The sequence below is a fragment of the Mycolicibacterium rhodesiae genome (assembly GCF_002086695.1).
GTDB classification, from domain to species: Bacteria; Actinomycetota; Actinomycetes; order Mycobacteriales; family Mycobacteriaceae; genus Mycobacterium; species Mycobacterium rhodesiae.
Map to the genome: position 1 here is coordinate 1 of NZ_MVIH01000017.1, position 91,061 is coordinate 91,061.

Here is a 91,061-nt window from a genome sequence, read left to right on the forward strand (position 1 = left end):
GGCGTGGTGGTGGTGATCTCGTCCTGGACCGGCGGCGGCTTGACGGTCGTCGTCGCCGGAGTCGCCAGCTTGTTGGTGTCGGTGCTGGTCACCAGCAGCGAGACCGACACCACCAAGGCGATGGCGGCCACGATGGCGGTGATCCCGACGACCCACGGCCACTTCGGCGGCTGCGGATCTTCGATGTATTCGGTACCCGCCTCGTAGCTGTCGTAGTCGTACAGCGCGGGATCCGGCGCAATGAACGGGCCCGCCGTGTACTGCTCGGACTCCGGCGCAGAATAGGCCTCAAAGCCTGTACCGGTGGGTGTCTCACCCACCTCGCCCGACTCCTCATCCGGCGGATTCGGCCCGCTCATGCTCGCCTGTCCTCTTTCGACTACATCACCGCGGCACGCGGGCCAAGGATTGACACATAGCGCGCCGACGGCTCCCGTTGCCCTGGCAAAACCCTACCCAACCGCCGGGCCGGATACGACGCAGCGCGCCTGAAGAGCCAAGTGATGTCTCGATTGTGACCTTCGCGCAGGCTCAGTGCTTCTCGGGGCCGATGTAGTACTCGAACACCAGACCGCACACGGCGGCGATCACGAAGACCACACCGGCCGCGATCAGCCACGGCAGCCACAGCGCGGCACCGACGGCGGCGGTCGAGAACGCCAGCGCGATCAGGATCGGCCACCAGCTGTGCGGCGCGTAGAAGCCCAACTCCCCTGCGCCATCGCTGATTTCGGCGTCCTCGTAATCCTCAGGACGGGTGTCGAGGCGGCGGGCCACGAACCGGAAGAAAGTCCCGGTGATCAATGACAGGCCTGCGGTGAGCACCAGCGCGGTGGTGCCCGCCCACTCGATGCCGCCGTACTGGAAGATCGCGGTCAGCACGCCGTAGACGACCGCGGCGAGGACGAAGAACGCGGTCAGGATTTCGAAGAGCCGGGCTTCAATATGCATCTGCGGTCCCCTACTTGCTCGCCTGCGGGATCACTTGCTGCCCCCGACGGGTGTCGAACGGGTGCGTGGTGGTCGCCAACGGTGGCTGGTTGATCGACTGCAGCGCCTCGGCGTTGGTCTTGCCCGCGATGCGTTGCTGCAGATAGGCCTTGAAGTCGTTCGGCGAGACCACCCTGACCTCGAAGTTCATCATCGAGTGGTACGTGCCGCACATTTCGGCGCAGCGCCCGACGAACGCTCCGGTCTCGGTGATCTCGGAGATCTGGAACTTGTTCTCGGTGTGGTTGGCTTCCGGGTTCGGGAAGACGTCACGCTTGAACAGGAACTCCGGCACCCAGAACGAGTGGATGACGTCGGCCGAGGCGACCTGGAATTCGATCCGCTTGCCGGCAGGCAGCACGAGCACCGGGATCTCGTTGCTGGTGCCCTCGGTCTCGACCTTGTCGAAGTTCAGGTAGGTGCGGTCCTGGGGGTTGAGGCCGCGGACCGCGCCGACCCGCTCCTCGCCGTGCTCGTCCTTGCCTTCGGGCTTGGAGACCATCGCGGCCTTGCGGGCCGGGTCGGCACCGTCGTAGTCGAGCGTGCCGTCCTTGAAGTCGACCTTCTGGTAGCCGAACTTCCAGTTCCACTGGAAGGCGGTGACGTCGATGACGACCTCAGGGTTGGGATCGCGGTGCATCATCTTCTCCTGCACCACGACGGTGAAGTAGAAGAGCACCGAGATGATCAGGAACGGGATGACCGTGAGCACGAGTTCCAGCGGCATGTTGTAGCCGAACTGGCGCGGCAGCGGCGCGTCGTCGGGGGTGTTCTTCTTCTTGCGATGGAACGCCATCGCCCAGAAGGTCAGACCCCACACGATGATGCCGACGACGAAGGCGCTGATGACCGACCAGACCCAGAGGTCGCGGTTGGTGTGCGCCTCCGGGGTGATGCCCTTGGGCCAGCCCAGACCGAACACTTCTTGCCAGCTGCACCCGCTGAGGGTCAGCGCCAGCGCACCAAAGGTGACGGCTAGCGCCAGCACCCGGAACCGGGAACCGCGGGTCTTCACGTTGGCGCCTCCTGATACTGGGGACTGGGGCCCACACCGCATTTTCGTCGTCGCGGGAACTTTCCGCGCATCGAATACTACGCAGCGTAGACCACGCCCGAACACCCAGCCCGACACATCCGCGAGTTACGGCATACTGGGGCCGGTGTGTGGACTGCTTGCCCTGGTTACGGACCCTGCAAGCCCGGTCACCGAGGCAAGCGTCGAGGCGGTGGCGGGCGCGTCGCACCTGATGCGCCACCGGGGTCCCGACGAACCGGGCACGTGGTCCGATGATCAGGTTGTGCTGGGCTTCAACCGGCTGTCGATCATCGACATCGCCCACTCCCACCAGCCGCTGCGCTGGGGTCCGCCCGCAGAACCCGACCGCTACGTGTTGGTGTTCAACGGCGAGATCTACAACTACCTCGAGCTGCGTGAGGCGCTGAGTTCCGAATTCGGTGCCGTCTTCGCCACCGACGGTGACGGTGAGGCGATCGTGGCGGCGTATCACCATTGGGGTACCGAGGCGCTTGGTCGGCTTCGCGGCATGTTCGCGTTCGCGCTGTGGGACACCAAGAACCGCGAGCTGTTCTGCGCCCGCGATCCCTTCGGCATCAAGCCGCTGTTCATGGCGACGGGGCCGGCGGGCACCGCGGTCGCCAGTGAGAAGAAGTGTCTGCTCGGGCTGGCCGCCGAGATCGGGTTCGATGAGGGGCTGGACGTGCGCGCGGTCCAGCACTACACGGTGTTGCAGTACGTCCCCGAGCCCGAGACGCTACACCGCGGGGTGCGCCGGCTGGAGTCGGGCTGTTACGCGGTCATCCGCCCAGGAGAGCAGCCGCGGGTGAGCCGCTACTTCGTGCCGCGGTTCACTGCCGCTGCGTTCACGGCAGGCAGTGAGCAGGCCCGCTACGACGAGATCACCGCGGTCCTGGAGGACTCGGTCGCCAAGCACATGCGCGCCGATGTGACGGTCGGGGCGTTCCTGTCCGGCGGTATCGACTCGACCGCCATCGCCGCGTTGGCGATCCGGCACAACCCGCGCCTGATCACCTTCACCACCGGCTTCGAACGCGAAGGCTTCTCCGAGGTCGACGTCGCGGTGGCCTCGGCCGAGGCGATCGGCGCGCGGCACGTCGCCAAGGTGGTCAGCCAGGCCGAGTTCGTGGCCGCGCTGCCCGAAATCGTCTGGTATCTCGACGAACCCGTGGCCGACCCGGCCCTGGTGCCGTTGTTCTTCATCGCCCGCGAGGCGCGCAAGCACGTGAAAGTGGTATTGAGCGGCGAGGGTGCCGACGAACTCTTCGGCGGCTACACGATCTACCGGGAACCGTTGTCGCTCAAGCCTTTCGACTATCTCCCCCGGCCGGTCCGCAAGTCACTGGGCCGGGCGTCGAAGCCGCTGCCGGACGGTATGCGAGGCAAGAGTCTGCTGCACCGGGGCTCGCTGACGCTGGAGGAGCGTTATTACGGCAACGCCCGAAGCTTCTCCGACGAGCAACTGCGCGCTGTGCTGCCCAGCTTCCGCCCGGACTGGACGCACACCGACGTCACCGCCCCGATCTACGCCGAGTCGCAGGCCTGGGATCCGGTCGCCCGCATGCAGCACATCGATCTATTCACCTGGCTACGCGGCGACATCCTGGTCAAAGCCGACAAGATGACGATGGCCAACTCGCTGGAGCTGCGGGTGCCGTTCCTGGACCCCGAGGTGTTCGCGGTCGCCTCCCGGCTGCCGTTCGACCAGAAGATCACCCGCACCACCACCAAGTACGCGCTGCGCCGCGCGCTGGAGCCGATCGTGCCCGCGCATGTGCTCAACCGCGCCAAACTGGGCTTCCCGGTGCCGATCCGGCACTGGCTGCGGTCCGGCGAGTTGATGGACTGGGCGTACGGGATGATCGACGCCTCCCAGGCCGGTCATCTGGTGGACCGCACCGCCGTCCGCGCCATGCTCGACGCGCACCGGGCCGGCGAGGGCGATCACAGCCGGCGACTGTGGACGGTGCTGATCTTCATGCTGTGGCACGCGATCTTCGTCGAGCATGCCGTGGTGCCGGTGATCGGCGAACCCCACTACCCGGTGCAGCTTTAACCCAGCGCAGCGGCAATCTCGTCGGCGGCTTCCGGGCCGTAGGCGCCCTTGATGCGCGCGATCGCGGCGTCGCGGTCCCACGTCCACTCCTGCGGGCCGGGCGCTTCCAGCACCAGCGTGGCGACCATCGAGGCGAGTTGCGCGGCGCGTTCCAGGCTCAAGCCGGCCCCGCGGCCGGTGAGGAACCCGGCGCGGAAGGCGTCGCCGATGCCGGTCGGATCGTCCTTCTGGGTCTCGGGAACGACGTCGACGTGGATGAAGGTGCCGTCGCGGCCGACGAGGTCGACGCCGTTGGGGCCGAGCGTGGTGACACGCAGCTGAATCTGGTTCATCACTTCGGCTTCGGACCAGCCGGATTTCTGCAGCAGCAGGTCCCACTCGTAGTCGTTGGTGAACAGGTAGGTGGCGCCGTCGATGAGCCGGCGGATCTCTTCACCGGAGAGCCGGGCCAACTGCTGGCTGGGGTCGGCGGCGAACGCCAGACCCAGCGCGCGGCACTCTTCGGTGTGCAGGAACATCGCCTCCGGGTCGTTGGCTCCGATGATCACCAATTCCGGTGCGCCGCTTCGCTCTACGAGGTCGGCGAGCTTGATGTCGCGGGCTTCCGACATCGCGCCGGGGTAGAACGACGCGATCTGGGCCATGTCCTCGTCGGTGGTGCAGACGAACCGGGCGGTGTAGGCGGTCTTCGACACCAGCACCCCTGAGGTGTCCACGCCGTGGGCTTCCAGCCACTGCCGGTACTCGTCGAAGTCCGAGCCGACGGCACCCACCAGGACCGGGTTGCCGCCCAGCAATCCCATCGCGTAGGCCATGTTGCCCGCGACACCGCCGCGGTGGACCACCAGGTCGTCGACCAGGAAGCTCAGCGAAACCTTCTGCAGATGCTCGGCGAGAAGTTGTTCGGAGAACCGCCCGGGAAACCGCATCAGGTGGTCGGTGGCAATGGATCCGGTCACCGCGATCGCCACGTTGTGCCCGCCCTTCATTCGCTAATGGGACTAGCGCCCAGACGTGCGCTAGCCTGCGTACAAGAGCCGACTATATGGCCCGGCATCGGCCCCGCCGCGGCGGGTGCTTGAAGTTTTGGCCTCCACCGACCGCAGGAGACTTATCGATGGCTGGCCCGATTCCGCCGCATCAGCAGGCCGGGGCCGAGGGCGAGCCGTACCCGGAGCAGCCGTTCGGCCCGCCCGGCGCGATGCCGCCGGTGCCCTATCCCGGCGTCTACCCCGGCGCCCTGCCGCCGCCGGTGGCCTACCCGCCCGCGCCACGCAAGCGCCGTACGGCACTGTGGCTTGGCTTGCTGACCGTGGTGGTCGTGGCCGGCGTCGTGGCCGCGGTCCTGACGATCCGCACCGGGGAGTCCACCCCGGCAGCGGGCGGCTTCACCGAGGCGGGGGCCAAGTCCTCGATCACGAGCTACCTGACAGCACTGTCCAAGGGCGACACCGAAACCATCGCGCGCAACAACCTCTGCGGCATGTACGACGGGGTGAAGGACCGCAAGTCCGACCTGGCCCTGGCCAAGCTGGCCAGCGACGCGTTTCGCAGGCAGTTCGCCGGCGCCGAGGTCTCCTCGATCGATGCGATCGTCCCGTGGTCGTCGCATCAGGCTCAGGTGCTGTTCACCATGAAGGTGGCGTCGTCCGGGAGTCGCGGCAGCCGCGGCGAGGAGCAGGGCGTGGCTCAGCTGCTCCGCCAGGGCAACCAGCTGCTGGTGTGCTCGTATCTACTGCGAACGGCCGCCCAGTACTGAGACTGGACGGCCGTTACGGTCAGAGCGTTGATCAGTTGAACGAATCGCCGCAGGCGCAGGAGCCGGTGGCGTTCGGGTTGTCGATCGTGAAGCCCTGCTTCTCGATGGTGTCGACGAAGTCGATGGTCGCGCCCTGGATGTAGGGGGCACTCATCCGGTCGACGGTCAGATTGACGCCGCCGAACTCGCTGACCAGGTCACCGTCGAGGGTGCGGTCGTCGAAGAAGAGGTTGTAGCGCAGGCCGGCGCAGCCACCGGGCTGAACGGCGATCCGCAGCGCCAGGTCGTCGCGGCCTTCCTGGTCCAACAGCGACTTGGCCTTGGCGGCCGCAGCGTCGGTCAGAATCGCGCCGTGGGTCTCGGTCGTGGTCTCGGTCGACTGATCGGAAACAGTCATTGCGTCTCCCTAAAAGCAGATGTCTTTGCGGGCTTTACCCACTTCGTCAACGGTACCTTGTCCGGGCGCTATTCCCGAGTCGATGGGGCCGTCCTCAGCCGACCAGGCCTGCGGCGGTCTGGCGGGCCAGCCCGGTGAGTTGAGCGGCGGCGTCGTCGATGGCGACCTGCACCGACCCGGCGTAGTCGGCGATGGCGTGCGCCGCGGTGATGCCCGCCGCGGCCAGATCCGCGGGCGGCAGGGTGACCTGGCCCGCCAGCACGATCACCGGCACACCGCGGGCCCGCGCGCCGCCGGCGAGAGCACTGACCACCTTCCCGTGCAGTGATTGGTCGTCGAAGCGCCCTTCCCCGGTGACGATCACCTCGGCGGCCGCGACGTCGTCGGCCAGCCCGGTGTGCTCGGCGATGACGGCCGCTCCGGATTCGCGGCGTGCGCCCAGGGCCAGCAACGCGGCCCCCAGTCCCCCGGCCGCGCCGGCGCCGGGCAGCGGGCTGATCGTCGTCCCTGCCAGTGCGTCGAGCGTGGCAGCCCACGCCGTCATGCGCTCCTCGAGGATCTCGACGGTGGCCGCGTCGGCGCCTTTCTGGGGGCCGAAGACCCGCGCCGCACCCATCGGCCCAAGCAGCGGGTGCTCCACGTCGGTGGCGGCGATCAGGTCGACGTGCGCCAGCTTCGCCTTGGCCTGCTCCGGTCCGCCCAGCGCCTCGATCATCCCGCGGCCGCCATCGGTGCAGCAGCTGCCGCCCAGGCCGACGATGATCGTCTCGGCACCGGCCTGTAGTGCGGCGTCGATCAGCTCGCCGACCCCGCGGCTGTGGGCAGCGAGGGCACTGGCCGGGGTGGGCGGACCGGGGAGCAGCGTCAGGCCGCAGGCCTGGGCGCATTCGATGTAGGCGGCCGACGCGGCGCGATCGTCGACCCAGTCGGCGTCGACGTGATCATCCAGCGGACCGGATACCCGGGTGTGACGAACCTCGCCGAGCCTGCCGGCCAGCACGCCGACGAAGCCGGGGCCGCCGTCGGATTGGGGCGCCAGGACGAGTTCGTCGGAGGGTCTGGCAGCACGCCACCCGGCGGCGATGGACTGGGCGGCTTCGACGGCGGTCAGGCTGTCGCCGTAGCAGTCCGGCGCGATCAGCACCCGCATTCGTGCAGGGTAACCTGGCAGGCGTGAAGCTGCTGGGCCGCAAGAACGATGAAGGTGCCGCCAAGGCCGAACCGGTCGAGGTCGACGAGGCTGCCGTGGTGGCCGGCACCACCGCGCCCAAGGGCAAGCCGACCCCGAAGCGCAGTGCAACGGCCAAGCGCCGCGGACCGGTCGCCCCCGCACCGATGACCACCGCTGAGGCGCGCAAGCGCCGCAAGGAGATGCGCGCCACTCTCACCAAAGAGGAGCGCCGCGCCGAGAAGAATCAGCGCCGCACGGCCATGAACGATCGGCGTGAGCGGATGATGGCCGGCGACGAGGCCTACCTGCTGGCCCGCGACCAGGGTCCGGTGCGCCGCTACGTGCGCGACATCGTCGACGCGCGGCGCAATGTGCTGGGGCTGTTCATGCCGTCCGCGCTGGGCCTGATCTTCGTGATGCTGGCGGTGCCGCAGGTCCAGTTGTTCATCTCCCCCGCGATGCTGGTTTTGATGGCGGTCATGGCGATCGACGGAGTCTTGTTGGGCCGCAAGGTCAAGAAGGCCGTCGACGCCAAGTTCCCGGACAACGACGAAGGCGCCTTCAAGCTCGGGATGTACGCGGCGGGCCGGGCTTCCCAAATTCGCCGCATGCGCGCGCCGCGACCGCAGGTCGAGCGCGGCGCCAAGGTTGTCTGAGTCCAGCCAGGCGGTGCGCACCCTGGTGCTCGGCGGAATCAGGTCGGGTAAGTCGAGCTGGGCCGAATCCGCGTTGGCCGACGAATCCGAGGTGCGCTATGTCGCGACCGGTGCGGTCGCCGACTCCGATCCGTCCTGGGCTCGCCGGGTGGCCGCGCACCGCGAGCGCCGGCCGGACTCCTGGCGCACCGTCGAAACCGCCGATGTGACAGCCGTTCTGCGCGACGATCCGGGCACTGCGACGCTGGTCGACGATCTGGGCACCTGGCTGACGGCCACCATCGACCGTCGGGGCTGGGCCGGCGGCTCGGTGACATCCGACGTCGACGAGCTGGTCGGCGCGGTCGAGACGTTCACCGGGCGGCTGGCGTTGGTCAGCCCCGAGGTGGGGCTGACGGTGGTGGCGGCGACGGCGTCCGGCAGGCGCTTCACAGACGAACTCGGCACACTCAACCAAAAACTCGCCCAGTGCTGTGAACAGGTGGTCCTGGTGGTTGCGGGATTGCCGGTCTGGGTCAAATCGACGAAAGCGCTGAGCTGATGGATTTCCCCGCGGTCTCCCCGCCAGATTCCCGTGCCGCCGCGGCGGCCAAGCGCCGCCAGGACATCCTCACCAAACCGACGGGCGCACTGGGCCGCCTGGAGGACCTCTCGATCTGGGTGTCGGGGTGCCAGGGAGCTTGTCCCCCAAGGCAATTCGAGCGCGCGCGCGTGGTGGTGTTCGCCGGCGACCACGGTGTCGCCCGGACCGGGGTGTCGGCGTACCCGCCGGAGGTCACCGCGCAGATGGTGGCCAACATCGATGCCGGCGGCGCGGCGATCAATGTGCTGTCCGGTGTGGCAGGTGCATCGGTGCGGGTCGTCGACATCGCGGTGGACTGCGAGCAGCCGTTGAGCGACGAGGTCGGCACGCACAAGGTCCGCCGCTCCAGCGGCAACATCGCGGTCGAGGACGCGCTGAGCGCCGACGAGGTGGTGGCCGCGCTGGAGGCCGGCCGCCGGCTCGCCGACGACGAGGTGGACGCCGGCGCCGACCTGCTGATCGCGGGCGACATGGGTATCGGAAACACCACGGCGGCAACGGCATTGATCGCCACGCTCACCGACACCGAGCCGGTGGCGGTGGTGGGTCGCGGCACCGGCATCGACGACGCGGCATGGTCGCGCAAAGTCGCCGCGGTGCGCGACGCCATGTTCCGCGGTCGCCAGTTCCGGCCCGACCCGGTCGGGCTGCTGCGCACCTGCGGCGGTGCTGATCTGGCGGCGATGGCCGGCTTCTGTGCGCAGGCCGCGGTACGACGCACACCGCTGCTCCTCGACGGTGTCGTGGTGACGGCGGCGGCTCTGGTCGCCGACCGGATGGCCCCCGGCGCGCGGGCCTGGTGGCAGGCGGGGCACCGGTCGACCGAGCCTGCGCACACGCTGGCGCTGGCCCACCTGGAGTTGGCCCCGATCATCGACCTCGGCCTGCGCCTCGGCGAGGGCACCGGCGCGGCGGTGGCCCTGCCGGTGCTGCGGGCAGCTGTCGCGACGCTGACGTCGATGGCCACCTTTTCCGACGCCGGCGTCTCCGATCGCGCCGCGGACTGACCGTGTTCCGTTCGCTGGCAGGCGCTTTCGCCTTCGGGACGGTGGTGCCGGTTCCGCTGCGGGCAGGCGCGTTCGGCCGGTCGACGATGGCGGCGCTGCCGGTGGTCGGGGCGATGTTGGGTGCAGGCGCTGCCGCGGTCCTGTGGGCCGCTGACTGGGCGTTCGGCGCGCACCATGCGCTGTCCGGGTTGCTCACCGTTGCCGCGTTGCTGCTCATCACTCGCGGTCTGCACATCGACGGCCTCTCCGACACCGTGGACGCGCTGGGTTGTTACGGACCGCCCGAGCGCGCGCTGCAGGTCATGCGCGACGGCACGGCCGGGCCGTTCGGGGTGGCGGCTGTCGTCGTCGTCGTGGCCGCCCAGGCCCTGGCGTTCGCCGCGGTCCCGTCGGGCTGGACGGGTGCGGTCGCGGTTGCGACCGCGGTGGTCACCGGACGGGTGGCCGCGGTGCTGGCCTGCCGGCGTGGCGTGCCCGCGGCGAGCGGCAGCTCGCTGGGCGGACAGGTCGCAGGCACTCAGCCGCTGGGGATCGTGCTCGGCTGGGCACTCGTGGCCGCCGGGCTGGCCACGCTGGCGACAGCCCGGCCCTGGCAGGGACCGGTCGTCGTGCTGGCGGCGCTGGCCGCCTCGATTGCTCTGACGACGCACTGCGTGCGCCGATTCGGTGGTATCACCGGAGATCTGCTTGGTGCGGTGATCGAGCTGACAACGACGCTGACGGCTATGGGATTGGTCATCCATGCTTGGTGAGCTCGACGATCGGCAGATCGAGGAGATATTGCACGCCGAGGTGATCGCGCGGCTCGGCTGCATCAGTGACGGGCAGGTGTACGTCGTTCCCGTCACCTATGTCTATGACGGCACCTACGTATACGGCCACGCCATGGACGGCGCCAAGCTGCGCGCGATGCGCACCCATCCGCAGGTCTGCGTGGAGGTGGAGCAGGTCGACGACTTGTCGAACTGGCGCAGCGTGATCGCGTGGGGAATCTTCGAGGAGTGCCAGGGGCCGGACTGGGACGCCGGCTTGGCCCTGCTCGTAGAGCGGATCATGCCGCTGCTGACCTTGCCCGAGGGGCAGCCTCCGCCTGACCACTCAAGTCTGCGCCGAGGCTCGGTGTATCGGATCAGGTTGGGCGCCAAGACCGGTCGATTCGAGCGAGTCGATGCCCGCCGGCCTAGCTGAGCAGTGCCATCCAGCCGTGCGTGTCGGCGAAGGTGCCGCGCTGGATGCCGGTGAGGGTGTCCCGCAGCGCCATCGTCACCTCGCCCGGTTGTCCGTCGGCGATGGTGAACTCGCCGTCACCGAACTTCACGTGCGAGACCGGGGTGATCACCGCGGCCGTACCGCAGGCGAACACCTCGGTGATCTCCCCCGCGGCCACGCCCTTGCGCCACTCCTCGACGTCGATCTTGCGTTCCTCGACGGCGAACCCGGCGTCACTGGCCAGTTGCAGCAGCGAATCGCGCGTGATGCCCGGCAACAGTGAGCCGGACAGTTCCGGCGTGACCAGCCGCGCCGACCCGCCACTGCCGAAGACGAAGAACAGGTTCATCCCGCCCATCTCCTCGATGTAGCGGCGTTCGATCGCATCGAGCCACACCACCTGATCGCACCCGTGCTCGGCGGCCTCGGCCTGCGCCAGCAGCGAGGCGGCATAGTTGCCGCCGAACTTCGCCGCGCCGGTGCCGCCCGGGCTGGCCCGCACGTATTCGGTGGACAGCCAGACGCTGACCGGCTTGATCCCGCCCTTGAAGTAGGCGCCGGCCGGCGAGGCGATCACCAGGTAGCGGTATTCGGAGGCGGGCCGCACGCCCAGGCCCGGCTCGGTGGCGATCACGAAGGGCCGCAGATAGAGCGACGCCTCGCCACCGGCGGGCGGAACCCACTGGCCGTCGACGGCGATCAGCTGGCGCAGCGATTCGACGAAGAGCTCCTCGGGCAGCTCGGGGATGGCGAGCCGGCGAGCCGAGGCGCGCAGCCGACCCGCGTTGGCCTCGGGACGGAACGACACGATCGAACCGTCCGCCCACCGGTAGGCCTTGAGCCCTTCGAAGATCTCCTGCGCGTAGTGCAGGACGATGGCCGACGGGTCCAGCTCGATCGGGCCGTAGGGCACCACGCGGGCGTCGTGCCAACCCAGTTCGTCGGTATAGAGCACCGACACCATGTGGTCGGTGTGGAAACGCCCGAAGCCAGGATCGGCCAGAATCTGAGCCCGTACCTCGTCGGTCGCCGGATTCGCGTTGCGCTCAACCGTGAACTCGAGGGGGCCGTTGGTCATACCGCGATTGTAGACCGGGGCCACTAGCGAGTTTTGACCTCGACGAACGGCGGTTTGACCACTTCGCACTCCAACTGGCGACCGCGCACGTCGACGGTGACCAGCGCGCCGTCGTCGATCCCGGCCTCGGTGTCGATCAGGGCAAGGGCGATACCGACTTTCAGCGACGGCGAGAACGTGCCCGACGTCGTGACTCCCACCGGCTCTGCGCCGTTGAGCACGGTCAGGTCGGGGCGCAGAACGCCGCGGCCGGTGGCGCGCAGGCCGCGCAGCAGCCGGCGCGGGCCGGCCTCCTTCTCGGCCAGCAGGGCGTCGCGGCCGAAGAACGCGTCCTTCTTCCAGCCGATCGCCCAGCCGCAGCGGGCCTGCAGCGGCGAAATGTCCAGTGACAGCTCGTGACCGTGCAGCGGGTAGCCCATCTCGGTGCGCAGCGTGTCGCGGGCACCCAGGCCGGCGAGTTGTCCGCCTGCGGACTGCACCTCGGCGACGAGCGCGTCGAACACCACGGGTGCGGAGTCCCACGGCGGCAGCAGCTCGTAGCCATGCTCGCCGGTGTATCCGGTGCGGCATACCCGTACCGGCACACCGGAGTACGTGGCGTCGGCGTAGCCCATGTAGTCCATGTCGGTGGGCAGACCCAGCGCGGCGAGCACGTCGGCGGATCGGGGGCCCTGGACGGCCAGCACGGCGTACGAGCGGTGCTGATCTGTGATCGAAATACCCTCTGGCGCAGCCGCTTGCAGCGCCGCGACGACAGCTGCGGTGTTGGCGGCGTTGGGCACCAGGAAGATCTCGTCGTCGCTGACGTAGTAGGCGATCAGGTCGTCGATCACCCCGCCCTGCGGTGTGCAGCACAGGGTGTACTGCGCCTTGCCGGGACCGATCCGGCGCAGGTCGTTGGTGAGCGTGGAGTTGATGAACTCCGCCGCGCCCGGGCCGACCACCAGCGCCTTGCCCAGGTGGCTGACGTCGAAGAGGCCGACGGCCTCTCGGGTGGCGGTGTGCTCACCGACCGTGCCGGCGTAGGACACCGGCATCAGCCAGCCGCCGAACGGCGCGAAGGTGGCACCAAGCTCGCGGTGCTGGCTGTCGAGCGGTCCAAGCAACAGATCCGTTGTGTCGGTCACGGCCAACAACACTAGTGCCCCGCGTCTACTGTGAATCCTCGTGAGCACCGAACCTGGATACGCCGCCCCCACCATCACCGTCGCGACCTCGCTGCCCAAGCGCGCACAGTCGGCCGTGCTGATCGTTCCGGTCGTCACCGGCCTGGGAGGGGAAGCCGGCGACGCCGGACCGACCGTCGTCGGCGGGCCGTTCCTCGACGCCGAGGCGATCGGCGAAATCCAGGTCGGCCTGCGCGCGCTGGGTGCCAAGGGCGGCGCCGAGCAGGTCACCCGCCTGCACGTGCCGTCGCTCGTGGTCGGCAGCGTGCTGGCCGTCGGGCTCGGCGCGCCGCGCGACGAGTGGCCGGCCGACGTCATCCGGCGCGCGGCCGGCGTGGCGGCCCGCTCGCTGACCGGGGTCGACACCGTCATCACCACGCTGACCGAGCTGCACCTGGAGGCCGCGATCGAGGGCCTGATCCTGGGCAGCTACCGGTTCACCGAGTTCCGCAGCGCGAAGACCGCGCCGAAGGAATCGGCGCTGAGCAAGATCATCGCGCTGAGCACCGCGGCCGGCGCCAAGAAGGACGCCGCCAGGGCCACCGCGATCGCCACCGCGGTCGCCACCGCACGCGATTTCGTCAACACCCCGCCCAGCCACCTGTTCCCGGGTGAATTCGCCAAGCGCGCAGAGGCTTTGGGTGAATCCGCCGGATTGAAGGTCGAGGTGCTCGACGAGAAGGCACTGGCCAAGGCCGGTTACGGCGGCATCATCGGGGTGGGCAAGGGATCGTCGCGCCCGCCGCGGCTGGTGCGGCTGGCCTACCGCGGCGCCAAGGGCAAGGGCGGTAAGACCGTCGCCCTGGTCGGCAAGGGCATCACCTTCGACACCGGCGGCATCTCCATCAAGCCGGCCGCGTCTATGCACCACATGACCTCCGACATGGGCGGGGCCGCGGCGGTGATCGCCACGGTCGTGCTGGCCGCCAAACAGGGCCTGCCGATCGACGTGATCGCGACCGTGCCGATGGCGGAGAACATGCCGTCGTCGACCGCACAGCGCCCCGGCGACGTGCTGACCCAGTACGGCGGCATCACCGTCGAGGTGCTCAACACCGACGCCGAGGGCCGGCTCATCCTGGCCGACGCGATCGTGCGGGCCTGCGAGGACGAGCCCGACTACCTGATCGAGACCTCGACGCTGACCGGCGCGCAGACCGTCGCACTGGGTGGCCGCACCCCGGGCGTGATGGGCAGCGACGAGTTCCGCGACCGGGTGGCCCGGATCTCGCAGGCCGAGGGCGAGAACGCCTGGCCCATGCCGTTGCCCGACGAGCTGAAGGACGATTTGAAGTCGACTGTCGCCGATCTGGCGAACGTCAGCTCGCAGCGCTTCGCAGGCATGCTGGTGGCCGGGGTGTACCTGCGCGAGTTCGTCGCCGACGGCGTGCAGTGGGCGCACATCGACATCGCCGGGCCTGCGTACAACACCTCCGGCCCGTGGGGCTATACGCCCAAGGGTGGCACCGGGGTTCCGACCCGGACGATGTTCGCCGTCCTGGAGGACATCGCCGCGAAAGGCTAGACCACGCCGGCGCGGGCGATGCTGCGCATCCCCTGCGGCAGTACCTTCGACGTCCCGTAGAGCAGGTATGCCTCGGGGGTGACCGGCCGGATCGCCTTGTCCTTCTTGACCGCGGTGACGATGGCCTTGGCCACCTTGTCCGGGCCGTAACCCCGGCGGTCGAACATCTTCTCCAGCTGCGCGCGCCGGGTCGCGACCGCGGCCCGCTTACCGGAGGGTGCGATCATCTCGGTGGCCGAGACGATGTTGGTGTTGATGATGCCCGGGCAGATCGTGGTCAATCCGATTCCCGCGCCAGCCAATTCGGCGCGCAGGCAGTCGGAGAACATGTACACCGCCGCTTTGGACGTGCAGTAGGCGTTGAGACCCTTCAGCGGCGAGTAGGCCGCCATCGATGCCACGTTGACGATATGGCCGCCGGTGCCGCGCTCGACGAGCCGGCGGGCGAAGGCGCGGCAGCCGTTGACCACGCCGCCGAGGTTGACGTCCAGCACGCGGTCGAATTGCTCTGCGGGAGTGTCCAAGAAGGCTCCGGCCACCCCGATGCCCGCGTTGTTGACGACGATGTCGGGCACCCCGTGGGCCGCGCACACCTCGTCGGCGAACCGCTCGACGGCATCGGCGTCGGAGACGTCGAGCAGATACGGGTGCGCGATCCCGCCCAGTGCGCCGATCGTGGCCGCGGTGTCCTTGAGGCCGGCCTCGTCGATATCGCTGATCACCAACTCGGCGCCGTCACGGGCGAAGGCCAGCGCGGTTTCCCGGCCGATTCCGCTGCCGGCCCCGGTGACCGAGACCAGGGTGTCGCCGAATTCCTTCTGGGGCCTGCCGACTTCGGCTCGCAACAGTGCACGGGCGGCCGGCTTGCCGTCGAGGTGGTCGGCCAGTTCGGTGACCGCGGTGGCCAGCACCTGCGGATGGGTGAACGGCGACCAGTGTTTGGCGCGCAGGTCGCGGCGCCACAGCCGAGGCACCCACCGAGCGGTGTCGTCGTAGACGTGGGGCAGCACGAACGGGTCGTCGATGTTCACGATCAGCTGCACAGGAACGTCGACGTAGAAGTCGAGCGGACGGTGGATCAGCGCGGGCAGAGCGTTGGCCCGGTAGATCTTTGTGCCCCTTGCGGCGTCGTCGGCGAACGTCCCGCCGTGGTGCACGAGATCCTTCGGAATGCCGCGGGTGAGTCCGGCCCGCATCAGGCCGGAACCCAGCCGCATTGCCGCGGGCGCCAGCACCGGAACCGACAACGCGCCCGTGTACAAGAGATGGAGCAGTTGAGAGAGCGCACGCACGAACAACTTTGGCCGGTACGGCCGCTTCAGCCCGTCGCGCACGTAGCGAATCAGGTGGTGCAGACTCGGTCCCGACACCGAGGTGAACGACGCGACCCGGTCACCGGCGCCGGGCCTGCCGAGGTACTCCCACATGCCGACCGAGCCCCAGTCGTGACCGAGCACGTGCACGGGCCGGCCGGGACCGAGCTCGCGGACGACGGCGTCGAAGTCGTCGGCGAAGTTGGGCATCGTGTATTTCGTGAACGATTTCGGCCCCGAGGACGCCCCGGCGGCGCGGCTGTCGTAGCGGATCACCCGGAACTTTCCGGCCAGCAGCGGCACGACCGCGTCCCAGACCACGTGCGAGTCGGGGTAGCCATGGACCAGCACAACCGTCGGGCCGTCGGGGTTGCCCTCCTCGTACACCGCGAGGCGGGTTCCTTCGGTGCTGTCGACATAGCGCATGGTCATCACGCCTCCAGGTCTCGTTCTCGTTGGCGGCGACGTTCGATCCGCCGCCGAGCGTCATAGTCGCGCATCCGCTGCGGATACCCGACTTTCTGCACGTCATAGACAGGAATTCCGAGCTCTTCACCGAGTCGGCGGGCACCGGCCGCGCCGTCGGCCGGGCGACGGGTCCATTCGCCGTCCGCCGCCACCAGCACAACGGTCATCGGGGTCACACTGGTCTCGGGCTCGACGTAAGCCTCCACCCCGGTGCGCTGCGCGGCCCATTCGTGCAAGTGCCGCCGGTCGGCGGCGTGCCCGGATTCAGCCCGGCGCGTAGCCCGGAACCTGTCGAACAGCCCCAACTCCGATGCACTCCTTCCGGCGGTCCTTCCCTTCGATGGTGCCAGAGAAATCACACGTCGCCCTGAGTGCGTGTGGGTGGCCCGGCAATGACAGGATGGGTACACGACGCTGTGGTATGCCAGAAGTCCGACCCGCACGACTGACCGTTCGAGGGAGTCAACACAATGGCCGTCTCCGTCCAGATGCCGGCACTCGGTGAGAGCGTCACCGAGGGGACCGTCACCCGGTGGCTGAAGCAAGAGGGCGACACCGTTGAGGTCGACGAACCTCTGCTCGAGGTGTCCACCGACAAGGTCGACACGGAGATCCCCGCTCCCGCGTCCGGTGTGCTCACGAAGATCGTTGCCCAGGAAGACGACACCGTCGAGGTCGGCGGCGAGCTCGCGGTGATCGGCGAGGCCGGCGAGGAATCTGAATCGCCCGCCGAGGAGCCTGCGGCCCAGCCCGAGACGGCCAGCGAGGAGACCGAATCGGAGCCCGAGCCGGAGCCGGAACCGGAACCGGAGCCCGAGCCCGAGCCCGAGCCCGAGCCCGCACAGTCGTCGGGATCCTCGGCGTCGTCGGGTTCGGCGACGTCGGTCACGATGCCCGAACTCGGCGAGTCGGTCACCGAGGGCACGGTGACCCGGTGGTTGAAGAAGGTCGGCGATTCCGTCGAGGTCGACGAGCCGCTGGTCGAGGTGTCCACCGACAAGGTCGACACCGAGATCCCGTCGCCCGTGGCAGGCACCCTGCTGTCGATCACCGCTGAAGAGGACGACACCGTTGCCGTCGGTGGCGAGCTGGCCAAGATCGGCGACGCCGACGCCGCACCGCAGGCCGAGTCGAAGCCCGAACCCAAGCCCGAGCCGAAACCGGAACCCAAGCCCGAGCCCAAGCCGGAACCGAAGGCCGAGCCCAAGCCCGAACCGAAACCGGAACCCAAGCCCGAGCCAAAGCCCGAACCCAAGCAGGCCCCGGCACCGGCCGCCGCCGAGGAGGGCGATGCCGCCGACGGGAGCCCCTACGTCACGCCGTTGGTGCGAAAGCTGGCTGCCGAGAACGGGATCGATCTCGCCGGCGTGAAGGGCACCGGTGTCGGCGGACGCATCCGCAAGCAGGATGTGTTGGCTGCAGCGGAGGCCAAGAAGGCGCCGGCCGCACCGGCCGCGCCCGCGGCTGACGCACCGTCCGCACCCGCCCCGGCTGCCGCGGCGGCACCGTCGCCGCTGGCACATCTGCGCGGCACGACGCAGAAGGCCAACCGGATTCGGCAGATCACCGCCAAGAAGACCCGCGAGTCGCTGCAGACCACCGCGCAGTTGACCCAGACCCACGAGGTCGACATGACCAAGATCGTGGCGCTGCGGGCCAAGGCGAAGACGAGCTTCGCCGAGCGCGAAGGGGTCAACCTGACCTACCTGCCGTTCATCGCCCGCGCGGTGATCGACTCGCTCAAGGCGCACCCGAACATCAACGCCAGCTACAACGAGGACACCAAGGAGATCACCTACTACGACGCCGAGAACCTCGGCTTCGCGGTGGACACCGAGCAGGGCTTGCTCTCGCCGGTGGTGCACAACGCCGGCGACCTGTCGCTGGCCGGGCTGGCCCGCGCTATCCACGACATCGCCGACCGGGCTCGCAGCGGCAACCTCAAGCCTGACGAGCTGTCCGGCGGCACATTCACCATCACCAACATCGGCAGCCAGGGCGCGCTGTTCGACACCCCGATCCTGGTGCCGCCGCAGGCGGCGATGCTGGGCACCGGTGCGATCGTCAAACGGCCGCGGGTGATCGTCGACGAGCTCGGCAACGAGTCGATCGGCGTGCGTTCCATCTGCTACCTGCCGCTGACCTACGATCACCGGCTGATCGACGGCGCGGATGCCGGCCGATTCCTGACCACCGTCAAGCGGCGTCTCGAAGAAGGGGCATTCGAGGCCGACCTGGGGTTGTGACGCGATGAGCCAACCAATGGGCGGGCTCGTCGTCGCGATCGCCGGTTCCTCCGGCCTGATCGGCTCGGCTTTGGTGTCGGCGCTGCGCGCCGCCGACCATCGGGTGCTGCGCATCGTGCGCCGGGCGCCGGCCAACGGCGACGAGCTGCACTGGAATCCCGACAGCGGCGAGTTCGATCCGTCCGGCCTGGAGGGCGTCGACGCGGTGATCAACCTCTGCGGCGTCAACGTGGGCGACAAACGGTGGTCGGGTTCGTTCAAACAGAGCCTGCGCGACAGCCGCATCGGCCCCACCGAGGTGATCGCCGCGGCCGTCGCCGACGCCGGGGTGCCGACGCTGATCAACGCCAGCGCGGTGGGGTATTACGGCAACACCGGCAGCCAGGTCGTCGACGAAACCGCCCCTGCCGGAGGCGGATTCCTGGCCCGGCTCTGTATCGACTGGGAGGCCGCGGCGCTGGCCGCCGAAGATGCCGGCGCCCGGGTGGTGCTCGCCCGCTCCGGACTGGTGCTCTCCCCCGGCGGCGGCGTGTTGGCCCGGCTGCGGCCGCTGTTCAGCCTCGGGTTGGGCGCACGGATCGGCAACGGCAGGCAATACATGCCGTGGATAAGTCTCGAAGACGAGATCCGCGCGTTGCTGTTCGCGATCAACAACAGCGACCTGTCGGGTCCGGTGAACTTCACCGGACCGGCTCCGGTGACCAATTCGGAGTTCACCGCCGCGCTGGGCCGGGCGTTGAACCGGCCGACGCCGCTGCTGGTGCCCGGGTTCGCCCTGCGGACCCTGCTGGGCGAGTTCGCCGACGAGGGGCTTCTCTACGGTCAGCGGGCGATCCCCGCCGCCCTGGAACGGGCCGGGTTCGTCTTCCACCACAACACCATCGGCGAGGCGCTGGCCTACGCCACGACGTCCGCTCAGGGGTAGTAGCGTCGATTGGGTGCGGGAATCCATTCGATCGAGCTCAGCCGGCATGCGGGTGCGCCAGCTGGGCAGCGTCGACTACCAGGACGCGTGGCAGATGCAACGCGAGTTGGCCGATGCCCGGGTGGCCGGCGGGCCCGACACGATGCTGCTGCTGGAACACCCGGCGGTGTACACCGCGGGTAAGCGGACCGAAGCCCACGAGCGACCGATGGATGGCACGCCCGTCGTCGACACCGACCGTGGCGGCAAGATCACCTGGCATGGCCCCGGCCAGCTGGTCGGGTATCCGGTGATCGGGCTGGCCGAGCCGTTGGATGTGGTGAATTATGTTCGGCGCCTTGAGGAATCGCTGATCTCGGTATGCGCCGGATTGGGCTTGGAGACCGGCCGGGTCGAGGGTCGCTCCGGTGTGTGGGTGCAACGAACCCGCAAGATCGCCGCGATCGGGATTCGGGTGGCTCGCGGAACCACGCTGCACGGTTTCGCCCTGAACTGTGACTGCGACCTTGGCGCGTACTCGGCGATCGTGCCGTGCGGAATCTCCGATGCCGGGGTGACTTCGCTGAGCGCTGAACTCGGCCGTCACGTCGGTGTCGAGGACGTTCGTACCCGGGTCGCCGACGCGGTGAGCGACGCCCTCGACGGTCGCCTGCCCGTAAGCTTGACGTCGTGAGCATTGAACCGGAAGGCCGCAAGCTGCTGCGCCTGGAGGTCCGCAATGCCGAGACCCCGATCGAGCGCAAGCCCCCGTGGATCAAGACCCGTGCGCGCATGGGTCCCGAGTACACCGCGCTGAAGAGCCTGGTGCGCCGCGAGGGGTTGCACACCGTATGCGAGGAAGCGGGCTGTCCCAACATCTTCGAGTGCTGGGAAGACCGGGAAGCGACGTTCCTGATCGGCGGTGAGCAGTGCACGCGCCGCTGCGATTTCTGCCAGATCGACACGGGTAAGCCCGCCGAACTGGATCGCGACGAGCCGCGCCGGGTGGCCGAGAGTGTGGCCGCGATGGGGCTGCGCTACGCGACGGTGACGGGCGTGGCCCGTGACGACCTGCCCGACGGCGGGGCGTGGCTGTACGCCGAGACGGTCCGCGCCATCAAGGAGCTCAACCCGGCCACCGGCGTCGAACTGTTGGCCCCGGACTTCAACGGCGAGCCCGCCCTGCTGCGTGAGGTGTTCGACTCGCGCCCAGAAGTGTTCGCGCACAACGTGGAAACGGTGCCGCGGATCTTCAAGAGGATCCGCCCGGCGTTCCGCTACCAGCGCAGCCTCGATGTCCTGACGGCTGCCCGCGCGGCGCGTCTGGTCACCAAGAGCAACCTGATCCTCGGCATGGGTGAAACCATCGACGAGGTGCACACCGCGCTCGCCGATCTGCACGGCGCGGGCTGCGACATCGTCACGATCACCCAGTACCTGCGGCCGTCGGTGCGTCATCATCCGGTGGAGCGCTGGGTCAAGCCCGAGGAGTTCGTCGCGCTGGCTGAATACGCCGAGGGGCTGGGCTTCGCCGGGGTGCTGTCCGGCCCGTTGGTCCGGTCCTCCTATCGGGCCGGCCGGCTGTACCAGCAGGCCGCGGATGCGCACAAGCTATCCCGGTGACCGCGGCTTACCGCTGATCGCCGTTCCGTATTCTTGGTAGTTATGGCGAAAACCCGTAACGCTGCCGAGAACAAGGCAGCCAAGGCCGAGGCGAAGGCCGCCAGCAAGGCCGCAGCCAAGCAGCGCCGCAGCCAGTTGTGGCAGGCGTTCCAGATGCAGCGCAAGGAAGACAAGCGACTGCTCCCCTACATGATCGGCGCGTTCGTGCTGATCGTGGCCGCTTCGGTGGCCGGCGGCGTGCTGGCCGGCGGGATCACGCTGTACCTGCTGATCGTGCTCGGCGTCGTGCTGGGCGCCCTCGTGGCGTTCATCATCTTCGGCAGGCGCGCGCAGAAATCGGTGTTCCGCAAGGCCGAGGGGCAGACGGGTGCCGCGGCATGGGCGCTGGACAACCTGCGCGGCAAGTGGCGGGTGACGCCGGGAGTTGCGGCCACCGGCCATTTCGACGCCGTGCACCGGGTGATCGGCCGGCCGGGCGTGATCTTCGTCGCCGAGGGTTCCCCGGCGCGGGTCCGGCCGCTGCTGGCGCAGGAGAAGAAGCGCACCGCGCGACTGATCGGCGACATCCCGATCTACGACGTGATCGTCGGCAACGGCGAGGGCGAGGTCCCACTGTCGAAGCTGGAGCGGCATCTGACCAAGCTGCCCGCCAACATCACTGTCAAGCAGATGGATTCACTGGAGTCCAAGCTCGTCGCCTTGGGTTCTCGGATGGGTCCGGCCGCGATGCCCAAGGGCCCGCTGCCCGCACAGGCCAAGATGAAGGGCGTGCAACGCACCGTACGCAGGCGCTGACCAGTTTCGGGGGGATGTCATCTGTACTGCTTGTGAGTGGGCGCCGCATTTCAGTGCGCTGGGCTCGGGGGTTCTGACACGGCGGACCGCGTTGCGTGCGGCTGCGGTGACAGCGGTCGCGACGGCGGCGGCCGCCTGCGGCGACAAACAACCCGCGACGGGCGCGACGAGGTTCGCCGATGTGGTGTTCCGCGGCGGCCGGATCTACACCGTGTCGCCCGCCCATCCGTGGGCGCAGGCGGTGGCGGTCACCGGCGACACCATCTCCTACGTGGGCGACGACGAAGGCGCGGCGGCACTGGAAGGACCGGACACCCGCGTCGTCGACCTCAACGGCGACCTGATGCTGCCGGGGTTCGTCGAGGGCCACATCCATCCGTTCCTCGGCTCGTTTTTGACCAGTGGGGTCGACCTGCAGGTCCCCACCGGGGCGGACGCGCTGGCCGCGATCGCCGCGTACGCGACTGCGCACCCTGATGGCCCCGTGCGCGGATTCGGTTGGCGCGTGGACATGTTCGGGCCGGACGGGCCCACCCGCCAGGAGCTGGACCGGGTGCTGCCGGACCGGCCAGGGTTCTTCTTCGCCATTGACGGCCACAGCATGTGGGCCAACAGCAAGGCCCTTCAGATCGCCGGCGTAGGCCGCGATACCCCGGACCCGATTCCCGGGTTCAGTTATTACGTCCGTGACGAGCACGGCGATCCCACCGGGTACCTCCTCGAAGTCGACGCGGTGCTGAGCCTGGTCAACGCCGTCGATCCGATCTCGCCGCACTCGATGCAGACACTGCTGGAGTCCTGGCTGCCGAAGGCCTCGGCGGCCGGCATCACCTCGGTCTTCGATGCCGGCGTGCCGCCGATCGGCGAGGATCAGGGCGCACTGATCGCGCTGTACACCGATCTGGAGCGGCGTGGCGGGCTGCCGTTCCGGGTCGTCGCGTCGTACAGCGTGAAAGCCCCACCGGTCGACGACGCGGTGGCGAAGCTGACCGATATCCGCGACAGGGTCTCGACGGAACTGGTGACCGTCGGCGCGGTGAAGATCATCGGCGACGGCACCCAGGGTGGATATACCGCGTGGCTGATCGAGCCGTATGCGGACAAACCGGATTCGATCGGCGGCTCGCCGTTCACCGAAGAACAGTGGCGCCAGCTGGTTCGCGAGGTCGACGCGGCCGGCTTCGATGTGCATGTGCATGCCTGCGGTGAGCGCACCGCTCGCACAGCGCTGGATGCGATCGAGGCGGCGATCGCCGTCAATCCGCCGCGTGACCGCAGGCACACCATCGCCCATCTGGTGTACGTGCAGGATCCCGACAGTCAGCGGTTCGGCAAACTCGGTGTGACCGGCCAGTTTTCGGCCAACTGGATGTCGGCCGATCCGGACACCATGCAGAACATGGCGGCGCGATACGGCCAACCTCGTCAGGAGCTGTTCTACCGCGCGCAGGACATCCTGCGGTCCGGCGGCCGGATCTCGCTGGGCACCGACTGGCCCGCGGCCGGCTACTTCTCCACCTACAAGCCGCTCGATTCCATCCAGATCGGGGTGACCCGCCAGCTGATCGGTCAGCCCGACGCGCCCGTGCTGGCCCCGGCCGATCAGAAGCTCAGCGTCGCCGAGGCCGTACACGCCAACACGATGGGCGCCGCCTACCAGATCCGGCTCGACGATAAAGTCGGCTCGGTCGAGGTGGGCAAGCGTGCCGATCTGATTGTGTTGGATTCCAACATCTTCGAGATCGACCCGCACGACATCCACCGTGCGGCCGTCACGATGACGATGATGAACGGACAGGTCCGCCACCAGGTGTAGCTCAGGCGGCGATCACCTGCAGCAACTGGCCGTTGAGGTAGACCTCCGCGGAGCTCCGCGGAATCTTCGGCGTGCCAGGCATCGGTGGCGCGGCGGAATGGTAGTGCGCCCCGGTTGGCGTCATCAATTCCGTTGTGTGCGTGCCATTTTCGCCGACACCGGCGGTCACCCGCCAACCAGGCGCTTCCTTGGCGTAGTTGCACGCCTCACACAATCCCTGCCCGTTCTCCGCGCTGGTGGCCCCGCCGCGGGAGTGCGGTACCGCATGGTCGTGGTGCCGAATCGGCGCGTCGCAGTATGGGGTTCGGCACCGCTGATCCCGCAATTCGATGAAGTCCGCCAAGCCTTTCGGGAACAACCGCGACCGCGAGTCCATGGCGACCAGCGCACCGCTGTCCGGGTTTGCGTAGAGCCGACGCAACGTGGCGCGCGACCGCTCATCGGTGACCGTGTCCATGATCATCTTCTGAGCCACCGCCGAGGGAACTGAGCCGTAACCGGCGATCACCGCCGCACCCTGCTCGGCGCCGAGCAGCATTTGATCGGAGACCACCAGGTTCACCGTCATCGGCACGGGCTCGTCAGCCGGCCGCCCGGTCACCCGCTCGACCAGCGTGTCGGCCATGACCTGTCCCCGTGAGCGCGCGTCAGCGCAGAGATCGGCCTCTCTCTTGAGCGCGGCATACACCGAAACACCTTGAGCGACCGGCAACAAGGCCGTCACATACGTCATCGCATCCGGCGCCGGACGAGTCGTGACCGTGCGTTCGGCTTCAGCCTTCGCGGCCCGGTCAACGACGGCATGCGGGTCCAGCCGGTAGGCGATCGCTTTCGCCTTCGCCCCCAGAGCCGCGTCGCCCACACCCAGCAACGCGTCGGAATCCGAACACAATTCGGAATCAAGCCGCCGACGATCCTCGACGTCCAGGCACGCCGACTCCCGCACCACGATCGTGGCCCGCCATTCCGACAACACCCCACGTTCGAGCGCAGCCAACGTATGCGGCATCTCATAGACGAGGGCCTTGGCGAAGCCGAGATGCTGCCCGCCGCGGGACGGCGAATCACGCCGGGCCAGTGCCACCTCAGAAGCGAGGCCCCGGCCCCGTTTCCGAAACGGAACCCCAGCCGCCTCCTCCGCCGACCTGCGGGCGGCATCCAGCGCGGCCGTCAACCGCGCCTGCCCCGCCGCCACCGCGGCTTTGAGCCGCTCCAGCTCCGCGATCCCCTGGACCATCGCCGATTGGTCAGCCGGGTCGATATCCAACAGTTCATCGAACATGTGTTCGAGTATGCCATCGACCCCCGACAGGAGTCAGCGCCGGACGACCGCCGTCATCGTCAGGCGGTCCTGCAGCCCGCGCCCGTCGGCGTCGGTGAACAGTCCCGGGATCACCAAGGCGAGCAACAGGCCTCGCGCGATCGCCCGGCCACTGCCGACGTGCTGGCGGTTGTCGACCGGGATCACCATCAACCCGAGCGCGTACTGCCCCGGGGTGAACCCGAACAGCCGCACCGACAGCACGCCCAGCACGAACCAGATGGCCAGGACGGCGGTCGACAGCACCGAGACACTGATCAGTCCCAGCGACATCCCGAGCGCCGCCAGCCCGTAACCGATCAGCCAGTCGATCAGCAGCGCAAGGAATCGCCGGCCCATCCGCGCCAGGGAACGAGGCCCGGATTCCGGCAGGCCCAACTCCTCGCCCGGCCACCCGGCGTCGTCGCCCGGCTTTACCGGTTCGGGTCCGGACAGCCAAGATCCGAGTTCGCGTGCCATGGCCCCAGAATATGCGGACTACCGGCATCCCCCTGTCCAGCGCCGCAGGTCCATTGCGTAACGTCGGCGCAACATGAGCTTGACGACCGTGCAACATCAGATCCATAGCGTCAGCCGCGGGTTAACAAACCCACGTGCCGATATCTGCGTCAAACCGGCTGCACCGAAGGAGTTAGTAAGTGGCAGAAAAGACAGCTGACGACCTGTTCAAGCTGATCAAGGACCAAAAAGTCGAGTACGTCGACATCCGGTTCTGCGATCTGCCTGGCGTTGTCCAGCACTTCTCGATCCCCGCCTCAGCGTTCGACGAGAGCGTCTTCGAGGACGGCCTGGCGTTCGACGGATCGTCGGTGCGCGGTTTCCAGTCGATCCACGAGTCCGACATGTTGCTGCTTCCGGACCCCGTCACCGCACGCATCGACCCGTTCCGTGCCGCCAAGACACTCAACCTCAACTTCTTCGTGCACGATCCGTTCACCCGTGAGGCCTACTCGCGCGACCCGCGCAACGTGGCCCGCAAGGCGGAGAACTACCTGATCAGCACCGGTATCGCCGACACCGCCTACTTCGGCGCCGAGGCCGAGTTCTACATCTTCGACTCGGTGAGCTTCGACTCGAAGATCAACGGCACCTTCTACGAGGTCGACTCCGAGTCCGGCTGGTGGAACTCCGGCGAGCCCTTCGAGGCCGACGGCTCGGCCAACCGTGGTTACAAGGTGCGCCCGAAGGGCGGCTACTTCCCGGTGGCGCCGTACGACCACTACGTCGACCTGCGCGACGACATCACCACCAACCTGCAGAACGCCGGCTTCACGATCGAGCGCGGCCACCACGAGGTGGGCACCGCCGGGCAGGCCGAGATCAACTACAAGTTCAACACGCTGCTGCATGCGGCCGACGACGTGCTGTTGTTCAAGTACATCGTCAAGAACACGGCGTGGGCGGCCGGTAAGACCGTCACGTTCATGCCGAAGCCGCTGTTCGGTGACAACGGTTCGGGCATGCACGTGCACCAGTCGCTGTGGAAGGACGGCAAGCCGTTGTTCCACGACGAGTCGGGCTACGCCGGCCTGTCGGACATCGCACGTCACTACATCGGCGGCATCCTGCACCACGCGCCGTCGCTGCTGGCGTTCACCAACCCCACGGTGAACTCCTACAAGCGCCTGGTGCCGGGCTACGAGGCCCCGATCAACCTGGTGTACAGCCAGCGCAACCGGTCGGCCGCGGTGCGTATCCCGATCACCGGCAACAACCCGAAGGCCAAGCGCCTCGAGTTCCGCGCGCCGGACAGCTCGGGCAACCCGTACCTGGCGTTCGCGGCGATGATGATGGCCGGCCTGGACGGCATCAAGAAGAAGATCGAGCCGCAGACGCCGGTCGACAAGGACCTCTACGAGCTTCCGCCGGAAGAGGCCGCCAATATCCCGCAGGCGCCGACCTCCCTGTCGGCGGTCATCGACCGTCTCGAGGCCGATCACGAATACCTCACCGAGGGTGGCGTTTTCACGACCGACCTGATCGAGACGTGGATCTCCTACAAGCGTGAGAACGAGATCATGCCCGTTCAGATCCGGCCTCACCCGTACGAGTTCGCGCTGTACTACGACGTCTAGATCGACGCCGCGGTAAGACGACGGAGCCCACTCACCCCTTCCGGGGCGGGTGGGCTCCTTCGTTGAGAGTTAACGAGGGACACCTATCCGGACCGTAGTCCGAATAGTATGGTCAGTGCTATGCCTCAAGCCTTGGAGACTCGCCTCAACACCTACTCCCCGGCAGTTCTCAGTCTGTTCCGGGTGGTCTTCGGACTGCTCTATACCTGCCACGGCGCGAATTGGCTCTTCGGCTGGCCCACCGGTGGCCCCGCCGCCGAGATCGGTGCCTGGCCAGGATTTTTTGCCGGCATCATCGAACTGGTTGCGGGCATCCTCATCACCCTCGGACTCTTCACCCGAATCGCCGCATTCATTGCCTCCGGCGAGATGGCCGTCGCGTACTTCACCCAACACCTCCCCACCGGGTGGATTCCGATGACCAACAAGGGCGAACTCTCCGTGCTCTACTGCTTCGCCTTCTTCCTGTTGGTGTTCACCGGCGCCGGCGCATACGCGCTCGACGCGGTACGCAGGCGGCACTGAGGTTTATTTGACCGATTGGCCAATTAGCCTGGCCGACAACGGCTAGTAAGGTCGCCCTCATGGCTGAAAACCTGGACGCCCGCCTCAGTTCGTACTCCGATGCAGTGATCAGTCTGTTCCGCGCAGTCTTCGGGTTGCTGTTCTCCTTGCACGGAACCAGCCTGTTGTTCGGCTGGCCCAGCGGCCCAGCGGCTGCAATCGGCGTATGGCCCGACTTCTATGGCGGTGTAATCGAGTTCGCGACGGGCGTCCTTGTCGCGACCGGACTGTTCACCCGGATCGCGGCATTCATTGCCTCCGGCACAATGGCTTTCACCTACTTCACCATGCATTTCCCCGACGGTTGGATACCGCTGACCAACAGCGGCGAACTCTCCGTGCTCTATTGCTTCGGATTCCTGCTGCTGGTGTTCACCGGCGGCGGAACCTATGCAGTCGATACCGTTCGCCGCCGACGTTCGGCGTAGCCGTCACACGCATTCCAGTAGCGTGTCGGGCACCTCACCAACCGGTCCGATGGTTGCGTAGGTGCGCAGCCGGCCGTTCACCGGATCGGTTGTCGCACAGACAATGCCGCACTTTCCCGCATCGATCCGCTGGGCGATGATGGGCGATCTGGACAGCGATCCGGGTGGCACCCTCGGGAATCACCGCGTCGTCCCACGCCCTTATCGCGGCGCGCATAGCGCGGCAGCCCGAGGGTCGAGGCCGGTTATCTGGACCGGCTCCGCGAGGGGCGGCGCAATTACTACCGCATCCGGGCCGATCGGCCCTTGCGGCATCCCGTCGAACGTGGCCATCGCATCGGCGAGATCCTGGCGGTGCTGCACGAGCCAAAGGATCCCGACGGGGCGAGCTAGGCGTCGAGCGCCAAATCCTTACGGAAGCGCCGCATCCCGTCGATCTTGTCGGCAGTCGACGCGTCGGGCCCGGAGTAGAACATCCACGGCATCGTCACGATGCCGGTGATGCCCGCTGCCGCGGCGCGCTCGTAGTGCGGAATCGTGAACGCGTCGGTCAACGGGGTCAGGATCTCGTAACCGTCCATGCCGAGCCCGTTTTCGGCACGCAGCTCGCGTAGCTTGTCGACCCGCAAGATCGCCTGGTCCAGGCTGATCAGGTCGCCGATCCAACCGTCGAGCCGCGCCGCTCGCCGCAGCGCGATGTCAGACAGTCCCCCGCTGTAGATCGGGATGTGCGGCGGGGTCGGCATCATCTCCAGCCGAGGAGTCTTGTAGAACTCGCCGTCGAACTCGGTCCAGCCCGGCTGCCACAGCGCGCGCATCAGCTCGATCATCTCGTCGGTTCGCTTGCCGCGCTTGGCGAACTGCTGACCCATCAGGGTGAACTCTTCTTCGCACCAACCGACGCCGATGCCGAGTTCCACCCTGCCATCGGCCAGATATGCCGCAGTGCCAATGGATTTGGCCGCCGAATACGGATCGCGCATCCCGGGGATGTACACCGTCGTCACAAACTTGATCTGCTGCGTGGCCTGCGCCAGCGCACCGACCAGCACCCACGGGTCTGGCCAGTCGGTGAACGGCTGCCAGCGTCGCTCGCCGTTCTTCGTGTACGGGTACGGGGTGGACAGCGTTTCCAGGTTCACCACATGGTCTGGGATGCCGAGGCCCTCATAGCCCAGATCATCGGCGGCCTTCGCGATCTCGACGATCTCGCGGGTCTCCAGAAACGCAACGCTCACATAAAATTTCAAAGTCATCCCGCATCCCTCGCCCACGCCGGCATGATGAACACTCCTTCTGCTTCCACGGTCGGTCCCTGTGCGTCGGCGAGAAACCCGCGAGCGTAGGTCTTGTAGCCTTCGGTTCGTTCGTGCCACGCCTCACCGCGTAGCGGTCCCAGCGGTGTGCCCCGCAGATATTTCAGCGTGATCGTGCCGGTGAACTTCGGCTTGCTGAGCTGACTGGTGGCGGCCTCGCCCAGGAGCTGGTCGAGCAGCAGCGCGCAGATGCCGCCGTGCACCAAGCCGGGCGGCCCCTCGTACACCGGCCCGAGAGTGAACTCGGTCCAGCACCTGCCGTCCTCGTGATGAGTGATCATCGGCGGAGCGAGCGGATTGTGCCGCCCGACAGCCGGATTGCGCCACACCACGGGAAGCCCGGACTCCTCGTGGCGCAATATCCGCGGTCGGTCGGTCGGGGTGCGTTCGAGCATCTCGCTCACCTCGTCGATGGTCTGCCGGGCCCGCTGAATCGTCTCGGCGTCGGCCCCGCTGTGCAGGCTGGCGTCGATGAGCCTGCGCAACGCCTCCGCCAGCGGCTCGTGCAACGCCTCGACCCGGTCATGCTCGTCGGCGCTGATCACGCCAAACTCGAAATCCATCCCCAGACCCTTAACTTCTCAGACCCTTAACTTCCGAACACCCTGAGCACCACGGCTTTTGCCCGCCGTGTCACCCGCAGGTAGTTGTCCAAAAACTCTCCGCCGTCGTCGTTGTGCCAGCCCGCGGCCACCGCGACCGCGTTGAGCTGCCGTCCGGGCCCGGGCAGCTGGTCGGTCGGCTTGCCGCGGACCAGAACCAGCGCGTTGCGCGCGGCGGTCGCCGTCAGCCAGGCCTGACGCAACAGATCGACGTCGTCCTCGCCCAGCAGTTCGGCGGCGCCGATCGCGTCCAGCGTCTCCAGCGTCGAGGTGTTGTGCAGCGACGGAACCTCGTGGGCATGGCGCAGCTGCAGAAGCTGCACGGTCCACTCGACATCGGCCAGGCCGCCGCGTCCGAGCTTGGTGTGGGTGTTGGGGTCGGCGCCGCGTGGCAGCCGTTCGGCGTCCACCCGTGCCTTGACCCGCCGAATCTCCTGCACCGCTTCGGCCGACACTCCGCCGGCCGGGTAACGGGTCTTGTCTGCCATCAACACGAAACGCAGCCCCAGATCCAGATCACCGGCGACCGGGTGCGCGCGCAGCAGCGCCTGGACCTCCCATGGCTGCGCCCACTGCGCGTAGTACGCCTCGTACGAGGACAGCGTGCGCACCAGCGGACCCTGACGTCCTTCGGGCCGGAGGTTGGTGTCGACCTCCAAAGGCGGGTCGGCACTGGGGGTTCCGAGCAGCGCGCGCACCTGCTCGGCGATCAGCACCGACCATTTGAGGGCGCGGGACTCCTCGACGCCGGGACCGGGCTCGCAGACGAACATCACGTCGGCGTCCGACCCGTAACCCAGTTCCCTGCCCCCGAGCCGGCCCATCCCGATGACCGCGATCTTGGCAAGCGCCTCACCACCGTCACGGGTGTTCGCCCGCACCACCGCCTCCAGCGCCGACTGCAGCACCGCCACCCAGACCGAGGTCAGAGCCGCACAGACCTCGCGGACCTCGAGCATGCCGAGCAGATCCGCCGACGCCACCCGCGCCAGCTCGCGGCGACGCAAGGTGCGCGCGGCCGCAATGGCCCGCATCGGATCGACATGGCGGCCACTGGATGCGACCAACGCCCGGCCGACAACCTCCGGGTCGACGTCGAGCAGCTTGGGACCGGACGGACCATCGGCGTACTGCTGAATGACCTCCGGCGCCCGCATCAACAGCTCCGGCACGTAGGCCGACGTTCCCAGCACCCGCATCAGACGTTTGGCCACCGCGCTCTCGTCACGCAACGTGGCCAGATACCAACGCTGTTCGGCCATCGCCTCGCTGATCCGCCGATAGGCCAGCAGCCCCCGGTCCGGATCGGGAGTGTCCGACAACCAGTCCAGCAGCCGGGGCAACAGCACCGACTGCACCCGGCCGCGCCGGCCACTCTGGTTGACCAGCGCACTGAGGTGGGTCAACGCGGTCTGCGGGCCCTCGTACCCCAGCGCCGCCAGCTGCCGTTCGGCGGCCTCCGGGCTCAAGCCTGCCGCAAGGCCTTCCACCGACGGGCCGACCGATTCCAGCAGCGGTTGATAGAAGAGCTTGGCGTGCAACCGCGACACCCGCACGTTCTGGCGCTTGAGCTCCTCGCGCAGCACGCCCAGCGAATCGTGGGTGCCGTCCGGCCGGATGTGTGCCGCCCGCGCCAGCCAGCGCAGCGACTCCTCGTCGTCCGGCGGCGGCAGCGTGTGAGTTCGCTTGAGACGCTGCAACTGCAGTCGATGTTCGAGCAGCCGCAGGAATTCGTACGACGCAGTCAGGTTGGCGGCATCATCGCGCCCGACATAGCCACCGGCAGCCAAGGCCGCCAGTGCGGGGACGGTCGAGGAGACGTGCAGTGACTCGTCGGTTCGCCCGTGCACCAATTGCAGGAGCTGGACCGCGAATTCGACGTCACGAAGCCCGCCCGTCCCGAGCTTGATCTCGCGGTCGCGGAGGTCGGCAGGCACCAGCGCCTCCACCCGCCGCCGCATGGCCTGCACCTCGGGTACGAAATCCTCACGCTCGCAGGCACTCCACACCATCGGCATGATGGCCGCCATGTACTGCTCCCCCAGCTCGGCGTCCCCGACCGCCGGCCTGGCTTTGAGCAGTGCCTGGAACTCCCAGGTCTTGGCCCAGCGCTGGTAGTACGCGAGGTGCGATTCCAGGGTCCGCACCAGGGCGCCCTGCTTGCCTTCCGGCCGCAGGCCGGCGTCGACCTCGAAGAAGGTGTCCGACGCCAGCCGGATCATCTCCCCGGCAACCCGGGTGCTCACCGAATCGGCGTCCTCACCGACGAAGATGACGTCGACGTCGCTGACGTAGTTCAGTTCGCGCGCACCGCATTTGCCCATCGCGATGACGGCAAGCCGCGGTGGCTCAGCGCCGTCCTTGCACACCGTCGCGCTCGCCACCTTCAGCGCAGCACCCATGGCGGCGTCGGCGATGTCGGCCAGATGTTCGCCGATCGTGGAGAACGCAGGCACCGGCTCGTTCTCCACCGTGGAGGCCGTATCGAGGGCGGCCAGGACCAGCAACCGGTCCCGATAGAGGACGCGCAGCGCCGGCATGATCGTCATTGGGTCCGTACCGAATTCGGCGATGCGGTCGTCGAACAGGCGCCGCAGTTCGGCGGGCTCGGGCAGCGTGACGTCACCGGAGAGCAGGTGCCACGACTGAGGGTTGGCCACCAGGTGGTCACCCAAGGCCAGCGACGAGCCGATCACCGCGAACAACCGGCCGCGCAGACCGCGATCCTTCAGCAGCGCGGAATTGAGCTGTGGCCAGTCGTCATCCAGCGCATCGGCCAGCCGGACCATCGTCTGCAGGGCGGAGTCAGAATCGGGTGCACGCGACAGCGACCACAACAGCTCGACGTGGTCGTCGGTATCCCAGCCCAGCCTGGCCAGGTCGGCAGCCGCAGATGGCTCGACCAGACCGAGCCGACCCACACTGGGTACGCGCGGGCGCTGCGTCGCTGGTTTGGCCACGTGCACGACGTTAGCGCACGGATAGACCGGCTAAAGAGACAGATAAGCCTTCAGTTCGTACGGCGTGACATTGCTGCGGTACTCCTCCCACTCCGCGCGCTTGTTGCGCAGGAAGTAGTCGAAGACGTGCTCGCCCAACGCCTCGGCGACCAGCTCGGAGCTCTCCATCTCCTGCAGGGCAATACCCAGGCTGGACGGTAGCTCGCGATAACCCATCGCGCGGCGCTCCTCAGGGGTTAGCGTCCACACGTTGTCCTCGGCCTGCGGGCCAAGCACGTAGTTCTTCTCGATACCGCGCAGCCCGGCCGCCAGCAGCACCGCGAACGTCAGATACGGGTTGCAGGCGGAGTCGGGGCTGCGTACCTCGATGCGACGCGAGGACGCCTTGCTCGGGGTGTACATCGGCACCCGCACCAGCGCGGAGCGGTTGGACGCCCCCCACGACGCCGCGGTCGGCGCCTCGCCACCGTGCACCAGCCGTTTGTAGGAGTTGACCCATTGGTTGGTGATCGCGCTGATCTCGCTGGCGTGCTCGAGGATCCCGGCGATGAACGACTTCGCGACGTCGGACAGCTGCAGCGGATCGTCGGGACTGTGGAAGGCGTTGTTCTCACCCTCGAACAGGCTCATGTGGGTGTGCATCGCCGAGCCCGGATACTCGGCGAACGGCTTCGGCATGAACGACGCTCGCACGCCCTCGCCGAGCGCGACCTCCTTGACGAGGTAGCGGAACGTCATCACGTTGTCGGCCATCGACAGGGCATCGGCGTAGCGCAGGTCGATCTCCTGCTGGCCGGGCGCGCCCTCGTGGTGGCTGAATTCCACCGAGATGCCCATCTGCTCCAGCGCGTCGATGGCGTGGCGGCGGAAGTTCGGCGCCGAATCGTGCACGGCCTGATCGAAGTAGCCGCCGTTGTCGGCGGGGACCGGAGCCGAGCCGTCGTAGGGGCCGGGCTCGAGCAGGAAGAACTCGATCTCGGGGTGCACATAGCAGGAGAAGCCGAGGTCGCTCGCCTTGGCGAGCTGACGCCGCAACACATGGCGGCTGTCGGCCCAGGACGGCGAGCCGTCGGGCATTGTGATGTCGCAGAACATCCGCGCCGAGTGATGCTGGCCCGCACTGGTGGTCCACGGCAGCACCTGGAACGTCGACGGATCCGGGCGCGCGACGGTATCGGATTCGAAGACCCGCGCGAAGCCCTCGATCGACGATCCGTCGAAGCCGATACCCTCTTCGAACGCGCCTTCCAGCTCGGCGGGCGCGATCGCGACCGACTTGAGGAAGCCGAGCACGTCGGTGAACCACAGCCGGACGAACCGGATATCGCGTTCCTCCAGCGTGCGCAGCACAAATTCCTTCTGGCGGTCCATGAATGCGAGCGTATGCAGCGGGTGTTAATTCCGTGTTACGGCGCTGCTGCAGTCGTCATCAGCAGCGCAGATTGCCCGGCACGGTCTGGTCGACGAAGTAGTTCACGATCGCCGAGTCGACGCACCGGTTCCCGTTGAACACGGCGGTGTGCTGGGTGCCGTCGAAGGTGATCAACGGTGCGTTGAGTTCCCGCGCCAGGTTGACCCCCGCCTCGTACGGCGTGGCGGGATCGTGAGTCGTGGAGACGACGACGACGCTCCCGGGCGGAGCGGGCGTGGCGGGGTGCGGCGCCGAGGTCGGCGGCACCGGCCAGAACGCGCAGATGTCGCGGGGCGCCAGACCAGTGAACTGGCCGTAGGACTGGAACGGCGCCAACTCGCGCGTGCGGCGGTCGATGTCGGCCCACGTCGCCGAGTCGGTCGGAGTGGGGCCGTCGACGCAGCGGACGGCGTTGAACGCGTCCTGCCCGTTGCTGTAGTGGCCGTAGGGGTCGCGACCCTCGTATTCGTCGGCCAGCATCAGCAGGTCACCGGCGTCGGTCTTGCGCTGCAACCCCAACAGCCCGCTGGTGAGGAACTTCCAGTACTGCGGGGTGTACAGCGCGTTGAACGTGCCGGTGATGGCGTCCTGATAGCTCAAGCCGCGCGGGTCGGATGTCTTGCCCGGCTTGGTCACCAGCGGATCGACCAGTTGGTGGTACCGGTCCACCCAGTGCGCCGGATCGGTGCCGAGCGGGCAGCCCGCCGACTTCGCGCAGTCGGCGGCGTAGTCGTTGAATGCCACCTGGAAGCCGGTCATCTGCTCGATGATCGAGTCGACCGCGTTCTGGGCGGGATCGATTGCCCCGTCCAGAACCATCGTGCGAACCCGGTCAGGGAACTTCTCCAGGTACGCGGTGCCCAGCTCGGTGCCGTAGCTGAATCCGAGGTAATTGATCTGGTCGTCGCCGAGGACCTGGCGGACGGTGTCCATATCCTTTGCGGCCGAATCGGTTCCGACGCCGGCAAGGAACGCGGTACCCATCTTGTCCGCGCATTCCTTGACGTAGTCGCGGTTGATCTGTTCGATCGCGGCCACCCCGGCGGGGCTGTAGTCGACCATCGGATTCTTGCGCCAGGCGTCGAACTGGGCGTCGGTGCGGCAGCGCACCGACGGCGTCGAGTAGCCGACTCCCCGCGGGTCGAATCCCACGATGTCGAAGTGCTCGGCGATCGGGCTGCCGGCCAACGCGAACGCCATTCCGGCGGCCGAGTCGACCGCAGACGCGCCGGGTCCACCCGGGTTGACGAACAGCGCACCGATGCGCTGGCCACTGGCCGGGACCTTGATGACCGCCAACTGTGCTTGTGGCCCAGTCGGATCGGCGGCGGTGATCGGCACGGGCACGGCGGTGCACTGCGCGCTCGGGAGGTCGTGAGCGTTGTCGCCCAGGAAGCGCTGGCAGCTTCCCCACGTAACTTGTGGCGCTGTCGTCTGACCGGCTCCGGGGTTCGGGGCGGCAACGGCCGGCGGGGCCATGACACCGGCCGCCAGCGAAACACAGAGTGAACCCAAGAACGCAGCCGAGCCGAGCCGGCTCGTGCGTTGCATGGCGATCATCGTCCCATGGCCGCGCGGTCGGTATGACCGCGAGCGGGTCACACTCCGATCTCAGATGCGATCAAACAGCGGGTATTTGGTATCAGCACGTGGCACCGGGCGGCGGCAGCTTCAGGTCGACGAGATATGCGGCGGCGTAATGGTCCACGCAGGTGTTGCCCTGGAAGACCACCGTGTGCTGAGTTCCGTTGAAGGTCAGCAGCGCTCCGCCGAGCTGCTTGGCCAAGTCGACGCCCGCCTGATACGGCGTCGCCGGATCGTTGGTCGTCGAGACCACCAGAACCGGCGGCAGTCCTGGCGCCTTGACCGCGTGCGGCGTGCTGGTCGGCGGCACCGGCCAGAAGGCACAGGTGCTCAGCGGAGCGTGCCCGGTGAAGTCGCCGTAGCTCATGAACGGCGCGACCTCGCGCATCTTCTTGTCTTCCTCGATCACCTTTTGACGGTCGGTGATCGGCGGCTGATCCACACAGTTGACCGCGATCCGGGCGTCGGTGGCGTTGGTGTAGTGGCCCTTGGCATCCCGGCGCATGTACATGTCGGCCAGCGCCAGCATGGTGTCGCCGCGGCCGTTGGTCATCTCGGTGAGGCCCTGGGTCAGGTGCCGCCACAGATTCGGCGAATAGAGCGCCATGATCGTGCCGATGATCGCGTCGCTGTAACCCAGGCCGCGCGGATCGGAGGTCGGCAGCGGCTTGTCGACCAGCGGGTCCACCAGGCTGCGGTAGACGTCCACAGCCTTGGCGGGGTCGTTGCCCAGCGGGCAGCTCGGGTCCTTGGCGCAGTCGGCGGCATAGTCGTTGAAGGCCTGCTGGAATGCCGCGGCCTGATCGATGTCGGCCTGGATCGGGTCGGCATTGGGATCGACGGCACCGTCGAGGATCATCGCCCGGACCTTGTCCGGGAACTCCTCGGCGTACGCCGAGCCGATCCGGGTGCCATAGGAGTAGCCGAGGTAGGTGAGCTTGTCGTCGCCGACGGCGGCGCGCAACGCATCCAGATCCTTGGCGACGTTGGCGGTGCCGACGTTCTCCAGGAAGTCCTTGCCCATCTTGTCGACGCAGCGCTGGACGAAGGCCTTGGTCTCATTCTCGATGTGCTCGACGCCCTTGGGGCTGTAGTCGACCTGCGGATCGGCCCGCAGGCGATCGTTGTCGGCATCGGAGTTGCACCACAGCGCCGGGGTCGACGAGCCGACACCGCGCGGGTCGAAGCCGACCATGTCGAAGCTCTGCCGCACAGTGCTGGGCAGGTTCTCCACGATGCTGGATGCGGCCTCGATGCCGGATTCGCCCGGGCCGCCCGGGTTGATGATGAGGGAGCCGATCTTCTGGCCGGTCGCCGGGAAGCGGATCAGGGCCAGCGTCGCCGCCGGGCCGTCCGGCTTGGCGTAGTCGACGGGCACGGCGATCTTGCCGCACTCGGCTCCGGCCGGGATCGGCAGCGCGTTGCCACCGCCGCCACCGGCCACCCGGCACGGGCCCCACTGCACGGGTTGCCCTACCTGCGGTCCGGCGAGCACGGCCATCCCCGACACCGTGGAACTGCAGCCGGCGCTCACGACGAGCGCGGCCACGGCGGGGAGCACCAGGGTGGTGCGGACAGCGCGTGATCTCCGGTCAAGCCTCATGGCAAACATGCTGCCATGCTCGGCGGGGGTGCCTTGCACACCGACCCGCCCAACAGCTCATCTGGTGGCGTCGAGCAGTTCCTTCATGCCGACGGCGAAGTCGTCGGCCAGGTCCCAGAGATCGGGCAGCAGCTCGGGGCAACTGATCAATCCGACGTCGAGTTTGCCGTTGAGTGACATCACCGTGATGTTCAGTCCGGAGCCGTGGAAGATCGGCCCCAGCGGATACATCGCGCTCACTTCGGCGCCGAGGAAGTACAGCGGAATCTGCGGGCCCGGCACGTTGGACACCACGAGGTTGTGCACGGGGCGCGCTTCGGTCAGCCGGCTTCGGGCGTAGACCCGCATGGCGATGCCGAATACGGCCGGGCCGGCGAATTGGCTCCAGTCCTGCAGGAGCGTGGCCCCGATCGCCGAGCTGTGTTCCTTCGCGGTGGTGTTCGCTTCGGCGATGGCCTTGAGCCGTTCGGCCGGATCGGCGATATGGGTCTCCAGCTTGGTGAACATGCCGGAGACCTGGTTGCGGCCCGGCCGGTCCGAACGATCGTGCACCGACACCGGGACCATGGCCACCAGCGAGGACTCGGGAAGCTCGTCGTGGTCGAGCAGGTACTGCCGCAAAACCCCCGCGACCAGGGCCATCACCACATCATTGACCTTGACGCCGAAGTGATTCTTGACCGTCTTGATGTCCTCGAGGTCGAGTTCGGCGAAGGCGACGTTTCGATGCGCGGTGACGCTGGCGTTGAACTTGGTCTGAGGCGCCGCGAACGGGGCCGCCATCGCCCGGCCCCCGACCGCGCGCTGCACTGTGTCGACGACGGTGGTGATCGTGCCGGGCAGCACCTTGGTGGCCAGCGTCAGGGGCCGGGTGGCGAACCGGCCCAGCCCGCCGAGCGCGATCCGCAGCTGGTTGGTGTCGCCCTGTCCGTCGACCGGGTCCGGCGGCGGAGCGTCAGGCTCGGTGCTGCACAGCTGCGACATGAGATTGGCACCGGTCACCCCGTCGACCGCGGCATGGTGGACCTTCGTCAGCACGGCGAGCCGTCCGCCGTTGCGGGCGTCGGTACCGCCGACACCCTCGATGACCCAGGTCTCCCACAGCGGATGCCTGCGGTCCAGGGGCAGCGAAGCCAGGTGGCCGCAGATCTCCCCCAGTTCGACCCGGCCGCCCGGCGCGGGCAGTCCGATGCGGTGCAGATGGCGGTCGATCTCGAAGTGCTCGTCTTCCACCCATACCGGATGGTCGAGGTTGAGGAAGCTGTTGGCGAGTCGCTCGCGGAAACTCGGAATTGCCTTGACTCGCAAGGCCAATTCGTCGCGAAGCCGCTCGAAGCTGTAACCGCCGGGGATCGTGGACGCGTCGAGCTCCAGGATCGAACACACATGCAGTGGCTGTGAGGGCGTTTCGAGATAGAGGAAGCTGGCATCGAGGCCGCTGAGTCGCTGCAGGTGTTGCACCATGCCGCGATCGTATGTCGGACCACCGAGAACAGGTGTGAGAAAGTCCACTTCACTGTTCGTTCACCTTTGTGTGCCGTGGTGGCACACTTGATGGCGTCAAGCGAACCCGGGGACCCGGAATGGGCCTCGAGGATCGGCAAAGACGATCACTAGGGACAAAGATGTCTGAACAGACTGTCTATGGCGGCTCATCCTCGTCGCCCGTTTCGCGCACCAAGGTCCGCACCCACCACCTGCTGAAGTGGAAGTCCGAAGGCCACAAGTGGGCGATGCTCACGGTGTACGACTACTCCACCGCCCGCGCGTTCGACGAAGCCGGAATCCCCGTGCTGCTGGTCGGCGACTCCGCGGCCAATGTCGTCTACGGCTATGACACCACCGTGCAGGTCTCGGTCGACGAGTTGATCCCCCTGGTTCGCGGTGTCGTCCGCGGCGCGGAGCATGCGCTCGTCGTCGCCGATCTGCCGTTCGGCAGCTACGAGGAAGGGCCCACCCAGGCCCTGCGCACCGCGACCCGCTTCATGAAAGAGACGGGTGCCCACGCGGTGAAGCTCGAGGGCGGTGAGCGGGTCGCCGAGCAGATCGCGACCTTGAGCGCCGCGGGCATTCCGGTGGTGGCCCATATCGGGTTCACCCCGCAGAGCGTCAACTCCCTCGGCGGGTTTCGGGTCCAGGGCCGCGGCGACGCTGCCGAGCAGACCATCCACGACGCGATCGCGGTCCAGGAGGCCGGTGCCATCGCGGTGGTGATGGAGATGGTGCCCGCCGAGCTGGCCACCCAGATCACCGGCAAGCTGACGATCCCGACCATCGGCATCGGTGCCGGGCCGAACTGCGATGCGCAGGTGCTGGTCTGGCAGGACATGGCCGGACTCACCAGCGGCAAGACCGCAAAGTTCGTCAAGCGATTCGGCGATGTCGGCGGCGAATTACGCCGTGCGGCAACGCAATACGCCGAAGAGGTGGCGACCGGCGCCTTCCCGGCCGAGGAGCACAGCTTCTAGCTGCGGTCGCGGTACGCCTCGAGGAGGCGGAGCCAGAGCTCGCTGACGGTGGGAAAACACGGTACGGCGTGCCACAGACGGTCGATCGGAACCTCGCCGACGACGGCGACGGTGGCCGCATGCAGCATCTCGCCGACCCCTGGCCCGACCATGGTGACACCCAGCGGAGTGCCGCGGCTGTCGTCGACGACCATTCGCGCCCGGCCTCGATAGCCGTCCGCGTAGAGCTTCGCCCCCATGACCACGTCGCCTATCTCGACGTCGACCACCGAAACCTGGTGTCCGGCAGCGCGTGCGGCCCGCTCGGTCATTCCGACCGAACCCGCCTCGGGATCGGTGAAGAACACCTGCGGGACCGCCAGCGTGTCGGCAGTCGCACTGAACGTGCTCCACGCGCCGGCGTCGATCGGAACTGAGCGGGCGCGAGCCGCGATCACCGCGGCCGCGATCCGGGCCTGGTACTTGCCCTGATGAGTGAGCAGTGCCCGGTGGTTCGCATCGCCGGCGGCGTAGAGCCAGTCACCCGTAACGGCGGTGACCGTCAGAGTGTCGTCGGTGTCGAGCCAGGTTCCCGGCGTCAAGCCCACCGTCTCGAGGCCCATGTCACCGGTCAACGGTGTGCGTCCGGTCGCGAACATCACCTCGTCGACGTCGACCGTGGTGCCATCGTCGAGCTCGGCGACGATACCGTGCGTGCCGCCCCGACGGAGCCCGCGGACGTTCACCCCGGTGCGCACGTCGACGCCGGCCTCGTTGAGGCCGCGCTCGACCTCATCGGCGACGAACGGCTCCATGCCGGCGAGAATTCGGGAGCGCACGAGCAGAGTGACAGCAGAGCCGAGACCCTGCCACGCGGTGGCCATCTCGACAGCAACCCCACCCCCACCGACGATGGCCAACCGACGCGGCACCTCGCTGGAATCCGTTGCCTGCCGGTTGGTCCACGGGCGAACCTCATCGAGCCCCGGTATGTCGGGAATCGCGGCGCCGCTGCCGCTGCTGACCACCACTGCGTGCCGGGCGACCAGCGAAACGACGTGTCCCTCCGGGCCGGTCACCGACACCCGGCGACGCCCGTCGAGACGTCCGTGGCCCCGGATCAAGGCCGCTCCGGTGGCTGTCACACCGGCCGCCTGACCACTGTCATCCCAGTTGCTCACGTAGCGGTCCCGACGGGTGAAGACCCCTGCGCTGTCGAGGACACCGGTCACGGCTTCGCGTGCGCCGTCGACGCGCCGCGCGTCGGCAAGCGCAAGCACGGGGCGAAGCAGAGCTTTGCTCGGGACACATCCCCAGTACGAGCATTCGCCGCCGACAAGTTCGCGTTCGACGACCGCCACGCTCAAATCCGCTGCGCGGCAACGATCTGCGATGGTCTGGCCGACCGGTCCGGCGCCGATCACGATCACGTCATAGGTATCTTCGGTCACGGCGTGTGCACCTTTCGCTGGTCGGCGAGGGGTAGCAATTCGTCCGGATCGAGCCCCCGATCGATCCCGTGCGGGATGACTGTCTGCCCCGGATCCAACCGCAACCGTTGCCCGTCGAGTTCGACATCGATCTTGTCGGGTTCGAACGAGACGAAGTTGCGAACGGCTGCGACCTCGGGCCACGCATCGACGTATGACCAGGCGCAGCGAGCTCGCTCACCGATGCTGTAGTAGCTGGCCAAACCCTTGTAAGGACAGAAGGTTTGGCCCTCGACAGGCGTGAGAGCCGCCTCGTCGACATCCTCGCGCGGTACGTACCAGCGGGGTGCGAAGCCCGATTCGTAGAGAACCAGCGGGCGGCGACTCTCTGCAACAACCCGTTCCCCGTCGTGCACCACGAGGTGTCGGGATGTGGATCTGATGTCGATGCGGTGATAGGGGTCGGCCGCATGTCCGACGATGCGATCGTCTTCCTCGTAGAACGCATCCATCGCCCGCCACGCGAACGCGATGCGCCCGTTCAACACGGCGGCATGTTCAGGTAGCGCGATGTGACACCACGCCGCCCGCCGAACACTGCGGTCCCGGGCGGTCGCGGTGAACCACGCCGTCACCCCGAGATCGCGGTGTTCGGTCCGTTGTTCTTCCCCCGCAAGCACACCGGGCTCGATGTCATCGCGCGGAAAGTACGCCACCGGGTAGCGGCCCGGCTCGTGCAGCAGCACGACGTCCTCGCTGCTTGCGATCCAGCGATCACCGAAACGCACTCTCATGCGACGCCGCAGCGGTTCGGCAAAGAGCAGTCGCTGCGGAAGTGGATCCCGGGTCAGAAAGTGGCCGATGGTTCCGGTGGCCAAGGGACCTTGCTGCCAAGCCAAACCCATGCTGCGCACCTTCCCGGGGCGATGATCAATTGGGCTGTTTGTCCCATTATTATGGGCCGCGCCACCCAAAAATGTCCAGACCGTTCTGCGTCGAACAGTCAGCGTTTACGGTCAGCCGCCCGCACAGCGAAGCCACGCACGTAGTCGACGGCTGCGTTGACGTTCGCGCGCAAGGGCTCCGGGTCACCGGTGACATGAGTCAACATCGCACCGCCTTGATGAGCTATCACCAGGCAAGCCGCCAGATGAGGCGGGGAAGCGTCTTCGGTCAGGGCACCGCGTTCGCGCATCGCGGTCAGACCTGCGGCAAAGAGACCGATCCACTCGTCGTATCCGGCGGCGAGGTCGGCACGAATCTGCTCATCGGAGTCGATCAACTCACCGGCCAGTGAGCCATACACACAGCCACCTACCCGATACACCGTGTCGACGTCCGCGACGCACGCGTCGGCCCACGCCTGGAGATCCCGAATCTGCTCGAACGAACCGAACTTGGGGTCGGTGTGATATCCGCGCACGTGACCGCGACGCGCGGCGATGACCTCCCGGGTGAGCTCACGCTTGTCCCGGAAATAGTGCGACATCTGCGATCCGCTGACACCGGCCGCGACGCGGACATCCTCGACACTGGTCCCGGTCGCACCGCGCTGAAACATCAACTCGGCCGTGGTCCCGATGATGCGAGCCCGGGTCTCCAATCCCTTACGGGTGAACCGCACGTCGGCGGGCTGCGCATCGTCGGTGTGCGCGGGCCGGCGGACACGGCGCGGAGGACGCGGGGTGCGCTGTGCCGGATCGGTGGCGTACGCGCGAACGCGGTTGACCGCGAAACGGAGCCCATCGGCCAGCGGCCATTCTTCGCGATAGGTGAACGTCATCGCGCCGCTGCCCTGGTGGGTGGCCACCAAGACCATCGCCAGCTGAAGCGGGTCCGCTTTCGCCGTCAGGATCCGGCGGTCCTTCATCTGCTGAATTACCTTCTCGAAGAAGGAAATCCACGACCAATAGCCGTCAGCCAAGGCACCGCGCGTCTCAGCGTCGGACTTCACCAGCTGGGCCGCCAGCGCGTGATACGTCGGCGTGCCGGCATAACCGATACGGCGCAAGTAGCGCAGATTGAGGTCGATCCAGGTCTCGAAATCGTCGAGTGATTCCAAGCCGCCGAGCTTGGGCTGACGATGGAAGTCCAGCACCACCTCGATCTGCTTGGCCAACACCGCCGCGATCAGCGCGCGTTTGTCGGCGAAGTAATGGGTGAGCTGTGAGCCGCTGACCGATGCGGCACTGCGCAGTGTCTCGTTGTTCAGCGCCGACAAGCCCCCGGCGAGGATGACATCGGCGGCGGCCGAGACGATCCGGTCGCGGGTCGCCCTCCCCCGTGCCGTGAGGCGCCGGTCATCGGGTCGCGCCGGCGGAGACATCGGCCTAGATTACCGGCAGTTTTTCCTGTTCACGGGCTCAACGCGCGAGCCGGCGCCCCAAGAAATCGACGAGCAGCCTCGCGACGTCGTCCAAGGCCGATTCCAGCAGAAAGTGACCGCCGTCGAGTAGGTGGATCTCGGCGTCGGGCAGATCATCGGCGAACGCGGTCGCGCCGGCGGGGCCGAAGATCTCGTCGCCCCGGCCCCAGACGGCGAGTAGCGGCACGGCGCTGTCGCGGAAGTACGCGTGCACCTTCGGATACAGCGGCGGGTTCGTCGCGTAGTCGCGGAACAACGCAAGCTGGATCTCGTCGTTTCCCGGCCGGGACAGCAGCGCGTAGTCGTGGTGCCAGCTTTCGGGATCGACGAGCGTCTCGTCGGCCACGCCCGTGACGTACTGCCAGCGGGTCGACTCCAGGCTCAGGAATCCGCGCAACGGCCCCTCGGTCTCGGGCGACGGCCGGTCCCGGTAGGCCCATACCGCCTTCCAGAAATCGTCGACGAATCCGGCGTCGTAAGCGTTGCCGTTCTGGCTGATCACAGCGGTGATCGCCGACGGGTCTGCCAGAGCGAGGCGCCATCCGATCGGCGCACCATAGTCCTGGACGTAGATGGCGTACCGGTCGACACCGATGCTGCGCAGCAGGCCGGCGGTCAGCGATGCCAGCGCATCGAAGGTGTAATCGAACTCATCGACTGTCGGCGCATCGGACAGTCCGAACCCCAACATGTCCGGTGCAATCACGTGAAAGCGATCAGAAAGAGCCGGAATCAGTTGACGGAACATGTACGAGCTCGTCGGAAAGCCGTGCAGCAGAACTATTGTCGGCGCATCGGACGGTCCAGCCTCCCGATAGAACAGGCGACGGCCGTCGATCGTGGCATAGCGGTGGTGGGTGGGTGACACGAGCACACCTCTTCCTGGGCCGGATATCCCAATAAAATGGGTTGCATGGCCCAGTATGCACGCCTGGGTCTGCTGGCACCAGAGGCGCCGAGCGCCCGGCCTAGCCGAACTTCGGCGCGCGCTTGTTGAGGAACGCGTCGATACCTTCGCGGCCGTCGGCGCTGTCGGCGCACGCCGCGATCAGCCGGCCTTCGAGTTCCATCTGCTCCTCGAGCCCGCTGCCGAACGTGGTGAGCATCAGTTTCTTCACCGCCGCTCCGGAACCTTTTGCCGCAGAAGCGATCTGCTCGGCCAGCACCTGAGCGCGAGCCTCCAGGTCATCAGCCGGGACCACCTCGGTGACCAGACCCCAGTCGGCGGCTTCGGCCGCCGTCAACGTCCGGTTGGTCAGCATGAGCTCCTGGGTGCGGCGCACACCGATGATGCGCGGCAGGAAGTACGAGGAGCTGCCGTCGGGGCTCAGCCCGGCTTTGGTGTAAGCCATGGTGAACGACGCGGTGTCGGCAGCCAGCACCAGATCCCCCGCCACCGCGAGGCTGAACCCTGCGCCCGCGGCCACGCCGTTGACCGCCGTGATCACCACGGCTTCCATCCGGGCCAGTGTCGAGATCGCGCGGTGCAGATCGTCGGCGATGCCCTTGACGAATCGGCCCGGACCCAACGGGGATGCCGCCATCGCCTTGAGGTCTCCCCCGGCGCAGAAGAACCGGCCGGCTCCGGTGAGGACGACGGCCTTGATCTCCGCCACGTCGCAGCGGGCGGCGACCTGCGCGAGTTCGGCGGTCATCACGTCGTTCATGCCGTTGGCGGCCTCCGGCCGGTTCAGCACGATCCGCGCGATGGGGCCGGCCTGATCGAAGGACAACGTCTGGTAGTCGCTCACCGCCGGAACGTTAGCAACCAAGGATTCGCAGGGCGGCATCGGCGATCACGGACGGCGTCTCCGGCGTGCACTCCTCGTTGTCGGAGCGCCGGTTGATGACCGATTCGACAAGGCGGAACGGAAGGTCGTCGGCGTCGGCGATCCCGTCGCACTCGGCGATCACCTGCGCCGCGAGCGCGCGATAGCGGCGGCGCAACTCCTCACGACTGGCACGGAACTGCGCGAACCGCTCGATGCGCAGTTCGGGCAGCAGGTAGAGCGCCCCCAGATTCCAGCGGCTGGCGCATAGCTGCGAGCAGTCCGCGATCACCAGGCCGCGCAGTCTGGACCTGGCGGGTCCGGGACCGGTCAGCAGCTCGCCGGCCAGCCGCAGCGCCTCGTCGACCGTTCCGGCCAGCAGGGCATCGAGGATGTCGTCCTTGGTGGCGAAGTGGTGGTACAGCGACGCCTGGCGGATACCGACCGCGTCGGCGATCCGCCGGGTCGACGTCCCGGCGTAACCGATCGTGGTGAACAGCTCGGCGGCGGCGTCCAGGATCTCCTCGCGGGCGGTGTTACCGGGCCGCCGGGACTGTTCGAGCCGGGGCCGGCCACGCCCGTCGTGGCCCTGGCTGCGCATACGACATTCTGGCACTCGGCGTCGGCGACGAATACCTGTCACTTGATCGAAATCTGGTCAACCCAGTCGTTACACCGGCGACACTCCCCGGGAACGGCACTTGAGAAAACTTTCACTTGACAGGTAATCGGCCGATTCAGGAGTGCCACGATGACAACCGCGTCGACCCACGGCGCCCGCTCACACGCACGCTCCCAAGCGAGCGACGCCAGTATGCGGGTCCCCGTCCTGCCCGACGGTGTGGACGGCGCCCGGCTCCTCTGGGCCGAGTCCGTGCCCGCCGAGTCCTACGCCACCCGGGTGCTCGGCCGCGGTACCCGCCTGCGCCTGGCGGATCCCGACGGCGGCGCCTGTGCACACCTGTTGTTGTTCCGGGCGGACGCCTCCTGGGAGCGGCTCAACGTCGCCGACACCATGAAGGTCCCGTGGCAGGCCTACCTCGGGGTGGGCCATCCGCTGCTGTCCGATCAGGGTCGTGTGTTGGCCACTGTGGTGGCCGACAGCTCCGGCCACCACGACCTGCTGTGCGGGTTGCCTGCCGCAGGCCAACCGACGATGCTGCTGGCCGCGATCAAGCACGGGATGGACATTCGCGACGTCGCACCGTCGGCGACGCTGTTCAAGGGCGTCCGAGTCGAAAGCTCCGGGGCGCTGACGTTCACCGGATCGGCAGGCCCCGGCGCGGCTGTGGAGTTGCTCATCCATCTGCCCGTCATCGTCGCCGTGGTCAACACCTGCCACCCACTGGACCCGCGGCCCGAGGTGACCGCCCTCGACATCGTGGCCTGGCGTGCCGACGAGGAGCTGACCACCCCGGTGAACACCGATCCGGAATACCTTCGAGCTCTGTTCAACACCGAAACCACTTGGGCGGCAGCACAATGATTCTCGACGAGATTGTCGCGGCCCGGGCACCGTGGTCGGCCATCCTGCGGGCCGGCCAGTGCCTGCAGATCATCGATCTGCACGGCAACCAGGCGGTGGACACCCTCTTCTACGCCGTCACCGGTGACCGGGTCGACCCGGCCGGGCGCTACAGCGCGCAGGCCACGATCGCCGCTCAGGGCAACATCTTCCTGACCACCGGCTCGGTGCTGCGCGCCGCCGACGGCAGACCGTTGGTGACGATCGTCGCCGACGAAGTGGGCAACCACGACACCATCGCCGGCGCCTGTTCCAAGGAGTCCAACACCTTGCGCTACGGCCACCACACCGTGCATCAGCACGCCTGCGCCGAGAACTTCCTCGCCGAGGCCGCCAAATGGGGTATGGGCAAGCGCGACATCGTCTCCAACGTCAACTTCTTCATGAACGTACCCGTCGAAGCCGACGGTACCCTGGGCATCGTCGACGGGCTTTCGGCGCCGGGCAAGTCGCTGACCGTGCGCGCCGACACCGACACACTGGTGCTGGTGTCGAACTGCCCGCAGATCAACAACCCCTGCAACGGATTCGACCCCACCCCGGTGCGAATGGTGATCACCGACTCATGACCACTCTCGAAGTGCAGCGGCCGGGTCTGCTGACCACCGTCCAGGATTGGCCCGGCCGCGTCGGCTATTGGCATGTCGGCGTACCGCCGTCGGGGCCGATGGACGACTTGTCCTTTCGCATCGGCAACCGGGTGCTGGGCAATCCCGAAGGAGCCGCCGGCCTCGAATGCACGAAAGCCGGTCCCGCACTGAGTTTTCCCGATGGGGCGCGCGTATGTGTTACCGGGGCGGCTGCTCCGGTCACCCTCGACGGCGAGCCGGTGCCGCAGTGGCAGTCGGTGTCGGTACCGCCGGGTGGGGTGGTGGACATCGGGGTGGTCGACGGCCCGGGCATGCGTTGCTACGTGCTGATTGCCGGTGGGGTATGCGAAGCCGAATACCTGGGCAGCACAGCGACATTCACGATGGGATGCTTCGGCGGCCACGACGGTCGCCCGCTGCGTGCCGGCGACAGCCTGACCATTGGTGACGATCCCGGACCGGCCACGGCCCGGCCGGCCCGTGCCGCCATCGACGAACAGCCCGCGATCGGTCACCGCTGGCAACTCGCGGTCACCGAGGGCCCGCACGGTGCGCCGGAATTCTTCACCCGCGCCGACATGGCGACGATCGTCGGCACGGATTACACAGTGCACTTCAATTCCGATCGCACCGGTGTCCGCCTCGTGGGCCCGAAGCCGCAGTGGGCCCGCACCGACGGCGGCGAAGCGGGTCTGCACCCGTCGAATATCCACGACAATGCCTACTGCGTCGGAACTTTGGACTTCACCGGCGACACCCCGATCCTGCTCGGCCCTGACGGCCCCAGCCTCGGCGGGTTCGTCTGCCCGGTCACCGTCGTGCGCGGCGACCGCTGGAAGCTCGGACAGATGGCACCCGGTGACACCGTGCGGTTCGTCCCCGTGCGCGCCGACCGAGCCCCGTCGTTGGGCACTATCGGCGCCGACCGGCGGGCGTCGTTGCCGCTGGTGATCTCGACCTCGAGCGACGCCGACGACGGTGTGCTGACCCGATTCGTCGGCGCCGAGGGCACCGACGTGACCGTGCGCCGTGACGGCGACGGCGGTGTGCTCGTCGAATACGGGCCGATGGTTCTCGACCTGGCCATGCGCGCCCGCGTCCATGTGCTGTACGAATCACTGTCGGCCAGTGCGGTTCCCGGCGTCACCGAGCTGACCCCGGGCGTACGGTCGCTGCAGGTTCAGTTTGATCCGGCCGTGCTCAGCGCGCCGGAATTGGTGGACCTGCTGGCCCGCACCGAGGAGTCACTGCCGGCCACCGACCAGCTGGTGGTGCCAAGCCGAACCGTACGTCTGCCGCTGTCGTGGGACGATCCCGCCACCCACGAGGCCATTGCGCGCTACATGCACGGTGTGCGCGCCGACGCCCCGTGGTGCCCGTGGAACATCGAATTCATCCGGCGCATCAACGGCTTGGCCGACGTGCAGCAGGTGCACGACACGGTCTACGACGCTCAGTATCTGGTGCTGGGCCTCGGCGACGTCTACCTCGGCGCACCGGTGGCCACCCCGCTGGATCCCCGCCATCGGCTGGTGACCACCAAGTACAACCCGGCACGCACCTGGACACCGGAGAACGCCGTCGGGATCGGTGGGGCCTACCTGTGCATCTACGGCATGGAAGGTCCGGGCGGCTACCAGTTCGTCGGCCGCACCACGCAGGTGTGGAACCACCGTCATCCGCAGGACTCACGCTCGTTCGAGCCCGGAACCCCATGGCTGCTGCGGTATTTCGACCGGATCAGCTTCTATCCGGTCAGCGCCGAGGAACTGCTGGAGCTGCGCGCCGACATGGCCGCGGGCCGCGGTTGCGTCGACATCGTCGACGGCACGTTCTCGATGCCGGACTACCAGCGCTTCCTGACCCTCAACGCCGACGGCATCGCCGAGTTCCGGGCCCAGCAGGCAGAAGCGTTCACCGCCGAACGCCGGGCCTGGGATCAGGCCGGCGAGTTCGCCGGCCAACTGGCCAGCTGACGCCGTGTTCACCTGGATATGACACCCTGAGCGGCATGGGTTCGGGTACTGCGGGAAAAAATCGCCATGTCGAGGTGGAGCGCAAGTTCGACGTTCCCGAAGGCGCGACGCTGCCGTCGTTCGACGGGCTCTCGGCGGTGGCACGCGTGGAGCGGCAGCCCGCGCAATCGCTCGACGCGGTGTATTTCGACACCCCGGATCGCGATCTCAACGCCCATCGGATCACGCTGCGCCGCCGTACCGGCGGCCCCGATGCGGGCTGGCACCTGAAGCTGCCCGCCGGACCCGACGCGCGAACCGAGGTGCACGCGCCGCTGGACAGCTCCCCCGAAGGCGGCGACTCGGTGCCCACCGATCTGCTGGACATCGTGCTCGCGGTGGTGCGGGACCGTCCGCTGGCCCCGGTGGCCCGGATCTCGACGACCCGCAACGTGGTGATGCTCTACGACGGGGACGGCACGGCGCTGGCCGAGTTCTGCGACGACGAGGTGAGCGCATGGGCGCTCGGGAGCGGCGGCGAGACCGGGGAGGAACAGCGCTGGCACGAGTGGGAGCTCGAACTGGCCGATGGTGAGGCCGCCGGTGGGCGTGATCTGCTGAAGCGGCTGGGCAACCGGCTGCTCGACGCCGGTGCGGTGCCGGCCGGCCACGGATCGAAGCTGGCGAAGGTACTCGAGACCGCGGGTTCGGCAGCGGTGGTACCCGACGAGAACGGCGCGTCCCGAGATCCGGTGCACCAGGCGGTCGCCGAGCAGGTCGGCGAATTGCTGGTGTGGGACCGTGCGGTGCGCGCCGACACCTACGACTCGGTCCACCAGATGCGGGTGACCAGCCGGAAGATCCGCAGCTTATTGCAGGCCTCCGAGGACGCCTTCGGGTTGAGCGATGACGCCTGGATCCTCGACGAGTTGCGCCAGCTGGCCGGTGTGCTGGGTGTCGCCCGCGACGCCGAGGTGCTCGCCGAGCGGTATGAGGCCGCACTCAAGACCCTGCCGGACGACTTGGTCCGAGGCCCGGTCTACGAGCGTCTGGTCTCCGGGGCTCAGCGCAGCTATCAGGCCGGCCTGCGGCGCTCGCTGGCCGCGATGCGCTCGACCCGGTACTTCCGGCTTCTCGACGCGCTGGAGGCACTGGTGGCCGCGCAACCGCCGCATGCGGCGCCGGGCGAAGAGCCCAAGCCGGTCAGCATCGACTCGGCCTACAAGCGGGTGAACAAAGCGGCCAAGAACGCCGCGCAGGCAACCGAGGACCGCGACGAGGCGTTGCACCGAATTCGCAAGGGCGCCAAACGACTCCGGTATGTGGCGGCGGCGACCGGCGAGCCCAAGGTATCGGACCGGGCCAAGGTCATCCAGACGCTGCTCGGCGATCACCAGGACAGTGTGGTCAGCCGAACGCATCTGGCCCAGCAGTCGCTGGCGGCGCACGCCGCGGGCGAGGACACCTTCACCTACGGCCTGCTCTATCAGCAGGAGGACGACCTGGCCAACCGCTGCCGCGAACAGCTCGACGACGCGCTGAGCGCACTGCGCAAGACGTTCAAGAAGGCGCACTGACGCGATAGGCGAACGAGTTGGCCTGTAAGCCGGATTCTGTCCCGCCCCGCCCCGGCTGACCGGGGCGCGACGGTGGCGACCATCCATCTGGGTACACCGTCGCCGGGTACCTCGAGCGGCCTACCCGCAGGCTCGGGCGAGCAGCCCTCGATCGCCTGCGCAGCCGCACCAGGTGCGGCCTCTTGGCCTTGCTTCGGGTGGGGTTTACCAAGCCACCCCGGTCACCCGGGATGCTGGTGCGCTCTTACCGCACCGTTTCACCCTTACCGTCCTGACGGACGGCGGTCTGTTTTCTGTGGCACTGTCCCGCGAGTCACCTCGGATTGCCGTTAGCAATCACCCTGCTCTGTGAAGTCCGGACTTTCCTCGACTCACTCCGAAGGTGAGCCGCGGCCGCCCGGCCAACTCGTTCGCCTGAACAAACTAGCTTATTTGCGCCGCAGCTGGATCACATTGTCGACGAGGTGGCCCTGCTGACCGTCCGGCCCGACCGCATCGCGCTCGGCCGGCCCGAGCCGGACCGTCTCCCACTGTGTGTCGTCGAGCGCGAGGCCGGCGAGCACCTCCTCGGCGGGCGGGAATTCGTGGTGGCGCACCTCCTCCGGTGCCCATGGCGGGGCTCCGCCGTGATCGACGATCAGCAGCGTTCCGCCGGGCGCCACGGTCGCAGCCGCGCGACGCAGGATTGCGGGCCGGTCCATCTCGAGGGTGGTGTGGAAGAAGTGTGCCGACACCAGATCGAACGGTCCGTCGGGCAGCGTCTTGGTGAGGTCGTGCTGCTGAAAGTCGATGCGGTCGGCCACTCCTCGCGCTGCCGCGTCCTCGGCTGCGCGGGCCAGGGCGGTGGTGGACACGTCGACGGCGACGACGTGCCAGCCGTGTTCGGCCAGCCACATGGCGTCGCCGCCCTCGCCACAGCCCAGATCCAGTGCGCGCGAACCGGTGAGCGGTTCGACGATTTCGGCGAGGCGCGCGTTGGGGCGCCCAGTCCAGATCCGTGGCTTCTCCGCGTAGCGCGATTCCCAGTGGGTGTGGTGATCAGCAGTCATGCTCATCAGCTTGCCGGTGCCGTCCTGGTTCTGGCAATGTCATTTGCCATGCAGGCAAACGACGATGTCGATGTGCGGGTGCGCAGGCGGCTGCGCGAGCTACGCGGCCGGCTCGGTCTGACGTTGGAGGACGTCGCGTCGCGGGCCGGTATCGACGTCTCGACGCTGAGTCGGCTGGAATCGGGTAAGCGACGGCTGGCCCTCGATCACCTGCCCCGGCTGGCCGCGGCGCTGTCGGTCAGCGCCGACGAATTGCTCGGCGCACCACCTGCCGCGGACCCCCGGGTTCGGGCGGCGTCGCACACCAGACATCTGGTCACGTATTGGCCGCTGACCCGCCACGGCGGGGCGGGCGGCCCGCAGGCATTCAAGATCCGGATCAACCCGCGACGGCGTACCCCGCCGGCCCAACTGCCCACTCATGAAGGGCAGGAATGGCTTTACGTGCTCTCCGGACGCCTGCAACTGATCCTCGGCGAGCAGCATTTCGTCATCGAGCCCGGTGAGGCCGTCGAGTTCAGCACCTGGACGCCGCATTGGTTCGGCGCCGTCGACGGTCCGGTGGAGGCGATCGTCCTGTTCGGCCCGCACGGCGAACGCGTGCACATGCGGGATTAGCTCAGGCCAGATACGACGTCTGGTTGACCAGCCGTACCGAGGCGCCGCCGTCGGGATAGAACTCGGCGATGCTCAGCGACGCGAGGTCGAGGTGCAATCGGTGCAGGATGCTGGGCCCGGCGTCGAGCGCCAGCCGCAGCAGCGTCTTGATCGGCGTCACGTGCGAGACCACCAGCACGGTGGCACCGGGATGCTCGGCGATGATGCGGGTGCGGACCCGCTGAATCCGTTCCTCGACGTCGACGAAGCTCTCTCCGTCCGGCGGGCGCAGACCCGTGTCCCGCAGCCAACGGCCGTGCAGGTCCGGGTCGCGCTCCCTGGCCTCGGCGAACGTCAGCCCTTCCCAGGCACCGAAGTCCGTCTCGATCAGGTCATCGTCGACCGTCACTGTCAGGCCCAGCGCCGTGGCAGCGGCCGACGCGGTGTCGTAGGCGCGCTGCAACGGCGAGCTGATCACCATGTCGACGCCGCCAGCGGCCGCCAGGTAGCTCGCCGCGGCGTCGGCCTGACGCCGGCCCGTGTCGGTGAGTTCAGGGTTGCCACGGCCGGAATACCTTCGCTGCCGGGAGAATTCGGTTTGTCCGTGCCGCAGCAGCAGCATGCGGGTCGGAGCACCCTGGTTGCCGGTCCACGCCGCGGGCGGCACGGCGACCGCACCGGCAGGCGGATCGGCCACGGTTCCCTGTTGTTCGCGATCCATGGCCTCGTTGGCCAACCGATCGGCGTAGGAGTTCTGTTCGCGCGGAATCCATTGGTAGGAAACCGAATCGAACGTCGAGGCCAGCGCGCGCGCCTGCTGGTGCAGCTCGGCCATCGCGGCGTGCTTGACCTTCCAGCGCCCGGACATCTGCTCGACGACGAGTTTCGAATCCATCGAGACGACGACCTCGTCGGCGCCGAGGCGGCGGGCCTCCTCCAGGCCTGCGATGAGCCCGCGGTATTCGGCGACATTGTTGGTGGTGATGCCGATCGCCTGGCCGTGCTCGGCCAGCACGCTCTGATGGTCCGCCGACCACACGACGCAGCCGTAGCCCGCGGGCCCGGGGTTGCCCCGGGAGCCGCCATCGGCCTCGATGAGAACGCGCACGGCTACGCCCCGCCGATCCGCAGCAGGATCGCCTGACACTCGGGGCAGCGGATCACCTCGTCCTCCGGCGCCGCCGAAATCCTGGCCAGCTCACCGCGATCCAATTCGATGCGGCAGGCTCCGCACCGGCGGCCCTGCAGCCGAGCGGCACCGACGCCCGATGTGGTCCGCTGCCGCTCGTAGAGCGCGGCCAGGCCGGGGTCGAGCCCGGCCACGATCGCGTCACGCTGGGCCTGGCGCTGGCTGCGCATCCGTTCGATATCCGACAGCGCTTCGTCGCGATTGTGTCCGGCAGTGGTCAGATTGGCCTGCAGCGCACCGGCTTTCGCCTGTTCCTCGGATTGCTCGCCGACCAGTTGTTCGCGCCGTTCCATCACCTCGAGCAGCGAATCCTCCAGGCTGGCCTGCCTGCGCTCCAGCGTCTCGAGTTCGTGCTGCAGTTCTTCGAGCTGCTTGGGGTTGACGGTGCCGGAATCGAGGAGTTTGCGGTCGCGGTCCTCGCGCTGGCGCACACCGTCGATCTCGGACTCGAATCGGGCCACCTGGCCGTCGATGTCCTCGATCGCGATCGCCAGGGCGGCCAGCCGGTCCGCGGACGCCCGCTGCTCACCGAGGGCGGTGTCGTACTCCTGCTGCTCTCCCAGGTTGGCCGCCCGATGGGCCAGCCGCCCCGACTCGGCATCCAGCTCGGCCAGCTCCAGAAGCGACCGTTGCTGTGCCAGTTCAGCTTTCACGAAATGCCTTTCGGTGATTCGATGTTCCACGGATCGGTGCGCAGGTCGCAGACCCGGACTGGGAGCGCCGCCCCGAAATGGTCGTGCAGCACCGCGGCGGCCTGCGCGCACCACGGAAATTCGCTGGCCCAGTGCGCGACATCGACCAGCGCGACGTCGCTGCCACGGAGGTGCTCGTCGGCGGGATGGTGACGCAGGTCGGCGGTGACGTAGGCGTCCACTCCGGCGGCGGCCGCCGCGCTCAGCAGTGAGTCGCCGGCGCCACCGCACACCGCCACCCGGGTCACCGGGGCATCCGGATCCCCCGCTGCCCGGACTCCCCACGTCGTCTGTGGCAGTACCGCCCCGACCCGGGCTACGAAATCGGCGAAGCGCAGCGGTTCGGCCAGCGTCCCGATCCGGCCGATGCCCACCCCGGTCGGCAGGGCGGCCAACGGCAGCACGTCGAACGCCGGTTCCTCGTACGGGTGGGACGCGCGAACAGCGGCAAGCACCTGGGCTCGCAGCCGGGCCGGGGCCACCACCTCGACGCGGTCCTCGGCCACCCGCTCGAGGGACCCGGTCGATCCGATGGCGGGCGCGGCCCCGTCGAGCGGCAGGAACTGCCCGGCGCCCGCCACGCTCCAGCTGCAGTGCGAATAGTCGCCGAGGTGGCCCGCACCGGCGGCGAACACGGCGTCGCGGACGGCGTTCGCATCGGCGGTCGGGACGAAGATCACCCACTTGTCGATGTCGGAGCCCACGCTGATCGGGTCCAGCACGCCGTCGACGGTCAGCCCCAGGACCTCGGCCAGCGCATCGGATACTCCTGGATTCGCCGAGTCGGCGTTGGTGTGTGCGGTGAACAAGGCGGCACCGGCCCGGATGAGCTGGTGGATCAGCCCACCCTTGGGCGTGCTGGCCGCCACGGTGTCCACTCCGCGCAGCAGCAACGGATGGTGCGCCAGCAGCAACCCCCGCGGACCAACTGTCGCGGCGACCTCGGCGGTGGCGTCCACGGCCACCGTCACCGAGTCGACGACGTCGTCGGGATCGCCGCACACCAGGCCGACGGAGTCCCAGCTCTGCGCGAGACCGGGCGGGTAGGCGTCGTCGAGCACGGCGATGATCTCGGCCAGTTCGACGCCCTTCGCCGTGTGCTCCACCACGCCAAGAACAGTAGTGCGCAGCGATCGGCCACAATGGACCGGTGACGAGCACGGCTTCCGACACCCGCCCGCAGTTGGTGATCTTCGATCTCGACGGCACCCTGACCGACTCGGCAGAGGGCATCGTGGCCAGCTTCCGGCATGCGCTGGCCGCCGTCAGGGCCGAGGCGCCCGGCGGCGATCTGACCGGCCGGATCGTCGGGCCGCCGATGCATCAGACGCTGGGCGGACTCGGCCTCGGCGAGCGCGCCCACGAGGCGATCGCGGCCTACCGGGCCGACTACACCAGCCGGGGCTGGGCGATGAACAGCCTGTTCGACGGGATTCCGCAGCTCCTGGCCGACCTGCGGGCGGCTGGGGTGCGCCTTGCGGTGGCCACCTCCAAGGCCGAGCCGACGGCACAGCGGATCCTCGAGCACTTCGAGCTGGCCGAGTACTTCGATGTGATCGCCGGTGCCAGCGTCGACGGGGCTCGCTCCAGCAAGGCCGACGTGCTCGCCCATGCGCTGGGTCAGCTCCAGCCGTTGCCCGAGCGGGTGATCATGGTCGGCGACCGCGCCCACGACGTGGAAGGCGCCGCCGAGCACGGCATCGACACGGTTGTGGTGGGCTGGGGCTACGGCGCCGAGGACTTCCGCGAACCGCACCTGGCGCAGGCCGCGGCCGCTCATGTTCCGACCGTGACGGCGTTGCGCGAGGTGCTCGGTGTCTGAGCTCTTGCATGTCACGTTCGTCTGTTCGGGCAACATCTGCCGCTCGCCGATGGCCGAGAAGATGTTCGCCCACCAGATCGAGCAGCGTGGTCTGGGTCACCTGGTCAGGGTGACCAGCGGCGGTACCGGCGACTGGCATGCCGGCGATCCGGCCGACGAACGGGCCAACACCGTCCTGCGTGAGCACGGCTATCCGACCGAGCACAGCGCGGCGCAGGTGAGCGACGACCACCTGGGCGCCGATCTGGTGGTCGCGCTCGGGCGCAATCACCTGCGGATGCTGACCCACCTCGGCGTGGAACCAGAGCGGGTGCGGCTGTTGCGCTCGTTCGACCCCCGCTCAGGTGCGCATGCCGACGACGTCGACGACCCGTACTACGGCGGCCCCACGGACTTCGAGGAGACGTTCACCGTCATCGATGCGGCCCTGCCGGGTCTGCACGCCTGGGTCGACCGGCGGCTGGCCGGGGAGGGTTTGACCGGCTGATGAAGCGCTGGACGTTCCTGCTGCGCCCGGGCTGGATTGCCCTGGCGCTGGTGGTCGTCGCGTTCGCCTACCTCTGCTTCACCGTGCTGGCGCCGTGGCAGCTGGGCAAGAACACCAAGACATCGCGCGAGAACAATCAGATCGCCTCCTCACTCAACGCTGAGCCGGTTCCGGTGACAACGTTTCTGCCGCACCAGGATTCGTCGGCACCCGATCATCAGTGGCGGCGGGTCACCGCGACCGGGCGCTACGTCCCGTCCGCCGAGGTGCTCGCCCGGCTGCGGGTGGTCGGTGGTGCGCCGGCGTTCGAGGTGCTGGTGCCGTTCACCGTCGACGGCGGTCCGACGGTTCTGGTCGACCGCGGGTACGTGCTCGCCGTCCAGGGCTCCAAAGTGCCCGACATCGCACCGGTGCCGACCGGCACGGTCAGTATCACTGCGCGGCTGCGCGATTCGGAGACCGCGCCGCCGGACAAGCCACCGTTCAAAGAAGGCGGCTTCACCCAGCTCTACGCGATCGACACCAAGCTGGCCGGCACGACCACCGGGGTGCCGGTGGCGGGCTCGTATCTGCAGTTGGTGGAGAACCAGCCGGGCGGCCTCGGCATCGCGGAGCTGCCGCACCTGGATGCCGGACCGTTCCTGTCGTACGGCATCCAGTGGATCGCGTTCGGTATCGTCGCCCCGATCGGGCTGGGCTACTTCGCCTATTCGGAGGTCAAGGCCCGCCGCCGGGAAAAAGCTTCAGCGGCCCAGAACCAATCCGCACCGGTCACCGTCGAGGACAAGCTCGCCGACCGGTACGGCCGACGGCAGTGAGGCCGACCGCGAGCGCGGCGGCGGCAAGCTGAACGTCCCGGGACAAGCGCACCGAGCGGCGTAGATCCTCGATGCCCGGAACGCGCCCCACGCCGAGCGTCGGGCGGATCTCCAGCTGATGGTGGTACTGGGTGGGGCCGCCGAGGCGCACGCCCAGTGCTCCGGCGAACGTCGCTTCCACCACACCGGCATTCGGGCTGGGATGCCGGGCGGCGTCGCGGCGCCACGCCTGCAGCGCCCCGGCGGGCGAACCGCCGACGAGTGGTGCGCACACCACCACCAGCACGCCGGCCACCCGCGCTGCCGCGAAGTTCGCGATGTCATCCAGACGTGCTGCCGCCCAACCGAATCGGGTATATCGGGGCGAGCGATGCCCGATCATCGCATCCAGTGTGTTGACTCCGCGGTACACCAGCACCCCCGGCACCCCCCCGGCCGCCGCCCAGAGCAACGGGGCGACGTGCGCGTCAGAGGTGTTCTCGGCCACCGACTCCAGAGCCGCCCGGGCCAACCCGTCGGTGTCCAGTGCCGACGGGTCGCGTCCGCACAGCGACGGCAGCAGGGCCCGGGCCCCGTCGATATCGCCGGCGGCCAGCAGGTCGGCCAGTTTGTCGCCGGTCCGGCCCAGCGTCGTACCGCCGAGTGACGCCCAGGTGGCGGCGGCGGTCACGGCCGCCAGCACGGGGCCGCGGGTACCGCGCTGCACCAGCGTGCCTGCCACGGCCAGCCCGCCCAGCAGCACACCGGTGTGCACCGCGCCCGCCACCCGGCTGTCGCGGTAGGTCAGCTTCTCGAGTGCGGCTGCACACCAACCGAACCCCGCCACCGGATGGCCGTGGACGGGGTCGCCGAAAGCCAGATCCGCCAGCTGAGCCGTCAGGATGCCGACACCGCGGTACCGTCTGCGCGCAAACACCCCGGCACTCTCTCACACGTGATGTACTGCGGGGGTGAGGCCGCGATGACGCGAACCCCGACGCGGGTCTCGGACTTGCTCAACCCGGCTGCGGTGCTCGCGCCCGCCGCCAACGTCATCATGCAGCTGGCACACCCCGGCGTCGGCTATGGCGTCCTGGAGAGCCCGGTGGACAGCGGCAACGTCTACAAGCATCCGATCAAGCGGGCCCGCACCACGGGCACCTATCTCGCGGCGGCCACCATCGGCACCGACGCGGACCGAGCCCTGATCCGCTCGGCGGTGGATACCGCGCACGCCAAGGTCCGTTCCACCGCGTCGAGCCCGGTGTCCTACCGCGCCTTCGATCCGAAGTTGCAGCTGTGGGTGGCGGCCTGCCTGTACCGCTACTACGTCGACCAGCACGAGTTTCTCTACGGCCCGCTCGACGACGCCGCGGCCGACGCGGTGTATGCCGACGCGAGCCGGCTCGGCACCACACTGCAGGTGCGTGAGGGTATGTGGCCGGCCGACCGCGCCGCCTTCGACGAGTACTGGAAGCGGTCGCTGGACGATTTGTCCATCGACCCGCCGGTCCGCGAGCATCTGAAAGGGGTTGCGGGAATGGCATTCATGCCGTTTCCGATCCGGGAGACACTAGGACGGTTCAACCTGTTCGCCACCGTCGGCTTCCTGCCAACCGAATTCCGGACGATGATGCGGCTACCGTGGAGCGCCGGACAGCAGCGTCGCTTCGAATGGCTGCTCGCCGCGCTGCGCCTCGCCGACCGCCTGATCCCGCACCAAGCCTGGATTCTCGGTTATCAGTTCTATCTCTGGGACATGCGAGCCAGGGCGCGCCGGGGACAGCGGATCGTCTGATACCAGCAAGGGGTCACATGTCCAGCAGAATCCTCACCGCCGCAACGGTCATCACGATGGATCCGGACCAGCCGCGCGCGGAGGCCGTCGCCGTCACCGACGGGATGATCGCGGCGGTCGGGTCGTTGGCGCAGTGCCAGGCAACGTGCCCGGACGCCGAGGTGATCGACACCGGTGCGGCCGCACTGCTACCGGGATTCGTTGAACCGCACAGCCATCCGGTGATGAGCGGTATCGCCACCCAGCCGCCCGCCCGCTCGATCGCACCGTGGGACGCACCGACCTGGCAGGACGTCGAGAAGATCTTCGCCGATGCGCTCGCCACCACCGACCCGGCCACCCCGCTGTTGTTCGCCGGCTTCGACGCACTGCTGCACAAGCGTCCCTCCCCGAAAGCTCCCGAGCTCGACCGGATCTTCGGCGAGCGACTCGCCGTGGTCACCGACAATTCCGGCCACGGGGTGTACTTCAACACCGCGGTGATGCGGCAGCGAGGATGGGACGTCAATCCACCGGCCGACCCGGTCGGCGCCCACTTCGGCCGAAATCCCGACGGCAGCCTCAACGGTCAAGGGTTCGAGACGGCCGCGCTGCTCGCCATCGCCGGCCCGATCCTGGCGACGCTGGGCAACCCCCTGGTCAGTGCCGCCGAGTATTACGCCTGGATGTCCCGCGGCGGCTACACCTCGACCTCCGACATGACCTACGACCCGAAGTTCAAGGGCGCCTACGAGACCCTCGCGACGGCGCCGTCCTGCCCGCTGCGGGTGAGCATGTGGGAGATGTCGACCACCGACACCTACAACAACGTCGAAAGCTTCAGCGTCGGCGAGCAACTCCTGGTCAAGCAGGGCGTCAAACTGTGGACCGACGGATCGCCGTGGATCGGCAACATCGCGATCTCTTTTCCCTATCTGAGCACCGAGGCGACCAGGACCGCCGGCATCGACCCGGCGGTGGCCGGCGGTCCGCAGTCGATGAACTACTCCCGCGAGCAGCTCGACGCCGTCCTGGACATCGCAGCTCCCAGCGGCTGGCAGATGGCCTTTCACGCCAACGGCGATCTCGCCATCGACTTGGCGCTGGACGCCTATGAGGCCGCACTGCGTCGCCACAATCTTCAAGGCAGCGACCACCGTTGGCGTCTGGAGCATCTCGCGGCGGGCACCCGAAAGCAGTTCGACCGGGCAGCCCGCCTCGGCGTGCACGTCTCGATGGCGCCGTTCCAGTACTACTACTGGGGTGATCTGCTGGACGGGCAGATCTTCGACCACGAGCACGGCAGCCGGTGGGGAGCCTTCGCCGACGCGGTGGCCTCGGGCGCGGTGGTCTCGCTGCACAACGACGGATCGGTGTCGCCGCCGACCCCGGTGCTCAACATCCAGACCGCGGTGACCCGACGGACCCGGGCCGGCACCGTTCACGGCGCCGAACAATGCATCAGCCTCGACCACGCCTTGCGCGCCCACACCATCAACGCCGCCCGGACGCTGCACCGCGACAATCTGATCGGCTCGCTCGAGGTGAGTAAGCTCGCCGATTTCGTGGAGCTGGCCGCCGACCCGTACGCGGTGGACCCCGCCGACCTGGCCGTCAAGGCCGGGGTGATCGGCACCTGGCTGAGCGGCGAGCGTATCGACCTGGGCGCGTTCGTCGGCGCGGTGAGCGGCACCGATCCGGGTCCGCATGAACATTTGATGGACCACCCCCGTCATACGTGTTGTTAGACCACCATCAGAAGGGCTGTCCCATGTCGTTTCCCGCTCTTGCCCACGTCGCGGTCACGGTGCGTGACCTGTCAGTGAGCGTGCCCTGGTACCGAGCGCTCATCGGTTCGGATCCGGTGCTCGACGAGGACACCGACGCCGGCTTCCACCATGCAGTGTTCCTGCTGGACAACGGCACCCTGTTCGGGGTGCACCAACACACCACCGCCCCGTCGGATCAGCCGTTCAGCGAGCACAACGTCGGCCTGGATCATGTCGGATTCGGCTGCGCGGAGCGCGCCGACCTCGAGCGCTGGGAAGCCCGCCTCGACGAGCTGGGCATCAGTCACGGCGGAATCGTGGACGCGCACTACGGTTCCGGGCTGAGCTTCCGCGATCCCGACGGCATCACACTGGAGTTCTTTGCGCCACCCGCTCAGGGCTGAACGGGCGTCATCGGGACCCGTCCTGAACCGGCGGTCCCGATCGGAGCGATCGGCAACTCCAGCCCCACGCGGCCCGAATCGGCGGTCCCGATCGGAGCGATCGGCAACTCCGCACCAACGTGCCCCGTATCGGCGGAGGTATGGCCGGCCGATGCGTGGCCGGCTGCGGCACTGGCCGGGCCGGCCATGGTCAGCGTGCCCGCGATCAGGGCGGCGCCGACCGCGGTAACGACAGCGAACCTGTTCATCGACTGACTCCTTACGCTCGTCAAAGTCCTTGCCGGACTTCTTCGCGTAACTATCGGCCGTCGTCACCGGGCTGTCTGTCCGCCGAGCGGACCCATGGGCGGATCATTCCGATGTCCTCCGATCAGGGGACTTCGGCGCTAGACAGACACCGGCGGGGTCAGCGTCGTCTTCATCAGCAGCACGTTGTAGCTGCCCCAGACCGACATGTTCCAGTAGATATCCTGGCCGGTGGACCACGGGTCCATCATCGGCGCGTAGAGCCCCGGATACTGCGTCGAGGTCACCAGCGTGGTGGGTGCCGACCAGGTGCCCTGCGGGGTGTCGGCGGTGCGGATGATCACGCTGCCAACGCTGCTCGAGTACATCGCGACGTACTTGTTCAAGTACGTGTTGTACTGCACCGACAGCTCGCTGACGTGCCCGCTGGGGCCGCCCACTCCGAAGACACCCGATACCCAGCCGCCGAAGAACAGGCCCAGCTGGCCCAGGATTCCACCGGCGTACTGGTTGCTGCGGGTGGTCGGCAGGATGGGTACCGCCGCGCCGGGCTTGCCCGTCACCCAGTCGGTGCCATTCCAGTACTGGTATTTCGTCAGGTCGAGGATGTCGGCCTCACTGACCCGCGACAGATAGGCCGAGCCGAGCCGACCCGACGGGGTGCCGTAGGAGAACACGTAGCCCGCATCCGGCGAATCCGCGGGCGGCTTCACGAAGGCGCCCTGCTGAAAGTTCTGATTTCCGTAGACGAATGGGGTGGACGAGCGCAGCCAGCTCGCGGCCCGGACCGTCTGCGGCGCCACCGTCCAGTTCTGACCGTTGTCGTCGGAGTAGGCGATCGCGGAGTAGTTGGTGGTCCAGGCGCCGGCGAAATCCCATGACCGCACCGACATGAAGTTGACGTATTGCCGTGCGCCGTACTGGTTGTCGTACGGCACCGAGATGGCGGCGGTCGGAATGACCGTGACCTGCGAGCCGAACGGACCCAGATTGCGGGCGCTGCCGGCGATCACTTGCTTGGACATCCCCGGCGAGGCCAGCGGTGATCCGGCCAACGGGTCGGTGGTCGAGCCCGGCGCGAACACACGGTTGATCGGATCAGTGGTGCGCAGCAGTACGTTGGAGCGCCAGTTGCCGGTCATGTTGGGGCCGCTGAAGGTGTCGCCGAAGATCATCAGCACCTGACGCCGGTCCCCGGCCATGCCGTTGTCCCACATGATGCCGACGTCGGTGCCGTAGACGCCGAATCTGCCGGGGGTGACGGTGTTGGGTCCGGTCACCCAGCCGACCTTGGCGGTGACCGGCGATGTGGCGACTGCTGCTGATGTGGCGCTCGCCCGCGTCATGACGGCCCGAGTCGGCTTGGCGGGCAAAGATTTCTGTCGTCCCGACACGATGGCGTTGGGTTTCGTTCTCGGGGTATGACCGATGGTTGAGCGGGTGGCCGACGACGAGTGCGTGGCCGAAGATGCGGACTCCGCCGAGTCGGCTGAGGCGACGCCGCAGCCCGCCGTGACTGCGGCGCCGACACCCAGCGCCACGGCGAAGCCGCCGATTCCCCCGATATACGCCGCTGTACGCATGGCGCCCCCCTGTCATTGCCCGTCCAGTATTTGCCGGTCGGCCTCCCAGTGGGGGGATTTACTCAGAGTTTCAGACTCAAGCCGTCGAGAAGTTGGGCCAATCCGGACCGGAATGCGTCGATCTGGCTCTCGTCACCGTCGTCGAAGGCGCCCGCGTCCAACGCGGATGCCAACGCAGGGAACCGATCCCCGTCCACGACGGTGCGCAACATCCGGGGATAGTCGGGACCGTCGACATCGGTGGGCGCCTCGATGGCAAGCGCCGCCGCACCCCGGACGAAGTGCAGCACCGCCAACACACCGGCCAGCTTGTCGCGCTCGCTCATGCCCGTGCCGGCCAGCGCGGCCAGGCCCGCATCGAGCCACGCCAACTGTCCCGGGTCGACGGGCGGCCCGGCCGCCGACGCCGGCAGAATCCACGGGTGCCGGTGGTAGACATCCCATAATCCCCGTGCCCAGCCATCAAGGGCCGTGCGCCAATCCGTCCCGCGCGGCGGTGCCGGCGGTGGTCCGGGGGCGGCGGAGAGCATGAACGCGATCAGCTGATCCTTGTTGGCGACGTGCCGGTAGAGCGACATGGTGCCGCAGCCCAGTCGTTGCGCGAGTTTGGCCATCGAGAGGGCAGCGAGGCCGTCGGCATCAGCCATCTCGATCGCCTGGGCGACGATGCGCTCGCGGCGGAGTCCGCCGGATCGTCGGGTCGGCGCCGGATCTCGCCACAGCACCGCGAGCGCTTCGGGGATGGTGTCGTCGGGCATCGCAGTCAGCGTAAACGACGCAGATCACGAATGCGTATACCGTACGCTTTGCGTATGACATACGCAAAGCGTCATCCTCGGTTGCCCGCCGCGCTCGTCGCGGTGGCACTGGCATTCCTCGCCTTCTCGCTGCCGCCCTACTTCACCGGCCACACCCGCGTCCCGGCCACGTTCACACTGCACTATCCGTTGTTGGTCTCCCACGTGATGTTCGCCGCCGTCGCGATGCTGACGGCTCTGGCCCAGATCTGGCCCGGACTGCGCGCCCGGCGCCCGGCTCTGCACCGCCGGTGCGGTCGCGTCTATGTGGTCACCGCCATCCCGGCGGCGGTCTGCGCGCTCATCATCGGCGCGCTGACCCCGTTCGGGCCGTTCCTCGCCGTCAGTAACGTCGTCCTGGCCACTCTCTGGCTGTGGTTCACGATCAACGGATATCTGGCCGCGCGGCGACGCAGGTTCGGCGCGCACCGCAGGCACATGATCCTCAGCGCCACCCTGGCGCTGTCCATCATCACCAACCGGATGTGGACACCCGCGCTGTTCGTCACACTGAAGCCGTTGCAGGACAGCATTTTTCACCTCAGAGACGAACACTATCTGTGGTGTGTCGCCGGACTCGGCGCGTGGCTGGGCTGGACGATCCCGTTTGTCGCCGTTCGACGGTGGCTCAACCGCCGCGCGACCCCGCGTCCCCCGATCGGTGGATCCACAATTCGTCCCGCTCACCATCCGCTCGACGGACAGACGAGCGATGTTGCCGAGCGCACGATTCGTGTCGAGCCTCGCTCAACCAGAGCAGACCACACACCACAGAACTGACAACTCGGAGGACACGATGACTGCACAGATCTCCAAGCGAGCCACAGGACTTTTCGCCAGCGTCGCCGCCGCCGGCGCGCTGGCCCTCGGCCTGAGCTTCGCCCCCACCGCAAGCGCAGCCGATGGCTGCGGCATCGGCTATCACCTGGACGGCCCCAACTGCGTCCTGAATGTGCCCGGCCCCAACGCGCACTTCATCAGCCCCAACTGCTGGATCAACGTCAACAACGACGAACGCTGCTACGCGCCGTAACCCCCGACGCTCGAGCGGGCCAGCTTTCGGTCATCGGTTCTCCTCGAAGGTGATGTGCAGTTCGCTGAGCCCGCGCATGATGAACGTCGGCTCGTAGCTGTAGTGCCGGTTGCCGGCGGGGCCGTGGTCGGTTTCCGAGATCGTGATGCCGGTCATGCGATCGAGGATCCGGTTCAGCGAGATCCGGCCTTCCGCGCGGGCCAGCGGTGCGCCGGGACAGGAGTGCACTCCGCGGATGAACGCGATGTGTTCGCGGACATTCGGCCGGTCGGCGCGGAACTCGTGCGGGTTCTCGAACTTGTTGGCGTCCCGGTTGCTCGCCCCCGGCAGCAGCATCACGACCGTTCCGGCAGGGACCGTCACGTCGCCGATCATGGTGGTGGTGCGCGCCATTCGGAAGTGCGCCTTGACCGGACTCTCCATTCGCAGCGTCTCTTCGAGGAACGCCGGAATCTTGCTGCGGTCGTGGCGCAACGCCTCTTCGCAACCCGGGTTGTCGCCGATGAACCGGACCGCGGAGCTGACCAGCTTCGTCGTGGTCTCGCTACCGGCGGCGAACAGGAACGTCGACAGGTTCACCACGTCGTCGAGATCGGGTGTCGACCCGTCCTCGTATGTGGCCAGCGCCAGTCCGGTGAGCACGTCCTCGCGCGGGGCGCGCCGGCGTTCGTCGAGGTAGCGGTAGAACCTTTCGTTCAGCCATTCCAGCGGATTGTGGGATGTCGGCGCGTCCTTGCCGACCTCGCCGACGATCTGATCGGCGAAGACCCGCCTGAACTCTTCGTGATCTTCTGCCGGTACACCCAGCAGATCGGCGATGACCAACAGCGAGAACGGTTTTGCGTAGTCGGTCAGGAATTCGCACTCACCCTTGGCCAGGAAGGTGTCCAGCTGCTGATCGGCCAGCCGCCACATGAAGTCTTCGTTCTCTTTGAGGCGCTTAGGTGTGAGCAGTGTGTTCATCAGGCTGCGGGTGCGGGTGTGCCGCGGGGGATCTTGCAGCGCGATGTGCTCGGACATCGGCGCACTGGCGCCGTGCAGCTCGATCAACTCCGATACGTCGTCGCTCTCGCCCGGAGTGATGGGCATGCCGGAGAACGGTCCCGACACCGAGACGCACGACGAGAACGCCGGGTTCCGGTACACACTCACTGCGGCGTCGTATCCGGTAACGGCCAGCACGTTGAAGGCCGTGGCCGGGGCCACCGGGCATTTCGCCCGCAGATGGTCGAAGTAGGGATACGGGTCAGGGACCAGCGATTGGTCGGTGAAGAAATCCACCACGTCGAAATCGGTCACCACAACGACTCCTCAATTCACTGGTTAGGCAACCGATTTGATCTCGGCATCTTGGCATGACCGACCTAAACCAAACTTTTGTTCGGACCCTACCGATCGGCCCGAGCTCAGTCAACGACTACGGTCCGTCACAGCCCACCGGGACAGCAGCTCGGCAGCTTCGCCACTCAGCAGGCCGATCACATCGGCGGCAGTCCGGACAGCGCTCAGCGCTCCGACGCCCTGGCCGGCGTTGATCGGCGAGCGGGTGAAGTCCTCGGCGGCGATGGCCTGGGCGACCTCCGCTGCGGCGTCAGCATCGAGGGACTCCTCGTGACCGCCCCAGCGGTCACTGAAGTCGTTGCGCAACACCCGTTCCGGAAGCGATGGCGGCCACGCGTAGCCGAGCGCGATGTCGAATACCCGGGTGGTCACGGTGTCGGTTCCGTTGGCTGCCAACAACTGGTTGCGCGTCGCGTCGGACAGCAGCGACTCGGGGCATGCCGTGAAGGCGGTCCCCAGCCACGCCGCCGACGCGCCCGCCGCCAGCACGGCGGCCAACCCACGGCCCGACGAGATCCCACCGGCCGCCAGCACCGGAACCGTCAGGTGGTCGAGCAGTTCGGTGAGCAACGGCAACGTGCCGATGAGGGGCTGGCCGTGTCCGCCGCCTTCGTTACCTCGGGCGACCACCACATCGACGCCGGCGTCGACTGCACGCTGAGCGGTGCGCAGGTCGGGCACCTGGGTTGCGGCGAGCGCGCCTGCCTGGTGCGCACGACTCACCCACTCCCACCGGTCGCCGAAGCTGACGCACAGCAGTGCCGGGCGGGCGGCCAGCGCGGTGTCGAGCAGGTCCGGCTGTCCGGCCGCCACCCAGTCGACCAAGCCAATCCCGAAGGGCCGTTTCAGGTTTGCCACATGCGGAAGTTCCGCGGCGAGCTTCTCGGCGGTCGCCGAACTTCCCATCCCGATCATGCCGAGCCCGCCGGCGTCGGACACCGCGGCCGCCAGTGCGCCACCGGCGGCACCACCCATCGGGGCGTTGACGATCGGCACGTCAAGACCCAACGACCGCGACCAATCCGTCGACAGCACTGCGCATCTCCTCTACACGTAGCGGTTGCGACCGGCCAGCACACCCAGCGTCATCTGCACCACGTACACACCCAGCACCATGATCCACGGCACCGTCCAGCCACCGGTCAGGTCATGGAGCGTGCCGAACAGGAACGGGCCGATGCCGGCCAGCAGGTATCCGAAACCCTGCGCCATGGCTGAGAGCTGCACGGTGTCCTCTGGTGTGCGCGCCCGCAACGCAATCACGGTCAGCGCCAACGAGAACACGCTCATGCCGATGCCGACCAGCACACTCCACAGCAGCGGGCTGAAGTCCGGCGCGATCAGCAACCCGACGACACCGGCGAAACCGCACGCCCCGAGGCCCGCGATCCAGCCGCTCTGGTGGGTGGCGCGCGCCGCCATCGGCGCGAGGACGAGACTGATCGGCACGGCGATCACCGAGAGCAGCCCGACGAGCAGACCGGCCGAGGTCTTGCTCACCCCGCTGTCGATGAACACTTCGGGCAGCCAACCCATCATGATGTAGGCCAGCATCGACTGGGTTCCGAAGAACAGGGTCACCGTCCATGCCAAGGGATTGCGGATCAGTGAGCGGCGGCCGCCGGACTCGGTGGAGTCGGCAGGACTCTCGACGCGGCGCGCGGCGATCAGCCACACCACCAACGCCACCACGGCCAGCGCGGCCCAGGCGCTCAACGCGGGGCGCCATCCCCCGGAGATGTTCTCCAGAGGCGGGGTGACGGCGGAGCCCAGCGCGCCGCCGCCCTGCAAGGCCGCGGTGTAGATGCCGGTCATCAGCCCGAGCCGGGCGGGGAACGACTGCTTGATCACCACCGGAATCAACACGTTGATAACGGCGATACCCGCGGTCGCGACCAGGGTTCCGCCGATCACCACATACGGTCCGTCGAGAACGCGGACCAGCAGGCCGACGATCAGTGTGGCCAGGGCCAGGCTGATGGATCGGCCGAGGCCGAACCGGCGGGACAGCGCCGCGGACGCCAATCCCGCTCCGGCGAAGCACAATCCGGGCAGCGTGGTCAGCACGCCGGCCCACACCGCGGACGCACCGAGGGCGCGCTGCATGTCGCCGAGCACCGGCCCGACGCTGGTGACCGCCGGGCGCAAGTTGAGCGCGGTGAGCACGACCGCGACGATCAGGACCACGCCGCCGGCGACCCGCCCGGCGGGGCGCACTTCGCACGCGCCGTCCAGTTCGAGGCTCAGGTCGTGCTCATAACGGCTCACCGCGCTATCGTGTCATACATCCCATGATCGGATGAAAAGGTTTCTGATGCCGTTAGCCGCCGCGCGCCCCTCCGGCCTGGTCGACCACGCCATCGACCAGCTGCACCAGTCGATCACCTCGGGCGAATGGCCGGTCGGAACGCGGATCCCCACCGAGCCGAACTTGGCGACGGAGCTCGGCGTCGGCCGCAACACCGTGCGGGAAGCAGTTCGCGCGCTGTCCCATAGCGGCATCCTCGAAGTCCGTCGCGGCGACGGAACCTACGTTCGGGCCACCAGCGAGATCTCCGGCGCCCTGAGCCGGATGTGCGGGTCGAAGCTACGTGAGGTGCTGCAGGTGCGGCGGTGCCTCGAGGTCGAGGGGGCGCGACTGGCCGCCACTGCCCGCACCGACGACGACCTGGCCGAGCTTCGGGAATTGCTGGCCCGGCGCGATGCTCTACGTAGCGGTGCCGATCGGGCCGAATTCTCCCGGGCCGACGCGCAATTGCATTTCGCGGTTGTCCGCGCATCGCACAACGCGGTGCTCATCGAGCTGTACCGCGGATTGACCGAGGCAGTCACCGACAGTGTTGCCATCACCAGCACGATGGACCCGCACGTCGGCCACGCCGGACTGGTCGACGCCATTGCCGAAGGCGACGCCGAGCAGGCCGGAGCCGAAGCCGGTCAGTTCCTCGACGATCTCATCGGTGAGCTTCTGGCCGCTACAGACCGTTCTTGATTGCGGCGTCTTGTTTTTGACCCAGCTGAGTCACGAATTCCGGCGGCGGGAACAACTCGGCGGGCGCGTCGAAGTCGATCGTGACGAAGGCTCTGCCCTCGGTGAAGAGCAACACCGTCTTCCCCCTGGACTTGTCGGGAGTATTACCTTCGACTTTCGTGCCTCCAGTGCCGACGTCGACGGGCTTGGGCGTCCCGTTCACCGAGCCGCCGAGCGCGTTCTTGGCTGAATTGAGGGCATCGGTCGCGGCGGCAGGATCCGCGAAGACCAAGACGGTGTCAGTGATGACCCGGGAATTCTCCGGACCGCTGAACGTGATCGCTGCGCCTGGCCGGCCATCCGGGTTCGACACCGGCGGCGCAGCCGTGAAGGTCATCGGCGCCTCGATGTCTGTCGCTTTGATCAACAGTTTCGTGTAATCGGCCGGCTGGCCCGAGGCCGGCGCCGCGGCACTACTTGCGGCCGATGATGACGAGCCCGACGCGTGCGTCGGCGAACTCGACTTGCCGCTACAGCCTGTCGCCAACGTCGCCAATGCCACGACGGCGCCGGCGACGGCCGCAGTCCTTGGAGCGATCCACATACGTCCGATCTCCTTTCCCGACCGCAACCGTATATGGCCGAACTTCGGCGTCCCGAACATCTAGTGGTCGTAGTAGCGGGCCTCGATGACATTGCCGTCCGGATCCGGGAAGTACATGCCTTCCGGTCCCCAGCCCCGGGCGCCGTACGTCGGCGCCAGTCGGTCGCTGGTGTCGATCCCCTCGGCCTGCAGACGGTCAATGAGCGCGTCGTACTCGGCCTTGCTCATCGCCAGGCATACGTGGTTGACGCGGGGTTGGGCACCGCCCTCGTCCGGCGACAGGTCGATGATCGAGTCGGCCGAGACCCGCACGCTGGGGAACGGCGCGTCGCCGCTGCGGAACTCGTCGAAGCGAACCGGCTCGAGCCCCACGACGCGGGTGTAGAAGTCCATCGCGACTTCCGCGTCCTTGGTCCACAGCACCACGTGGTCGAGCCGCATGATGCGGATGCTACGGAAATTCTTGGTGGGCGCGGACGGTATCGAACCGCCGACCGCTGGTGTGTAAAACCAGAGCTCTACCACTGAGCTACGCGCCCGTGCCCGGGCAGGTTACACGGCGGCCAGCGCCTGCGTCCAAACCGACGGATCGCGCGCCTCGCCCGGCTCCTTGCAGTCCGCGAACCGGATGACGCCGTCGCGGTTGATCATGAAGGTCCCGCGGTTGGCGAAGCCGGTGCTCGCGTTGAACACCCCGTACGCCTGCGCCACCGCGCCGTGCGGCCAGAAGTCGGACAGCACCGGGAAGGAGAACTTGCTCTGCGTGGCCCAGACCTTGTGCGTGGGCGGCGGGCCGACGGAGATCGTCAACGTGGCGGTGTCGTCGTTGGCGAACTCGTCCAGATGGTCGCGAACGTAGTCGAGCTCACCCTGGCAGATTCCGGTGAAGGCAAGCGGGAAGAACACCAGCAGCACACTTTTGCCGCCGCGAAAATCACTGAGCGTGACAGGCTGACCGTTCTGGTCTTTGAGCGTGAAGTCAGGGGCTTGCACTCCGACCCCAACTGTCACGAGTGTCTCCCGGCCGCCTTCGACTTCGGCTGCACCAGCCGGCTGGCGATCCAGTCCCCCAGGTTGGCCGAGGACGTCTGCATCAATCCCGCGGTGGGCGCCGATTCGGCGATCTCGGCGGGCTGCACATGGCCGGGCTTACCGGTCTTGGGCGTCACCACCCAGATGATGCCGTCGTCGGCCAGCGGCGCGATCGCATCCATCAGCCGATCCACCAGGTCACCGTCGCCGTCCCGCCACCACAGCAGGACCACGTCGACGACCTCGTCGGCATCCTCGTCGAGCAATTCCCCGCCGCTGGCGTCCTCGACGTCGAGCCTGATGTCGTCGTCGGTGTCCTCGTCCCAGCCCAGCTCCTGCACGACCTGGTCTTTCTCGATGCCCAGCTTCTGGGCGTAGTTCGGGGGGCCACCCTCCGCGACCACGGTCGGAACCTCCTAGATATCTGGGTCGGCTGTCTAGGCCCTATCGTCGCACGACCACCACGATTACTCGCCTTGCGGTGGGAATCAATACGTCGCGTCGCACAGGCTCAACGCGTTCGACCTGGTGTCGTTGAGGCTCTGGATGGTCGTGTTGAACTCTGACGGACCTGCGTGTCCGGTGATTGCGCTGGCAGTGGCATGTGCGCCGTCGACCCAATCCTTGAACGCGGCCTTCAGCTCGGCCGGGATCGCGTCGGTGACGCTGGCGGCGACGGCGTCGGCGCTCTTGTTGAGCGCGTCGACCGCCGGCCCTTCTGTCGCCGCGAGGTCGGGTGTGGCCTGGTTGAACGCGCTCACGTAGGCGTTGACCGCGTCGATCGCGTCGGCGCTGGAGGTGGACAGCGTCTCGCAGGTGTCGTGCATCGCCTGAGTGGTCAGCGAGGCCTGCCGTTCGGACTCCCGGGCGCTGGACGAGGCGGCCGACTCCGAGACCGACACCGACATCGAGGTCCGGAATGCCGGGGCGTCGCGCCGGTTGGCCGACGGCTCACCGCCGGTCACGCTGGTGCAGCCCACCACGCCGGCGAGCACGGCCGCCGCACTGCCCGCCAGCAGCCCGCCGATCCGGAGCTCGCGCGCATGTCTGATCAGCACCCCGGCAGGTTACCGGGTACGAGCTCCCCTCGGCGCGCCGCGAAGAATTCACCAACCCCTGGGTTGACTACTCGTCGGTACTGCCTCGATTGCGGCACGATAGGAGGCGGACGGTGCAAAACCTGCACCTCCTACTAAGGAGCTGAAGTTGACCACCGAGTTCGCGCGCCACGATCTGGCCCAAAACTCAAGCAGCCCAAGCGATTCCGATCGAGTACGGGTGATCCGCGAAGGCGTCGCGTCGTATCTGCCCGATATCGACGCCGAGGAGACCTCAGAGTGGCTGGAGTCGTTCGACGACCTGCTGGCCCGTTCGGGCCCGGCCCGCGCGCGCTACCTGATGCTGCGATTGCTGGAACGCGCCGGCGAGCAGCGGGTCGCGATCCCGGCGTTGACCTCCACCGACTACGTCAACACCATTCCCACCGAGCTGGAGCCCTGGTTCCCCGGCGACGAGGACGTCGAGCGCCGCTACCGCGCCTGGATCCGGTGGAATGCCGCGATCATGGTGCACCGCGCGCAGCGCCCCGGCGTCGGCGTGGGCGGCCACATCTCCACCTATGCGTCGTCGGCCGCGCTGTACGAGGTCGGCTTCAACCACTTCTTCCGCGGCAAGGCCCACCCGGGCGGCGGCGACCAGATCTTCATCCAGGGCCACGCGTCTCCGGGGATTTATGCGCGCGCGTTCCTCGAGGGCCGGCTCACCGCCGACCAACTCGACGGCTTCCGCCAGGAACACAGCCATCCCGGCGGCGGCCTGCCGTCCTATCCGCACCCGCGGCTCATGCCCGACTTCTGGGAATTCCCGACGGTGTCGATGGGCCTCGGCCCGATGAACGCCATCTATCAGGCTCGGTTCAACCACTACCTGGCTGACCGGGGCATCAAGGACACCTCCGATCAGCACGTGTGGGCGTTCCTCGGCGACGGCGAGATGGACGAGCCGGAGAGCCGCGGCCTGATCCAGGTCGCCGCCAACGAGGGTCTGGACAACCTGACGTTCGTGGTGAACTGCAACCTGCAGCGCCTCGACGGCCCCGTGCGCGGCAACGGCAAGATCATCCAGGAACTCGAGTCCTTCTTCCGCGGCGCCGGCTGGAACGTCATCAAGGTGGTGTGGGGCCGCGAGTGGGATGCGCTGCTGCACGCCGACAAGGACGGCGCGCTGGTGAACCTGATGAACACCACCCCCGACGGCGACTACCAGACCTACAAGGCAAACGACGGCGCCTACGTGCGCGACCACTTCTTCGGCCGCGACCCGCGGACCAAGGCGCTGGTGGCCGACATGAGCGACAGCGAGATCTGGAACCTCAAGCGCGGCGGTCACGATTACCGCAAGGTCTACGCGGCCTACCGGGCGGCGATGGAGCACAAGGGCCAGCCCACGGTGATCCTGGCCAAGACCATCAAGGGTTACTCACTGGGTGCTCACTTCCAGGGCCGCAACGCCACCCACCAGATGAAAAAGCTTGCGCTGCAGGATCTTCGGGACTTCCGCGACGCCATCCGCATCCCGGTGTCGGACGAGCAGCTCGAAGAGAACCCGTACCTGCCGCCGTACTACCACCCCGGGCCCGAGGCGCCGGAGATCCGCTACCTCATCGACCGGCGCCGGGCCCTCGGCGGCTTCCTGCCCGAACGCCGCACCAAGGCCAAGGTGCTGACCCTGCCACCCCGCGATGTGTACAAGGCACTCAAGAAGGGGTCCGGCCAGCAACAGGTGGCGACCACGATGGCCACCGTGCGCACGTTCAAAGAATTGTTGCGGGACAAGAACATCGGGCATCGAATCGTCCCCATCATCCCCGACGAGGCGCGCACCTTCGGCATGGACTCCTGGTTCCCGAGCCTGAAGATCTACAACCGCAACGGGCAGCTGTACACCGCCGTCGACGCCGAGTTGATGCTGGCCTACAAGGAAAGTGAAGTCGGCCAGATCCTGCACGAGGGCATCAACGAGGCCGGCTCGACGGCGTCGTTCACCGCAGTCGGCACCTCGTACGCCACCCACAACGAGCCGATGATCCCGATCTACATCTTCTACTCGATGTTCGGGTTCCAGCGCACCGGAGACGGGCTGTGGGCGGCCGCCGATCAGATGGCCCGCGGATTCGTGCTCGGCGCGACCGCCGGGCGCACCACGCTGACCGGCGAGGGCCTACAGCACGCCGACGGGCACTCGCTGCTGCTGGCCTCGACCAACCCCGCGGTGGTGGCCTACGACCCGGCGTTCGCCTACGAGATCGCCTACATCGTGGAAAGCGGCCTGGCCCGGATGTTCGGCGAGGACCCGGAGAACGTCTACTTCTACATGACGATCTACAACGAGCCGTACGCCCAGCCCGCGGAGCCGGAGCACTTCGACCCCGAGGGCTTGTTGCGCGGCATGTACCGATATCGGAAAGCGCAAGAGTCACGTTCCAACGTCGCGCAGATCCTGGCGTCCGGGGTGGCGATGCCTGAAGCCCTGCGGGCCGCCGACATGCTCTCGGAGCGCTGGGATGTCGCGGCCGACGTCTGGTCGGTGACCAGCTGGGGTGAGCTCAACCGCGACGGCGTGGCGGTGGAGAAGGAACTCCTGCGCCATCCGGACCGTCCCGCCCAGACGCCCTACGTCACGCAGGCGCTGGCCGAAACCGCCGGCCCCGCCGTCGCGGTGTCGGACTGGATGCGTGCGGTCCCCGAGCAGATCCGCCCGTGGGTGCCCAACACCTACGTCACGCTGGGCACCGACGGGTTCGGCTTCTCCGACACGAGGCCTGCCGCTCGCAGGTACTTCAACACCGACGCCGAATCAGTGGTGGTGGCGGTGCTGGAGGCACTGGCCCGCGACGGCCAGATCGACCCGTCGGTCGCGATCGCCGCGGCGCGCGAGTACCGGATCGACGATGTGATGGCCGCGGAGGTCTCGTTCGTGGACACCGGCAGCGCGTAGGCCTGCCTAGGCCGTGACGCCGGGCATTTGGTGGGAACATCCAGAAAAGCGGCGTAGCTTTTAGGGGTGAGTGACAACCCGCTCCAGGAGCCTCTGCCGCCGTCGGCCCTGGAGCTGCTCGAGAACGTGCCGGATTCCACGCTGCGCCGGCTCAAGCAGTATTCCGGCCGGCTGGCCACCCAGGCCGTGCAGGCCATGCACGAGCACCTGCCGTTCTTCGGCGAACTGGAAGCCTCGCAGCGTGCCAGCGTCCAGCTGGTCCTGCAGACCGCGGTGGTCAACTTCGCCGAGTGGATCCGCAACCCGCTCAGCAATGTGGGCTACACAGCCGACGCGTTCGCCCTGGTCCCCCAGGACCTGACCCGCCGGATCGCGCTGGCCCAGACCGTCGACATGGTTCGGGTCAGCATGCAGTACTTCGAGATCGCGGTCCCCGCACTGGGCCGCAACGACGAGCAGCGCACCGCGCTGGCGGTCGGCATCCTGCGCTACAGCCGGGACCTGGCGTTCGCCGCGGCAGCCTCCTACGCCGACGCCGCCGAGGCCCGCGGGTCCTGGGACAGCCGGATGGAGGCCAGCGTCGTCGACGCCGTCGTCCGCGGTGACACCGGCCAGGAACTGTTGTCCCGGGCGGCTGCACTGAACTGGGACACCACCGCGCCGGCAACGGTGGTGGTCGGCACCCCGCCACCCGGCCGGGAGGAGTTGGCCAGCGAGGACGTCCGCGAGATCGCCGCACGGCACAACCGGGCGGCCCTCGCCGACGTGCACGGCACCTGGCTGATCGGGATCATCTCCGGTCCGCTCGGGCCCACCGACAAGTTCTTCAAAGACCTGATCAACGCCTTCTCCGACAGCCCGGTGGTGATCGGGCCGACCGCGCCCATGCTCACCGCGGCCTACCACAGCGCACGCGAGGCCATCTCGGGGATGAACGCCGTCGTCGGGTGGACCGGCGCGCCGCGTCCGGTGTTGGCGCGCGAATTGCTGCCTGAGCGAGCCCTTCTCGGTGACGCCTCGGCCGTTGCGGCGCTCCACACCGAGATCATGCGACCCCTGGCCGACGCCGGACCGGCGCTGTCGGAGACCCTCGACGCCTACCTCGACAGCGGCGGCGCGATCGAAGCTTGCGCCAGAAAATTGTTCGTTCATCCAAACACGGTCCGCTACCGACTCAAGCGGATCGCCGACTTCACCGGCCGCGATCCCACCCTGCCGCGCGACGCGTACGTCCTGCGGGTGGCTTCCACAGTGGGACGGCTGGGCTATCCTGCGCCCCCCAACACCTTGGCAAACAGTTCTGTCGCACAACTCACAGCGCCGTTGGTCGGAAGTGCGGGCAACGCCTGATATGAGCAGTAGATCGCGGCGAGGTATCGGGGACGTCGCATCACATGCACTTTTGTGGGACCTCCACAAAAACCTAAGACGAGGTTCATAATCTCTTACACCGTGCAGATCCGGTTTCACAGTGTTCTCTTAAAGAGTGCCTCATGAACCCGTGATCGCATTGCTGGCGCCCGGACAGGGCTCGCAGACACCCGGCATGCTCGAGCCCTGGCTGGAGCTGCCCGGCGCGGCCGATCAGATCAAGACCTGGTCGGACATCGCCGGTCTCGACCTTGCCCGCCTGGGCACCACTGCAACTGCCGACGAGATCACCGACACCGCGGTCACTCAGCCGCTGGTCGTCGCGGCGACCCTGCTTGCCAATGCCGAGCTGATCAAGCGCGGCACGCTGGCCGGGCGCAAGACCGTCGTCGCCGGTCACTCCGTCGGCGAGATCGCGGCGTACGCGATCGCCGGCGTCATCTCGCCCGACGACGCGGTCAAGCTGGCCGCGGTCCGCGGCTCTGAGATGGCCAAGGCCTGCGCCGTCGAGCCGACCGGCATGTCCGCGATCCTGGGCGGCGACGAGGCCGACGTATTGGACGCGCTGGCGCGTCTCGACCTGATCCCCGCGAACCGCAACGCCGCAGGCCAGATCGTGGCCGCAGGCGCCGTGGCGGCGCTGGAGAAGCTGGCCGAGGATCCGCCGGCGAAAGCCCGCGTACGCCAGCTGGCCACCGCAGGCGCCTTCCACACCCACTACATGGCGTCCGCGCTCGACGGATATGCCGCAGCTGCGGCTGAGGTCGCAACGAGCGAGCCCACCACTACGCTGCTGAGCAATGCCGACGGTCAACCGGTAGCGTCTGCGCAAGACGCGATGGAAAAGCTCGTCGCGCAGCTCACCCGCCCGGTGCGCTGGGACCTGTGCACCGACACCATGCGCCGGCTCTTTGAGAACGCAGAGAGCTCCGCGATCGTCGAGTTCCCGCCCGCGGGCACTCTGGCCGGAATCGCCAAACGAGAACTTCGGGGAGTCGCCAACCGTGCGATCAAGACCCCCGCAGACCTGGACGGAATCACCGAGCTCTAATCGTCTCGGCCGACCAGGACAACCACATAGCAAGCGTTCTACCCAAGTAGCACAACCGATTACGAAGGAGCCACTGTGCCCGCCTCTCAGGATGAAATCATCGCCGGTCTCGCCGAGATCATCGAAGAAGTGACCGGCATCGAGCCGTCTGAGGTCACCCCGGAGAAGTCGTTCGTCGACGACCTGGACATCGACTCGCTGTCGATGGTGGAGATCGCCGTTCAGACCGAGGACAAGTACGGCGTGAAGATCCCCGACGAAGACCTCGCCGGTCTGCGCACCGTCGGTGACGTCGTCTCCTACATCCAGAAGCTCGAGGAAGAGAACCCGGAGGCTGCTGCCGCCCTGCGCGAGAAGTTCGCGGGCGAATGAGCAGGCCTTCCACTGCTAACGGCGGTTTCCCTAGCGTTGTCGTGACCGCCGTCGAGGCCACCACGGCGCTCGCCACGGATATCGAGAGCACGTGGAAGGGCCTGTTGGCAGGCGACAGCGGCATCCGCATCCTCGAGGACGATTTCGTCGACAAGTGGGACCTGCCGGTCCGCATCGGCGGCCACCTCGTCGAGGACATGGACAGCCAGCTCACCCGTGTCGAACTGCGTCGCAATTCCTACGTGCAACGCATGTCTCTGGTGCTGGCCCGGCGGCTGTGGGAGAACTCGGGTAAGCCCGAGGTCGACCCGGACCGCTTCGCGGTGGTGATCGGCACGGGTCTGGGTGGCGGCGAGAAGATCGTCGAGACCTACGACGCGATGAACGAGGGCGGCATCCGCAAGGTGTCACCGCTTGCCGTTCAGATGGTCATGCCGAACGGTGCGGCCGCGGTCGCCGGCCTGGAACTGGGCGCCCGCGCCGGGGTCATCACCCCGGTGTCGGCGTGCTCGTCCGGGTCGGAGGCCATCGCCCACGGGTGGCGGCAGATCGTCATGGGCGACGCGGACTTCGCGGTCGTCGGCGGTGTCGAGGGCACCATCGAGGCGTTGCCGATCGCGGCGTTCTCGATGATGCGCGCCATGTCGACGCGCAACGACGATCCCGCAGGTGCGTCGCGTCCGTTCGACAAGGATCGTGACGGGTTCGTCTTCGGCGAGGCCGGCTGCATGATGATCATCGAGACCGAGGAGCACGCCAAGGCCCGTGGCGCGAAGCCGCTGGCCCGGCTCATGGGTGCGGGCATCACTTCGGATGCCTTCCACATGGTGGCTCCCTCACCCGATGGCCTGCGCGCAGGCGCGGCGATGAAGCGGGCGATGGAGACGGCGGGCCTGTCGCCCAAGGACATCGACCACATCAACGCACACGGAACGGCCACCCCGATCGGGGACACCGCCGAGGCCAACGCCATCCGGGTCGCCGGATGCGAGCATGCCGCCGTGTACGCGCCGAAGTCGGCCCTGGGCCATTCCATCGGCGCCGTCGGCGCCTTGGAATCGGCACTCACGGTGCTCAGCCTGCGCGACGGCGTCATTCCGCCGACGCTCAACTACGAGACGCCGGATCCGGAGATCGAGCTGGATGTCGTTGCGGGAGAACCGCGTTACGGCGACTACCAGTACGCGATCAACAACTCGTTCGGTTTCGGAGGGCACAACGTCGCGATCGCCTTCGGGCGCTACTGACACCGATCCGGGGGGAAAGGATTAGCAGAAAGCAATGGCAGGGTTGACTCGTTTGTCAACGGGGAACGGCTTCCCCAACGTGGTCGTCACCGGTGTTGCGATGACGACCGCCCTGGCATCTGATGCCGACAGCACGTGGAAGCGGCTGTTGGACGGACAGAGCGGAATCCGGCTTCTCAACGACGAATTCGTCGAGAAGTACGACCTTCCTGTCCGTATCGGGGGGCATCTGGTCGAGGAGTTCGACGGTGAGCTGACTCGCGTCGAACTTCGTCGGCTGTCCTATCTGCAGAAGATGTCCACCGTGCTCAGCCGGCGCGTGTGGCAGAACGCCGGTTCGCCCGAGGTGGATCCGAAGCGGCTGATGGTGTCCATCGGCACCGGTATGGGCTCCACCGAGGAATTGGTGTTCGCCTACGACGGGATGCGCGCCAAAGGCCTCAAAGCGGTGTCGCCCTTGGCGGTTCAGATGTACATGCCCAACGCGGCAGCCGCCGCCGTCGGCCTCGAACTCAAGGCCAAGGCCGGGGTCATCACCCCGGTTTCGGCGTGCGCGTCGGGGTCGGAGGGAATCGCGCAGGCATGGCGACAGATCGTTCTCGGCGAAGCCGACATGGCGGTGTGCGGTGGCGTCGAGACCAAGATCGAGGCCGTGCCGATCGCAGGCTTCGCTCAGATGCGAATTGTCTTGTCCACCACCAACGACGACCCGGCAGGCGCTTGCCGCCCGTTCGACAAGGACCGCAACGGGTTCGTTTTCGGTGAGGGCGGCGCACTCATGGTGATCGAGACCGAGGAGCACGCCAAAGCCCGCGGAGCCAACATCCTCGCGCGCATCATGGGGGCAGGCATCACCTCGGACGGCTACCACATCGTGGCGCCCGACCCGAACGGTGAGCAGGCGGGTCATGCGATCACCCGGGCAATCCAGCTCGCGGGTCTGCAGCCCTCCGACATCGATCACATCAATGCCCATGCGACGGGCACCCAGGTGGGTGACGTCGCGGAAGGCAAGGCGATCAACAACGCGCTCGGCAATCACCGGCCGGCCGTCTACGCGCCCAAATCGGCGCTGGGGCATTCGGTGGGCGCCGTCGGCGCGGTGGAGTCGATCCTCACCGTGCTGGCGCTGCGGGACGGCGTCGTGCCGCCCACGCTCAACCTGCGGAACCTCGATCCGGAGATCGATCTGGACGTGGTGGCCGGTGAACCCCGGCCAGGCAACTACCAGTACGCGATCAACAACTCGTTCGGATTCGGTGGTCACAACGTCGCGATCGCCTTCGGGAAGTACTGAAATCCAGTGACTCTCGACGGCGTTGACCGACATCCGCGCACTATGGAGGTTTAGATGACGATCATGGCCCCTGAGACGGTCGGCGAATCACTCGACCCTCGCGACCCGCTGCTGCGGCTGTCCACGTTCTTCGACGACGGCAGCGTGCAGCTGCTGCACGAGCGTGACCGCTCCGGTGTGCTGGCCGCCGCAGGCACCGTCAACGGTGTGCGCACGATCGCCTTCTGCACCGACGGCACCGTCATGGGTGGCGCCATGGGCGTCGAGGGCTGCCAGCACATCGTCACCGCTTACGACACCGCCATCGAAGAGCAGAGCCCGATCGTGGGCATCTGGCATTCCGGCGGCGCCCGCCTGGCCGAGGGTGTCAAAGCGCTGCACGCGGTGGGGCTGGTCTTCGAAGCCATGATCCGCGCCTCGGGCTATATCCCCCAGATTTCGGTCGTGGTCGGCTTCGCCGCCGGCGGCGCGGCCTACGGGCCGGCCCTGACGGACATCGTCATCATGGCCCAGGAGGGCCGGGTGTTCGTCACCGGACCCGACGTGGTGCGCAGCGTGACCGGCGAGGATGTCGACATGGCCTCTCTCGGCGGCCCCGACACCCACCACAAGAAGTCCGGCGTGTGCCACATCGTGGCCGACTCCGAGCTCGATGCCTATGAGCGTGGCCGACGGTTGATCGGATTGTTCTCCCAGCAAGGCCATTTCGACCGCAGCAAGGCCGAGGCCGGCGACTCCGACCTGCACGCGCTGCTGCCCGAGTCCGCTCGCCGCGCCTACGACGTGCACCCGCTGGTCGAGGCGCTGCTCGATGCGGACACCCCGTTTGAAGAGTTCCAGGCCAAGTGGGCTCCCTCGATCGTCGTCGGCCTGGGCCGGCTGTCCGGCCGCACGGTCGGCGTCATCGCCAACAACCCGCTGCGCCTCGGCGGCTGCCTGAACTCCGAAAGCGCGGAGAAGGCAGCACGTTTCGTCCGGTTGTGCGACGCGTTCGGCATCCCGCTGGTGGTCGTCGTCGATGTCCCCGGCTACCTGCCCGGCGTTGACCAGGAGTGGGGCGGCGTGGTCCGTCGCGGCGCGAAGCTGCTGCACGCCTTCGGCGAGGCAACCGTCCCGCGGGTCACATTGGTGACGCGAAAGATCTACGGCGGGGCCTACATTGCGATGAACTCGCGCTCACTGGGCGCCACCAAGGTGTTCGCGTGGCCGGACGCCGAGGTCGCGGTCATGGGAGCCAAGGCGGCTGTCGGCATTCTGCACAAGAAGAAGCTGGCCGCCGCACCCGATCACGAACGCGAAGCGCTGCACGAGGAATTGGCGGCCGAGCACGAGCGGATCGCCGGCGGCGTGGACAGCGCGGTCGAGATCGGCGTGGTCGACGAGAAGATCGACCCGGCCCACACCCGCAGCAAGCTGACGCAAGCGCTCGCCGAGGCGCCGGCCCGGCGCGGACGGCACAAGAACATCCCGCTGTAACTATTCGCGTAAGCGCTGGGCGTCCTGCCCGGGCGGAGAACCAAAGAGCCGACGGTATTCGCGGGTGAATTGCGACGGGCTGTCGTAGCCCACCTGATGGCCGATCCCGGCGATGTCGCCGGGGTTCGCCACCAACAGTGCACGAGCCTCCTGCAACCGGATCCGCTTCTGAAACTGCAACGGGCTCATGGCGGTAACCGTCCGGAAGTGCCGGTGGAACGTGGAGGGGCTCATTCCGGCCACCCGGGCAAGCTCTTCGATGCGCATCGGTTCGGCATAGTTCTGGCGAATCCATCCGATGGCCCGGCTGACATAGGTCAGATTGCTGTCGGCCAACCCGATCTGCCGCACGGTCTCGCCCTGGGGTCCGGTCAGCAATCGCCAGATGATTTCGCGCTCGATCAGCGGCGCGAGAATGCCTGCGTCAGAGGGCTTCTCGACTAATCGGACCAGTCGGACCATCGCGTCCAGCAGTTCCTCGTCGGCATCGGCGGTCGCCATCGCCGCGTTTCCCGAGTTGCGCACCCCGCGGACGAACGGCGCCTGCAGCACCAACTCGGCCACCACGGTGGGTCGTAGCACAAGCGCCATCCCGAGCGACGGCAGACCGTCGCCGGTGTCGATGAAGTGGCCGGTGACTGGGAGATCAGCCGTCACCACCAGGCATTCACCCGCGCGGTATTCGTAGACGTCGTCGCCGAGAAGCAGGCGCTTACCGCCCTGTGCCAGCACCACGACGAGCGGTTCGGTCAGCGAGTAGTCCGGGGTCGGCGAAGCGGCCTCCACCGATAGCAGGAGCCCGTCGATCGGCGTCCGCATATCCGGCTGGGCGTGTGCCGCGATCAGCGCGCGAAGTTCAGACAGACGATCCATTGCTCGATCACATCAATAATGAGCGGATTATGCAATGACTACACCGCATCGATCTACCGCTGAGCTTTGCATTTCGGTTTGATGGGCATATCAGATTCCACTGAGAAGGAGCGATTCATGCCACTCGATCACTACCTCACCCTCGGCCGGTCCGGGTTGCGGGTCAGCCCGTTCGCGCTCGGAGCGATGACCTTCGGCGAGGATGCCGGCGGCGCCGGTTCCAGCGTCGAGGAATCCGAGCGGATCCTCGACGCCTATCTGGACCGTGGCGGGAACTTCATCGACACCGCCAACTTCTATACCAACGGGCACTCGGAGAAGATCCTCGGTGACTGGTTCGCCCATCGACCGGGTCGGCGTGACCGGGTGGTGCTGGCGTCGAAGTTCTTCGCAAACCTTCACCCCGGTGATCCCAACGGCGGTGGCGCCGGCCGGTCGGCGATCCTCGGACAGTTACGAGAAACGTTGCGCCGCATGCAAACTGACCACGTGGATGTGTACTGGATGCACAACTGGGACCGCAACACTCCGATCGAGGAGACTCTCCGCACGCTCGATGACCTGGTGCGCGCGGGCACCGTTCGCTATATCGGGTTCTCCAACACCCCCGGATGGGTGACGGCCCAGGCCCAGACGATGGCGGTGCTGCGGGACTGGACGCCTCTGATCGCACTGCAGGTCGAGTACTCGCTGTTGGCACGCACCGTCGAGGGCGAGCTGGCTCCGCTGGCTCTCGACCAGGGCATGGCGCTTGTCCCGTGGAGTCCGCTGAGCAACGGCTTCCTGTCCGGCAAATACCGGCGAGGTGCAGCCGTGGCCGACTCCGTTCGCGCCGGCTATGTCGGCGGGCCCAGCGATGAACAGTTCGTGGTCATCGACGCCGTCAGCACCATCGCCGACGAGATCGGCGCCACGTCGGCCGCGGTGGCATTGTCCTGGCTACGAGCCCGACCCGGCACGGTGGTACCGATCCTCGGCGCGCGGCGGATGAGCCACCTCGAGGACAACCTGGCCGCCGTCGACGTGACATTGACCGCCGAACAGTTGCGCCGCCTCGACGAGGTGTCCACACCGACACTGAACTATCCCGCCGCCGTGAACGGGACGACGCGTTCGATGCTGCAGTTCGCCGGGACCACCGTCGACGGTGAGCCTTCGACGGTCTATCCCCCGCTGGTGCAGAGTGCCGTTCGGTACTGAGTCTCCCCCTAGGTCAGGTTCGCGCCACCTCGGCGTCAACGGTGGGCTGCTCCTTGTGGGGACGATTGCGGTTGAACCGTCGGGTGACGAAGAACAGCACCACGACGACGCCCCACGACAGCAGGCTCAGCACAAGTTGCGAGCGCAGCTTGTCGTCGAGGTACATCTGCACCAGGATGGCCAGCATCGCGACCACGGTGAGGATCGAAAGCACCGGGAACAGCCACATTTTCAGTGTTAGCTCCCCGTCGCGGTGGCGGTAGCGCAGCACGATCTGCGAGATCGCGATCAGCAGGTAGACGAACAGGATGATCGCCCCGCTGGAGTTGAGCAGGAACGCGAAGATCGTGTTCTCGGCGAACGCGGCGGCGATGACGCAGGCGAAGCCGACGACCGACGAGAAGAGGATGGCGTTGGCAGGCACGCCGCGTGGCGTCACCTTCACCAGAAGCTTGGGAGCTTCGCTGCGGGCGGCCAGCACGAACAGCATCCGTGAGGCGGTGTACATCCCGGAGTTCAGGCAACTGAGCACCGCTGTCAACACCACCGCGTTCATGATGTGGTCGGCGTAAGGAATGCCCATCTTGGTAAACGCCGCCACGAACGGGGAGGCGGCCAGGTTCTTGTCGTTCCACGGCACGATCGTCACGACCAGGAAAACGGCCAGCACGTAGAACACCAGGATCCGCATGACCACCGAGTTCGACGCCCGGGCAACGGCTTTCTCCGGATCCGACGACTCGGCGGCGGCGATCGTGGCGATCTCGGGGCCGACCATCGAGAAGATCACCGTCACGATCCCGACGGTGACGACCCCGGCCCCCATCGGCATGAAACCGTCGTGACTGGTGAGGTTCGAGAAGTCCATCGACTTGCCGGGCCACAGGCCCAGTACGAAGCATGCGCCGATGGCGATGAAGGCGAGGATGGCCGCCACCTTGATCCCGGCGAACCAGAACTCGAACTCGCCATAGGACTTGACCGAGAACAGGTTCGTCGCCGTCATCAGCACCATGAAGATCAACGCACACAACCACAGTGGGACGTCGAGCCAATACTGGACGATCTTCGCGCCGGCAATGGCCTCGAACCCGACGACGATCACCCAGAAGTACCAGTAGAGCCAGCCCACGGAGAACCCCGCCCAATGCCCAAGGGCGTTGCGGGAGTAGTCGGCGAACGAGCCGGTGGAGGGGTTTGCCACCGCCATCTCGGCCAGCATGCGCATGACCATCACGATCAGCACACCGGATAGCGCGTAGGTGATGAAGGCGCCCGGTCCGGTATCCCCGATCACCACGCCGGAGCCCACAAACAGGCCGGCGCCGATCACGCCACCGATTGCGATCATGCGTAGTTGTCGCTGGTTGAGGGCCTTTTTCAAGGCTGGTGTCGCTGCCATGACGCGTCCTCCGGCTTCGTGAATGGACGTTGAATGCCCACTTACGAGTCGGTTTATGCGTCGGTTCTCAGCCCCTCAGTAGGCGGTGGCCAGGAACTCCTCCGCGGCGGCGAACGCGCGGTTCCGGTCGGACTCCACCAGGCCGATGCGGGTGCGCCGGTCGAGGATGTCGTCGGCGCTCAGCGCGCCCTCGTGCGTTACCGCGAACTCGAATTCGGCACGGGTGACGTCGATTCCGTCGGCAACCTGATCTGTGGGCCTGCTGCACCGCGCCGATGCGATGACATTGGGCGACTCCGCGCCGTAGCGGGCCACCAGCGATCCCGGCAGATGGCTGGTCGTACGCAGCGTCGCAACGGGATTGGCTGCCGCGCCGACCAGGGGCAGGTTCCGGGTCCGGCACGGCTGCGCGGTGATGGCGCGTGCCGCCAACGCGCGATCGAGGACGTCCTCGGCCATGTGCCGGTATTCCGTGAGCTTGCCACCGACCACGCTGAACACACCATTGGACGATTCGATCACCGCGTGATCGCGGGACAGATCCGATGTCCTGCCCTGGCCGGTGTCGATCAATGGGCGCAACCCCGCGTATGCGCCCTTGACGTCCACGGTCGTCAGCGCGGTCCCCAGCGCGGTGTTGACCGTGTCGAGCAGGAAGCGAATCTCGCCCGGGGTCGGTTCGGGGACATCGGGAATCGGGCCGGGTGCATCCTCGTCGGTCAATCCGAGATAGACGCGACCGAGCTGTTCGGGCATCGCGAACACGAACCGGTTGACCTCGCCCGGAATCGGAATCGTCAGCGCCGCAGTCGGATTCCCGAATGTGGCGGCATCAAACACCAGATGCGTCCCCCGGCTGGGCCGCAGCTTGATCGCGGCGTCCACTTCACCGGCCCACACTCCCGTCGCATTGATCACCGCGCGGGCCTTGACATCCAACGATTCGCCGGTGAGTTCGTCCACCAACCGGACCGAGGTGCCGCTGGCGGCCGCGGCCGACACCTTGGTCAGGATCCGTGCGCCGTTCTGGGCAGCGGTGCGCGCGACGGCGACCACCAACCTGGCGTCGTCGATCAGCTGACCGTCATAGGCGAGCAGGCCGCCGTCGAGACCCTCGCGGCGAATCGTCGGGACCATGCCCACCGCTTGCGGTACACCAACGCGCCGTGATCGCGGCAGGGTCGACGCCTTGGTGCCTGCCAAGATCCGCAATGCATCGCCGGCCACGAAACCTGTTCGGATCAAAGCACGTTGACCGCGCCCCATCGACGGCAGCAGCGGAACGAGCTGCGGCATGGCGCTTACCAGGTGCGGGGCGTTACGGGTCATCAGGATGCCGCGCTCGATGGCGCTGCGCCGGGCGATGCCGACGTTGCCGGTGGCCAGGTATCGCAGCCCGCCGTGCACGAGCTTGGAACTCCACCGGCTGGTTCCGAACGCCAGGTCGTGCTTGTCGACCAACAGCACGGACAGGCCGCGGCTTGCGGCATCGAGCGCGATGCCGGTGCCGGTGATGCCGCCCCCGATCACGACGACGTCGACATGGGCGCCGTCGCCGAGTTCGGTCAGGTCGGCGCTCCGGCGGGTGGCGTTGAGGGCGGTCAGGTCACTCATGGGGCGAGGTATCCGTTCAGGGCGTGTGACAACTCGGCGCTCAGGGCGTCGGCGTCAAGGATGGGTTCGACGATCTGGGCGGACTGGATCGCGGATTGGCCGATCAGCAGGACCATCGCCGACAACTGGCGGACATCGCCGGACCGCACGCTGCCGTCGGCCTGGGCTTCCCGCAGTGCGTCGACGAGCAGGTCGATGAGGATCTGCTGGCTGGTGCCCAGCCGTCCGGCGATATACGTCATCGCCAAGTCCGGGGCCGATCGCAGCACCGAGGTGATCAGTTCGTCGTCCCGCAGACGGCGAGCCACCTCGACGATCCGCTCGACCAGGCCGGTCCGCCCGGGCTGGGTTGCCGGCACGGCGCGCCAGGTGCCGGTGATCCGTTCGGTGAGCAGCGACGCGACGATGGTTCGGGTGTCTGGCCAGCGGCGATACACCGTGGGACGGCTGACACCGGCACGTCGCGCGATTTCGGCCAGCGTGACCCGCTCGACTCCGAAGTCTCGGACACAGCTGGCCGCGGCGGCCATGATCCGGTCGCCGATGTCCACCGATTCTTCGTTACTGATTGACAGCATCTGTAATACTGTAACGCATGAGCGATGACGCCCGCACCCTAGTTCCTCCGATGGCCTGGAATGCCTGGGGCGACCCCGACGCGGCCAAGCCTCTCTCCGACGGCATCAAAACACTGCTGGAGCAAGGGCTCGGCGTGACGGCGAGTGACATCCCGGCACCCGCGATCGACGAAGTGCAAGTGCGGCCGTCGGCATTGCCGGACGCGCACCGCGATGCGCTGGCAGAGTTCGTCGGTGCCGACTTCGTCCGCACCGACGACCACGGCCGGCTGTTGTACGCGGGCGGCAAGTCAACGCTTGATCTCTTGCGCCGCAAGCAAACCCACCAGGACGCGCCCGACGCGGTGCTGCTTCCCGGCACCGAGGACGAGATCGCCACCGTCCTGCGCTACTGCTCTACGCACGGCATCGCCGTGGTGCCGTTCGGTGGCGGCACCAGTGTGGTCGGCGGACTGGACCCGATCCGCGGCGACTTCGCCGCCGTCATCTCGCTGGACCTGCGCCGGCTCAATGCATTGCACTCGCTGGACGAGATCTCCATGCAGGCCGAACTGGGCGCCGGGGTGACCGGACCGGATGCCGAGCGACTGCTCGGTGAACACGGTTTCTCGCTCGGGCACTTTCCGCAGAGCTTCCGGTTCGCCACGATCGGGGGGTATGCCGCGACTCGGTCCTCGGGGCAGGACTCCGCCGGGTACGGCCGGTTCAACGACATGATCCGCGGGCTGACGGTGGTCACCCCGGTCGGCGTGCTCGACCTCGGCCGGGCGCCGGAGACCGCGGCGGGACCCGATCTTCGTGAGTTGTTCTCCGGTTCCGAGGGTGTCTTCGGTGTGATCACCCGGGTTCGCCTGCGCGTGCACCCTGTCCCGGAAACGGTGCGTTACGAGGCGTGGTCGTTCCCCGACTTCGCCACCGGCGCGGCCGCACTGCGCGCGGTAACCCAGATCGGCACCGGGCCGACCGTCGTGCGGTTGTCCGATGAAGCCGAGACCGGCGTGAACCTGGCCACCACCGGGAGCATCGGCGAACAGAGCATCACCGGCGGTTGCCTGGGCATCACCTTGTTCGAAGGTAGCGCCGCGCACACCGAGAGCCGGCACGCCGAAACCCGCGCGGTTCTGGAGTCCCAGGGCGGCACATCCCTGGGCGAGGCACCGGCGCGAGCCTGGGAGCATGGCCGTTTCGACGCACCGTATCTACGGGACGCCCTGCTGGCAGCCGGAGCGTTGTGCGAGACGCTGGAAACGGCAACCACGTGGTCCAACCTGCCGGCATTGAAAGCCGCGGTCACCGAGGCGCTGACAGCTTCCCTGGGCGAAAGCGGGACACCGGCATTGGTGATGTGCCACATTTCGCATGTGTATCCCACCGGCGCGTCGCTGTACTTCACCGTGGTCGCGGGCCAGCGCGGTGACGTCACCCAGCAATGGTTGGCCGCTAAAATTGCTGCTTCTGAAGCGATTTCGCGTACGGGCGGCACCATCACCCATCACCATGCCGTCGGCGCGGACCATCGGCCGTGGATGGGGGCGGAGATCGGTGAACTGGGAGTGAAGGTGCTGCAGGCGGTCAAACAGGCCGTCGACCCGGCGGGAATCCTGAACCCGGGCAAGCTGATTCCATGATCTCCCGCGTCACGGTCCTGACGAATCCCAAGTCCGGTCACGGCAACGCACCCCATGCCGGGGAGCTGGCGGTAGCCCGCTTCCAGGAACTGGGGATCGACGTGACCGGAATCGTCGGGCGCGACGCCGCGCACGCCCGTCAACTGGTCGACGAGGCGCTGACTCGTGAGACCGACGCGCTTGTGGTGATCGGCGGCGACGGTGTGATCCGCCTTGCGATCCAGGCGTTGGCGCGCACCGATATTCCGCTCGGCATCGTGCCGGCCGGTACCGGCAACGACCACGCCCGCGAGTACCGGTTGCCCATGGCCGACCCGGTGGCTGCGGTCGACGTGATCGCCGCCGGGCACACCGAGACCGTCGACCTCGGGCACATCAAGGGTGCCGACGAGTCCAGCACGTGGTTTGGCACGGTCGCCGCGACGGGCTTCGACTCGCTGGTCAGCGATCGAGTAAACCGGATGAGCTGGCCGCACGGCAGGATGCGTTACAACGTCGCGCTGGTGGCCGAGATTTCCCAGTTGCGGCCGTTGCCTTTTCGACTGGTGCTGGACGGCGAGCGCGAGATCGTCGCCGATCTGACCTTGGCCGCGTTCGGCAACACCCGAAGCTACGGCGGCGGCATGCTCATCTGCCCGGGCGCCAACCACTCCGATGGGCTGCTTGACATCACGATCGTGCGCGCATCCTCGCGCACCAAGCTGATTCGGTTGTTTCCCACGGTGTTCAAGGGCACGCACGTAAACCTCGACGAGGTCAGCACCTACCGGGCCCGCACGATCACAGTCGACTCCCCCGGCATCAACGCCTACGCCGACGGTGACTACGTGTGCCCTCTGCCTGCCGAGATTTCTGCGGTTTCCGCTGCTCTGAAACTTCTCGTCCCGGCACCTGTCTAACGTTCGAGCGCCTTTGCGCAACCGTCGAGGACAGCAGCAAAGTTCCACGGCAACAGCTTGGCGCTGAGCGCCTCCATCGCCTTGCCGCCGCCGCGAGCGGGGTGGGTGTAGGTGCTCACCCAATCGACATGAGTGCCTTCACCCTCGGGGGTGAACGTCAGCGTGCCGCCCTCGTGGTCGAACGCGGGAACCGATCCGACGATCAGGTAGGTGTAGCTGTGTGGCGGGTCGTAGGCGACGATCTCCTCGCGGAACCACAAGCCGACGGCGAAGCCGGTCCGGATCGCGCCCAGCCCCGGAGGGGGTGAATCCCGCGCCCAGCCGGCGGTGACGATCAGCGGAGCGGTCTTCAGATTGACTGGGTCGGCCAGCCAGGCAAAGACCTCATCGGGCGGCGCCGCGATCGTCTTCTCAACATGGAGATGGACCATGCGACTCAGGTTAGGCGTCTGGCGCCGAACGATACGACGTGATGCTCCTATCTCTGTCACGGGTCAAGCGGCGTCGATGTGTTGGGTGTTGAGCCAGTGGCGGTAGTTGGCGGCGA

Annotated in this window: 86 protein-coding genes, 1 tRNA gene, 1 other RNA gene and 2 pseudogenes; 42 read left to right on the forward strand and 48 right to left on the reverse strand. The window is 67.5% G+C overall.

Annotated elements, in window-relative coordinates:
- The 3 genes and pseudogenes from BST42_RS24240 to ctaC form a co-directional block, all read right to left on the reverse strand.
- Window positions 1–359: pseudogene (locus BST42_RS24240) on the reverse strand (hypothetical protein); the annotation flags it as partial.
- Window positions 360–531: 172 nt separating this feature from the next.
- On the reverse strand, window positions 532–951 hold the full coding sequence (locus BST42_RS24245) for a cytochrome c oxidase subunit 4 (protein ID WP_083121879.1): 420 nt from the start codon (window positions 949–951) through the stop codon (window positions 532–534).
- Between the two features lie 10 nt (window positions 952–961).
- On the reverse strand, window positions 962–2,047 hold the full coding sequence (gene ctaC / locus BST42_RS24250; protein WP_083121880.1) for an aa3-type cytochrome oxidase subunit II: 1,086 nt from the start codon (window positions 2,045–2,047) through the stop codon (window positions 962–964).
- Window positions 2,048–2,150: 103 nt separating this feature from the next.
- Between ctaC and asnB the strand changes: the two genes are divergently transcribed.
- Window positions 2,151–4,082, forward strand: coding sequence for an asparagine synthase (glutamine-hydrolyzing) (gene asnB / locus BST42_RS24255; RefSeq protein ID WP_083121881.1), 1,932 nt, complete (start codon window positions 2,151–2,153; stop codon window positions 4,080–4,082).
- Here asnB and BST42_RS24260 read toward each other — a convergent pair.
- Window positions 4,079–5,053, reverse strand: coding sequence for a carbohydrate kinase family protein (locus BST42_RS24260; protein ID WP_083121943.1), 975 nt, complete (start codon window positions 5,051–5,053; stop codon window positions 4,079–4,081). The genes asnB and BST42_RS24260 overlap by 4 nt on opposite strands.
- A 146-nt stretch (window positions 5,054–5,199) precedes the next feature.
- On the opposite strand from BST42_RS24260, the gene BST42_RS24265 reads away from it, so the two are divergent.
- Window positions 5,200–5,841 (forward strand): Rv0361 family membrane protein, encoded by a 642-nt coding sequence (locus tag BST42_RS24265; protein ID WP_083121882.1) that lies wholly within the window; start codon window positions 5,200–5,202, stop codon window positions 5,839–5,841.
- Window positions 5,842–5,872: 31 nt separating this feature from the next.
- Here BST42_RS24265 and BST42_RS24270 read toward each other — a convergent pair whose 3' ends face one another.
- Together BST42_RS24270 and BST42_RS24275 are read right to left on the reverse strand one after the other, a co-directional pair.
- Window positions 5,873–6,238, reverse strand: coding sequence for a HesB/IscA family protein (locus BST42_RS24270; RefSeq protein WP_036344645.1), 366 nt, complete (start codon window positions 6,236–6,238; stop codon window positions 5,873–5,875).
- A 94-nt stretch (window positions 6,239–6,332) separates the two neighbouring features.
- On the reverse strand, window positions 6,333–7,388 hold the full coding sequence (locus BST42_RS24275) for a glycerate kinase family protein (RefSeq protein ID WP_083121883.1): 1,056 nt from the start codon (window positions 7,386–7,388) through the stop codon (window positions 6,333–6,335).
- A gap of 23 nt (window positions 7,389–7,411) precedes the next feature.
- On the opposite strand from BST42_RS24275, the gene BST42_RS24280 reads away from it, so the two are divergent.
- From BST42_RS24280 to BST42_RS24300, 5 genes are read left to right on the forward strand one after another with little or no spacing between them, the layout of a single operon-like run.
- Window positions 7,412–8,065, forward strand: a complete 654-nt coding sequence (locus BST42_RS24280; RefSeq protein WP_083121944.1) for a DUF3043 domain-containing protein — start codon at window positions 7,412–7,414, stop codon at window positions 8,063–8,065.
- Window positions 8,066–8,078: 13 nt separating this feature from the next.
- Entirely contained in the window at window positions 8,079–8,606 is a 528-nt protein-coding gene (locus tag BST42_RS24285; protein ID WP_083121884.1) for a bifunctional adenosylcobinamide kinase/adenosylcobinamide-phosphate guanylyltransferase, read from the forward strand.
- Entirely contained in the window at window positions 8,606–9,655 is a 1,050-nt protein-coding gene (gene cobT, locus BST42_RS24290) for a nicotinate-nucleotide--dimethylbenzimidazole phosphoribosyltransferase (RefSeq protein WP_083121885.1), read from the forward strand. The genes BST42_RS24285 and cobT overlap by 1 nt, the downstream gene beginning before the upstream one ends.
- Window positions 9,656–9,657: 2 nt before the next feature.
- Window positions 9,658–10,407 carry an adenosylcobinamide-GDP ribazoletransferase gene (locus tag BST42_RS24295; protein ID WP_083121886.1) on the forward strand — a complete coding sequence of 250 codons (750 nt, stop codon included), beginning with the start codon at window positions 9,658–9,660 and terminating at the stop codon, window positions 10,405–10,407.
- Window positions 10,397–10,843 carry a pyridoxamine 5'-phosphate oxidase family protein gene (locus BST42_RS24300; RefSeq protein ID WP_083121887.1) on the forward strand — a complete coding sequence of 149 codons (447 nt, stop codon included), beginning with the start codon at window positions 10,397–10,399 and terminating at the stop codon, window positions 10,841–10,843. The genes BST42_RS24295 and BST42_RS24300 overlap by 11 nt, the downstream gene beginning before the upstream one ends.
- Here BST42_RS24300 and BST42_RS24305 read toward each other — a convergent pair.
- Together BST42_RS24305 and gcvT are read right to left on the reverse strand one after the other, a co-directional pair.
- Window positions 10,836–11,942, reverse strand: coding sequence for a branched-chain amino acid aminotransferase (locus tag BST42_RS24305; RefSeq protein ID WP_083121945.1), 1,107 nt, complete (start codon window positions 11,940–11,942; stop codon window positions 10,836–10,838). The genes BST42_RS24300 and BST42_RS24305 overlap by 8 nt on opposite strands.
- Window positions 11,943–11,965: 23 nt before the next feature.
- Window positions 11,966–13,069 carry a glycine cleavage system aminomethyltransferase GcvT gene (gene gcvT / locus BST42_RS24310; protein ID WP_083121946.1) on the reverse strand — a complete coding sequence of 368 codons (1,104 nt, stop codon included), beginning with the start codon at window positions 13,067–13,069 and terminating at the stop codon, window positions 11,966–11,968.
- A 40-nt stretch (window positions 13,070–13,109) separates the two neighbouring features.
- Between gcvT and BST42_RS24315 the strand changes: the two genes are divergently transcribed.
- A complete protein-coding gene (locus BST42_RS24315; RefSeq protein WP_083121888.1) occupies window positions 13,110–14,633 on the forward strand; it encodes a leucyl aminopeptidase in 1,524 nt (507 codons plus the stop codon).
- Here BST42_RS24315 and BST42_RS24320 read toward each other — a convergent pair.
- On the reverse strand, window positions 14,630–16,378 hold the full coding sequence (locus BST42_RS24320; RefSeq protein ID WP_083121947.1) for an SDR family oxidoreductase: 1,749 nt from the start codon (window positions 16,376–16,378) through the stop codon (window positions 14,630–14,632). The two genes, BST42_RS24315 and BST42_RS24320, sit on opposite strands and share 4 nt — an antisense overlap.
- Window positions 16,378–16,719, reverse strand: a complete 342-nt coding sequence (locus BST42_RS24325) for an oxidoreductase (protein WP_083121889.1) — start codon at window positions 16,717–16,719, stop codon at window positions 16,378–16,380. Before BST42_RS24325 ends, BST42_RS24320 begins: the two co-directional genes overlap by 1 nt.
- Before the next feature lie 165 nt (window positions 16,720–16,884).
- Here BST42_RS24325 and sucB point away from each other — a divergent pair, with 165 nt between their 5' ends.
- Genes sucB through BST42_RS24355 form a run of 6 tightly spaced genes read left to right on the forward strand, consistent with a single transcriptional unit; the run spans window position 16,885 to window position 23,798 of the window.
- Window positions 16,885–18,660, forward strand: a complete 1,776-nt coding sequence (sucB, locus tag BST42_RS24330; RefSeq protein WP_083121890.1) for a 2-oxoglutarate dehydrogenase, E2 component, dihydrolipoamide succinyltransferase — start codon at window positions 16,885–16,887, stop codon at window positions 18,658–18,660.
- Between the two features lie 4 nt (window positions 18,661–18,664).
- The gene (locus tag BST42_RS24335) at window positions 18,665–19,585 is read left to right on the forward strand and encodes a TIGR01777 family oxidoreductase (RefSeq protein WP_083121891.1); all 921 of its coding nucleotides are present in this window, start codon (window positions 18,665–18,667) and stop codon (window positions 19,583–19,585) included.
- 13 nt (window positions 19,586–19,598) lie between these two features.
- Window positions 19,599–20,258, forward strand: a complete 660-nt coding sequence (lipB, locus tag BST42_RS24340) for a lipoyl(octanoyl) transferase LipB (protein ID WP_083121892.1) — start codon at window positions 19,599–19,601, stop codon at window positions 20,256–20,258.
- A complete protein-coding gene (gene lipA / locus BST42_RS24345; RefSeq protein WP_083121893.1) occupies window positions 20,255–21,187 on the forward strand; it encodes a lipoyl synthase in 933 nt (310 codons plus the stop codon). The genes lipB and lipA overlap by 4 nt, the downstream gene beginning before the upstream one ends.
- 42 nt (window positions 21,188–21,229) lie before the next feature.
- A complete protein-coding gene (locus tag BST42_RS24350) occupies window positions 21,230–21,982 on the forward strand; it encodes a DUF4191 domain-containing protein (protein ID WP_083121894.1) in 753 nt (250 codons plus the stop codon).
- 19 nt (window positions 21,983–22,001) lie between these two features.
- Complete coding sequence (locus tag BST42_RS24355; RefSeq protein ID WP_083121895.1) at window positions 22,002–23,798, forward strand: amidohydrolase; 1,797 nt, start codon at window positions 22,002–22,004, stop codon at window positions 23,796–23,798.
- Between the two features lies 1 nt (window position 23,799).
- On the opposite strand, the gene BST42_RS24360 is transcribed toward BST42_RS24355, so the two are convergent.
- Both BST42_RS24360 and BST42_RS24365 read right to left on the reverse strand, forming a co-directional pair.
- Window positions 23,800–25,080: an HNH endonuclease gene (locus BST42_RS24360; RefSeq protein WP_083121896.1), complete on the reverse strand. Its 1,281-nt coding sequence runs from the start codon at window positions 25,078–25,080 to the stop codon at window positions 23,800–23,802.
- A gap of 33 nt (window positions 25,081–25,113) precedes the next feature.
- Complete coding sequence (locus BST42_RS24365) at window positions 25,114–25,578, reverse strand: RDD family protein (RefSeq protein WP_083121897.1); 465 nt, start codon at window positions 25,576–25,578, stop codon at window positions 25,114–25,116.
- A gap of 179 nt (window positions 25,579–25,757) precedes the next feature.
- Here BST42_RS24365 and glnA (BST42_RS24370) point away from each other — a divergent pair, with 179 nt between their 5' ends.
- The 3 genes from glnA (BST42_RS24370) (at window position 25,758) to BST42_RS24380 (ending at window position 28,186) form a co-directional block, all read left to right on the forward strand.
- Window positions 25,758–27,194 carry a type I glutamate--ammonia ligase gene (gene glnA / locus BST42_RS24370; protein ID WP_036344627.1) on the forward strand — a complete coding sequence of 479 codons (1,437 nt, stop codon included), beginning with the start codon at window positions 25,758–25,760 and terminating at the stop codon, window positions 27,192–27,194.
- Between the two features lie 120 nt (window positions 27,195–27,314).
- Window positions 27,315–27,719: a DoxX family protein gene (locus BST42_RS24375; RefSeq protein ID WP_083121898.1), complete on the forward strand. Its 405-nt coding sequence runs from the start codon at window positions 27,315–27,317 to the stop codon at window positions 27,717–27,719.
- Window positions 27,720–27,778: 59 nt separating this feature from the next.
- Window positions 27,779–28,186, forward strand: coding sequence for a DoxX family protein (locus tag BST42_RS24380; protein ID WP_083121899.1), 408 nt, complete (start codon window positions 27,779–27,781; stop codon window positions 28,184–28,186).
- Window positions 28,187–28,575: 389 nt separating this feature from the next.
- Here BST42_RS24380 and BST42_RS24385 read toward each other — a convergent pair whose 3' ends face one another.
- The 7 genes from BST42_RS24385 to BST42_RS24415 all read right to left on the reverse strand — a co-directional run bounded on the left by BST42_RS24385 (window position 28,576) and on the right by BST42_RS24415 (window position 39,114).
- Complete coding sequence (locus BST42_RS24385; protein ID WP_083121948.1) at window positions 28,576–29,436, reverse strand: TIGR03619 family F420-dependent LLM class oxidoreductase; 861 nt, start codon at window positions 29,434–29,436, stop codon at window positions 28,576–28,578.
- Window positions 29,437–29,438: 2 nt separating this feature from the next.
- Entirely contained in the window at window positions 29,439–30,065 is a 627-nt protein-coding gene (locus BST42_RS24390) for a PaaI family thioesterase (RefSeq protein WP_083121900.1), read from the reverse strand.
- Window positions 30,066–30,091: 26 nt separating this feature from the next.
- Complete coding sequence (locus BST42_RS24395) at window positions 30,092–33,070, reverse strand: bifunctional [glutamine synthetase] adenylyltransferase/[glutamine synthetase]-adenylyl-L-tyrosine phosphorylase (RefSeq protein ID WP_110918754.1); 2,979 nt, start codon at window positions 33,068–33,070, stop codon at window positions 30,092–30,094.
- Between the two features lie 24 nt (window positions 33,071–33,094).
- Window positions 33,095–34,435, reverse strand: coding sequence for a type I glutamate--ammonia ligase (glnA, locus tag BST42_RS24400; protein WP_083121901.1), 1,341 nt, complete (start codon window positions 34,433–34,435; stop codon window positions 33,095–33,097).
- A 58-nt stretch (window positions 34,436–34,493) separates the two neighbouring features.
- Complete coding sequence (locus BST42_RS24405; RefSeq protein ID WP_083121902.1) at window positions 34,494–36,035, reverse strand: alpha/beta hydrolase; 1,542 nt, start codon at window positions 36,033–36,035, stop codon at window positions 34,494–34,496.
- An 82-nt stretch (window positions 36,036–36,117) separates the two neighbouring features.
- A complete protein-coding gene (locus BST42_RS24410; protein ID WP_083121903.1) occupies window positions 36,118–37,662 on the reverse strand; it encodes an alpha/beta hydrolase in 1,545 nt (514 codons plus the stop codon).
- Window positions 37,663–37,719: 57 nt separating this feature from the next.
- Entirely contained in the window at window positions 37,720–39,114 is a 1,395-nt protein-coding gene (locus BST42_RS24415; RefSeq protein ID WP_083121950.1) for a WS/DGAT/MGAT family O-acyltransferase, read from the reverse strand.
- A gap of 173 nt (window positions 39,115–39,287) precedes the next feature.
- Between BST42_RS24415 and panB the strand changes: the two genes are divergently transcribed.
- On the forward strand, window positions 39,288–40,130 hold the full coding sequence (gene panB / locus BST42_RS24420) for a 3-methyl-2-oxobutanoate hydroxymethyltransferase (protein ID WP_083121904.1): 843 nt from the start codon (window positions 39,288–39,290) through the stop codon (window positions 40,128–40,130).
- On the opposite strand, the gene BST42_RS24425 is transcribed toward panB, so the two are convergent.
- The 6 genes from BST42_RS24425 to BST42_RS24450 form a co-directional block, all read right to left on the reverse strand.
- Window positions 40,127–41,560: a dihydrolipoyl dehydrogenase family protein gene (locus BST42_RS24425; protein ID WP_207569568.1), complete on the reverse strand. Its 1,434-nt coding sequence runs from the start codon at window positions 41,558–41,560 to the stop codon at window positions 40,127–40,129. The genes panB and BST42_RS24425 overlap by 4 nt on opposite strands.
- On the reverse strand, window positions 41,557–42,444 hold the full coding sequence (locus BST42_RS24430) for a DUF427 domain-containing protein (RefSeq protein WP_083121905.1): 888 nt from the start codon (window positions 42,442–42,444) through the stop codon (window positions 41,557–41,559). The genes BST42_RS24425 and BST42_RS24430 overlap by 4 nt, the downstream gene beginning before the upstream one ends.
- Window positions 42,445–42,542: 98 nt before the next feature.
- The gene (locus tag BST42_RS24435) at window positions 42,543–43,865 is read right to left on the reverse strand and encodes a TetR/AcrR family transcriptional regulator (protein ID WP_083121906.1); all 1,323 of its coding nucleotides are present in this window, start codon (window positions 43,863–43,865) and stop codon (window positions 42,543–42,545) included.
- Window positions 43,866–43,902: 37 nt separating this feature from the next.
- Window positions 43,903–44,772, reverse strand: coding sequence for an alpha/beta fold hydrolase (locus tag BST42_RS24440; protein WP_083121952.1), 870 nt, complete (start codon window positions 44,770–44,772; stop codon window positions 43,903–43,905).
- Between the two features lie 100 nt (window positions 44,773–44,872).
- Window positions 44,873–45,655 (reverse strand): enoyl-CoA hydratase/isomerase family protein, encoded by a 783-nt coding sequence (locus BST42_RS24445; protein WP_083121907.1) that lies wholly within the window; start codon window positions 45,653–45,655, stop codon window positions 44,873–44,875.
- Window positions 45,656–45,665: 10 nt separating this feature from the next.
- Entirely contained in the window at window positions 45,666–46,274 is a 609-nt protein-coding gene (locus tag BST42_RS24450; protein ID WP_083121908.1) for a TetR/AcrR family transcriptional regulator, read from the reverse strand.
- Between the two features lie 150 nt (window positions 46,275–46,424).
- Here BST42_RS24450 and BST42_RS24455 point away from each other — a divergent pair, with 150 nt between their 5' ends.
- From BST42_RS24455 to BST42_RS24470, 4 genes are read left to right on the forward strand one after another with little or no spacing between them, the layout of a single operon-like run.
- Window positions 46,425–47,159 carry a DUF1989 domain-containing protein gene (locus BST42_RS24455; protein WP_083121909.1) on the forward strand — a complete coding sequence of 245 codons (735 nt, stop codon included), beginning with the start codon at window positions 46,425–46,427 and terminating at the stop codon, window positions 47,157–47,159.
- Window positions 47,156–47,767 (forward strand): urea amidolyase associated protein UAAP2, encoded by a 612-nt coding sequence (locus BST42_RS24460; protein WP_083121910.1) that lies wholly within the window; start codon window positions 47,156–47,158, stop codon window positions 47,765–47,767. Before BST42_RS24455 ends, BST42_RS24460 begins: the two co-directional genes overlap by 4 nt.
- The gene (locus BST42_RS24465) at window positions 47,764–49,764 is read left to right on the forward strand and encodes a 5-oxoprolinase/urea amidolyase family protein (protein WP_083121911.1); all 2,001 of its coding nucleotides are present in this window, start codon (window positions 47,764–47,766) and stop codon (window positions 49,762–49,764) included. The genes BST42_RS24460 and BST42_RS24465 overlap by 4 nt, the downstream gene beginning before the upstream one ends.
- Window positions 49,765–49,799: 35 nt before the next feature.
- Window positions 49,800–51,320, forward strand: a complete 1,521-nt coding sequence (locus BST42_RS24470) for a CYTH and CHAD domain-containing protein (protein ID WP_083121912.1) — start codon at window positions 49,800–49,802, stop codon at window positions 51,318–51,320.
- Between the two features lie 9 nt (window positions 51,321–51,329).
- Here the strand turns inward: BST42_RS24470 and rnpB are convergent.
- An RNA gene (gene rnpB / locus BST42_RS24475) (RNase P RNA component class A) lies at window positions 51,330–51,729 on the reverse strand.
- 19 nt (window positions 51,730–51,748) lie between these two features.
- On the reverse strand, window positions 51,749–52,369 hold the full coding sequence (locus BST42_RS24480; protein ID WP_207569569.1) for an SAM-dependent methyltransferase: 621 nt from the start codon (window positions 52,367–52,369) through the stop codon (window positions 51,749–51,751).
- Between the two features lie 48 nt (window positions 52,370–52,417).
- On the opposite strand from BST42_RS24480, the gene BST42_RS24485 reads away from it, so the two are divergent.
- Complete coding sequence (locus BST42_RS24485; protein WP_083121914.1) at window positions 52,418–52,987, forward strand: type II toxin-antitoxin system RelB family anti-toxin; 570 nt, start codon at window positions 52,418–52,420, stop codon at window positions 52,985–52,987.
- A 1-nt stretch (window position 52,988) separates the two neighbouring features.
- Here BST42_RS24485 and BST42_RS24490 read toward each other — a convergent pair whose 3' ends face one another.
- Genes BST42_RS24490 through BST42_RS24500 form a run of 3 tightly spaced genes read right to left on the reverse strand, consistent with a single transcriptional unit; the run spans window position 52,989 to window position 55,953 of the window.
- Window positions 52,989–54,074, reverse strand: a complete 1,086-nt coding sequence (locus tag BST42_RS24490; protein WP_083121915.1) for a bifunctional RNase H/acid phosphatase — start codon at window positions 54,072–54,074, stop codon at window positions 52,989–52,991.
- 2 nt (window positions 54,075–54,076) lie between these two features.
- Window positions 54,077–54,808 carry a zinc ribbon domain-containing protein gene (locus BST42_RS24495; protein WP_083121916.1) on the reverse strand — a complete coding sequence of 244 codons (732 nt, stop codon included), beginning with the start codon at window positions 54,806–54,808 and terminating at the stop codon, window positions 54,077–54,079.
- A complete protein-coding gene (locus tag BST42_RS24500) occupies window positions 54,805–55,953 on the reverse strand; it encodes a Nif3-like dinuclear metal center hexameric protein (protein WP_083121953.1) in 1,149 nt (382 codons plus the stop codon). Before BST42_RS24500 ends, BST42_RS24495 begins: the two co-directional genes overlap by 4 nt.
- Window positions 55,954–55,997: 44 nt before the next feature.
- Here BST42_RS24500 and BST42_RS24505 point away from each other — a divergent pair, with 44 nt between their 5' ends.
- From BST42_RS24505 to BST42_RS24515, 3 genes are read left to right on the forward strand one after another with little or no spacing between them, the layout of a single operon-like run.
- Window positions 55,998–56,669, forward strand: coding sequence for an HAD-IA family hydrolase (locus BST42_RS24505; RefSeq protein WP_083121917.1), 672 nt, complete (start codon window positions 55,998–56,000; stop codon window positions 56,667–56,669).
- The gene (locus tag BST42_RS24510; RefSeq protein ID WP_083121918.1) at window positions 56,662–57,156 is read left to right on the forward strand and encodes a low molecular weight protein-tyrosine-phosphatase; all 495 of its coding nucleotides are present in this window, start codon (window positions 56,662–56,664) and stop codon (window positions 57,154–57,156) included. The genes BST42_RS24505 and BST42_RS24510 overlap by 8 nt, the downstream gene beginning before the upstream one ends.
- Window positions 57,156–57,974, forward strand: a complete 819-nt coding sequence (locus tag BST42_RS24515) for an SURF1 family cytochrome oxidase biogenesis protein (RefSeq protein ID WP_083121919.1) — start codon at window positions 57,156–57,158, stop codon at window positions 57,972–57,974. Before BST42_RS24510 ends, BST42_RS24515 begins: the two co-directional genes overlap by 1 nt.
- Here the strand turns inward: BST42_RS24515 and BST42_RS24520 are convergent.
- Complete coding sequence (locus tag BST42_RS24520) at window positions 57,928–58,890, reverse strand: cobalamin biosynthesis protein (protein WP_083121920.1); 963 nt, start codon at window positions 58,888–58,890, stop codon at window positions 57,928–57,930. The two genes, BST42_RS24515 and BST42_RS24520, sit on opposite strands and share 47 nt — an antisense overlap.
- Window positions 58,891–58,935: 45 nt before the next feature.
- Between BST42_RS24520 and BST42_RS24525 the strand changes: the two genes are divergently transcribed.
- Genes BST42_RS24525 through BST42_RS24535 form a run of 3 tightly spaced genes read left to right on the forward strand, consistent with a single transcriptional unit; the run spans window position 58,936 to window position 61,903 of the window.
- The gene (locus BST42_RS24525) at window positions 58,936–59,751 is read left to right on the forward strand and encodes an oxygenase MpaB family protein (protein ID WP_083121954.1); all 816 of its coding nucleotides are present in this window, start codon (window positions 58,936–58,938) and stop codon (window positions 59,749–59,751) included.
- A gap of 17 nt (window positions 59,752–59,768) precedes the next feature.
- Complete coding sequence (locus BST42_RS24530) at window positions 59,769–61,478, forward strand: amidohydrolase (protein ID WP_083121921.1); 1,710 nt, start codon at window positions 59,769–59,771, stop codon at window positions 61,476–61,478.
- 23 nt (window positions 61,479–61,501) lie between these two features.
- Window positions 61,502–61,903: a VOC family protein gene (locus BST42_RS24535; RefSeq protein WP_083121922.1), complete on the forward strand. Its 402-nt coding sequence runs from the start codon at window positions 61,502–61,504 to the stop codon at window positions 61,901–61,903.
- Here the strand turns inward: BST42_RS24535 and BST42_RS24540 are convergent.
- The 3 genes from BST42_RS24540 to BST42_RS24550 form a co-directional block, all read right to left on the reverse strand.
- Window positions 61,894–62,151 carry a hypothetical protein gene (locus BST42_RS24540; RefSeq protein WP_083121923.1) on the reverse strand — a complete coding sequence of 86 codons (258 nt, stop codon included), beginning with the start codon at window positions 62,149–62,151 and terminating at the stop codon, window positions 61,894–61,896. The two genes, BST42_RS24535 and BST42_RS24540, sit on opposite strands and share 10 nt — an antisense overlap.
- A 138-nt stretch (window positions 62,152–62,289) precedes the next feature.
- Window positions 62,290–63,732, reverse strand: coding sequence for a glycoside hydrolase family 183 protein (locus BST42_RS24545; protein WP_083121924.1), 1,443 nt, complete (start codon window positions 63,730–63,732; stop codon window positions 62,290–62,292).
- A 62-nt stretch (window positions 63,733–63,794) separates the two neighbouring features.
- Window positions 63,795–64,490, reverse strand: a complete 696-nt coding sequence (locus tag BST42_RS24550; protein ID WP_083121925.1) for a TetR/AcrR family transcriptional regulator — start codon at window positions 64,488–64,490, stop codon at window positions 63,795–63,797.
- Window positions 64,491–64,544: 54 nt separating this feature from the next.
- Here BST42_RS24550 and BST42_RS24555 point away from each other — a divergent pair, with 54 nt between their 5' ends.
- Both BST42_RS24555 and BST42_RS24560 read left to right on the forward strand, forming a co-directional pair.
- Window positions 64,545–65,309, forward strand: coding sequence for a DUF2306 domain-containing protein (locus tag BST42_RS24555; RefSeq protein WP_083121926.1), 765 nt, complete (start codon window positions 64,545–64,547; stop codon window positions 65,307–65,309).
- A 16-nt stretch (window positions 65,310–65,325) separates the two neighbouring features.
- Window positions 65,326–65,562: a hypothetical protein gene (locus BST42_RS24560; RefSeq protein WP_110918756.1), complete on the forward strand. Its 237-nt coding sequence runs from the start codon at window positions 65,326–65,328 to the stop codon at window positions 65,560–65,562.
- 30 nt (window positions 65,563–65,592) lie between these two features.
- Here BST42_RS24560 and BST42_RS24565 read toward each other — a convergent pair whose 3' ends face one another.
- The 3 genes from BST42_RS24565 to BST42_RS24575 form a co-directional block, all read right to left on the reverse strand.
- The gene (locus BST42_RS24565; protein ID WP_083121956.1) at window positions 65,593–66,861 is read right to left on the reverse strand and encodes a cytochrome P450; all 1,269 of its coding nucleotides are present in this window, start codon (window positions 66,859–66,861) and stop codon (window positions 65,593–65,595) included.
- Between the two features lie 111 nt (window positions 66,862–66,972).
- Window positions 66,973–67,938, reverse strand: coding sequence for an NAD(P)H-dependent flavin oxidoreductase (locus BST42_RS24570; protein ID WP_264048508.1), 966 nt, complete (start codon window positions 67,936–67,938; stop codon window positions 66,973–66,975).
- A gap of 12 nt (window positions 67,939–67,950) precedes the next feature.
- Window positions 67,951–69,150 carry a CynX/NimT family MFS transporter gene (locus BST42_RS24575; RefSeq protein WP_083121958.1) on the reverse strand — a complete coding sequence of 400 codons (1,200 nt, stop codon included), beginning with the start codon at window positions 69,148–69,150 and terminating at the stop codon, window positions 67,951–67,953.
- A 67-nt stretch (window positions 69,151–69,217) separates the two neighbouring features.
- On the opposite strand from BST42_RS24575, the gene BST42_RS24580 reads away from it, so the two are divergent.
- A complete protein-coding gene (locus BST42_RS24580; protein ID WP_083121927.1) occupies window positions 69,218–69,895 on the forward strand; it encodes a FadR/GntR family transcriptional regulator in 678 nt (225 codons plus the stop codon).
- Here the strand turns inward: BST42_RS24580 and BST42_RS24585 are convergent.
- From BST42_RS24585 to BST42_RS24610, 6 genes are all read right to left on the reverse strand, one after another.
- On the reverse strand, window positions 69,879–70,478 hold the full coding sequence (locus BST42_RS24585) for a hypothetical protein (RefSeq protein ID WP_083121959.1): 600 nt from the start codon (window positions 70,476–70,478) through the stop codon (window positions 69,879–69,881). The two genes, BST42_RS24580 and BST42_RS24585, sit on opposite strands and share 17 nt — an antisense overlap.
- A 60-nt stretch (window positions 70,479–70,538) precedes the next feature.
- A complete protein-coding gene (locus BST42_RS24590; RefSeq protein WP_083121928.1) occupies window positions 70,539–70,919 on the reverse strand; it encodes a VOC family protein in 381 nt (126 codons plus the stop codon).
- 23 nt (window positions 70,920–70,942) lie between these two features.
- Window positions 70,943–71,017: transfer RNA gene (locus tag BST42_RS24595), tRNA-Val, on the reverse strand.
- Between the two features lie 13 nt (window positions 71,018–71,030).
- Window positions 71,031–71,489 carry a peroxiredoxin gene (locus BST42_RS24600; RefSeq protein ID WP_083121929.1) on the reverse strand — a complete coding sequence of 153 codons (459 nt, stop codon included), beginning with the start codon at window positions 71,487–71,489 and terminating at the stop codon, window positions 71,031–71,033.
- On the reverse strand, window positions 71,486–71,914 hold the full coding sequence (locus BST42_RS24605) for a DUF3052 domain-containing protein (protein WP_083121930.1): 429 nt from the start codon (window positions 71,912–71,914) through the stop codon (window positions 71,486–71,488). The genes BST42_RS24600 and BST42_RS24605 overlap by 4 nt, the downstream gene beginning before the upstream one ends.
- Before the next feature lie 84 nt (window positions 71,915–71,998).
- Window positions 71,999–72,568 (reverse strand): Rv2240c family protein, encoded by a 570-nt coding sequence (locus BST42_RS24610; RefSeq protein ID WP_237159585.1) that lies wholly within the window; start codon window positions 72,566–72,568, stop codon window positions 71,999–72,001.
- A 148-nt stretch (window positions 72,569–72,716) separates the two neighbouring features.
- On the opposite strand from BST42_RS24610, the gene aceE reads away from it, so the two are divergent.
- From aceE to BST42_RS24645, 7 genes are all read left to right on the forward strand, one after another.
- The gene (gene aceE, locus BST42_RS24615; protein WP_083121931.1) at window positions 72,717–75,506 is read left to right on the forward strand and encodes a pyruvate dehydrogenase (acetyl-transferring), homodimeric type; all 2,790 of its coding nucleotides are present in this window, start codon (window positions 72,717–72,719) and stop codon (window positions 75,504–75,506) included.
- 66 nt (window positions 75,507–75,572) lie between these two features.
- Window positions 75,573–76,856, forward strand: a complete 1,284-nt coding sequence (locus tag BST42_RS24620; RefSeq protein ID WP_083121932.1) for a PucR family transcriptional regulator — start codon at window positions 75,573–75,575, stop codon at window positions 76,854–76,856.
- Window positions 76,857–77,007: 151 nt separating this feature from the next.
- Complete coding sequence (locus BST42_RS24625; RefSeq protein WP_083121933.1) at window positions 77,008–77,928, forward strand: ACP S-malonyltransferase; 921 nt, start codon at window positions 77,008–77,010, stop codon at window positions 77,926–77,928.
- 75 nt (window positions 77,929–78,003) lie between these two features.
- Window positions 78,004–78,300: a meromycolate extension acyl carrier protein AcpM gene (acpM, locus tag BST42_RS24630; RefSeq protein ID WP_005144687.1), complete on the forward strand. Its 297-nt coding sequence runs from the start codon at window positions 78,004–78,006 to the stop codon at window positions 78,298–78,300.
- The gene (gene kasA / locus BST42_RS24635) at window positions 78,297–79,547 is read left to right on the forward strand and encodes a 3-oxoacyl-ACP synthase KasA (protein ID WP_083121934.1); all 1,251 of its coding nucleotides are present in this window, start codon (window positions 78,297–78,299) and stop codon (window positions 79,545–79,547) included. Before acpM ends, kasA begins: the two co-directional genes overlap by 4 nt.
- Window positions 79,548–79,581: 34 nt before the next feature.
- Window positions 79,582–80,844, forward strand: coding sequence for a 3-oxoacyl-ACP synthase KasB (gene kasB, locus BST42_RS24640; RefSeq protein ID WP_083121935.1), 1,263 nt, complete (start codon window positions 79,582–79,584; stop codon window positions 80,842–80,844).
- Between the two features lie 54 nt (window positions 80,845–80,898).
- Window positions 80,899–82,320: an acyl-CoA carboxylase subunit beta gene (locus BST42_RS24645; protein WP_083121936.1), complete on the forward strand. Its 1,422-nt coding sequence runs from the start codon at window positions 80,899–80,901 to the stop codon at window positions 82,318–82,320.
- On the opposite strand, the gene BST42_RS24650 is transcribed toward BST42_RS24645, so the two are convergent.
- Window positions 82,321–83,193, reverse strand: a complete 873-nt coding sequence (locus BST42_RS24650; RefSeq protein ID WP_083121937.1) for an AraC family transcriptional regulator — start codon at window positions 83,191–83,193, stop codon at window positions 82,321–82,323.
- A gap of 117 nt (window positions 83,194–83,310) precedes the next feature.
- Here BST42_RS24650 and BST42_RS24655 point away from each other — a divergent pair, with 117 nt between their 5' ends.
- Window positions 83,311–84,393, forward strand: coding sequence for an aldo/keto reductase (locus tag BST42_RS24655; RefSeq protein WP_083121938.1), 1,083 nt, complete (start codon window positions 83,311–83,313; stop codon window positions 84,391–84,393).
- A gap of 58 nt (window positions 84,394–84,451) precedes the next feature.
- Here the strand turns inward: BST42_RS24655 and BST42_RS24660 are convergent.
- The 3 genes and pseudogenes from BST42_RS24660 to BST42_RS24670 all read right to left on the reverse strand — a co-directional run.
- Window positions 84,452–85,795: pseudogene (locus BST42_RS24660) on the reverse strand (amino acid permease); the annotation flags it as partial.
- 75 nt (window positions 85,796–85,870) lie between these two features.
- Complete coding sequence (locus tag BST42_RS24665; protein ID WP_083121940.1) at window positions 85,871–87,409, reverse strand: glycerol-3-phosphate dehydrogenase/oxidase; 1,539 nt, start codon at window positions 87,407–87,409, stop codon at window positions 85,871–85,873.
- The gene (locus tag BST42_RS24670; protein WP_207569570.1) at window positions 87,406–87,987 is read right to left on the reverse strand and encodes a TetR/AcrR family transcriptional regulator; all 582 of its coding nucleotides are present in this window, start codon (window positions 87,985–87,987) and stop codon (window positions 87,406–87,408) included. Before BST42_RS24670 ends, BST42_RS24665 begins: the two co-directional genes overlap by 4 nt.
- Window positions 87,988–88,037: 50 nt before the next feature.
- Between BST42_RS24670 and BST42_RS24675 the strand changes: the two genes are divergently transcribed.
- Window positions 88,038–89,615: an FAD-binding oxidoreductase gene (locus tag BST42_RS24675; protein ID WP_083121962.1), complete on the forward strand. Its 1,578-nt coding sequence runs from the start codon at window positions 88,038–88,040 to the stop codon at window positions 89,613–89,615.
- On the forward strand, window positions 89,612–90,514 hold the full coding sequence (locus BST42_RS24680) for a diacylglycerol kinase (RefSeq protein ID WP_083121941.1): 903 nt from the start codon (window positions 89,612–89,614) through the stop codon (window positions 90,512–90,514). The genes BST42_RS24675 and BST42_RS24680 overlap by 4 nt, the downstream gene beginning before the upstream one ends.
- Here BST42_RS24680 and BST42_RS24685 read toward each other — a convergent pair.
- A complete protein-coding gene (locus tag BST42_RS24685; RefSeq protein WP_083121942.1) occupies window positions 90,511–90,945 on the reverse strand; it encodes an SRPBCC family protein in 435 nt (144 codons plus the stop codon). The two genes, BST42_RS24680 and BST42_RS24685, sit on opposite strands and share 4 nt — an antisense overlap.
- Window positions 90,946–91,061: the final 116 nt, after the last annotated feature.

Bases quoted from the DNA above. Each gene is read 5' to 3' on its own strand.
- BST42_RS24485 (WP_083121914.1), top strand. From the start codon at position 52,418: ATGCAGGCAAACGACGATGTCGATGTGCGGGTGCGCAGGCGGCTGCGC.
- BST42_RS24245 (WP_083121879.1), bottom strand. From the start codon at position 951: ATGCATATTGAAGCCCGGCTCTTCGAAATCCTGACCGCGTTCTTCGTC.
- BST42_RS24560 (WP_110918756.1), top strand. From the start codon at position 65,326: ATGACTGCACAGATCTCCAAGCGAGCCACAGGACTTTTCGCCAGCGTC.
- BST42_RS24430 (WP_083121905.1), bottom strand. From the start codon at position 42,444: ATGGGTTTGGCTTGGCAGCAAGGTCCCTTGGCCACCGGAACCATCGGC.
- BST42_RS24685 (WP_083121942.1), bottom strand. From the start codon at position 90,945: ATGGTCCATCTCCATGTTGAGAAGACGATCGCGGCGCCGCCCGATGAG.
- kasB (WP_083121935.1), top strand. From the start codon at position 79,582: ATGGCAGGGTTGACTCGTTTGTCAACGGGGAACGGCTTCCCCAACGTG.
- BST42_RS24480 (WP_207569569.1), bottom strand. From the start codon at position 52,369: ATGACTGCTGATCACCACACCCACTGGGAATCGCGCTACGCGGAGAAG.
- BST42_RS24410 (WP_083121903.1), bottom strand. From the start codon at position 37,662: ATGAGGCTTGACCGGAGATCACGCGCTGTCCGCACCACCCTGGTGCTC.
- BST42_RS24525 (WP_083121954.1), top strand. From the start codon at position 58,936: ATGACGCGAACCCCGACGCGGGTCTCGGACTTGCTCAACCCGGCTGCG.
- BST42_RS24530 (WP_083121921.1), top strand. From the start codon at position 59,769: ATGTCCAGCAGAATCCTCACCGCCGCAACGGTCATCACGATGGATCCG.
- BST42_RS24655 (WP_083121938.1), top strand. From the start codon at position 83,311: ATGCCACTCGATCACTACCTCACCCTCGGCCGGTCCGGGTTGCGGGTC.
- BST42_RS24265 (WP_083121882.1), top strand. From the start codon at position 5,200: ATGGCTGGCCCGATTCCGCCGCATCAGCAGGCCGGGGCCGAGGGCGAG.
- BST42_RS24320 (WP_083121947.1), bottom strand. From the start codon at position 16,378: ATGACCATGCGCTATGTCGACAGCACCGAAGGAACCCGCCTCGCGGTG.
- BST42_RS24405 (WP_083121902.1), bottom strand. From the start codon at position 36,035: ATGATCGCCATGCAACGCACGAGCCGGCTCGGCTCGGCTGCGTTCTTG.
- sucB (WP_083121890.1), top strand. From the start codon at position 16,885: ATGGCCGTCTCCGTCCAGATGCCGGCACTCGGTGAGAGCGTCACCGAG.
- BST42_RS24665 (WP_083121940.1), bottom strand. From the start codon at position 87,409: ATGAGTGACCTGACCGCCCTCAACGCCACCCGCCGGAGCGCCGACCTG.
- BST42_RS24270 (WP_036344645.1), bottom strand. From the start codon at position 6,238: ATGACTGTTTCCGATCAGTCGACCGAGACCACGACCGAGACCCACGGC.
- BST42_RS24350 (WP_083121894.1), top strand. From the start codon at position 21,230: ATGGCGAAAACCCGTAACGCTGCCGAGAACAAGGCAGCCAAGGCCGAG.
- kasA (WP_083121934.1), top strand. From the start codon at position 78,297: ATGAGCAGGCCTTCCACTGCTAACGGCGGTTTCCCTAGCGTTGTCGTG.
- BST42_RS24670 (WP_207569570.1), bottom strand. From the start codon at position 87,987: ATGCTGTCAATCAGTAACGAAGAATCGGTGGACATCGGCGACCGGATC.
- BST42_RS24450 (WP_083121908.1), bottom strand. From the start codon at position 46,274: ATGCGCAGCCAGGGCCACGACGGGCGTGGCCGGCCCCGGCTCGAACAG.
- BST42_RS24535 (WP_083121922.1), top strand. From the start codon at position 61,502: ATGTCGTTTCCCGCTCTTGCCCACGTCGCGGTCACGGTGCGTGACCTG.
- BST42_RS24675 (WP_083121962.1), top strand. From the start codon at position 88,038: ATGGCCTGGAATGCCTGGGGCGACCCCGACGCGGCCAAGCCTCTCTCC.
- BST42_RS24460 (WP_083121910.1), top strand. From the start codon at position 47,156: ATGATTCTCGACGAGATTGTCGCGGCCCGGGCACCGTGGTCGGCCATC.
- BST42_RS24650 (WP_083121937.1), bottom strand. From the start codon at position 83,193: ATGGATCGTCTGTCTGAACTTCGCGCGCTGATCGCGGCACACGCCCAG.
- panB (WP_083121904.1), top strand. From the start codon at position 39,288: ATGTCTGAACAGACTGTCTATGGCGGCTCATCCTCGTCGCCCGTTTCG.
- BST42_RS24585 (WP_083121959.1), bottom strand. From the start codon at position 70,478: ATGTGGATCGCTCCAAGGACTGCGGCCGTCGCCGGCGCCGTCGTGGCA.
- BST42_RS24435 (WP_083121906.1), bottom strand. From the start codon at position 43,865: ATGTCTCCGCCGGCGCGACCCGATGACCGGCGCCTCACGGCACGGGGG.
- BST42_RS24555 (WP_083121926.1), top strand. From the start codon at position 64,545: ATGACATACGCAAAGCGTCATCCTCGGTTGCCCGCCGCGCTCGTCGCG.
- ctaC (WP_083121880.1), bottom strand. From the start codon at position 2,047: ATGCGGTGTGGGCCCCAGTCCCCAGTATCAGGAGGCGCCAACGTGAAG.
- BST42_RS24335 (WP_083121891.1), top strand. From the start codon at position 18,665: ATGAGCCAACCAATGGGCGGGCTCGTCGTCGCGATCGCCGGTTCCTCC.
- BST42_RS24645 (WP_083121936.1), top strand. From the start codon at position 80,899: ATGACGATCATGGCCCCTGAGACGGTCGGCGAATCACTCGACCCTCGC.
- BST42_RS24470 (WP_083121912.1), top strand. From the start codon at position 49,800: ATGGGTTCGGGTACTGCGGGAAAAAATCGCCATGTCGAGGTGGAGCGC.
- BST42_RS24545 (WP_083121924.1), bottom strand. From the start codon at position 63,732: ATGCGTACAGCGGCGTATATCGGGGGAATCGGCGGCTTCGCCGTGGCG.
- glnA (WP_083121901.1), bottom strand. From the start codon at position 34,435: ATGGACCGCCAGAAGGAATTTGTGCTGCGCACGCTGGAGGAACGCGAT.
- BST42_RS24580 (WP_083121927.1), top strand. From the start codon at position 69,218: ATGCCGTTAGCCGCCGCGCGCCCCTCCGGCCTGGTCGACCACGCCATC.
- BST42_RS24390 (WP_083121900.1), bottom strand. From the start codon at position 30,065: ATGGATTTCGAGTTTGGCGTGATCAGCGCCGACGAGCATGACCGGGTC.
- cobT (WP_083121885.1), top strand. From the start codon at position 8,606: ATGGATTTCCCCGCGGTCTCCCCGCCAGATTCCCGTGCCGCCGCGGCG.
- BST42_RS24515 (WP_083121919.1), top strand. From the start codon at position 57,156: ATGAAGCGCTGGACGTTCCTGCTGCGCCCGGGCTGGATTGCCCTGGCG.
- BST42_RS24590 (WP_083121928.1), bottom strand. From the start codon at position 70,919: ATGCGGCTCGACCACGTGGTGCTGTGGACCAAGGACGCGGAAGTCGCG.
- BST42_RS24550 (WP_083121925.1), bottom strand. From the start codon at position 64,490: ATGCCCGACGACACCATCCCCGAAGCGCTCGCGGTGCTGTGGCGAGAT.
- BST42_RS24360 (WP_083121896.1), bottom strand. From the start codon at position 25,080: ATGTTCGATGAACTGTTGGATATCGACCCGGCTGACCAATCGGCGATG.
- BST42_RS24680 (WP_083121941.1), top strand. From the start codon at position 89,612: ATGATCTCCCGCGTCACGGTCCTGACGAATCCCAAGTCCGGTCACGGC.
- BST42_RS24275 (WP_083121883.1), bottom strand. From the start codon at position 7,388: ATGCGGGTGCTGATCGCGCCGGACTGCTACGGCGACAGCCTGACCGCC.
- BST42_RS24380 (WP_083121899.1), top strand. From the start codon at position 27,779: ATGGCTGAAAACCTGGACGCCCGCCTCAGTTCGTACTCCGATGCAGTG.
- BST42_RS24365 (WP_083121897.1), bottom strand. From the start codon at position 25,578: ATGGCACGCGAACTCGGATCTTGGCTGTCCGGACCCGAACCGGTAAAG.
- BST42_RS24540 (WP_083121923.1), bottom strand. From the start codon at position 62,151: ATGAACAGGTTCGCTGTCGTTACCGCGGTCGGCGCCGCCCTGATCGCG.
- BST42_RS24455 (WP_083121909.1), top strand. From the start codon at position 46,425: ATGACAACCGCGTCGACCCACGGCGCCCGCTCACACGCACGCTCCCAA.
- BST42_RS24300 (WP_083121887.1), top strand. From the start codon at position 10,397: ATGCTTGGTGAGCTCGACGATCGGCAGATCGAGGAGATATTGCACGCC.
- BST42_RS24305 (WP_083121945.1), bottom strand. From the start codon at position 11,942: ATGACCAACGGCCCCCTCGAGTTCACGGTTGAGCGCAACGCGAATCCG.
- BST42_RS24465 (WP_083121911.1), top strand. From the start codon at position 47,764: ATGACCACTCTCGAAGTGCAGCGGCCGGGTCTGCTGACCACCGTCCAG.
- BST42_RS24375 (WP_083121898.1), top strand. From the start codon at position 27,315: ATGCCTCAAGCCTTGGAGACTCGCCTCAACACCTACTCCCCGGCAGTT.